Annotated in this window: 94 protein-coding genes and 3 pseudogenes (2 of these 97 running past the window's edge); 57 read left to right on the forward strand and 40 right to left on the reverse strand. The window is 71.6% G+C overall.

What is annotated here, in order from left to right:
* Positions 1-743, forward strand: the 3' portion of a protein-coding gene (locus WMF17_RS04110; protein WP_437600649.1) for a hypothetical protein. 574 nt of this gene lie to the left of the window's left edge; the window shows 743 of its 1,317 coding nt (coding positions 575-1,317); its start codon lies off the left edge, out of view; it ends in the stop codon at positions 741-743.
* 136 nt (positions 744-879) lie between these two features.
* On the opposite strand, the gene WMF17_RS04115 is transcribed toward WMF17_RS04110, so the two are convergent.
* Positions 880-1,314 (reverse strand): DUF6918 family protein, encoded by a 435-nt coding sequence (locus tag WMF17_RS04115; RefSeq protein WP_437600650.1) that lies wholly within the window; start codon positions 1,312-1,314, stop codon positions 880-882.
* A gap of 459 nt (positions 1,315-1,773) precedes the next feature.
* On the opposite strand from WMF17_RS04115, the gene WMF17_RS04120 reads away from it, so the two are divergent.
* Positions 1,774-2,805, forward strand: a complete 1,032-nt coding sequence (locus WMF17_RS04120; RefSeq protein ID WP_437600651.1) for a hypothetical protein — start codon at positions 1,774-1,776, stop codon at positions 2,803-2,805.
* 30 nt (positions 2,806-2,835) lie between these two features.
* Here the strand turns inward: WMF17_RS04120 and WMF17_RS04125 are convergent, their stop codons facing one another.
* On the reverse strand, positions 2,836-5,553 hold the full coding sequence (locus WMF17_RS04125; protein WP_437648221.1) for a glycoside hydrolase family 15 protein: 2,718 nt from the start codon (positions 5,551-5,553) through the stop codon (positions 2,836-2,838).
* A gap of 100 nt (positions 5,554-5,653) precedes the next feature.
* On the opposite strand from WMF17_RS04125, the gene WMF17_RS04130 reads away from it, so the two are divergent.
* The 7 genes from WMF17_RS04130 (at position 5,654) to WMF17_RS04160 (ending at position 11,732) form a co-directional block, all read left to right on the forward strand.
* Entirely contained in the window at positions 5,654-6,199 is a 546-nt protein-coding gene (locus tag WMF17_RS04130; RefSeq protein ID WP_437600653.1) for an OmpA family protein, read from the forward strand.
* 144 nt (positions 6,200-6,343) lie between these two features.
* Positions 6,344-7,084: a MotA/TolQ/ExbB proton channel family protein gene (locus tag WMF17_RS04135; RefSeq protein WP_437600654.1), complete on the forward strand. Its 741-nt coding sequence runs from the start codon at positions 6,344-6,346 to the stop codon at positions 7,082-7,084.
* A gap of 15 nt (positions 7,085-7,099) precedes the next feature.
* A complete protein-coding gene (locus tag WMF17_RS04140) occupies positions 7,100-7,579 on the forward strand; it encodes a biopolymer transporter ExbD (RefSeq protein ID WP_437486552.1) in 480 nt (159 codons plus the stop codon).
* Positions 7,576-8,436 (forward strand): TonB C-terminal domain-containing protein, encoded by an 861-nt coding sequence (locus tag WMF17_RS04145; protein WP_437648223.1) that lies wholly within the window; start codon positions 7,576-7,578, stop codon positions 8,434-8,436. The genes WMF17_RS04140 and WMF17_RS04145 overlap by 4 nt, the downstream gene beginning before the upstream one ends.
* Positions 8,427-9,758, forward strand: coding sequence for a tolB protein (locus WMF17_RS04150; RefSeq protein WP_437648225.1), 1,332 nt, complete (start codon positions 8,427-8,429; stop codon positions 9,756-9,758). Before WMF17_RS04145 ends, WMF17_RS04150 begins: the two co-directional genes overlap by 10 nt.
* Positions 9,759-10,222: 464 nt before the next feature.
* The gene (locus WMF17_RS04155; RefSeq protein WP_437648227.1) at positions 10,223-10,807 is read left to right on the forward strand and encodes a hypothetical protein; all 585 of its coding nucleotides are present in this window, start codon (positions 10,223-10,225) and stop codon (positions 10,805-10,807) included.
* A gap of 415 nt (positions 10,808-11,222) precedes the next feature.
* Positions 11,223-11,732 (forward strand): hypothetical protein, encoded by a 510-nt coding sequence (locus WMF17_RS04160; protein ID WP_437600658.1) that lies wholly within the window; start codon positions 11,223-11,225, stop codon positions 11,730-11,732.
* Positions 11,733-11,909: 177 nt separating this feature from the next.
* On the opposite strand, the gene WMF17_RS04165 is transcribed toward WMF17_RS04160, so the two are convergent.
* The 3 genes from WMF17_RS04165 to WMF17_RS04175 all read right to left on the reverse strand — a co-directional run bounded on the left by WMF17_RS04165 (position 11,910) and on the right by WMF17_RS04175 (position 14,981).
* Positions 11,910-13,595, reverse strand: coding sequence for a protein kinase domain-containing protein (locus tag WMF17_RS04165; protein ID WP_437600659.1), 1,686 nt, complete (start codon positions 13,593-13,595; stop codon positions 11,910-11,912).
* A 250-nt stretch (positions 13,596-13,845) separates the two neighbouring features.
* The gene (thiD, locus tag WMF17_RS04170) at positions 13,846-14,673 is read right to left on the reverse strand and encodes a bifunctional hydroxymethylpyrimidine kinase/phosphomethylpyrimidine kinase (protein ID WP_437600660.1); all 828 of its coding nucleotides are present in this window, start codon (positions 14,671-14,673) and stop codon (positions 13,846-13,848) included.
* Between the two features lie 62 nt (positions 14,674-14,735).
* Positions 14,736-14,981: a hypothetical protein gene (locus tag WMF17_RS04175; protein WP_437648229.1), complete on the reverse strand. Its 246-nt coding sequence runs from the start codon at positions 14,979-14,981 to the stop codon at positions 14,736-14,738.
* Positions 14,982-15,165: 184 nt separating this feature from the next.
* On the opposite strand from WMF17_RS04175, the gene WMF17_RS04180 reads away from it, so the two are divergent.
* From WMF17_RS04180 to WMF17_RS04195, 4 genes are all read left to right on the forward strand, one after another.
* On the forward strand, positions 15,166-15,960 hold the full coding sequence (locus WMF17_RS04180; protein ID WP_437648230.1) for an ABC transporter ATP-binding protein: 795 nt from the start codon (positions 15,166-15,168) through the stop codon (positions 15,958-15,960).
* Positions 15,957-18,134 carry an ABC transporter permease subunit/CPBP intramembrane protease gene (locus WMF17_RS04185; protein ID WP_437648232.1) on the forward strand — a complete coding sequence of 726 codons (2,178 nt, stop codon included), beginning with the start codon at positions 15,957-15,959 and terminating at the stop codon, positions 18,132-18,134. The genes WMF17_RS04180 and WMF17_RS04185 overlap by 4 nt, the downstream gene beginning before the upstream one ends.
* Positions 18,135-18,212: 78 nt before the next feature.
* Positions 18,213-18,500: an extensin family protein gene (locus WMF17_RS04190; protein ID WP_437651284.1), complete on the forward strand. Its 288-nt coding sequence runs from the start codon at positions 18,213-18,215 to the stop codon at positions 18,498-18,500.
* A gap of 16 nt (positions 18,501-18,516) precedes the next feature.
* Positions 18,517-18,789: an extensin family protein gene (locus WMF17_RS04195; RefSeq protein ID WP_437600664.1), complete on the forward strand. Its 273-nt coding sequence runs from the start codon at positions 18,517-18,519 to the stop codon at positions 18,787-18,789.
* A 16-nt stretch (positions 18,790-18,805) separates the two neighbouring features.
* Here the strand turns inward: WMF17_RS04195 and WMF17_RS04200 are convergent, their stop codons facing one another.
* The 4 genes from WMF17_RS04200 to uvrB form a co-directional block, all read right to left on the reverse strand.
* Entirely contained in the window at positions 18,806-20,743 is a 1,938-nt protein-coding gene (locus WMF17_RS04200) for a glycoside hydrolase 5 family protein (protein ID WP_437648234.1), read from the reverse strand.
* Between the two features lie 79 nt (positions 20,744-20,822).
* Entirely contained in the window at positions 20,823-21,842 is a 1,020-nt protein-coding gene (locus tag WMF17_RS04205) for a LacI family DNA-binding transcriptional regulator (protein WP_437648235.1), read from the reverse strand.
* Positions 21,843-22,136: 294 nt separating this feature from the next.
* Positions 22,137-23,318 (reverse strand): phosphoserine phosphatase SerB, encoded by a 1,182-nt coding sequence (gene serB / locus WMF17_RS04210; RefSeq protein WP_437648237.1) that lies wholly within the window; start codon positions 23,316-23,318, stop codon positions 22,137-22,139.
* A gap of 128 nt (positions 23,319-23,446) precedes the next feature.
* Positions 23,447-25,624 carry an excinuclease ABC subunit UvrB gene (uvrB, locus tag WMF17_RS04215; protein WP_437648239.1) on the reverse strand — a complete coding sequence of 726 codons (2,178 nt, stop codon included), beginning with the start codon at positions 25,622-25,624 and terminating at the stop codon, positions 23,447-23,449.
* Positions 25,625-26,211: 587 nt separating this feature from the next.
* Between uvrB and rsgA the strand changes: the two genes are divergently transcribed.
* A complete protein-coding gene (rsgA, locus tag WMF17_RS04220; RefSeq protein WP_437648241.1) occupies positions 26,212-27,324 on the forward strand; it encodes a ribosome small subunit-dependent GTPase A in 1,113 nt (370 codons plus the stop codon).
* Positions 27,325-27,458: 134 nt separating this feature from the next.
* Here rsgA and WMF17_RS04225 read toward each other — a convergent pair whose 3' ends face one another.
* The 6 genes from WMF17_RS04225 to WMF17_RS04250 all read right to left on the reverse strand — a co-directional run bounded on the left by WMF17_RS04225 (position 27,459) and on the right by WMF17_RS04250 (position 35,478).
* Positions 27,459-29,405 (reverse strand): sigma 54-interacting transcriptional regulator, encoded by a 1,947-nt coding sequence (locus WMF17_RS04225; RefSeq protein WP_437600670.1) that lies wholly within the window; start codon positions 29,403-29,405, stop codon positions 27,459-27,461.
* Between the two features lie 225 nt (positions 29,406-29,630).
* Complete coding sequence (locus WMF17_RS04230) at positions 29,631-31,385, reverse strand: hypothetical protein (protein WP_437600671.1); 1,755 nt, start codon at positions 31,383-31,385, stop codon at positions 29,631-29,633.
* Between the two features lie 222 nt (positions 31,386-31,607).
* Positions 31,608-32,450, reverse strand: a complete 843-nt coding sequence (locus WMF17_RS04235) for an SDR family oxidoreductase (RefSeq protein ID WP_437648243.1) — start codon at positions 32,448-32,450, stop codon at positions 31,608-31,610.
* A gap of 89 nt (positions 32,451-32,539) precedes the next feature.
* Positions 32,540-33,688 (reverse strand): NAD(P)/FAD-dependent oxidoreductase, encoded by a 1,149-nt coding sequence (locus WMF17_RS04240; protein WP_437600673.1) that lies wholly within the window; start codon positions 33,686-33,688, stop codon positions 32,540-32,542.
* Positions 33,689-33,694: 6 nt separating this feature from the next.
* Entirely contained in the window at positions 33,695-34,531 is an 837-nt protein-coding gene (locus tag WMF17_RS04245) for a 3'(2'),5'-bisphosphate nucleotidase CysQ family protein (protein ID WP_437648245.1), read from the reverse strand.
* A complete protein-coding gene (locus tag WMF17_RS04250) occupies positions 34,528-35,478 on the reverse strand; it encodes an aldo/keto reductase (RefSeq protein ID WP_437600675.1) in 951 nt (316 codons plus the stop codon). Before WMF17_RS04250 ends, WMF17_RS04245 begins: the two co-directional genes overlap by 4 nt.
* Before the next feature lie 86 nt (positions 35,479-35,564).
* On the opposite strand from WMF17_RS04250, the gene WMF17_RS04255 reads away from it, so the two are divergent.
* The 5 genes from WMF17_RS04255 to WMF17_RS04275 all read left to right on the forward strand — a co-directional run bounded on the left by WMF17_RS04255 (position 35,565) and on the right by WMF17_RS04275 (position 40,453).
* Positions 35,565-35,789 (forward strand): hypothetical protein, encoded by a 225-nt coding sequence (locus WMF17_RS04255; protein WP_437600676.1) that lies wholly within the window; start codon positions 35,565-35,567, stop codon positions 35,787-35,789.
* 476 nt (positions 35,790-36,265) lie between these two features.
* A complete protein-coding gene (locus WMF17_RS04260; protein WP_437648247.1) occupies positions 36,266-36,871 on the forward strand; it encodes a hypothetical protein in 606 nt (201 codons plus the stop codon).
* Between the two features lie 91 nt (positions 36,872-36,962).
* Positions 36,963-38,060: a pectin acetylesterase-family hydrolase gene (locus WMF17_RS04265; protein ID WP_437648249.1), complete on the forward strand. Its 1,098-nt coding sequence runs from the start codon at positions 36,963-36,965 to the stop codon at positions 38,058-38,060.
* A gap of 269 nt (positions 38,061-38,329) precedes the next feature.
* On the forward strand, positions 38,330-39,022 hold the full coding sequence (locus WMF17_RS04270; protein ID WP_437600679.1) for an ROK family protein: 693 nt from the start codon (positions 38,330-38,332) through the stop codon (positions 39,020-39,022).
* Between the two features lie 141 nt (positions 39,023-39,163).
* A complete protein-coding gene (locus WMF17_RS04275) occupies positions 39,164-40,453 on the forward strand; it encodes a cytochrome P450 (RefSeq protein WP_437648251.1) in 1,290 nt (429 codons plus the stop codon).
* Between the two features lie 54 nt (positions 40,454-40,507).
* On the opposite strand, the gene astD is transcribed toward WMF17_RS04275, so the two are convergent.
* Positions 40,508-41,974: a succinylglutamate-semialdehyde dehydrogenase gene (astD, locus tag WMF17_RS04280; protein WP_437648253.1), complete on the reverse strand. Its 1,467-nt coding sequence runs from the start codon at positions 41,972-41,974 to the stop codon at positions 40,508-40,510.
* A gap of 535 nt (positions 41,975-42,509) precedes the next feature.
* Between astD and WMF17_RS04285 the strand changes: the two genes are divergently transcribed.
* Both WMF17_RS04285 and WMF17_RS04290 read left to right on the forward strand, forming a co-directional pair.
* Positions 42,510-44,051 (forward strand): hypothetical protein, encoded by a 1,542-nt coding sequence (locus WMF17_RS04285; protein ID WP_437600682.1) that lies wholly within the window; start codon positions 42,510-42,512, stop codon positions 44,049-44,051.
* A 394-nt stretch (positions 44,052-44,445) separates the two neighbouring features.
* A complete protein-coding gene (locus WMF17_RS04290; protein WP_437648255.1) occupies positions 44,446-44,973 on the forward strand; it encodes a hypothetical protein in 528 nt (175 codons plus the stop codon).
* Between the two features lie 166 nt (positions 44,974-45,139).
* Here WMF17_RS04290 and WMF17_RS04295 read toward each other — a convergent pair whose 3' ends face one another.
* Complete coding sequence (locus WMF17_RS04295) at positions 45,140-45,514, reverse strand: VOC family protein (protein ID WP_437600684.1); 375 nt, start codon at positions 45,512-45,514, stop codon at positions 45,140-45,142.
* A gap of 240 nt (positions 45,515-45,754) precedes the next feature.
* On the opposite strand from WMF17_RS04295, the gene WMF17_RS04300 reads away from it, so the two are divergent.
* The 3 genes from WMF17_RS04300 (at position 45,755) to WMF17_RS04310 (ending at position 48,342) form a co-directional block, all read left to right on the forward strand.
* A complete protein-coding gene (locus WMF17_RS04300; protein ID WP_437600685.1) occupies positions 45,755-46,684 on the forward strand; it encodes a LysR substrate-binding domain-containing protein in 930 nt (309 codons plus the stop codon).
* 219 nt (positions 46,685-46,903) lie between these two features.
* Complete coding sequence (locus WMF17_RS04305) at positions 46,904-47,635, forward strand: CPBP family intramembrane glutamic endopeptidase (protein ID WP_437600686.1); 732 nt, start codon at positions 46,904-46,906, stop codon at positions 47,633-47,635.
* 17 nt (positions 47,636-47,652) lie between these two features.
* Entirely contained in the window at positions 47,653-48,342 is a 690-nt protein-coding gene (locus tag WMF17_RS04310) for a B12-binding domain-containing radical SAM protein (RefSeq protein WP_437648256.1), read from the forward strand.
* Here the strand turns inward: WMF17_RS04310 and WMF17_RS04315 are convergent.
* Positions 48,225-49,445 carry an IS4 family transposase gene (locus WMF17_RS04315; protein WP_437648258.1) on the reverse strand — a complete coding sequence of 407 codons (1,221 nt, stop codon included), beginning with the start codon at positions 49,443-49,445 and terminating at the stop codon, positions 48,225-48,227. The genes WMF17_RS04310 and WMF17_RS04315 overlap by 118 nt on opposite strands.
* Before the next feature lie 251 nt (positions 49,446-49,696).
* Here WMF17_RS04315 and WMF17_RS04320 point away from each other — a divergent pair, with 251 nt between their 5' ends.
* Entirely contained in the window at positions 49,697-50,620 is a 924-nt protein-coding gene (locus WMF17_RS04320) for a B12-binding domain-containing radical SAM protein (RefSeq protein ID WP_437648260.1), read from the forward strand.
* A gap of 3 nt (positions 50,621-50,623) precedes the next feature.
* Here the strand turns inward: WMF17_RS04320 and WMF17_RS04325 are convergent, their stop codons facing one another.
* Positions 50,624-52,681 carry a hypothetical protein gene (locus tag WMF17_RS04325; protein ID WP_437648262.1) on the reverse strand — a complete coding sequence of 686 codons (2,058 nt, stop codon included), beginning with the start codon at positions 52,679-52,681 and terminating at the stop codon, positions 50,624-50,626.
* A gap of 448 nt (positions 52,682-53,129) precedes the next feature.
* On the opposite strand from WMF17_RS04325, the gene WMF17_RS04330 reads away from it, so the two are divergent.
* The 13 genes from WMF17_RS04330 (at position 53,130) to WMF17_RS04390 (ending at position 69,436) form a co-directional block, all read left to right on the forward strand.
* Positions 53,130-53,486 (forward strand): hypothetical protein, encoded by a 357-nt coding sequence (locus WMF17_RS04330; RefSeq protein ID WP_437600689.1) that lies wholly within the window; start codon positions 53,130-53,132, stop codon positions 53,484-53,486.
* 88 nt (positions 53,487-53,574) lie between these two features.
* Positions 53,575-54,891, forward strand: a complete 1,317-nt coding sequence (locus WMF17_RS04335; RefSeq protein ID WP_437600690.1) for a YcaO-like family protein — start codon at positions 53,575-53,577, stop codon at positions 54,889-54,891.
* Positions 54,869-55,609, forward strand: coding sequence for a hypothetical protein (locus WMF17_RS04340; RefSeq protein WP_437600691.1), 741 nt, complete (start codon positions 54,869-54,871; stop codon positions 55,607-55,609). The genes WMF17_RS04335 and WMF17_RS04340 overlap by 23 nt, the downstream gene beginning before the upstream one ends.
* Positions 55,606-57,411: a SagB family peptide dehydrogenase gene (locus tag WMF17_RS04345; RefSeq protein ID WP_437648264.1), complete on the forward strand. Its 1,806-nt coding sequence runs from the start codon at positions 55,606-55,608 to the stop codon at positions 57,409-57,411. Before WMF17_RS04340 ends, WMF17_RS04345 begins: the two co-directional genes overlap by 4 nt.
* The gene (locus tag WMF17_RS04350) at positions 57,398-58,177 is read left to right on the forward strand and encodes a nitroreductase family protein (protein WP_437648265.1); all 780 of its coding nucleotides are present in this window, start codon (positions 57,398-57,400) and stop codon (positions 58,175-58,177) included. Before WMF17_RS04345 ends, WMF17_RS04350 begins: the two co-directional genes overlap by 14 nt.
* A complete protein-coding gene (locus tag WMF17_RS04355) occupies positions 58,174-60,714 on the forward strand; it encodes a lantibiotic dehydratase (protein ID WP_437648267.1) in 2,541 nt (846 codons plus the stop codon). Before WMF17_RS04350 ends, WMF17_RS04355 begins: the two co-directional genes overlap by 4 nt.
* A complete protein-coding gene (locus WMF17_RS04360) occupies positions 60,711-63,311 on the forward strand; it encodes a thiopeptide-type bacteriocin biosynthesis protein (RefSeq protein ID WP_437648269.1) in 2,601 nt (866 codons plus the stop codon). Before WMF17_RS04355 ends, WMF17_RS04360 begins: the two co-directional genes overlap by 4 nt.
* A 49-nt stretch (positions 63,312-63,360) precedes the next feature.
* Positions 63,361-64,644 (forward strand): YcaO-like family protein, encoded by a 1,284-nt coding sequence (locus tag WMF17_RS04365; protein ID WP_437648271.1) that lies wholly within the window; start codon positions 63,361-63,363, stop codon positions 64,642-64,644.
* Complete coding sequence (locus WMF17_RS04370) at positions 64,641-66,047, forward strand: TfuA-like protein (protein WP_437648273.1); 1,407 nt, start codon at positions 64,641-64,643, stop codon at positions 66,045-66,047. Before WMF17_RS04365 ends, WMF17_RS04370 begins: the two co-directional genes overlap by 4 nt.
* Positions 66,044-67,006 carry an ABC transporter ATP-binding protein gene (locus tag WMF17_RS04375; RefSeq protein ID WP_437600698.1) on the forward strand — a complete coding sequence of 321 codons (963 nt, stop codon included), beginning with the start codon at positions 66,044-66,046 and terminating at the stop codon, positions 67,004-67,006. The genes WMF17_RS04370 and WMF17_RS04375 overlap by 4 nt, the downstream gene beginning before the upstream one ends.
* Positions 67,003-68,352, forward strand: a complete 1,350-nt coding sequence (locus tag WMF17_RS04380; protein ID WP_437648275.1) for an ABC transporter permease — start codon at positions 67,003-67,005, stop codon at positions 68,350-68,352. Before WMF17_RS04375 ends, WMF17_RS04380 begins: the two co-directional genes overlap by 4 nt.
* 144 nt (positions 68,353-68,496) lie before the next feature.
* Positions 68,497-68,970 carry a hypothetical protein gene (locus WMF17_RS04385; protein WP_437600700.1) on the forward strand — a complete coding sequence of 158 codons (474 nt, stop codon included), beginning with the start codon at positions 68,497-68,499 and terminating at the stop codon, positions 68,968-68,970.
* Positions 68,971-69,010: 40 nt separating this feature from the next.
* Positions 69,011-69,436, forward strand: a complete 426-nt coding sequence (locus WMF17_RS04390; RefSeq protein ID WP_437648277.1) for an STAS/SEC14 domain-containing protein — start codon at positions 69,011-69,013, stop codon at positions 69,434-69,436.
* 55 nt (positions 69,437-69,491) lie between these two features.
* Here the strand turns inward: WMF17_RS04390 and WMF17_RS04395 are convergent, their stop codons facing one another.
* Positions 69,492-73,088 (reverse strand): DNRLRE domain-containing protein, encoded by a 3,597-nt coding sequence (locus WMF17_RS04395; protein ID WP_437648279.1) that lies wholly within the window; start codon positions 73,086-73,088, stop codon positions 69,492-69,494.
* Between the two features lie 380 nt (positions 73,089-73,468).
* Between WMF17_RS04395 and WMF17_RS04400 the strand changes: the two genes are divergently transcribed.
* Positions 73,469-73,660 (forward strand): hypothetical protein, encoded by a 192-nt coding sequence (locus WMF17_RS04400; protein ID WP_437648281.1) that lies wholly within the window; start codon positions 73,469-73,471, stop codon positions 73,658-73,660.
* A 145-nt stretch (positions 73,661-73,805) separates the two neighbouring features.
* Here WMF17_RS04400 and WMF17_RS04405 read toward each other — a convergent pair whose 3' ends face one another.
* The gene (locus WMF17_RS04405; protein ID WP_437648282.1) at positions 73,806-74,651 is read right to left on the reverse strand and encodes a GFA family protein; all 846 of its coding nucleotides are present in this window, start codon (positions 74,649-74,651) and stop codon (positions 73,806-73,808) included.
* Between the two features lie 227 nt (positions 74,652-74,878).
* Positions 74,879-75,598 (reverse strand): CPBP family intramembrane glutamic endopeptidase, encoded by a 720-nt coding sequence (locus WMF17_RS04410; RefSeq protein WP_437600705.1) that lies wholly within the window; start codon positions 75,596-75,598, stop codon positions 74,879-74,881.
* Positions 75,599-75,923: 325 nt separating this feature from the next.
* Here WMF17_RS04410 and WMF17_RS04415 point away from each other — a divergent pair, with 325 nt between their 5' ends.
* The gene (locus WMF17_RS04415) at positions 75,924-76,151 is read left to right on the forward strand and encodes a hypothetical protein (protein ID WP_437648284.1); all 228 of its coding nucleotides are present in this window, start codon (positions 75,924-75,926) and stop codon (positions 76,149-76,151) included.
* Complete coding sequence (locus tag WMF17_RS04420; RefSeq protein ID WP_437600707.1) at positions 76,135-77,502, forward strand: RNA polymerase sigma factor RpoD/SigA; 1,368 nt, start codon at positions 76,135-76,137, stop codon at positions 77,500-77,502. Before WMF17_RS04415 ends, WMF17_RS04420 begins: the two co-directional genes overlap by 17 nt.
* 95 nt (positions 77,503-77,597) lie before the next feature.
* Here WMF17_RS04420 and bioA read toward each other — a convergent pair whose 3' ends face one another.
* Complete coding sequence (bioA, locus tag WMF17_RS04425) at positions 77,598-78,881, reverse strand: adenosylmethionine--8-amino-7-oxononanoate transaminase (protein ID WP_437600708.1); 1,284 nt, start codon at positions 78,879-78,881, stop codon at positions 77,598-77,600.
* 277 nt (positions 78,882-79,158) lie between these two features.
* Here bioA and WMF17_RS04430 point away from each other — a divergent pair, with 277 nt between their 5' ends.
* The gene (locus WMF17_RS04430; protein WP_437600709.1) at positions 79,159-79,401 is read left to right on the forward strand and encodes an anti-sigma factor family protein; all 243 of its coding nucleotides are present in this window, start codon (positions 79,159-79,161) and stop codon (positions 79,399-79,401) included.
* A gap of 657 nt (positions 79,402-80,058) precedes the next feature.
* Here the strand turns inward: WMF17_RS04430 and WMF17_RS04435 are convergent.
* Both WMF17_RS04435 and WMF17_RS04440 read right to left on the reverse strand, forming a co-directional pair.
* A pseudogene (locus tag WMF17_RS04435) lies at positions 80,059-81,804 on the reverse strand (DEAD/DEAH box helicase); the annotation flags it as partial.
* A gap of 51 nt (positions 81,805-81,855) precedes the next feature.
* The gene (locus tag WMF17_RS04440) at positions 81,856-82,302 is read right to left on the reverse strand and encodes a hypothetical protein (protein ID WP_437648285.1); all 447 of its coding nucleotides are present in this window, start codon (positions 82,300-82,302) and stop codon (positions 81,856-81,858) included.
* A 148-nt stretch (positions 82,303-82,450) separates the two neighbouring features.
* Here WMF17_RS04440 and WMF17_RS04445 point away from each other — a divergent pair, with 148 nt between their 5' ends.
* Positions 82,451-84,016 (forward strand): dipeptidase, encoded by a 1,566-nt coding sequence (locus WMF17_RS04445; RefSeq protein WP_437648287.1) that lies wholly within the window; start codon positions 82,451-82,453, stop codon positions 84,014-84,016.
* 36 nt (positions 84,017-84,052) lie between these two features.
* Here the strand turns inward: WMF17_RS04445 and WMF17_RS04450 are convergent, their stop codons facing one another.
* Positions 84,053-84,949 (reverse strand): LysR family transcriptional regulator, encoded by an 897-nt coding sequence (locus tag WMF17_RS04450; protein ID WP_437648289.1) that lies wholly within the window; start codon positions 84,947-84,949, stop codon positions 84,053-84,055.
* 164 nt (positions 84,950-85,113) lie between these two features.
* Between WMF17_RS04450 and WMF17_RS04455 the strand changes: the two genes are divergently transcribed.
* Positions 85,114-85,509, forward strand: a complete 396-nt coding sequence (locus WMF17_RS04455) for a RidA family protein (protein ID WP_437600714.1) — start codon at positions 85,114-85,116, stop codon at positions 85,507-85,509.
* Between the two features lie 120 nt (positions 85,510-85,629).
* Here the strand turns inward: WMF17_RS04455 and WMF17_RS04460 are convergent, their stop codons facing one another.
* The 5 genes from WMF17_RS04460 to WMF17_RS04480 form a co-directional block, all read right to left on the reverse strand.
* Positions 85,630-87,186: a hypothetical protein gene (locus tag WMF17_RS04460; protein ID WP_437648291.1), complete on the reverse strand. Its 1,557-nt coding sequence runs from the start codon at positions 87,184-87,186 to the stop codon at positions 85,630-85,632.
* Between the two features lie 207 nt (positions 87,187-87,393).
* Positions 87,394-90,540: an efflux RND transporter permease subunit gene (locus WMF17_RS04465; protein ID WP_437648292.1), complete on the reverse strand. Its 3,147-nt coding sequence runs from the start codon at positions 90,538-90,540 to the stop codon at positions 87,394-87,396.
* An 8-nt stretch (positions 90,541-90,548) separates the two neighbouring features.
* Positions 90,549-91,736, reverse strand: coding sequence for an efflux RND transporter periplasmic adaptor subunit (locus tag WMF17_RS04470; protein WP_437648294.1), 1,188 nt, complete (start codon positions 91,734-91,736; stop codon positions 90,549-90,551).
* Positions 91,733-92,401, reverse strand: coding sequence for a hypothetical protein (locus WMF17_RS04475; RefSeq protein WP_437648296.1), 669 nt, complete (start codon positions 92,399-92,401; stop codon positions 91,733-91,735). The genes WMF17_RS04470 and WMF17_RS04475 overlap by 4 nt, the downstream gene beginning before the upstream one ends.
* Position 92,402: 1 nt before the next feature.
* On the reverse strand, positions 92,403-93,296 hold the full coding sequence (locus WMF17_RS04480; RefSeq protein ID WP_437648298.1) for a hypothetical protein: 894 nt from the start codon (positions 93,294-93,296) through the stop codon (positions 92,403-92,405).
* Positions 93,297-93,563: 267 nt separating this feature from the next.
* Here WMF17_RS04480 and WMF17_RS04485 point away from each other — a divergent pair, with 267 nt between their 5' ends.
* The 3 genes from WMF17_RS04485 to WMF17_RS04495 all read left to right on the forward strand — a co-directional run bounded on the left by WMF17_RS04485 (position 93,564) and on the right by WMF17_RS04495 (position 97,859).
* The gene (locus WMF17_RS04485) at positions 93,564-95,051 is read left to right on the forward strand and encodes a sensor histidine kinase (RefSeq protein WP_437648299.1); all 1,488 of its coding nucleotides are present in this window, start codon (positions 93,564-93,566) and stop codon (positions 95,049-95,051) included.
* Complete coding sequence (locus WMF17_RS04490) at positions 95,048-96,463, forward strand: sigma-54-dependent transcriptional regulator (RefSeq protein WP_437600721.1); 1,416 nt, start codon at positions 95,048-95,050, stop codon at positions 96,461-96,463. The genes WMF17_RS04485 and WMF17_RS04490 overlap by 4 nt, the downstream gene beginning before the upstream one ends.
* 1,060 nt (positions 96,464-97,523) lie before the next feature.
* Positions 97,524-97,859, forward strand: a complete 336-nt coding sequence (locus tag WMF17_RS04495; RefSeq protein WP_437600722.1) for a DUF6968 family protein — start codon at positions 97,524-97,526, stop codon at positions 97,857-97,859.
* 460 nt (positions 97,860-98,319) lie between these two features.
* On the opposite strand, the gene WMF17_RS04500 is transcribed toward WMF17_RS04495, so the two are convergent.
* Positions 98,320-98,502 carry a hypothetical protein gene (locus WMF17_RS04500; protein WP_437648301.1) on the reverse strand — a complete coding sequence of 61 codons (183 nt, stop codon included), beginning with the start codon at positions 98,500-98,502 and terminating at the stop codon, positions 98,320-98,322.
* A gap of 16 nt (positions 98,503-98,518) precedes the next feature.
* Positions 98,519-98,719: pseudogene (locus WMF17_RS04505) on the reverse strand (NAD-dependent epimerase/dehydratase family protein); the annotation flags it as partial.
* A gap of 185 nt (positions 98,720-98,904) precedes the next feature.
* Here WMF17_RS04505 and WMF17_RS04510 point away from each other — a divergent pair.
* From WMF17_RS04510 to WMF17_RS04525, 4 genes are all read left to right on the forward strand, one after another.
* Positions 98,905-99,681 (forward strand): SIMPL domain-containing protein, encoded by a 777-nt coding sequence (locus WMF17_RS04510; RefSeq protein WP_437648303.1) that lies wholly within the window; start codon positions 98,905-98,907, stop codon positions 99,679-99,681.
* Between the two features lie 143 nt (positions 99,682-99,824).
* Positions 99,825-100,664, forward strand: a complete 840-nt coding sequence (locus WMF17_RS04515) for an inositol oxygenase family protein (protein ID WP_437600724.1) — start codon at positions 99,825-99,827, stop codon at positions 100,662-100,664.
* 331 nt (positions 100,665-100,995) lie between these two features.
* On the forward strand, positions 100,996-102,318 hold the full coding sequence (locus WMF17_RS04520) for an endo-1,4-beta-xylanase (RefSeq protein WP_437648305.1): 1,323 nt from the start codon (positions 100,996-100,998) through the stop codon (positions 102,316-102,318).
* Positions 102,319-102,564: 246 nt separating this feature from the next.
* The gene (locus WMF17_RS04525) at positions 102,565-103,197 is read left to right on the forward strand and encodes a MarC family protein (RefSeq protein ID WP_437600726.1); all 633 of its coding nucleotides are present in this window, start codon (positions 102,565-102,567) and stop codon (positions 103,195-103,197) included.
* A gap of 19 nt (positions 103,198-103,216) precedes the next feature.
* Here the strand turns inward: WMF17_RS04525 and WMF17_RS04530 are convergent, their stop codons facing one another.
* Positions 103,217-104,095, reverse strand: a complete 879-nt coding sequence (locus tag WMF17_RS04530) for an NmrA family NAD(P)-binding protein (RefSeq protein ID WP_437600727.1) — start codon at positions 104,093-104,095, stop codon at positions 103,217-103,219.
* On the reverse strand, positions 104,092-104,547 hold the full coding sequence (locus WMF17_RS04535) for a nuclear transport factor 2 family protein (RefSeq protein WP_437600728.1): 456 nt from the start codon (positions 104,545-104,547) through the stop codon (positions 104,092-104,094). Before WMF17_RS04535 ends, WMF17_RS04530 begins: the two co-directional genes overlap by 4 nt.
* Before the next feature lie 136 nt (positions 104,548-104,683).
* Here WMF17_RS04535 and WMF17_RS04540 point away from each other — a divergent pair, with 136 nt between their 5' ends.
* Positions 104,684-105,640 carry a helix-turn-helix domain-containing protein gene (locus WMF17_RS04540; RefSeq protein ID WP_437600729.1) on the forward strand — a complete coding sequence of 319 codons (957 nt, stop codon included), beginning with the start codon at positions 104,684-104,686 and terminating at the stop codon, positions 105,638-105,640.
* Positions 105,641-105,707: 67 nt separating this feature from the next.
* Here the strand turns inward: WMF17_RS04540 and WMF17_RS04545 are convergent.
* Positions 105,708-106,133, reverse strand: a pseudogene (locus tag WMF17_RS04545) (endo-1,4-beta-xylanase); the annotation flags it as partial.
* Between the two features lie 548 nt (positions 106,134-106,681).
* Here WMF17_RS04545 and WMF17_RS04550 point away from each other — a divergent pair.
* Both WMF17_RS04550 and WMF17_RS04555 read left to right on the forward strand, forming a co-directional pair.
* Positions 106,682-106,822 (forward strand): hypothetical protein, encoded by a 141-nt coding sequence (locus WMF17_RS04550; protein WP_437604394.1) that lies wholly within the window; start codon positions 106,682-106,684, stop codon positions 106,820-106,822.
* Positions 106,823-107,362: 540 nt separating this feature from the next.
* Positions 107,363-107,584, forward strand: a complete 222-nt coding sequence (locus WMF17_RS04555; protein ID WP_437648307.1) for a sigma factor-like helix-turn-helix DNA-binding protein — start codon at positions 107,363-107,365, stop codon at positions 107,582-107,584.
* A gap of 72 nt (positions 107,585-107,656) precedes the next feature.
* Here WMF17_RS04555 and WMF17_RS04560 read toward each other — a convergent pair whose 3' ends face one another.
* The 4 genes from WMF17_RS04560 to WMF17_RS04575 form a co-directional block, all read right to left on the reverse strand.
* On the reverse strand, positions 107,657-108,340 hold the full coding sequence (locus tag WMF17_RS04560) for an MAE_28990/MAE_18760 family HEPN-like nuclease (protein ID WP_437648309.1): 684 nt from the start codon (positions 108,338-108,340) through the stop codon (positions 107,657-107,659).
* Positions 108,337-109,443 (reverse strand): DUF262 domain-containing protein, encoded by a 1,107-nt coding sequence (locus WMF17_RS04565; protein ID WP_437648311.1) that lies wholly within the window; start codon positions 109,441-109,443, stop codon positions 108,337-108,339. Before WMF17_RS04565 ends, WMF17_RS04560 begins: the two co-directional genes overlap by 4 nt.
* Positions 109,444-110,002: 559 nt before the next feature.
* Entirely contained in the window at positions 110,003-110,140 is a 138-nt protein-coding gene (locus tag WMF17_RS04570) for a hypothetical protein (RefSeq protein WP_437648313.1), read from the reverse strand.
* Between the two features lie 126 nt (positions 110,141-110,266).
* A complete protein-coding gene (locus tag WMF17_RS04575) occupies positions 110,267-111,499 on the reverse strand; it encodes an SIR2 family protein (protein ID WP_437648314.1) in 1,233 nt (410 codons plus the stop codon).
* 325 nt (positions 111,500-111,824) lie between these two features.
* On the opposite strand from WMF17_RS04575, the gene WMF17_RS04580 reads away from it, so the two are divergent.
* From WMF17_RS04580 to WMF17_RS04590, 3 genes are all read left to right on the forward strand, one after another.
* Positions 111,825-112,421 (forward strand): hypothetical protein, encoded by a 597-nt coding sequence (locus tag WMF17_RS04580; protein WP_437648316.1) that lies wholly within the window; start codon positions 111,825-111,827, stop codon positions 112,419-112,421.
* Between the two features lie 894 nt (positions 112,422-113,315).
* Positions 113,316-113,663, forward strand: a complete 348-nt coding sequence (locus WMF17_RS04585; protein ID WP_437648318.1) for a hypothetical protein — start codon at positions 113,316-113,318, stop codon at positions 113,661-113,663.
* Positions 113,660-113,984 carry the 5' portion of an ERCC4 domain-containing protein gene (locus tag WMF17_RS04590; protein WP_437648320.1) on the forward strand. It continues 131 nt past the right edge of the window, so 325 of the gene's 456 nt are visible here — the first part of the coding sequence; it begins with the start codon at positions 113,660-113,662; its stop codon lies beyond the right edge, outside the window. The genes WMF17_RS04585 and WMF17_RS04590 overlap by 4 nt, the downstream gene beginning before the upstream one ends.

Below are 113,984 nucleotides of genomic sequence, written 5' to 3' on the forward strand. Positions count from 1 at the left end.
CGCTCGAGAAGGTCGAGCGCCACCTCAGCGTGGTCGTCTACCTGCAGCCGGAGCGCGAGGTCGTTCGCCTGCGGCTGCTGAAGGACCACGGCAACAAGGACCTCGCCGAGCTCCACCTGCGCCTCGATCCGCACTCGATGCGGGTCATCGACGAGGACGTGCGTCCCCCGTCGGAGCGGCCGAAGGACCCGCGGCAGTTCCGCCTGCACTCGGGCGGAGCCAAGGGGGCCGAGGCCGAGTTCGGCGCCTGCGCCGAGCGGTACGGGGTGCAGGAGCTCAACTACAGCTTCGAGGGCCACCGGCTCCTCGAGCGCCAGCGGGGCGTGGTCGTGCTCGGGGACGACGAGCTGCGCAAGGGCGACTTCAGCCTCGTCTACGTGTCGCGGCGCCTCGGCCGCGTGCTGAGCGAGATCCCGCTCGTGCGCAACATCCTCCAGACGATCTGGCACCAGATCAACGCGGCCAACCAGGTCTTCGTCGTGGGGACGCTCCAGGACGACGGCACGGTGCGCGGCGGCACCGGCTGGGGCGCGGAGCTCGCGCGCCTCTGGAAGAAGCCGCTGTTCGTCTACGATCAGGAGAAGCGCGGCTGGTTCCGCTGGAGCGGCTCGGCCTGGGAGATGGCGCGGCAGCCGAGCATCATCAGCGAGAACTTCGCCGGCATCGGCACCCAGGATCTCAACGACGCCGGCCGCGAGGCCATCCGCGATCTCTTCGCGCGGAGCTTCGGCGAGCCCGGCTGAGCCGGCGCGCGGAGCGCCTCCCGTCCCCCCCGACACCTCTCGTCGACGTGAGGCGCTCCGGCCGCGCTGCGGAGCGCAGCGGGCCGGCGCGCGCCCCAGGCCGGCGTGGGCGCGCGGGCCTGCGGCGCCGGGCGGCTCAGGACGCGTGCTTCTGGATCAGCTGGGCGAGGCGGGGGACGGCGTCTTCGACGTTCTTCTTCGCCGAGCCGCGCAGCTTCTCGTAGGTACCGCGCACCACGCCGCTCGTCGAGGTCTTCGCCTTCTCGTCGGTGACGCTGAGGAGCGCGTCGGCGACCCGCGAGCGGTTCGTGGTCAGGTACGAGCTCGCATTGCCGCTGCCCGCAGCCTCGGCCCAGAGGGGATCGAGCTTCTTGGCGAACTCGGGCAAGAGCTTCTCGACCACCTGGGCGATGAAGCCGGGCTTGATGCCCTTCACGGCCGCGTAGCCGGCCTTGACCGCCAGGCCAGAGAGCCCGCCCTTCGAAGCCACCTCCTCGTCGACCAGCGTGCAGCAGTCGGCGATGACCCGTGATTTCTTGTTCGCATCGAGCAGCGTTTCGCTGAGACCCATTCTCGAACTCCTCCGGGCGCTTCGGGGACCGGACGAGGCCCCCGGACCCATGTCAGCGTGACCCCCGGCAGGGAGCCCCGACCACGTCGAGCGGACCTCCGGCCCGCTCCCGACACATCGAAGCGCGGCTCTTACCACAGCAGGTCAGAGGCAGGCATCGCAAGCGCCCACCCGAAAACCCTTCGGTCCAGGACGGTTCCTGCTCCTCCACGACCGCCCAGGATGGCCGCACATGGAGCGTCCAGCGCTTGATCTTCATCCGATTCCGTCCGATTGCCGTCCAATTGCCGTCCGCTTCCGTCCAATTGCCGTTCGCTTCCCGCTCGATTCTCGTTCGATTCGCGGGGAGACCGCATGCACGCCCGGCCCGAGCACGCCATACTCGCGATGTAAGTTAGATCACAGGTTTGGCGTAGCGGGCTCTCGCCGCCGTCATGGTGCGAGGCCTGCGGGGGGCTCATGGACGTCTACTGCGAAGTCTGCGGACTCGTCACCACGGTTTCCGGCGGCGCGCGGGGCGGGGCCGCGCCCGAGTGCCGCGTCTGCGGCGGCACGATGCTCCGCGCGCAGGGGAGGGGCACGGCCGGGCTGCCGGTGGCGGGCGCCGGGAGGCGCTCGAGCCGGCCTCCTCCTCCGCTGCGGCGGTCGAGCGCGCCCCCGGTGCCGCGGGACGACGACGACCCGACGATGATGGATCTCCGATCGCTCGCGCTGAAGTCGTTCCTCGCGAACCCTCCCGCCCCGAGGACGGCGGCGGCTGCGCTGGCGGGGAGCGCGGCTGCGCCGGCGACGGGCCGGGTCGCGGCGGCGACGCCGATCGCGGCGGCGACGCCGGTCGCGGTCGATGCGCCGCCGAGCGTGACCGATGTGCTGCGGGTCTACGACGCGCTCGCGCCGGTCGCGGCGCCCTCGCGGGCGCGGCACCGGGCCCGCGTGTGCGCGCTCATGGCGTCGGCGGCCGGCGCTCTGGCGATCGCCGCCGGGCTCGCGCTGTTCACCGGCCCGAGGTCCAGCGCGCCGGGGGACGTCCTGCCCCCCACCGCGCAGCGCGGCGTCTCCCGGGCAGGGGAGGTCGCGCGCGAGGTGAGCGCGCCGGACGAGGCGCCCGGATACCCCAACACGGCGCCCCCCGCGCGCGAGGCGCAGGCGCCTGGGGCTGGCGAGGGCGAGGCGGATGGTGCCGAGCCCGACGCGGCGCCGAAGCCGGCCGCCGCGGTCGAGGCGGGGGCGCGCGCGGCCACCGGTGCAGGCGCCCGCACGGCCTCCAGCGCAGGCGTCCGCGCCCTCGCCGCGGCAGGCGCGCGCGCGGCCTCCGCGTCGGGGGCCCGCGCGCGGCCTGCGCACCCGCCGGCGCCGCCGCCCGCGTCCGAGGAGGCGCCGCGGCCCGCGCCGCCGGTGTCGCTCACCGATGCGATGGCCGCCGCGGTCGCCGGCACCCCGTCTCCCGCCGCCGCGCAGGCAGAGCGGCAGGAGGACACCCGCGAGAAGTAGCTCGCGAACGCGGCGCGCGCCCGGCGAGCGTCAGCGCCGCGCCCTCCCGCGCCGCCGTCGCCCGAGGCCGGCTGCGGCCACGGCCACGGCCGCCGCGAGCAGCGGCCAGCGCGCCGCGCCCTCCGCCGTCGCGAGTCGGCAGCCGCAGCCGGCGTCGTCCTGGATTCCGTCCGCGCCTCCACCTGCGCCTCCGACGCCCGCCCCGCCGGAGCCGGCGCTGCCGCTCGAGGGGCCGCCTCCCGGGCCGGAGCCGGCGCTGCCGCTCGAGGAGCCGCCCCCCGCGCCGGCGCCGCCCGCGCCGCCCGCGCCGCTCGTGGCGCCCTCGTCGAAGTACGCGCCGCAGGCCGGCCCGACGACCTGCCCGTCGCGCGCCGCGAGCGCGAGCGCGTAGACGCCCGCGCCGAACCCCACCATGGGCGCGTTGAACTTGTAGGCGCCGCTCGTCTCGTCGTAGGTCTCGGCGATCGCGAGGTAGTTCGCGGTCGACTGATCGAGCACCCAGCGGAGCAGCCGGTCCGAGCGCGCCTCGTCCCCCATGAGCCGCGCGGCGACCGCGCCGCGCAGATCGGTCACGACCCACTCGGCGCTGTCGTACTCGCTGCCCCAGGGGCTCAGGTCGTTCGCGCCGGCGTGATCGAAGCGGTCGTCGTTCCGGGACCACCCGGCGCCCGCGGGGACGAGCAGGTGCTCGTCGAGCCCGGCGAGCGTGGCGGCGGCGATGCGGCCCCGCGGATCGAACAGACCCATCGCGATCCCCTCGAGCACCGCCGCGTCCCAGTAGCCCGCGCCCGACTCGAGCTCCTCCAGGCTCGCGGCCAGCGCGCCCGAGGCGTCCGTGAGCCGCGCGGCGATCGCGTCGCGCAGCCGGCTCGCGGCGTCGCGGTACCCCGCGGCCCGCTGCGCCTCGCCGCGCCGCGCCGCGATCTCCGCCGCGTCGCACAGGCCGCGCGCCGCGGTGATGCTCGTGTACGCGAACGAGCGCTCGCGCCCGTTCCAGTGGGTCTCCCAGATCGACGAGTCCTTCCGGACGAGGCCGGTGTCCGGATCGATGAGCGCGACGAGCGCGTCCGCGACCTTCGACGACACGGCGGCCCAGCGCTCGTCCACGAAGGCCGTGTCGCCGGTGAGCTCCTCGTAACGGCGCAGCGCCCAGAGGAACAGGCCGAACCCGTCGAACTCGAGGTTCGGGCCGAAATCGTTGAAGTCGGTCTCCTCGACCCCGAAGCCGTGGTAGCGCACCAGGCTGATCTGGTACGGCGGCATGTCGTACGACGCGAGCTCGTTCCAGCGCTGGAAGCGCCCCGCCTCCGCGTCCAGGTAGTAGCTCAGCGCGTCGCGCGCCTCGGCCTCCATGCCGAGGACCGCCATGGCCACGGTGGCGTAGGCGCCGTCGCGGATCCAGGCGACCGTCCACTCGCCCGGCGGGAGGCTCGCGAGGACGGCGCCGCGGCCGCGGTGGGCGATCGTCGCCGGCAGCGCGGCGGGCGCGCCGCCGAGCGTCGTGCCGAAGCGCGTGGCGCGCGGCTCGGCGTCGCGCGTCAGGTGCTCGCGCAGGAAGGCGTGGCTCTCGCGGGACTGCGCCATCCGGAGCATCACGGCCGACTGCCGGAGCAACGCCGTCTCTTCGGGCGTCGCCGTGGGCGGCACCTTCAGCGAGCCCTGGAACGCGCGGTACGCGGCGATCTCGTCCGCGACCACCTCCGCCGCGCCCTTCGCGCCGAGGTACGCGTCGAGGGCGCCCTGCACGAGCGGGTCCGCCGCGCCCGAGGGGTCGCCGTGATGCGCGAACGCCACGCCGACCCACCGCGCCTCGCCGGGACCGATGCTGCCGAGGTCCCACTGGAACGCACTCACGGAGCCGTCCGCGGTGGGCGCGGCCCCGTCGAGGTCCGGCAGATCGGCGACGGCGCCCTCCGCGACGATCCGGTAGACGTTGAGGTCCGCCGGGCTGCCCGCGCTCGACGCGCCGTGGCGCGCGGCCGGCTCGAGCGCGCGCGCGACGACCACGCCGGCGAAGGCGCGCTCGAGGAAGTCGCGCCGGCCCCCGCTCCCGTCGTAGGCGACGGTCTCGCCCGACTCGCCGATGTCGGTCATCACGCCCGGGCGCCCGAAGCCGAGGTGGAAGTTGTGCAGGGAGAAGGCCGACACGCCCTCCGCCGGCACCTCGCCCCGGTTCTCGACGCGCATCGCCATCACGAACCCCGCCTGCCCGAGGCCCTGCGGCGCGAAGAAGAGCTGCGTGCACTCGAGGTTGCCGACCCGCTGCACCATCGTGACGACGCCCGTGCCGCCGCGCTCCCCGTCGGTCCAGCCGGCGTAGCCGCTCGCGTCGAGATCGACGGGGACCTCGGTCAACCACCGCTGCCTGCCCTCCGAGCGCAGCCCGAAGTACGCGTCGTGGAGCAGATCGCGCGTGGGCACGGCCTGCGGCTGGTTGCCGATCCAGACCTCCTCGCCGCGCTCGTCGAGGAGCGGTTCCTCGGTGGCGAACAGGTGCTCGCGGAAGTGGGTGAGCCTCGCCTGGTTCAGATCGAGGAGCACCGCGCCGAACCCGTTCGACGAGGGCAACCGGAAGAACGTGCGCTGCACCGGGACCTCGGCCCGCGCCGCGCCGGGAGCGGCGACCGCGGCCGCCGCGCCGAGCGAGAGGAGCGCGGCGCCGAAGGCATGGAAGGCGCTGCGGGAGGCGCGAGGCGGGCCAGATCGTTGGTGCCCAAAATATTCCCGCACCGGGGGCTGGCGATGCATCGCGGCACTTTACAGGAATGATTGTCCTCCCGGCGCGCCGGCCCGCCGGCGGCCGCTCAAAATGCTGCAACACGCTCCGTGGCGTGGTAACGGCATGCCCATGACAAAACTGCCCGCGTTGATCCTCGTGGTCGCGGCGCCCCTTGCCGCCTTCGCGGCCGGCTGCGGCTCCGATCCGCAGCCGCCGGCGAATGTCGGCGGCACCGTCGCGCCCCCTCCGGTGATGAACACGGCGGCGCCCGCCCCGAAGCAGGACACGACCAAGCCGACGAGCGGGTCGATCCGCATCGACGACAAGATCCTCAAGGCCTGCGGCGATCTGCCGACGGCCCGCTTCGCGTTCGACTCGACGGCGATCGAGGGCGAGGCGGCGAGCGCGCTCGACGCGCTGGCGCGCTGCTTCGTCTCGGGCCCGCTCAAGGGCAAGGGGATGAAGCTCATCGGTCACGCCGATCCTCGCGGGGAGACGGAGTACAACCTGGGCCTCGGCCAGAAGCGCGCCGGCAGCGTCGCGGAGTACCTCGCCAAGAAGGGCCTCGAGCAGGGCCGCATCGCGACCTCGTCGAAGGGCGAGTTCGAGGCGACCGGCGCGGACGAGGAAGGCTGGGCGCGCGACAGGAAGGTCGACATCCTGCTGGCGGACTGAGCGTCGCGCGCGGCGCTGGACGATGTGAAGAGGGCCACGGCCGCGCTTCCAGGTGAGAGAGGGGGCCGCGGTCGCAAACTGCACTGAACGGGGCCGCGCGCGCGGATCCCCGACGAGCCGATTCCCTGACCCGAAGAGATCGATATGGCCTTCCTGCAAAGCGCGCCCGAGGCGGCGACGGCGGTCCCGATCAAGCTCGATCCCGTCTCCCTGGTCCTCCACGCCTCCGGTCCCGTCTTCCTGGTCGTCTGGCTGCTGATCTTCGCGGCGATCCTCGTCTGGGTGATCGCCGTCCTGAAGGTCCTCCAGCTGACCCGGCTCTCGGCGCAGCAGGCGCGGTTCGAGCAGGAGTCGGCGCACGCCCACTCGCCCGATCAGCTGTTCGCGCTCGCGCAGCGGCACGCGGACGCGCCGGGCGCCCGCGTGGTGCTGGAGCTCAGCCGCCGCGCCGGGACCCACAAGCTCCTCGACTCGATCGCGAAGCGCGCGATCGTGACCGAGACGCAGCGGGCGAGCGCGCTCATGCCGACGCTCTCGTCGATCGCGGCGGCATCGCCGTTCATCGGCCTGTTCGGCACCGTCTACGGGATCATGGACGCGTTCCTCCGCATCGGTCAGCAGAAGAGCGCGTCGCTGCCCGTCGTCGCCCCGGCCATCGGCGAGGCGCTCATCGCGACCGCGATCGGGCTGTTCGCCGCGATCCCCGCCGTCATCGCCTACAACGCGCTCAACAAGCGCATCGACGACCTGCTCTCGGCGCTCGAGGCCGCGAGCGAGGGCTGGGTGGAGATCGCGTCGCTCTCGGCGCGGGCGGTGCAGGAGTCGATCCCGCTGGCGCTCCAGCGGACGAGCGACCGGCCCACGCCGGTGATGTCGAAGGGCTGAGGGGCGGGGCCGGTCATGGCGATGTCGGTGGGCGGAGGGCGCAGGCGGCGGGGCGGCGGGTTCAGCGAGATCAACGTCACGCCGCTCGTGGACGTGATGCTGGTGCTCCTCGTGGTGTTCATGGTCACCGCCCCGCTGCTCACGGCGGGGCTCCGGGTCGAGCTGCCCAACGTCTCCGCCGAGGAGGCGCCGACAAAGGACACGAAGCTCGTCGTGACCATCACGAAGGAGGAGAAGATCCTCTTCGGTGAGGACGACGCGACCGCCGACATCGAGGGGGTGCTCGCGTCGAACGGGCGCGTACAGAAGGAGAAGGAGCTCTACATCCGCGCCGACAAGGACGCCCGCTACGGCGCCGTGGCGCGGGTCGTCGCCGCCGCCCGGGCCGCCGGGGTCGAGGGGCTGAACCTCCTCGTCCAGCCAGAGATCGAGCCGGAGGGCGCGGCGCCGCGGCCCGGCGGCGGCGCGCCGCCACCTGGAGGAGCGGCGCCTTGAGCCCGGCCGCGGCGCGCGCGCCCGGGCCGATGACGCCGCCGGGGAAGCGCCGGCCGAAGAGCGACTTCCGCCCGCGGGACGTCGCGCTCGCCCTCGCGGTGGCGATGGGCGTGCAGGCGGGCGCCGCCGTGGCGGTCAGCCTGGCGGACCTCGCCGTGCCCGCGGCGGTGCCCGAGATCGAGAAGGGGCCGAGCGTCCCGGTGAAGGTCACCCCGGTGCTCGACATGGACACGCCGCTGCTCAAGCTGGGCGGCAAGCGCGACAAGATGAAGCTGCCCGACCGGTGGGTGCGCCAGACGCCCAAGCCGCGCGTCGAGCAGAAGGCGTTCGTGTCGCCGGACGCGGGCAAGACCGAAAAGGACATCCCGCCCCCGGAGGTGAAGGTCGCCGACGCGGGCACCGCGCCGCCGCCGCCCGACGCCGAGATCGCGAAGCAGGTCGACACCGAGCTCGAGCCGAAGACCGACGCCGGTGAGGTCGCCAACGTCGACCAGGAGGGACACCAGGACGGCGTGGCCGAGGGGACGGAGACCGATCCCCTCAAGGCGCGCGCGGTGGACCTGTACCTGGCCCGCATCGCGGGCTGGTTCTCGAGCAGGTTCCGCGTGAGCGGCTCGGGGCTCCCGCCGGAGGAGCTCACGAAGCACAAGCCGCGCGCGGTGATCGTTTTGTCCGACGGGCAGATGGTGAGCTACACGCTGACGCCGAGCGGGAATGCCATCTTCGACGCGGCCGCGCGGGCGACGCTCGAGGGGGCGAAGGGGCAGGCGCTGCCGCCGCCGCCCGAGAACTATCCCGACCTCGGTCAGAAGCAGGTCAGCGTCACGTTCGTCTGTAGGGAGACCACATGCGACTAGCTCAATACGCCCTAGGCGCGCTGGCGCTCGCTGCCGCCGCGCTCGCTGCCAACCCTGCTCCGGCGCAGGCGCCGGCCTCCACGGCGCCCCCCAACCCGGACGAGATCCTCGGTCACATCACGGTCGTCGCCGGCGCGTCGCGCCCGCTCCCGAAGATCGGCGTCCTGCCGTCGCTCGTCTCCGACCCCGAGGACGTGACGCTCCACAGCGTGGTCCGGCGCGATCTCGAGCTGTGCGGCGAGTTCGAGGTGCTGCCCGACAGCGCCGCGCCCGACGGCCTGTACCTCTCCGACAGCCCGGTGGACGTGAAGGCGTGGTCCGCGAAGGGGGTCGAGGCGGTCGTGAGCGTGCGCGGCAAGAAGGTCGGCCCGGACAAGGTCGAGCTCGTCGGCCAGGCGTTCCTGGTGAACCGCGGGCAGGCCCCGGTGTTCGACAAGAAGTTCATCGTGCCGCTCCGCGACGTGCGCTTCGAGTCGCACCGGGTGGCCGACCAGCTCATCGGCGCCCTCACCGGCCAGAACGGCGGCTTCGCCAGCCACATGACGTTCGCCTCGGGCTCGGGCTCGCTGCGCCGCGTCTTCACGATCGACGCCGACGGGCACGACGCCAAGGCCGTCTCGCCGCCCGATCAGACCGCCATCGCCCCGGTGTTCGGGAAGAACGAGCAGCTCCACTACGCGGCGAGCGTGAAGGGCGACGAGTACAAGATCTTCACGCCGGCGGGCGGCCCGCTGGCGCTGCCGGTGAAGGGCTCGGTTTACGGGATCGCCTTCTCCAAGGATCGTTCCCAGGTCGCGCTCAGCATCGGGGTGGGGTCGACGATCAAGCTGTTCTCCGGGCCCGACTTCCAGAGCATCAAGCCGGCGTCCGAGGTGGGGATGGCGCTCCACCCGGCGTTCACGCCGACCGGCAAGCTCGCCTTCTCCGGCGAGGGCAGGTACGGGCAGCGCATCTACGTGGGCGGCAAGGCGATCTCGCCGGAGGGGCTCTTCGCGTCGGCGCCCACGTTCTGCAACCACCCCGACGGGGTGAAGGCGGTCTATGCCGTCGGGGTCGGCAAGAACACCGACCTTGTCGTCTCGGGGGAGACGGGCGGCGGCCTCGCGCGGCTGACCCAGAGCCAGGGCAGGAACGGGTACCCGGCTTGCAGCCCTGATGGGCGGCTCGTGGCCTTCTTCTCCACGCGCACGTCCGGCGAGGGCCCGGGGCTCTACATCATGCGCGTCGACGGGCAGCGCCCCAAGCGCATCTCCAACCTGCTCGGGGACTCGCTGCGGTGGGATCCCCTTCCTCACGGCAAGGCCGTCGAGGCGAAGAACTGACCCGTTCGCGGGCGCCGTTCCACCGCGGCGCCCGCTGACCCGAGCTCGGCGGTGCTGCGCAGATCGGGGGCGCGGCGTGCGGACGCTGCACACGCTGTGGCAAGGCGTCCCGCGCGGTCGGCCTCCAGAGCCCCGCTCCAGCGCGCGACACGCCGCGAGCCGCGCCGCGGGAGGTGCGGCCCGGACATCCGGCGCGCGGGACCAGGGGGCGCCGCGTCGCGGCTGGATCCAGGGGCTCTCCGTCCGACAACTTCTTCGGCCCAGGCCCGTCTGACGTGGCTAGCTCCTGCGCGATCACGTGCGTTGCCGCGGAGAGCGGAGCGAAGGGAGGCCGCGCCGGCGGTCACTGCTTCTTTGGCCCGCTGCGTCGGACGCGGTTAGCCTCCGGACTGCTCAGGGGTGAGTTGGCTGGAAAATTGCACGGGAATTGCTGTAGGCCGCCCTGGTCAGCCAGCGAAACGAACATGGAGAAGAGCATGGTGTCGAGCCGTATCTGGACCGCCATCGCGATCGTCTGGTCCTTCTGCGCCGGTGGTTGCAGCTCGGTGGCGGCGGTTCACGAAACGAGGATCAGCGAGCAGGGGGGGTTCCGGAACCCGGATCACCGGCTCGCTCCGCGAGAGGACGGGGGATACTGCAGCGCCGAGGTGCTCCGCTGGCAGTACGACGAGCCGTCGGCGACGCTCCGGCTCGCCGATTCCCGTTTGATGCTCGATTGCTGCGGGAAGCGCGCGATTCACGTCGAGCGGATCGACAGCCTCTACGAGGTCACCGAGCGGGACGAGCCGGACGACGTCGAGGGGCGCTGCAGCGAGCAGTGCGCCTTCGATCTGTCCGTGGGCATGCAGGACGTCCCGCGGGGCGAGATCTATGTGAAGCTGCTGCGCGACGTCGTCGATCAGCAGGGCAGTCCGGCCGTGGTCTGGAGCGGCACCCTCGATCTGGACGTCACCGCGGGCGCGGTCGTCCTCGACGACGCCCCCGCGGACGCCGGCTGCCATGAGCAGAGCTCGCCGCGCCGGCGCAGCACGACCGTCGCCTCGAGGTGACCACCGCACCCCCGTCGCCCCGCCGTGCGCTGTGTCGGCGGGACGGGCGGCCGGCAACGGATCGCGGGCAGCTGTCTGGCGCCGCACCTTGATGGTGGGATGCTGGAGCAGGTCGACCGACCATGACGTCCAAGGTCAGAGAGCCGGGCGTATTCTGCCACGTTTCACCTGGACATTTATTCCCGAAACGCGTAGATCACACTCGAGTGTGCGTGCAGCTGCTCCGGGGTGTGGTGGCACGCGCCTCCTACGTACGCCAGACAGCGACTGTCTCCGCGACAATTGCCGCAGAGACAGATCGAGCCTTCTTATTGAAGCCCTGGTTCTTCATTTTGGGCGTATTTTAACAGTGGGGCCATATAGCCAAGGAAGTCTGGGCATGAAGTACGCGGCGGTCTGTAGGGCACTTGCAACGGTGGGTTCGCTGGTTCTCCTGAGCGCGTGTCTGGAGACCGAGCCTGCGCAGGTGGGGATCGTGAGCGAGGCCGGCGGCTTCGTGGAGCCGGAGCGGAGGCTCGCCGTCGAGGGGGAGGAGAGCTACTGCGGCGCCGAGGTGCTGCGCTGGCGCTACGACCGATCGAGCGGATCCCTGACGGTCGCGGACAGCCGGCTCCTGCTCAACTGCTGCGGCCAGCGTGTGATGCACGTGGACCGGATCGACAGCATCTACGAGATCACCCAGAGGGACGAGCCCGACGCGGCGAACCCGAGGTGTGATTCGGTCTGCGCGTTCGACTTCGCGGTGGCGATTCCCGAGGTCGCCCCGCGCAAGATCTACGTGCGGCTGCTGCGGGACGTCGTCGACGCGCAGGGCAGCGCGGAGCTCATCTGGCAGGGGGAGATCGACGTCCGGAAGCTGTCCGGCGAGGTGGTGATCGACCACGTCGCTGCGCCGGGCGAGGCCTGCAGCGAATCGTCCCAGTAGGCGCTCGCCGCTCCGGCGCGGGAGCCGCCGGCGAGCGTGGGCTCGCGCCAGCGGGCCACGCGTCCTGCATGACGGGGGCTGCGCCTCCGAACGAGCACGCGGCCGCGCGACGGCGCCGGCCGAAGGACGGCTCGTCGGCGGCAACGCGCGGTAGCCGCGACGGCGCGGCCGTCGCCCTCAGTCGATCAGCGTGCGCGCGGGGCGACCGGGCTCGCACTTCACGAGCGTGGCGGTCAGCTCGAGCGTCTCGGGGAGCGTGCCCTGCACCTGCGCGACGACCTGCTCGACCACATGCTGGGCCTCGTCCAGGTTGGGACCCACGATCGAGACGACGAACGTGAGCGGGCCGGTGCGCCCGGCCGCGGCCGGCGTCAGGCTGAGCAGCAGCGTCTGGGTCAGGTCCACAACCTGAAGCGCCGCCTTGCGCAGCGCGAGCATCTCGAGGATCGTCGGCCGCAGGCTCACGAGGCCGTTCTGGCCGCGGAGCTCGAAGCGCGCGATCTCCATCGGCACCTCGGCCCACTCGGCGAAGAAGCCGTCCTCGTCGATGGCCTTCATCAGGTGCTCGCGCACGAGCAGCCCCGTGAGGCCGTCGCGCCGCGCAAGGTAGCGCTTCGCCTTGTCGTGGTGCGGCGAGTCCGGTCCGAACGTGACCACCATGAGGCGGCACTCGCCGAGCTGCACCTCGGCGCCGTGGAGCAGCGAGACCTGCGCTTTGCGCTCGAAGGGGAAGTCCGCGTACGTGCCGTTCGTGCTGTTCAGATCCTCGACAAGCCAGGAGCCCGTCTGCCAGCGAAGGAGCGCGTGCGACCCGGAGACGGTCGCCTCGGCCAGGACGAGATCCTGATCGCTGCGGCGGCCGATGGAGAGCACCGGCTTCTGCAGCGGGAACAGCGTGGTGACGCTGTCCGGCGCGTTCGTGGCGTACGTGATGAGCAGCGACTGCGCGCCGGGGGTGAACTGCGTCTTGATGGCCCGACCGGGCGCCGGGCCGGGGTCGATGCGCTCGCGCGGCAGCTGGATCGGCGCGGTCGTGGTCTGCGTCGGGTTGAAGAACCGCATGTGCCGCGCCTGCGGGCGCATCTGCGGATCCGGGTTCAGCCCGCGGAAGATCTGCCTGATCTCGTCGTTCGTCAGCGCGGCGGGCACGTCGAACGTGATCTGCTGCTTCATCGTCTTGAGCCGCGGCTTGTAGCCGGGCTCGGGGACGCGGCAGGTCCACATCTCCCAGAGCGTCAGCGACGCGGCGTAGACGTCGTCCTCGGGGCTCGCCCCGCCGCTGCGCAGCCGCTCCGGCGACATGTAATGAGGCGTGCCGCCGTCCGGGGGCGCACCCGGCTTGCGCACGGCCGCGCGGGCGCGCTCCTTCGCGAAGCCGAAGTCAAGGATGACGGCGCGATCGTCGGCGACCATCACGTTGCCGGGCTTCAGGTCGCCGTGCACAAGCCCCTGCTGGTGGATGGCGGCGAGCCCCGCGCAGACGTCGGTCGAGATCTTGCGGAACTCGTCGGCGCTGAACCCGCCGGACGTCTTGCGCTTGCGGATGTGGTTGTGGAGCGTCTGCCCGGGGATGTACTCCATCACGAGGATGGGCCCCCACGTGCTCGGCGCGAGGTCGTGCACGCGGCAGACGTTCGGGTGACGCGCCTTCTGCGCGAGGATCACCTCCTGCCGCAGGGCCTCGTCGTCGCCCGGCATGGCGGAGGCCTCGGGCACCACCTTGAGCGCCACCTGCTGCTGGGTCAGGCGATCAAAGGCCAAGAACACCTCGCCCATGCCGCCTTTGCCGATGCTCTTCAGGACCTCGTACCGGTCGTTGATGACCGTTCCGACGTCGATGGGAGGGAGGGGATCTTTGGTCACGGCCACGGGCGCACGAAGGGTGAGGAAGAGCTCCGCGCCGGCGCCGAAGCTGACGCGCCGGCACGTCGATACGGACTGCGCGCAGGGTCGTCCATTCGAGCCCCGGGCGCAACGAGTCGTTGCACAAGCGTTGCGGCTTGCCCGTTCGGCGCGGGACGGGGCGGGGCCGGGGAGCGCGCCGCACGGCCGGCAGCGCGTGGCCGCCGCGGCCGCGGCGCCGTCCACAGGAGGGCGGCGCCCCGCGCGGTGTTCAGGAGAACGGCCGCGCCGTGTGGGCGTGGTTCAGCGGACCGTGGCCGTGGCCGAGCCCGGGCGCGGCGCGCATCGCCTCGCGGAGGTAGCGGCGGGCACGCGCGATCGCAGGGACGAGGGCCAGGCCCTGGGCGAGGCCGGCGGCGATGGCCGAGGCGAGCGTGCAACCCGTGCCGTGAGTCGCGCGCGTCTCGATGCGCGCGTCCTCGAACAGCTGCTCACCCCCGGGGCGCCCGGAGGCGCCGGGCTCCGGCGCGGTCCGGAGGACGTCGACGACCGCGGCGCCAGGGAGGTGGCCCCCCTTCAGCAGCACGGCGCGCGGGCCCATGGAGAGCAGCTGCGCGGCGGCGCGGCGCATCGCGTCCACGCTGTCGATCACCGTGCCGGTCAGCGCCTCGGCCTCCGGGATGTTCGGCGTGAGCAGCGCGGCGAGCGGCAGGAGCCGGACGCGCAGGGCGCCCTCCGCGTCGGACTCCAGCAGGCGCGCGCCCCCCTTGGCGACCATGACGGGGTCGACGACGAGCGGCGTGCCGCGGCCGAGGCGCTCGTAGACGCGCGCGACCTCGGCGATGACCTCGGCCGAGTGGAGCATGCCGGTCTTGATCGCGTCGGCGCCGATGTCGTCGAGCACGAGCTCCATCTGGCGGCCGATGAAGTCGGGCGGCACCGGGAACACGGCGGCGACGCCGCGGGTATTCTGGGCGGTGAGCGCGGTGATCGCGGTCGCGCCGTACGCGTCGAGCGCGGTGACCGCCTTGAGGTCCGCCTGGATGCCGGCGCCGCCGCCCGAGTCGGACCCGGCGACGATGAGGACGCGGCCTTTCATGAAGCCTCCGGGCCGCGAGGGGCGGCCGGCCATGTGTCGTTCACGAGCACCCGCGCCGCACGTCAGTAATGCTTGTCGAGGACCGCGGGATCGGTCGTCGTCGAGAACACCGTGTCGCAGCGACGGCACCTGTACTTCACCTTCGTCGGCCGGGCCGAGATCCCGACCGCGAGCTGGATGTACCCAAGGAAGCGGTATTCTGCCTCCGCGCTCACCATGTGGTGGTCACGGCCGTGTCCGCAGGGGCACTGGACCAACCCGGACGTCGTGCTGTTGCGGTAGGGCATGGAAGGGGCGCTCGTCGACATGGCGTTCCGGGTATTCTAGGGGGTCTGCGGCGGACGTCGAGGGGGGCGCCGCGGAACACGCCCGGAGGAGCCGATCGGGCGGCGCGGGCAGGCGTCTCGCGGCCAGGGCCGTGCACTGCGGCGCATCGGCCCTGCGCCGACCGGCGCTTTGCGTCCCGCCGCGGACCGAATAGGACATGCCGCCATGCACCCCGCACTTCGCGCCGAGCAGCTGGTGAAGCGGTACGGCGACTTCACGGCCGTGGACGGGATCGACCTCGCCGTGCACACCGGCGAGATCGTCGGCCTGCTCGGGCCGAACGGCGCGGGCAAGACGACGACCCTGCGGATGCTCGCCGGCATCCTGTCGCCGACCGCGGGGCGCGTCCTCATCGGCGGCGTCGACCTCGCCGCGAGGCCGCTCGAGGCGAAGCAGCGGATCGGCTTTCTCTCGGGCGACACCCAGCTCTACCAGCGGCTCACGCCCCGCGAGGTGCTCCGCTACTTCGGCAGGCTGTACGGCATGGGCGAGGCAGCGCTCTCGCGCCGCATCGACGCGCTCGTGGCCGACCTCGAGATGGACGCGTTCGCCTCGCGGCCGTGCAGCACGCTGTCGGCGGGGCAGAAGCAGCGCGCCAACATCGCGCGCGCCTTCCTCCACGAGCCCGAGGTGCTCATCCTCGACGAGCCGACGACCGCGCTCGACATCATCAGCGGCCGCTTCATCGTCGAGTCGATCCGGCGCGAGCGCGCCGCGGGCAGGGCCGTCCTCTTCTCGACGCACATCATGGGCGAGGCCGAGTACCTCTGCGATCGGATCGCCCTCGTGCATGAGGGGCGCATCGCGGACACCGGCGCGCTGCCGGAGCTCCTCGCGCGCACCGCCACGACGAACCTGACGGACGCCTTCCTCCACCACGTGGAGCGGCGCCGCCCGCGCGAGGCGCGCGATACGCCCGGGGGCGCCGGCGCGTCCGCTCCGGGAGGGACGGCGCGATGAGGCTCGCCATCGTCTGGACCATCCTCCGCAAGGAGCTCGTCGAGTCGCTCCGGGACCGGCGCACGCTCGTGCGCCTCGTCCTCGTGCCGATCCTCCTCTATCCGCTCTTCGCGCTCGGGATGAGCAAGCTCATCGGCTCCGAGGCGGCGGCGCGCGAGGCGCGCGCGTCGCGGATCGCGGTGTGGGGGGAGCTGGCCGAGGGCCTGCGGACGCGGCTCGAGCCGGCGGGCAAGATCGAGCTCGTGCCGTGGGCCGGCGCGCCGCCGGACGTGCGCGACGGGCTCCTCTCGGGGGCGCTTGCGCCGCCGGCGGGACCGGTGCCCCGGAGCGAGGAGGAGGAGGCGCCCGGGGCCGAGGACCCGCCGCCGAGGTGGACCGAGCCGGAGAACCCCGTGCTCGCCGCGGCGCGCGCCGCGGTGAGCGAGCGCAAGGTCGACGCGGTGCTCGTCCCGTGGCCCTCGCTGGGGACCGAGCTCGGGCGGGGCGGAAAGGGCTCGGTCGCGATCTACTTCGACTCGGTCCGCGCCGACTCGACCACGGCGGAGGCGCGCCTCCAGGGCGCGCTGCGGCGCGCCCGCGCGGCCATCGTCGCGGAGCGAGAGGCGGCGCGCGGCCTGCCCGAGGGGTTCTCGATCGCCTACGACGTCGTGCCGCGCGACGTCGCGGCCGACAGCCGCAAGGTCGGCCAGATCCTCGGCTCGATGATGCCGATGATGCTGATCCTGATGTCGCTCCTCGGCAGCTTCCTCCCGGCGATCGACCTCACGGCGGGCGAGAAGGAGCGCGGCACGATGCAGACGCTGCTGTGCGCGCCCGTGCGATCCATCGAGATCATCTCGGGCAAATTCCTGGCCGTGTGGGTCATCTCGCTGCTCACGGCGCTCGGCAACGTGGTGAGCCTGTCGCTCACGGTGAGCCGGATGCTGCCCGACGTGATGGTCGTCGATCCCTGGATCTTCGCGCTGACGTTCGCGCTGCTCGTGCCGGTCACGCTCCTGTTCTCGGCGCTGTTCCTCGCGCTCGCCGTGTTCGCGAAGGACTTCAAGGACGGCCAGAACGCGCTCATGCCGGCGTACCTGCCGCTCTCGCTGCTCGCCGGCATCACGGCCCTGCCGGTGGTCGAGCTCAACCCGTGGACGGCCTACGCTCCGGTCCTCAACATCGCGGTGCTGATCAAGGCGCTGTTCGTGGGGGAGGCGCCGGCCGATCTCCTCTTCACGGCGCTCCTCTCCTCGGCGCTCTACGCCTGCCTCGCGCTCCTCTTCGCCGCGCGCGTGTTCGAGCGCGAGAACGTGCTGCTCGGGGGCCAGGAGTCGGCGCGCGCCGTGCTGGGCCTCCGGCGCCGGGCCGGCGGGACGCCGTCGGCCGGGTTCTCGCTGGCGGCGTTCGCGGGCGTCCAGGTGCTCTTCTTCTATGGCAGCCTGCTCATCGCCCGCGCCAGCGTGGCCGTCCAGCTCGCGGTCTCGCAGGTCGGCTTCTTTCTCGCCCCGACCCTCGCGCTGGTCGCTGGCTTCGGCTACTCGCCGCGGGCGACGCTCGGCCTCCGGCGGCCCTCGGTCCGGGGCCTCGCCGGGGCGCTGCTCCTCGGGGTGTCGGCGTGGGCCGCGATCGGCGGCACCGTCCTCCGGTGGTTCCCCGCGCCGGAGCCCTTCGCCCGCGAGCTCGGCGAGCTCGTGCTGCTCGGCGGGCAGCCGTACCCTGTCGTGCTGCTGCTCGTCGCCGTGACGCCGGCCGTCTGCGAGGAGCTGCTGTTCCGCGGCCTCGTCTATTCCGGCCTGCGCCGCGCCGGGCCCGCGGTGGCGATCGGGGTGTCGGCGCTCCTCTTCGGGCTCGCGCACGGCTCGGTGTACCGGCTCTTGCCGACGTTCTCGCTCGGGCTGGTGCTCGGCTACGCGCGCCACCGCACCGGCTCGGTGCTGCCCGGGGCGCTCCTGCACGCCTTGAGCAACGGGCTCGCGGTGTCGCTGCTCTATTTCAAGCCGCCGTCGGTGCAGGGCATCATCGAGGGAGAGGTGCTGCCGTGGAGCGTGACGGCCGCGGGGGCGGTCGTGTCGCTGGCCGGGCTGCTCCTGCTCCGGTCGACGGTGCCGGGAGAGCCGGAAGACGGGGCGGCGACGAAAGCGAGCGAGCGCCGAGAGAGCGAGGCTGTCGGAGACGGCGCGGGAGCGGACTGAGGCTGGCGAACGCGGTGGCGGTGTGGGCGGGCGCTCGGGGATGGGCGGCCGCCGCGAGCGCAGCGCCAGTGGAACCACATCGCCGCGGCCGCAGGCGCGGAGTGCCGCGACGCGCTCAAGCTCTCCGGCGCGCGGTTTCAGCCGCTGCCGGACATCGCGAAGCCCAGCAAGAAGGGGTGCGGCATCCCGCACGGCGTGCTGCTGACGCGCGGCCCGACTGGCATCGTTTACTCGCCTCCGCTTCAGGTCGACTGCTCGCTGGCCCTCCGACTGGCCGATATCGAGCGCGTGGTCCAGGGAGAGGCGGAAGCGCACCTGAGCTCGCCGATCTCCCGCATCAGCACCCTGGGGAGCTACGCTTGCTAGGGAAGTGGTCGGCAGGATGCGCCGGTGGAGCGCGGTGCTGAGCGAGCACTCGTTCGGCAATGCATTCGATGTCGCGCGCTTCTCGCCGAAGCGCGGCCGCGCGATCAGCGTGCTCCGCGATTATGTGCGCTACGGGAACGACCCGAGCACCCGCGAGGGGCGCTTTCTCCGCGGCGTGACCCGTCGACTCCGCGCCGAGGGGGCGGCATCGCGCGTCCTCGGGCCGGACTGCGACGCGAGCCGCCGGGACCACCCGCACATCGATTGCGGCACGCCGCGCTGGTACTGAGCCGCGGCCCCCGCGCTCACCGCGGCCCGGCCCGCAGCTCGAGGATCCGCACGTCGTACGGCGCGAGCTCCACGGCGTGGACCGGGGATTGGCCGCCCAGCTCGGTCAGGTGTCCCGAGGCCACCTCGGGCTCGACCGAGAGCGGCTCGCCGGCCTGGCTGACCAGGAAGACGAAGCGGCGGCCATCCCGGTGGCGCAGGGTGTCGGCCGCGACGCGCGGGTCGTCCACGATCACCGGCCGCCGCACGCCGGCGAGCTCGGCGAGCGCGTCGTACAGCCTGTAGGTGGGCTCCGGGTTGATCCGCGGGGTCGCCGCGGCGAAGTGCTCGATCGGGTAGGTGCAGAGCACGACGCTGCCGCTCCCGATCTGGCGCCGCAACAGCGCCGGCCGGCCGCGCTCGTCGACCGCGACGACCTCCGCCCCCCTGGGCCGCACCGGCAGGTAAGCGCGGCTGTGCTCGGTGCCGGCGACCGGGAATGTGAGCGTCGTGCCCTCGGCGATCGTGCCGAACCGGCGCTCGAAGGTGAGCGTCACGCGATCGCCCTCGATCGGGTCGACCATGCCGTAGCGCAGCTGGTGCTCGACACCGAACATCGCATTGAGGTGCGCGTACCAGGGACCGCGCTGCGACCCGTGCGTGCCGTGGGAGTACGACGCATAGACCACCGCGCCGCCCGAGGCCAGCCGCTCCAGGAGATGCCAGCTCGGCGCGGTGAGCTGCTTGGCCGACGGTAGGAGATACAGCCGGCAATCCTCGGCGATCCCGTCCCGCTCCCGGGTCAGCCCGAGCGGCAGATCCGCCTCCTTCGCCGCGATGTAGGCCTGTCGCAGCATCGTGAACAGGTAGCTGCGATCCTCGGCCTCGGTGAACGGAAACGCGCCCTCCAGGTACGACGGCACGATCAGCGCCGCGTCGGCCGGCTCGCGCTCGCAGCCGAGGACGTCGATGTCGGCGAGCACCCTGGCGAAGCGGGCCATCTCCTTTAGCTGCGGCTTGGGGCGACCGTCGGTGGTCGTCAGCCCGAAGTGGAGCTCGAAGGGGTGATGCCTGTAGGGATCCTGGTGAATGAGATCGAAATCGGTGTTGTTCCAGCCGATCCAGCCGGTGGCGCCGGCCAGCAGCGTGTTGTGGAGGACCTGCCGGTAGTAGTGCGCGGCGTTCTCGTCGGACGCGAAGCCCGAGGACACGCCGAACTCCTCCAGCACCACCGGCTTGCCGAGGAAGCCCGTGAGCTCGCAGACGAACGCCGCGCCGTAATGCTGGCGCACCAGGTCGTTCTCCATCCGGTACACGTGCGGGCCGAGGAAATCGACGAGGGCGCCGAGGTCGCGGACGGAGAACCCGTTGTCGTTGCCGGTGACCTCGATGCCCCACGCGCCGTCGCCGATCGAGATTGGCTGGCTCGCCCCGCCGGCCCGCAGCGCCTGCACGAGCAGGCCCGCCCAGCTCGTGACCGTCTCGCGGATCGAGCGCTCGCGCTCGCCGTAGATCGGCATCTCGTTGGAGATGAGCCAGCCGGTCACCGCCGGGTGGCCCGCGAAGCGCCGCGCCATCTGCTCGCCGAACCACGCCTGGCGGGCGACCATCCACACGTCCCCGTAGAGATCTCGCCCGCGCCGCCAGGCCGGGTCCCAGTTCTCGCCGGACATGTGGCCGACGAGGAGGGTCGGGATCGTGGTCAGGCCGGCTTCCACATGCGCCTCGAGGAAATCGCCGTAGCGCTCCACGCAGCCCTCGTCGATCCGGTCGGGCTCCGGCATGAAATGGGGCCAGTAGAAGAACGATCGGGTCATCGTGAGGCCGTGCTCGGCGAGCACCCGGAGCTCCTCGCGGACCAGGGCCGGATCGTAGCTCTGCCACATGAGCGGGCCGCCGCGCCTCGACCAGAAATTGGCCCCGAGCCAGGCGACGGCCTGTTGACGAACAGCGACTTTGGCGAAATTGCGGTGCATATCCCTCGAGCAGGCGACTTAATCGGTTCAGTGTACAGCCTGCAAGGGAGGAACGCACCCCCGGCGGCGCGAGGTCGGCTCAGGTGCGAGGGGGCGGCGCGGTGCTGCCCCGCGTCGCCAGCGTCGGCGCGCTGCACTCGACGTCGGCGATCTCCTCGCCGGCCACGAGGCGCAGGAGCAGCGCGGCGGCGCGGGAGCCGTGCTCGGCGATGTTGCGGCGCACCGCGGTCAGGGCGGGGTGCACGAGCTGGCACAGCGCCGAGTCGTCCCAGGCCACGATCGAGAGGCGCTCGGGCACGGGGACACGCATCTCCTGGGCGACGGCGAGCGCGGCCACGGCCATCACGTCGTTGTCGAAGACGATGGCCGTGGGCGGCGTGGTCCCGGCGAGCAGCCGCCGCGTGGCCTGGCCCCCCGCCTCGCCCGTGTAATCCGCGTGGACCGTCTGCACCCGCTCCAGCCGGCGCTGGCGGGCAGCCGCGTTGAACGCCTTGGTGCGGAGCGCGGTGTGCATGAACTCCGCGGGGCCGGCGACCCGCGCGATCGACCGGTGACCGAGCGCGGCCAGGTAGTCGACAACCGCCCGCATCGCGCTCGCGTCGTCGCTCCACACACCCGCGAGCCGCCCCTTGCCCGCCGGTCCGCCGACCACCACCGCCGGGAGCTTCAGCTCCTCGATCAGCTTCACGCGCGGATCGCCCTCGCAGAGGTCGACAAGGATCACCCCGTCCACCCGCCGCTCCGCCCACCAGCGGCGGTACGTCTCCAGCTCGGCCGCGCGATCCTCGGTCACCTTGAGCAGCAGCGCCTCCGCCTTCTCGGACAGCTCCGCCTCAATGCCGGAGATGAGCTGCATGAAGAACGGCTCGATGCCGAGCGTGTGAGCGGGCCGATCGATGACCAGACCGATGGCGCCGGCCCGGCCGTCGGAGAGCGCCCGCGCCGCGTTGCTCGGCTGCCAGCCGAGCTCCGCCGCGATGGCCAGGATCCGCTCGCGCGTCGGCTCCGACACGCCGGGCCTGCCGTTCAGCGCGTAGGATACCGCTCCCTTGGACACTCCCGCACGCCACGCGATGTCCGTGATCGTCGGACGCTTCACGTCTCACCTCCGCTCCAGGCGACGGAGCGCGCCTGCCGTGTGGACCTGCTCCGTCTCATGGCCCCGGTTGGATAGCACGACGGCCTGCGGGCGAGCCTCACGCCGCGCACGGCCGGACGCCGCGGGAGGCTGCCGAGCCAGCGCAGCCGCTCCCACACCCTCGCCCACCGCAGGCGCCGCGGGCGAGGGGCCGCGCCGGACGAGCGCGCTCGGATCGGCGTCGCGTCGACAGGCAGCCGTGGACTGAATCGGTTCAGCGTTGTGAGCCGGCGCGCCTGTCAGGGGCGGCGCCGGTCACGTCACTTCCAGGAGCTCGCGCCCGGTGATGCCGAGCAGGAAGAGGATGGCGTCGAGGCCGCTCGCGGACAGCGAGGTGTCCGCGGCCTCTCGCAGCTTGGGCTTCGCCCGGAACGCGACGCCGAGGCCGGCGCGCTGGAGCATCAGGAGGTCGTTGGCGCCGTCGCCCACGGCGATGGTCTGATCGAGCAGCACGCCCTCCGCCTGCGCGATGGTCTCGAGCAGCTCCGCCTTGCGTTGCGCGTTGACGATGGGCCCGGTGACCCGGCCGGTGAGCTTCCCGCCCTCCACCTCCAGCGCGTTCGAGTAGGCGTAGTCGATCCCGAGCCGCGCCTTCAGCGCCTCCGCCGCGATCGAGAAGCCGCCCGAGATCACCGCGGTCCGGTAGCCGAGCCGCCTCAGCACGCGGATGAGCGTCTCTGCGCCCTCGGTGATGGGGAGCTCGGCGGCCAGCTTCCGGAGCACGCCGACGTCGAGGCCGCGGAGCAGCGAGAGCCGCTGGCGGAGCGACTCGTCGTAGTCCATCTCCCCTTGCATCGCCCGCTCGGTGATCTTCGCGACCTGCTCCGCGACGCCCTTTGCGCGCGCGAGCTCGTCGATCACCTCGATGCGGATGAGCGTCGAGTCCATGTCCATCACGACGAGCCGCTTGCTCCGGCGGAAGAGGCCCTCTCGCTGCAAGGCGAGGTCGAAGCTGCTCTGCGTGGCGAGCGCCAGGAGGGCCTGCTTGAGCGCGTCGGCCTCCTCCTCGCGCTGGAGCAGCACCTGGATCTCCACCGAGGAGAGCCGCTCGACCGACAGCCGCGCCACCTTCTCGATGTTCGCGCCGTGGGCGGCGAGGGTGGAGGCGACGTCGTGCAGCTCCTTGGCGCCGAGCTCCCGGCCGATCGCCGTCACCACGTAGCGGCTCCCGGGAGCGCGCGGCGGCGCGCCGCCGTCGAGCGGCTTGAAGTCGAGCGCCACGCCGAGCTCCTTGGCGGCGAACAGGAGCTCCTTGAGCGCGCTGCGCGCCTCGGGGAAGAGCACGAGCAGCGCGAGGTTCAGGTTTCCGTGGATCACCACCTGCTCGATGTCGAGCAGCGTGGCGCCGATGTCGCTGAGGACGCCGGTGAGCCGGGCGGTGATGCCAGGGTGGTCCCTGCCCGTGACCGTGACGAGGATGGGATCGGAGGCGGCCATCGCGGGCCCCTTAACAGGGCCGCGCCGCAGGGTCGACGTGGATTGCGCGCGAGGCAGGGGAGGGCGCCTGTGCCGGATCACCCCCCTTTCCCCCGCGCGCGCTGCCCCCTCCCCTGCGGGCTCCGTCGCTATCTGTAGCGCCCGCCCCCGCGCCCCGCCGCCGCCCGCCCGCCGCCCTTGCCGCCGGCCGCCGCCCGCGCGCCGCCGTTGGCGGCCGCGCCACCCTTGCCGCTCGCGCCCCGCCGGCTCGCCGTCCGCCCGGAGCGCGCCGGCTTCGCCTCGGCCACCTCGCGCGCGGCGCCGGCCTCCCCGTCGCCCTGCTGGGCCTTGAGCTGGCGGAGCTGATCGCGCAGCCGCGCCGCCTTCTCGAACTCGAGGTTCTCCGCCGCCGCGAACATCTCCTGCCGGATCGCGTCGATCTGGTCGACCACGTCCATCGCGGCGCGCGCCGCGTCGGCCGCGTGCTTCGCCGGGCCCTTCGACACGGCGTAGTAGTCGCGCGTGCCCGAGGTGGGCGACAGGTCGAGGATCGCCTTCTTGACCGTGGCCGGCGTGATGCCGTGCTCCTTGTTGTACGCCTCCTGGATCGCGCGCCGCCGGGTCGTCTCGTCGATCGCGCGCTTCATCGCGTCGGTGATGCGATCGGCGTACATGATGACCTCGCCGTTCACGTTGCGGGCGGCGCGGCCGATCGTCTGGATGAGCGAGCGCGGGCTCCGGAGGAAGCCCTCCTTGTCGGCGTCGAGGATGGCGACCAGCGACACCTCGGGCAGATCGAGCCCCTCGCGCAGCAGGTTGATGCCGACCAGCACGTCGAACTCGCCGCGCCGGAGATCGCGGAGGATCTCGACGCGCTGGAGCGTGTCGATGTCCGAGTGGAGGTAACGGACCCGGATGCCGAGCTCCGTGTAGTACTCGGTGAGATCCTCGGCCATCCGCTTTGTCAGCGTCGTGACGAGCACGCGATCGCCGCGGGCCACCCGCTCCCGGATGCGCGCGAGCAGGTCGTCGACCTGCCCGCCCACCGGCTGGATGCGGATCTGCGGATCGATGAGCCCGGTCGGCCGGATGATCTGCTCGACCACCGAGCCGGCCGACTTCTGGAGCTCGTAGTCGCCGGGCGTCGCGCTCACGAACAGGACCTGCGCGTAGTGCTGCTCGAACTCCTCGAACTTGAGCGGCCGGTTGTCGAGCGCGCTCGGGAGCCGGAACCCGTACTCGACGAGCGTCTCCTTCCGCGCCCGATCGCCCCGGAACATCGCCCCGACCTGCGGGACCGTCTGGTGCGACTCGTCGATGATGAGGAGGAAATCCTTCGGGAAATAGTCGATCAACGTGGGCGGGGGCTCGCCGGGCTTCCGGCCCGAGAGGTGGCGCGAGTAGTTCTCGATGCCATTGCAGAACCCCATCTGCTCCAGCATCTCGAGATCGTACATCGTGCGCTGCTCGATCCGCTGCTTCTCGAGGAAGCGCACGGCCCTGTCGTAGTGGTCGATGCGCTCGCGCAGCTCCTCGCGGATCGCCTGGATCGCGAGCCGGAGCTGCTGCTGCTCGGTGACGTAGTGGGAGCCGGGGAAGACCGCGTAGCGATCGAGCTGGCCCACCACCTTGCCCCGGACGGGGTCGACCTCCTTGATCGCCTCGATCTCGTCGCCGAAGAACTCGACCCGGATCGCGAGCGACTCCTCGTAGGCGGGGAAGATCTCGACCACGTCCCCGCGGACGCGGAACGTGCCACGGTGGAAATCGACGTCGTTGCGCGTGTACTGGATGTCAACGAGCCGCCGCAGCAGCTCGTCGCGGCGGATCTCGGTGCCGCGCTCGAGCTTGATCAGGAGCCCGTGGTAGCTCTCGGCCGAGCCGATGCCGTAGATGCAGCTCACCGAGGCGACGATGATCACGTCCGGCCGCGAGAGCAGCGCGTGCGTCGCCGCGTGACGCATGCGGTCGATCGCGTCGTTGATGATGGCGTCCTTCTCGATGAAGGTGTCGCTCGTCGGGACGTACGCCTCAGGCTGGTAGTAGTCGTAGTAGCTGACGAAATAGTGGACGGCGTTGTTGGGGAAGAGCTCCCTCATCTCACCGTAGAGCTGGGCCGCCAGCGTCTTGTTCGGCGCCATGATGAGGGTCGGCTTCTGCAGCTTCTCGATCACCTTGGCCGCGGTGAACGTCTTGCCGCTGCCCGTGACGCCGAGGAGGACCTGGAAGGCCTCGCCCTGCTCGAAAGCGGAGCAGATCTCCTGCAGCGCGCGAGGCTGGTCACCGCACGGCTTGAATTCGGAGACGAGCTCGAAGGGTGTGGGCATGGAGCGGAGGACCCTAGTGCGGCGAGCCCCTCCTCGCAACCTCCCCCGCGGCCAGGGCAGACGGCCGGGGCGTCCTGCCCTGCCTGGCCCTTCCAGAGCGGCGCGGGCCGGTTCTCGTCGGTTCTCGTCCGCTTCTCGTCCGCTTCTCGTCCGCTTCTCGTCGGTTCTCGGAGGCGCTTGACGGCGGCGCGGCGCTGGCGGATTCTAGGCGCTGCCGCGTCGTTGTGACGTGAGCCGAACACGGAGGTTAGGTCATGAGTGGGAATACACAGCACACCCATTGCGCCGCCGCCGTCGTCTCCGCCGCGGCCAGCTGAGCTCGTCTCCACGCCTTCGCTCCGGCGCGCGCGTGCCCTGATCGGCGCGCGTCCGTCCTGCGCTGCGCGCGCCTCGCAGGGCGTCCGCCCTGGCCGGGCGCGCCCTCCGGCGTGACGTCCTGATCGGTCGACGAGCTCCGCACCGCGGCGGCCCCGCGCGTGGAATGGCCGGCGCGGGCGCGTCCTCGCGCGCCGCCGCGCCCTGTCCGTCGATCGCCGCGCGCCGCAGCCAGCGCCGCGCGGCCGAACGCCATGGAGCGCTCGTCCGTCATGCAAATCGACTCCGATTCTCTCGTTGATCCGTCTTCTCAGAACGAACCGCGACCCGATCTGATCGGGCTCGGATGGACTCCCTTCTTCGCGAGCCAGCTCGCCTGTCTGGAGGACGCCGTGCAGCCCGCGCGCGTCATCCTCGCCTCCGCCTCGAGGCACCACGTGCAGACCGCGGACGGCCCGCGCCTCGCGGTCATCAGCGGGCGCCTCGCGCACGAGGCCGCGGACCGCGCGGCGCTCCCCACCGTCGGCGACTGGGTGGGGCTCAGGCCCGGCGACGGCGCCGGGCCCGCGTACATCGTGCACACGTTCGCGCGGAGCACGTGCCTGCGCCGCAAGGCCGCGGGGCCCACGGTGGAGGCCCAGGTGCTCGCGGCCAACGTCGACAAGGTGCTCATCGTCACGTCGCTGAACGCCGACTTCAACCTGCGCCGCCTGGAACGGTACATCGAGGCCGTCCTCGACAGCGGCGCTCGCCCGGTGCTCGTGCTCAACAAGGCAGATGTCTGCCCCGATCCGGGGCGGTTCGTCGACGCCGCGCGGGAGGTCGCGCCCACGGCGCCGGTCGCGCTGGTCAGCGCCCTGTCCGGCGCCGGCCTCGACGCGCTCCGCGCCGAGATCGGGGCAGGGGAGACCCTCGCCCTGGTCGGCTCGTCCGGCGTGGGGAAGTCCGCGCTCAGCAATCGCCTGCTCGGCGCCGAGATCCAGCTCGAGGGGGAGATCCGGGCGTCGGACGAGCGCGGCCGCCACACGACCGCCCACCGGGAGCTGTTCCTGATCCCGGGCGGCGGCCTCCTCATCGACACGCCGGGTGTGCGGGAGCTCGGCCTCTGGTCCTCGGATGGGGCGGGTCCGGCAGGCTTCGACGACGTCGAGGCCCGCGCCGCCGCCTGCCGCTTCCGGGACTGCGCCCATGACGGCGAGCCCGGGTGCGCGGTGCGCCGTGCCATCGAGGACGGCGAGCTCGACCCGGAGCGCCTGGGCGCGTACCTCAAGCTCGGGGCGGAGCGACGCTACCTCGCCCGGCAGCAGGACGTGCGCGCGAGGGTCGAGGAAAAGCGGCGCTGGAAGCAGATCTCGAAGCGAATGCGCGCCAATCCGAAGCAATAGAGCAACAGAGCGATTGAGCGACAGAGCGATAGAGCGATAGAGCGATAGAGCGATTCGTCGCTGCGCCGCGCGGAGGGGGCGAGCCCTCGGGAGCAGCCTCCCGAGGGCTCCCCCGCGTCCTGGCGCCCTCGCCGTCAGATCCCGTACTGCCGGAGCTTCTTGTGGAGCCCTTCTCGCGTGATCCCGAGCGATTTCGCCGCGTTGGTCTTGTTGTTGTTGTGCCCGCGCAGCGCTTCCAGGAGGAAGAACTTCTCGACCGCGTCCATCATCTCCTTGAGCGACCCCTTGGGCGTCCCCGCCCGCGCCACGAGCCCCTCGACCTGCCGGATCCGCGGCGTCAGCAGCTCCGGCGTCGCGAACGCCCCCGGCTCCAGCTGGATGACGAGCCGCTGCACCTCGTTCTGGAGCTCCCGGACGTTGCCCGGCCAGTCGTACGCGACCATGAGCTCCAGGGTCTGCTGGCTGAACCCGCCGCACGGCTTGCCGATCTCGTCCGCGTAGCGCTCCAGGAAGTGCGCCGCGAGCAGCTGGATGTCGTCGCGCCGCTCGCGCAGCGGCGGCAGGCGGATCGGGAACACCTTGAGCCGGTAGTAGAGATCCTCGCGGAATCGCCCCTTGGCCACCTCGTCCTCGAGGTTCCGGTTCGTCGCCGCGACGATGCGCACGTTGACGTGCTTCGGGCTCGTCGCCCCCACGGCGCGGATCTCGCCCTCCTGGAGCGCCCGGAGGAGCTTCGACTGGAGCGACAGCGGGGTCTCGGTGATCTCGTCGAGGAAGAGCGTGCCCCCGTCGGCGATCTCGAACAGGCCCTTCTTCTCCTCGGTCGCGCCCGTGAACGACCCCTTCTTGTGGCCGAAGAGCTCGCTCTCCAGGAGGCTCTCGGCCAGCGCAGCGCAGTTCTGCGCGACGAAGAGCTTGTCGCGGCGGCGGGAGCGGTAGTGCACGGCGGCGGCGATGAGCTCCTTGCCCGTGCCCGTCTCGCCCTCGATCAGCACCGTGACGCGCGTGTCGACCACCTTGTCGAGCTGGCCGATGACCTTGCGCATCGCGTCGCTGGTGCCGATGATGTCGACCGCGCTCCCGCCCCCGCCCCGGCGCTTCTCCTCGCGCCCCTTGAGGAAGCTGTTCTCCTTCTGGAGCCGCTCCTCCGCGAGCACGAGCCGCTTGATGAGCCGGGCGTTCGCCACCGCGAGCGACGCGTTCGCCGCCAGCACGAGGAGCGTCTCCAGATCGCCCGCGTTCAGCATCCCGGGCGCGCTCCGGTTGTCGGCCTGGAGCACGCCGATGATCTCCTCGCCCTTCCAGAGCGGCACCGCCAGGGTGCTGCGGATCGAGGCGCCCATCAGCGACTCGGTCTGCCCGACCTCGATCGGCGCGTCGGCGGCCAGCACGGCCGCGCGCTCCTTGATCACCTTCCGGTACACGCTGCGCGTGATCGGCACCGGCCCCGCCGGCGGCGCCCCGCCGCCCGACGCGGAGCGGACGCGCGTCAGCACCGGGACGAACACCGCCGGCGCCGCGCCCGCCTCCTGGTCGTCGTCGCGGAGCACCACCGTGACGTGCGTCGCGCTCGGCACCAGCGCGAGCACCGCGTCGGCGATCTCGGCGAGCACCTGGTCGAGATCGTTCGCCGCGCCGATGCGCTTCTGCGCCGCGTACATGGCCGAGAGCGCGCTCGGATCGCGCTCGATCTTCGCCTCGGCAGGCTCGATCTCGTCGAGGCGCCGGATCGAGACGACCCGCGTCTCGTCGGCCTCTTCCGGGATCTTCACCACCATCCGGGTGACCGCGTCGCCCGAGCCGAGCTCGATGACGTCCCCCGTCTGGAGGGCGACCGCGCTGCGACCGGGGCCGAGCTCCAGCCGCTCGCCCCGCCGCGTCACGCTCGTCCCGTTCGTGGAGCGCAGGTCCTCGAGGATCACCCCGTCGGCGCCGCTCACGATGCGCGCGTGCGCCCCGGAGATGTGGCGATCGTCGAGCACGACCCGGTTGTCCGGCGAGCGCCCGAGCGTGATCAGCTCGCCCTGGAGCTCGAAGGCGCGCCCGGCAGCGAGACCCTGGGTTACCTCGAGCACGATCATGGTTCTTTCAGCCAGGAAGGCCCCGTGAGAGGGCCCGGAGTAAACCGTCAAGACGGAGGAGACGCCAGGAAAAATCGGGATCCAGGCGCTCCGGCGAAACATCGCCCCCGGAGGGCGCCGGGAAAAGAAAATGTGGAAATTAGTTCTGGATCTTACGCTTGTGCGCCTGCGCGCTTGCCCCGTCCCGGGAGCTGGCCGCGGGACGGGGCGCGTGGCGCTGCGGGCTTACTGGGCGCGGGCGGTCAGGCGGTAGATGACCGTCTTGAAGGGCGCGTTGCCGGAGATCTTCTCGGGATCCCTCGAGGCCTCGCCCTCGTCGACGATCTTCTGCAGCTTGCTCGCGACGTCGGCGTCGCCCTTCGGCGAGAGGGCGTCGATGACCGAGACCGACACGAAGCGCACGGCCGCGTTCGAGGCCTTCGGCAGCGCGTCGATGATCTGCTGCCGGACGTCGGGGGAGCCGAGGACGCCCGTCATGTAGGCGGCCTTGATCCCCGTGAACTGGGTCTCCTTGGTCTGCGCCGCCGGGTCGCCGAGCTTCCCGATGTAACACTCGACCTTGGCGCCGCAGGCCCCGAGCAGCTCCTTCGCGAGCTTGATCTCCTTCTCCATCGACTTGCCGACCGTGCCGCCGCCGCTCGTGCGGGTGTTCGCGAGCCGATCGACGTCGGCGACCTGGTCGGGCTTCATCAGCTTGAGCGCCGTCTGCAGCGACACGTCGCGGATCTGCGCGACGTCGTCCTCCTCGCCGCGCGCCTCGAGCCCGGTCTTCACGATCCACGGCACGAGGCTCGCGTCGAAGAAGTTGCTCGCCGCCTCGGCGAGCATGACCCGCGCGTTGAGGCCGGCCGGCGGCATCTCGAGGCCCGCGGGCGTCTTCTCGTAGGCCGCCTGGAAGGCGGCGAGGGTCTCCGGCGTCCTGGGCACCTTGGTGAGCTCGCGCGCGATGATGGCGCGCGGCACGTCCTCGGCCTTCGCGAGCACGGCGAGCAGCGGCTGCACCGACTCCTGCCGGCCGATCGTCGCCAGGACGAGCGCGGCCGCCGCCACGTGGGCGGTCTCCGCCGCCTTCTTCTGCTCCGCGCTCGCCTTGTCGCCGGCGCCCTTCAGGTTCTCGATCTTCGAGTACTCGATGAGCTCCTTCTGCTCGCCCTGGAGCAGCGCGATCGCCGGCTGGATCGCGGGCTTGCCGATCTTCGTGAGCGCGAGGATCGCGGTCGTGGCGGCGTCCGCCTTGAGCGGCGACAGCACGATCTTGAGCAGCGGCACCACCGCCTTCTCGCTGCGCTGCCAGCCGAGCAGCTCCGCCGCGGTGATCTGCCAGAACAGCTCGTTCCGCATCGTGGCGACGTCCTTGGGATCGTTGATCGGACGCCCGAGCATCGTGATGAGCCCGTCCTCCCACGACTTGCTGTTGATATCGATCATCGCGTCGTGCACGTCGCGCGAGATGCTGGAGCCCTTCGCCTTGCCGTGCTGGAGCTTCGTGAAGACGGCCATGAGCGGCTCGGCGGCCTTCTCCGACTTCATCGCCCCGAGGCCGCGCACGGCCCAGCGGACGTCCTCCTCGGTCGACTCGGGCTTGTAGTCCTTGAGCGCCTTGATGAGGCAGGCGTCGCCGCGCGGGTCGCGCGTGTCGGAGATGAACTTGATGAGCTTCGAGTTCGTGCGCTCGTCGAGGTCGCCGGCCACGCATCGCTGCGTCATCGGCTCGATGATCTTGTCGAGCAGCGGCTTCACGGTCGGGCCGCTCCGGTCCTTGTTGTCGCGCGTCATCGCGTCTTCGAAGAACTGGACGAGCCGGTTGACCGAGGGGGTAACCGTCGCGGGGTCGTCGAGCCGCTTGACGTGCGTCTCGGGGTCGTTCTCGTCTGCGCAACCGGCGACGATCCCTACGGAGAGCGCCATCGACGACGCGGTGGCGGCCCCCAGGAGGAGCGAGCGAAGGAGCGGCAGGATGCTGCGTGCTGAGCGGGACATGGTGTTTCCTCCGGGACCTCGGTGATGCTGCCGGCCTGACCTCGCCGTCGCGCGGCGCGCGCTGCAGGAGAGGGGGTCAGCGGCTAGCCTTCGTTAGCCTGAGGGGACGAAAGCGGACAAAAACAGCGCGCGGCAGGGGGCGCAGCCCCCCTTCGGCCACGACGTGGCGCCGCTCCGTCATGGAAACGGCGGTGCCGAAACTATTCGGGGCCAGAGATCGTGTCAACGCGAGCGCGGCGCGGACACCAGCCGGCGGATCGCCGTCGCGAACAGCCGGTCGGGGATGACACGGCGCAGCGCGACGAGCGCCCGTGCGTCCCGGCCGATGAGGGTCCGGAACGGCGGCGAGGGGGCCTCGATGAGGCGGAGGATCGCCGCCGCGACCGGGGCGGGCGGCGGGGCCTTGGCGGCGTCCTGGAGGACGAGCTGCTCGATCGTCCTGGTCATGGCCGCGTAGGGGCCTTCGGGCGAGATGTGGGCGCCGCGACGCTGGTTCTCGTAGAAAATTTCGGTCTTGAAGGTGCCGGGCTCGACGAGGCAGACGTGGACGCCGAACGGGGCGACCTCCCAGCGCAGCGCCTCGCTGAAGCCCTCGACGGCGTGCTTCGTGGCCGCGTAGATGCTCACGCCGGGGAGGCCGACGAGCCCGGAGACGCTCGAGACGTTGATGACGCGGCCGCGCCCGGCGCCGCGCATCGCCGGGAGGACGGCGCGCGTCGTGGCCATGAGGCCGAAGACGTTTGTCTCGAACTGCGTGCGGACGTCGTCGTCCGCCTGCTCCTCGAAGGCGCCGCCGACCGCGATGCCGGCGTTGTTGACGAGGGCGTAGACGGGGCCGTGCTTCCGGAGGATCTCGCGGACCCGGTCGGGGGCGCTCGACGAGGCGACGTCGAGCGGCTCGACCTCGAGCGAGGCGCCCCGCGCGGCGGCCGCGGCGAGGAGGGCGCCGGCCTTCTCGGGGCGGCGCATCGTGGCGATGACCCGATGGCCCGCGGCCGCGCACGCGACCGCGGTGGCGAGGCCGATGCCGCTCGAGGATCCGGTGACGAGGACGAGGTGACCCATGGGGAAGGGGGGCGAGTCTAGGCGAAGCGCGGGGCGGGGAGGGCGGGCGAAAGGGCGCGGGCGGCGTCCTCGGCCTCCCCGCGCGAGGCTCAGCCGATGATCATCGCCTCGCTGAGGAGCCGGCCTTCCTTGAAGCGGCGGAGGTTCCAGCGATCGAACAGGGGGAGGGCGGTGCCCTCGGCGATGTGCTGGGCGATGAGCTTGCCCATGACCGGCGCGATCATGAAGCCGTGACCCATGAACCCGGAGGCCTGATAGAAGTGCTCCACCTCGTCGACCCCGCCCACGATGGGGTTCTGATCGGGGGTGAGGTCGTAACAGCCGGCCCACTGCCGCAGCACCTTCACGCTGCCGAGGACGGGGCACGCCGTGACGAGCGCCCGCGCATACAGCGCGAGGAACTTGTGGCTCGACCCCATGTCGAGGCCCTCGGGGACGTCCTCGTTGGAGATGCCGCCCACGATCTCGCCGCGCATCGACTGGGAAAAATAGAGGCCGTTCGAGAGGTCGGCGACGAGCGGGCCGAGCCAGGGCTTGAGCGGCTCGGTCGAGCAGATCTCGTGGCGGTGCGGGTGGTTCGGCAGCTCCACCCCGAGCAGGCGCGCGATCTCCGGGCTCCACGCGCCGGCGGCGTTGACAACCCGGTGCGTCCGGATCTCGCCGCGGTCGGTGACCACGGCGTCGATCCGCGCGCCCTGCGTGCGGAAACCGAGGACGTTCGTGAAGGTGGCGATGTCGACGCCGAGCTTCCGGGCGCGCTCGGCGTAGCCCCAGACGAACGGCCAGGGGAAGACGACGCCGTCGTCGGGGTTGTAGCTCGCCGCGACGACGCCCTCGGTCGAGAGCTCCGGCACGATCGCGCGCGCCTCGTTGGCGGTGAGCATCCGCGTCCCGAGGCCGCACGCGTTCTGCACGGCGACGCTCTTCTCGAGCGTCCGGCGGCCGGCCTCGCTGCGCACGAGGAAGAGGTAGCCGCCCTGCCGGAACCAGATGTTGATCTTCATCTCGCGGGCGAAATCCCGGCAGATGCGGATGCTCTCCTGCATGAGCCGGATGTTCCCCTCGCTCGAGAACTGCGCCCGGACCCCGCCGCCGTTGCGGCCGCTGGCGCCGCCGCAGAGGTAGCTCCGGTCGACGACGACGACGTCCGTGATGCCGTGGTGCCGCGCGAGGTTGTAGGCGATCGCGAGGCCCATGATCCCCGCGCCGACGATGACGATCTCCGCCTGCGCCCGCATCGCGCCTCAGCCGAGCTCCGCCCTCGCCGCGTCGACGACGGCGTCCTGGAGGGCGCCGTTCGAGGCGATGATGCCGCGCGCGAGCTTGAGCCCGGGGCCGGTGTAGTCGATGGGCGCGCCGGTGAGGTCGGTGAAGCGGCCGCCGGCGCCGCGGAGGACGGCCTCGGGCGCGCAGCTGTCCCAGAGCTTGGCGCCGCCGCCGCCATGCACGTAGAGGTCGACCTCGCCCGTCGCGATCCGGGCGACCTTCACGCCGACCGAGCCGCACGGGACGACCTTCGAGATGCCGAGCCGCGAGAGGATCGGCTCGATCTCCTTCGGCCGGTGCGACCGCGAGACGATGAGCGTGGCGTCGGCCGGCGAGGCCACCGGCGAGACCTGGAGCGGGCGGCGGCTGCCGTCCCTCGCCTCCAGGAAGGCGAAGCCCCCGCCGTCGCCGGCGCGGCCGGCCAGCGCCTCGCCGGTCGTGGGCATCACCACGACGCCGAGCGCCGCGCGGCCGGAGACCGCGAGCCCGATCATGACGGCGAACTCGCCGTTCCTGTCCGCGAACTCGCGCGTGCCGTCGAGCGGGTCGACGAAGAACACCCGCTCCCGCCCGAAGCGCGCGGCGAGCTCCTCGGCGGCCGGGACGCTCTCCTCGGCGAGGATCGCCTCGCCGGGGAACGCGGCCTCGAGCGCGCCGCAGATGAGCGCGTTCGCCTCGCGATCGGCGCGCGTCACCGGATCGCCCGGGCCCTTCATCTCCACGATGAACGGCGTCGCGTACACGTCCATCACGATCGCCGCCGCCGCGCGCGCGATGCGGACGATCTCGTCGAGCTCCCTGTCGCTCTGGCTCATCCTGCTCCCCCCTCGATCCCCGCCTGCTTGAGGCGCTCGGCGAGCTCCATGAGCGCCGTGCCGCGGAGGTAGGGTGGCATGCCGGCCTCGCGGACGAGCTGGTCGAGCTGGGCGACCGAGCGGGGGCCGAGCACCGCCGACGAGACGAGGTTGTTCGAGAGGACGAAGCGGAGCGCCGCCGAGCGGAGCGAGACGACGGCGCCCGAGACAAGCGGCCGGAGCGCGTCGAGCTGGCGGAGGCGGGTCCTGAACTCGTCGCGGGTCCACCGATTGACGCGGTGATCGTCGGCGTAGAACTCGCGATCGGCGCTCCACTGGCCGGCGAGCAGCCCGTGCGCGAGCACCGAGCGGGCGAGGACGCCGGCGCCGCTCTCGGAGACGTCGCCGGCGACCTCGTGGAGGTCGCCGGGGAGGAAGGCGTTGTAGGCGATCTCGATGACGTCGGCCTCGTCGCGCAGCGCGGAGCGGGCGACGTCCGCAGAGCCGGCGCTCACGCCGAAGGCGCGGATCTTCCCGGCCTGCTTGAGCTCCTTCAGGAAGGCGAGGGGCTCCTTGTCGCGCATCGCGGCCACGGTGGGGTTGTGGAGCAGGACGACGTCGACGACGTCGCGGGCGAGCCGCTCCTGGGACCGCTCGAACGCGGTGCGGAGGTAGGCCGGGTCGAAGCGCTTCGTCGGCGGGAGGCCGTCGAGATCGGTGCCGATCTTCGTGACAACGAACGTCGTGCCGGCGCCCTGGAGCCGCTTGCCGAGGAGGCGCTCCATGTCGCCGCGGCCGTAGACGTCGGCGGTGTCGAAGAGGTCGATGCCGACGGCGATCGCGCGGTCGATGACGCGATCGACCTCGACCTGGGAGACCGGGCCGTAGCCGTCGCTGGAGAGGCCCCAGGTGCCCAGGGCGAGCTCCGAGACCTGCAGGGTTGTCTTGCCGAGGGGGCGTTTCCTCACGGGCGGCGATCTACACCAGCGCGGGAAGGGCGCCACGAAATAGGCAGCCGCGCGAGGAACAGCCCCAGGAGGAGCCAGAGCGGGCCGTGGCCGGCATCCCTCGCGGCGCTGCCGGCGGCATCGTCGAGCAGGCAGCCGCCGGCGATGCAGACCCCGCCGGGGCACGGAGAACTCTCGGCTTGCTGCCCTCGACGCAGGCGCCGTTCGGCGCCTCGCAGACCGCGAGCCTGCAGGTGCTCGGATCGGGCTGGGGGCACAGGAACGGGTCGCTGCCGACGCACCGCCCCGCCTGGCAGGTCATGGCATCCTGAGAGCGCGCCGCGATCGGCGCGCCGCGCGGCCAGCTCACGCCCGTCGGTCCGGACGTCGAGGTCGAGCCCGCGCTCCGGTCCGTCAGCGACGACGGTCGCCCCCACCTGGCCGCCACCGGCGCTGCCGGCGTCTCCGTCGTCTTCTCCCTCCTTCTCCCTCATCGACGACCACCCGCGAGACGGCGCGCCGCGTCGCACGCGCCGCCGTGCCCGGAGCGGTGGGGCCGCCCCGTGGTCAGGCGTCCCCCATCGAGCCGCCGCGTCCGGGCGAAGGGCGCCCCTCCAGCGGCCCGCGCGCCGGCACGGGCCGCCGGGGCGCCACGTCCCTGCGCGCTTGGTCGCGGAACGATCCATGCCAGAGGAGCCGGGGAAGGGGAGTGATGTGGGAGCGCGCGGGGCGGCTCCGCCGAGGGCAGGTCTCCACTGGACATGCAGAGTCGACCCCTGCCCGTGGGCGACGAAGGGGGCTGTAGAGTATGGCGAAATGGCCTAATGAGGCATCGAGGGCCGAACCCGTCAGCGACCGGAAGTCACGGCCGCCTGCGGCGAGCACCTCCGCGCGGCGCGCGCTGGAGCTCGTGGCCGTCCGAGGCAAGGACGTGATCGGCGTCCGCCACCTGCTCGCCGAGGGGCGGGCGCACATCGGCGATACGCCCGCGTCCATCGCGCGCGTGCCGTCAGGAGAGCTGGATAGAGCGGCCCCCGTCATCGCGGAGGTGACCGGGGCGCGCTATGTGCTGTACGTACCGCGGCGAACGCGGGCGCGCGTCCACGGCGCCGACGGGCTCGGTCGCCTGCTGACAGGCCCCGCCGACATCGAGCTCCAGGAAGGAGACCGCGCCGTGCTCGTGATCGGCGCGGTCCAGATCCGCGCGCAGATCGTGCCCATCGAGATCATCTCCCGGCTGGGCGCGTCCGGTCTGCGCTGGATCGGCCTCCTCGGCGCCCTCTACCTCGTCGCGCTCGCCATCTGCGCCGTCCTCGCGCCGCGCGACAGTGCGCGCCTCGACGAGGGCTCGATTCGCCGCGTGGTCAGCGCGGCTGCGGCGCAGCTCTGGGCAGAGCAAGCCTCGGCGCCCTAGCGCGCAGCATCCTCCCCACGGACGTTTCCGGCCCCCGGACGTTTCCGGCGGACAGGCCCGCAAGTCGCGGAATGCTATCCTTTCGCCTGTCATGCGACTCAAGGCCCCCGCGTTCCTTCCGTTCCACCTCCCGCTGTGTCTGCTCGCCGTCGCCGGCTGTGGCGGCCCGTCCGCCAAGGACGAAGGCCCGACCAGCCCGCCACGGGCTGGAATCCTGAGCTTGCCGTCCGGCTGGAACACCCTCGAGCCGGGCGGCGAGACGACGTGCGCGCGCGGCGCTCCGTTCAAGTACCTCGTACGCCCGGGCACCGTGAATCGCCTCGTCGTCGAGTTCCGCGGCGGCGGCGCGTGCTGGAGCGCCGCCACCTGCGCCCCTGGAGTAGAACTCTTCCAGGAGACGGTCAGCGAGGATCCCATGACGACCGGGATCTACGATCATGAGAACCCGGACAACCCGTTCAAGGACTGGCACCATGTCTATATTCCCTACTGCACCGGGGATATCCACTGGGGCGACAACGTGGCCACGTACGGAGAGGGGAGCAGCGCCGTCACCGTCCGGCACAAGGGCGCCGTCAATGTCCGCGCCGCGCTCGACTGGGTCTACGCGAACGTCCCCGCCCCCGAGAAGATCTTCGTGACGGGGTGCAGCGCGGGCGCGTATGGGTCGATCATGTGGTCCGCGCACCTGCGGGAGCACTACAAGGACGCGTCCGTGGTCCAGTTCGCCGACAGCGGCGCGGGGATCATCACCGAGGCCTTCTTCGAGGACAGCCTCCCCTCCTGGAAGCCCGAGGGCGTCTACCCGACCTGGATACCCGGCTTCGACCCGGCCGAGCTCGCGAAGCTGTTCGTGCTCTACGAGAAGCTCGGCGCGCATTACCCCGACATGCGCCTGTCGCAGTACAACACGGTCCAGGACGACGATCAGATCTTCTTCTTCAATGCGATGGGCGGCGGCGGCGCGGAGGCGTGGTCGGACGCCATGAGGGCTTCCATCGCCCATATCGAGGCGTCGACGCCGAGCTTCCGCTCGTTCCTCGCCCCCGGCAGCGCTCATTGCATCCTCTGGCGGCCGGAGTTTTACTCCGTCGCGTCGGGCGGAACGCGGCTCGTGCGGTGGCTCGACGCGCTCGTGAACGGCGAGCCGCCGCAGAGCGTCGCCTGCGACAGCTGCGGTTCGCCGTAAGAGGGGACACCCGCGTGGGGTGAGCGCCGCCCTCGACGCGGCGGGCCGGGGCCGCGGCGCCTCCGGGCGCGCTCCGGAGCCGCCGCGGCGGCGCAGGAGCGCGCCGGCCGGGGCCGCGGGGAGGCGCCGTGGGCCGCTCGGGCGCGCGCCGTTGAGGCTGCTGTTGACACACAGCCAGAGCTCTAGATGATGTCCGCCGCGATCGCGGGCGCGCCGACGTGCCCGCGGCAGCCCCGGAGGACGAGCTCCGGGAGGAGACAGAGGGATCCATGCGCACGCTTTGTATCGATATCGGCGGAACGGGGATCAAGGCCACCATCCTCGACGAGCAGGGGACTCCGATGACGGATCCCGTGCGCGTGGCGACGCCGCAGCCGGCCTCGCCGGACCCCATCCTCGACGTCATCGCGGACGTCGCTCGCGCGCAGGGGGAGTTCGATCGCGTCTCGATCGGCTTCCCCGGCGTCGTGATGGACAACGTGACCATGACGGCGCCGCACCTCGACAACGAGAAGTGGAGAGGTTACCCGCTCGCCGAGGCCGTCGAGCGCCGCCTCGGGAGGCCTGTGCGCGTCGCCAACGACGCGGGCATCCAGGGGCTCGCCGTCATCGAGGGCAGGGGGCTCGAGATGGTGCTCACCTTCGGCACGGGGCTCGGCTGCGCCCTGTACATCGACGGCCACTACGTGCCGAACCTCGAGCTCGGGCACCACCCTTACGGAAAGCGCGACCTGAAGTACGAGGACCGCGTGTTCGACGCCGAGTGCAAGCGCATCGGCCCGAAGCGCTGGAACAAGCGCGTGCGCCAGATGATCGCGCAGCTCGAGCCGATCTTCAATTACCGCAAGCTCTACCTCGGCGGCGGCAACGCGCGCCTGCTCGATGTCTCGCGGTTGCCAGAGAACGCCGTCGTCGTCGACAACGTCGCCGGCCTGCTCGGCGGCATCAAGCTCTGGGCCTAGCGCCGCGCGGACGGGCCCGGCTTCGTCGCCCGCGGCGCGCCGGCCGATTGCGGGCGCCGGCGGCTGTGGGCCGCGCCGCTCCCCGCGCGGGCGTGGGCCGCGCCGGTTCCCAAGCGGACGCGACCGGCGTACCCTGGGCCGATGAACTCGCCGGACGCACCGAAGCCCGACGCGACGCCCGCGGCCACTCCAGCGGCGGACGCTGATCTCGACCCGTTTCGTCTTCAATCGCCGGAGACCCTCGCCAACCCGTACCCCGTGTACGCACGGCTGCGCGAGGAAGCGCCCGTGTACTTCAGCGCGGCCTACAACGGCTGGCTCATCACCCGCTACGACCAGGTCGCGGCGGGCTTCCGCGATCCGCGGCTATCGGCGAAGCGCTCCAGCGCCTTCGTGACCAAGCTGCCCGAGGACGTGCGGCAGCGGCTCGAGCCCTTGCGCCGCAACCTGGCGTCGTGGGCCTTGCTGCTCGACCCGCCGGAGCACACGCGCATCCGCTCGCTCATCAACAAGGCGTTCGTCCCGCGGCTCGTCGAGGGGCTGCGCTCCCGGGTGGAGGCGCTGGTCACCGAGCTGCTCGACGCTGTCGCGCCGACAGGGCGGATGGACGTCCTCCGCGACCTCGGCGACCTCCTGCCGCTGCTCGTGATCGGCGAGGTGCTCGGCGTGCCCGCCGAGGATCGGCACCGGCTGAAGGGCTGGTCCAACGCGCTCGGGGGTTTCCTTGGCTCGGGCCGGCCGACGCTCGAGATCGCGGGGAACGCGCTGGCCGCCGTGGCCGAGCTGGAGGACTATTTCCGCGGCGTGATCGCGGTCCGGCGGCAGAGCCCCGGGAGCGATCTGCTCAGCCAGCTCCTGGTGGCGGAGGAGCAGGGCATGATCCTCGGCGAGCAGGAGCTGCTCTCGACGTGCTGCATGTTGCTCTTCGGCGGCCACGAGACGACGAAGAACCTGATCGGCAACGGTCTGCTCGCGCTCCTCCGCAACCCGTCCGAGCGCGAGGCGCTCCGCGCGTCTCCCGCCCTGATCGGCCCCGCGACGGAGGAGCTGCTCCGTTACGACTCTCCGGTGCAGTGGATGAGCCGCGTCGCGCTCGAGGACATCGAGCTCGACGGCGTGCGCATCCCGAAGGGGGATCGCGCGTTTCTGGTGCTCGGCGCGGCGAACCGCGATCCCGCGCAGTTCCCCGATCCTGACCGGCTGGATTTCCGCCGCACGGACATCCGTCACATCTCCTTCGGTCTTGGCGTCCATTACTGTGCCGGCGCCGCGCTGGCCCGGCTGGAGGTCCAGGCCGCGATCGTCACGTTCCTGCGCCGTTTCCCGGACGCCCAGCTCTCCTCCGCCCCGCTGACCTGGCGCCAGACCCCCGGCGTGCGCGGCCTCACCGCCATCCCCGTCGAGCTGACCGCGCAGAGCTCCGCTTCCTGACGCTCTTCAGCCATCGCAGAGCGCCTCGACCCGCCGGCGCCCGTTGCCCTCTCGTCAGTTGCCCCGCATCCCCGGCGCCAGCTGCGGAGGCAGCGCCACGCTCGCCGCCTCCAGCCCCGCGACCGGATACGCGCAGTAGTCCGCCGCGTAATACGCGCTCGGCCGGTGGTTCCCGCTGCTGCCGATACCGCCGAACGGCGCCGCGCTCGACGCCCCCGTCAGCGGCTTGTTCCAGTTGACGATCCCCGCCCGGGCCTCCCGCCAGAACTGCTGGTAAAGCTCCTTGCGATCCGAGAACAACCCCGCGGCGAGCCCATAACGCGTGCGGTTCGCCAGCGAGATCGCCTCATCGAAGGTCGCGTAGCGCTGCACCTGCAAGAGCGGCCCGAAGAGCTCCTCGTCCGGGAGCTCCTCGACCGCCGTCACGTCGATGATGCCGGGCGAGAGCAGCGCTGTCCCCTCCTCGATCCGGCGCATCTCCAGCAGCGCCTCGCCCCCGAGCGAGAGCAGCCGCGCCTGCGCCCCGAGCAGCTGATCCGCGGCCGCGAGCGAGATCACAGCGCCCATGAAGGGCTGCTCGGCGTCATCGTACCTGCCCACCTTGAGCCGGCCCGCCGCGTCGACAAGGCGCTCCACCAGCGCGTCGCCCTCCGGCGTCGACGGCACGAGCAGCCGCCGCGCGCACGTGCACCGCTGGCCCGCCGAGATGAAGGACGACTGCAGGATATGGTGAATCGCCGCCTCGGTGTTGGCCACGTCCTGCACGATCAGCGGGTTGTTGCCCCCCATCTCCAGGGCGAGGATCTTCTCCGGCTGGCCCGCCAGCTGCCGGTGCAGGGCGCTGCCCGTGCCGGAGCTCCCGGTGAAGAACAGACCGTCGATCCCAGGATGACCCGCGAGCGCGACGCCGGTGCTCTTCCCCCCCTGAACCAGGTTGAGCACCCCGGCCGGGACGCCCGCCTCCTGCCACAGCCGCACGATCGCCTCCGCGACCTTCGGCGCGAGCTCCGAGGGCTTGTAGATCACGCAGTTGCCCGCGATCAGGGCCGGCACGATGTGGCCGTTCGGCAGGTGGCCCGGGAAGTTGTAGGGCCCGAACACCGCGACCACCCCGTGCGGCCGGTGCCGCACCACCGCCGTCGCGTCGCCCGCCTCGGCGTGCCGCTCGCCCGTCCGCTCCCGGAAGGCCATGAGCGACACGTCGACCTTGCCGATCATCGTCTGGACCTCGGTGAGCGCCTCCCACCGCGGCTTGCCTGTCTCGAACCCGATCGTGTCGGCCAGCCGGGCCTTGTGCTCGCCCAGCAGCCCGGCGAACCGCTTCACCCGCGCCGCCCGCTCCTCGACGCCGCCGTCGCGCCACGCCCTGAACGCGCCGCGCGCCGCCCTCACGGCCGCGTCCACCTGTCCCTCCGCCGCGGCGCACCCCTCGAAGACGAGCGCCTGCGTCACGGGGTTCCGGCTCGCGAACGGCTCCCCCGTGCCGGACACCCAGCTGCCGCCGATGAAATGGGTCGACATGATCACCTCTCCACGTCCACGCGCGGGACCCCCGCGACCTCGGCCGTCCGTCTATCCAGCCAGGCTGGCGAGCGTCCACCTTGCCCCGCCAGTGTGCACCGTACCAGAGGCCGGCGCAGCGAGCCCGCGCCCACCCCCGGCGAAACGGCTCGCCAGCGACCCGCCTGCCCCGCCCCCGGCCGGGGCCGCCCGCCGGGCGCCCCGGATCCGCCCCTCCCGGGTGCGACCCCAACAGAGTGGGTGCCGGCTCGATTGGCCCCCGACCCGATGGGGTCCGCTCGCCTGATGAGAATCTCTGAAGGAGGAACTCGATGCACTCTGTGCGCCGGCGCCCGACAGCGCTTGTGGCGAGCTCGCGACATTCACAGGAATGCACGGTGGCGAACAGGTGTGCTGAGCGCTCTCTGGCCATGGAATCACGCTCCGGGCGAACTGAAGCAGGGCGCCCCCGTGGTCCTGTGACACCAAGTCTTGACGGTCCCGTGGCTGGCGTGGAAACGTGGATATGTCAGTTTCTCCGCCGATGCATCACACGGTGGCTATCTCAGACATCCATCTATGTGAGCTCGAGCCGACGGCCGGCCTCTGGATGCGCTACCGGCAGGCGCCGTACTCCCCGGACGGGGAGATCGCGGCGATGCTCGACGCCCTCCGAGGAGAGATACGGAGGGGCGCGGGCGGCCCTGGCGGGCTCAACGGGCTCAACGCGCCGCCGGACGAGCTCACGCTGGTCCTGAACGGCGACATCTTCGACCTGGATGCGCCTCGCGTGCTCGACAACGAGAGCGTGGTCCACGACCTGCCGCGCACCGCCGAGCACGCGGTGCCGGCGATGGAGGCCATCCTGCGCGATCACCCGGTGTTCGTCGCGGCCGTCGGTCGGGTCGTCGCGGACGGGCACACGGTGGTGTTCGTGGCAGGCAACCACGACATCCAGCTCACGCTCCCCGAGGTGCGCGACGCGGTGAAGCGGCGCCTCGTCGAGGCCGCCCTCCACGCGCTCTCCGCCCGCGACGGCGCCCCCCCGGCGAGCGCGGCCCTGGCGCTCCGCGCGGCGCTCGCGGAGCGGGTGCTCTTCCGCGCCTGGTTCCACCGCACCCGGGACGGCGTGATCGTCGAGCACGGCAATCAGTACGACTCGTACTGCTGTTACCGCTACCCGATGGCGCCGTTCGGCCGCAAGCCGGGGGAGATCCAGCCGACCATGGGCTCGCTCGTGAGCCGCCTGCTCGTGTCGCGCATGGGGTACTTCAACCCGCACGTCGACTCCTCGTTCATGCTCTCCGGCCTCGGGTACCTCGCCCACTGGGCGCGGTACTACCTGTTCACGGGCCGGTCCCTCGTGCTCGCGTTCGCCGTGGGCGCGCTGCGCACGATGATCGAGCTCGTGCGCCGGCGCGACCCGTGCCGCCGCGCGCTCCGGCGAGCGGACCTCGGGGCCGCCGCCCGCGAGACGGGCGCGCCGTTCCCCGCGGTGGTGAAGCACGCGCGGCTGTTCGCCCGGCCCGCCGAGGACTGCCTCGGCCGGGTGGCCCGCGAGCTCTGGCTCGATCGGCTCGGGCTCGTGCTCGTCGGGCTCGTCGCGACGCTCGCGTGCCTGTGCTGGATGCCGGCAGGGCTCGCGCCGGCGGTCCTGCTCGCCCCGACGCTCCTCGTCGCCTATGAGCGCGCTATCCCGAAGCCCACGCTCGATGCGGTCTGGCAGGGCGTGAACCAGGCGGCGCGGCGCGTGGCCAGGGCGCACCGCGCGAAGGCCGTGATCTTCGGGCACACCCACAACCCGGAGGGCAGCTGGGAAGACGGGGTGTTCTTCGGGAACACCGGGTCCTGGTCCGCGGCGTTCGAGGACATCGCGTGCACGAAGCCCGTCTTCGAGGCGCGCCCGCTCGTATGGCTGCGCTCCGACGAGGGCGCGCGCCCCGAGGCGCCCCTGTCGGGCGGCCTCGTGATGTGGAAAGACGAGCGCTTCCAGCCCTGGAGCGCCGACGCCAGGCCCTCCCAGCCCCGCAAAGCAGAGATCGCCAAGCGGCCGCGCCCCGCGCTGCGACCTCAGGCGACCGCCGCGCTGCGCAGCTAGCCCCGCTCGTCTCGGACGCGCGTCGGACGCACGCGCCCGCGCGCGCCTGGCGCCCGGCAGCGAGGTCGACAGAGCAGATCGCGAGAATGTCGTCCTCGAGAACGGACGAGAACGGAGGAACGGAGGAACGGAGGAGCGGAGGAACGGAGTTCCACCTGCCCGGCGCCGACAGCACGGCGACATCGGTGGAGGGCGATTCCTTCACGCTCTCCAATGACCGAAACGAACGCTGCAATCGCTGAACATCGCGTCAGGGCGGCTCGCTGCGCTGGGTGCTCACACTGCAATTTTCATGCAGGGACGCCATGTCGGGCTGAAACCACGTCTCGGCGCCGGCGCTCGGCATGGGAATTCTGCATTGCGAGCGCGAGGCGAGGTGTGATATGCGTCGCCTATGAAGGTTGGGGGAATTCTTTTCAATACCATTGCCCTGGTCCTCGCCTGCGGGTGCGCCTCGTCGTCGCCGCTGTCGCCGTCGCTGCCGGAGAGCGCGGGGGATGGCGCGCGCGCGTCGGGGGACGGCGTACCGTCGGCGGGCGCGCCGGCGCCGGCCGGGGGCGCCGCGACGGCGAGCGCTGCGGGTCCCCGGGGGCGCGTCTATCCCGCCGAGGAGCTGCGCCGGGTGGCCCGGGTCGCGTCCGCGCGCTGCAAGAAGGCGAGTGTGCCCTCGGACTCGGCGTGCCTTCTCAACGAGGCCACGTCGTTCCTGAAATACAGGCCCGAGGACCCGGACTGCCGTTACGTGTCGGGGACCGCGCTGTCCGTCGCCGAGTGCTCCGACTTCGCCGAGGGCTGCCAGAGCGTGGATCCCAAGGATCTCGAGCACCAGCTCACGGCGCTGCAGAACGCCGGCAAGGATTGCAATCGCGAGCCGACCGAGGTCGAGCGGGCCGAGGTGCTGAAGCTCGCGGGCTCGCAGTAAGAGCGCCGAACAGGAACGGGAAGCCGAGCTGGAACGCGACCGTCGCGTAGGTCAGCGCCGTCACAAGCGCCACGCTGCGGTAGAGGCTCTCGCCCGGGCGGCCACCGGGGCTGCCAATGCGGTTGAACGTGGGCAGCAGGCGCGGCTCGACCCGGCGGAGCAGCCGTCAATGCGCGGGCTGCCAGAGCTCGACGGGGTTGCCGGACGGGTCATCGAGCAGGATCTGGGAGCCACCGACTCCGCTCACGATGTCGTTGCGGAACCGGAGTCCGGCCGCGCGGAGCCGGGCTACCTCGGCGGTGAGATCCGCCACTGGCAGCTGGATGCGGCTCCAGCCGCCGGGGACAGGCTGGCGTCCGTCGGGCATCGGCCGCGCGCCGGAGCTCTTCTTCCCGCTGAGCAGGAGCCGCAGGTCGCCGCGGGTGACGGACGCGAACGCGGGGCTGGCGTCGGATTCGAGCGCGAAGCCGAGGTGCGTCGTGTAGAAGGCCATGGCGGCGTCGACATCGTCGACCATGTAACGGACGCTCACCGTGCTCATGGGCTCCAGTCCTCCTCGTGGTGATGTGCTGGGTAAGGGGGTGCAGCTGGACTGCCATGCCAGCCACAGGACCGACGAGGCCCTGAACGCCGACCTCGCGAGGACCGACCTTCTGTTGAAACACATGAATCGCGCGTCCTCCGTTCCTCGGGGGACAAGATACCTGCTCGCGCGCGGAGGACCATGACGAGCTCGGGCAAAGCATTGTCAACCCCAGGTTAACGACCTACCCTCGCCGCCGTGGACCTCTTCTCCGGTGTGATCCCGTTCGTCCGCGTGGCGGAGGCGGGGGGCTTCCGCGCCGCGGCCGCGCGCCTCGGCGTCTCCGCCGCCGCGGTGAGCAAGTCGGTGGCCAAGCTGGAAGCCGAGCTCGGGGTCGTGCTCCTCGAGCGCACGTCGCGCCATGTCGCGCTCACGCCGGAGGGCGCGGTGTTCCTCGAGCGCTGTCGTGCGGCGATGGCGCAGCTCCAGGCGGGGCGCGAGCAGGTCGCCGGCGCGCAGCGGGAGCCGCACGGCATGCTCCGCGTGACGTTGCCGCCGGTGCTCGGTCGCAGCGTCCTGCCGGTCGTCGCGCGGCTGTCGGCGCGTCACCCGCGGCTGTCGATCCGGCTCGTCGTCACCAATCGCCTCCTGCGGCTCGTGGAGGAGGAGATCGATGTCGCGCTGCGCCTGGGGCCGCTCGAGGGCTCATCCCTCATCGCGCGCGCTCTGCGGGCTCCGCGCTGGATCACCGTCGCCGCCCCGGCTTACCTCGCGAGCCGGGGGGCGCCGACCTCGCCGGCTGACCTCGCGCGGCACGAATGCATCAAGTTCGTGCTGCGCGGTAAGGTCGTCGAGTGGAGCTTCCGCGCTGGCCATGGCGCCATCGACGTCGCGACGCCCTCGCGCATCCTGCTCGACCAAGGCGATCTGCTCATCGACGCGGTGGTGCAGGCGGTCGGGGTGGCGCAGGTCCTCGATTTCATGGCCGCGCCACTGCTCGAGGCGGGGCTCCTCGTGGAGGTCCTGGCGCCGTTCGCGACCGACGGGCCACCGTTGCACGCGGTCACGCCGGCGCGCCGGGCGTCTGTCCCCCGCGTGCGCGTCTTCCTTGATGCGCTCGGCGACGCGCTCGGCCGCGGCGGTCATGGCGCTCGGAGCCCGCCGGAGAATGGGGTGCGGAAGGGGTGACGAGCCGCCGGCGCAGCGGTCCCGGTGCCCGTGGACACGCGCCCGTGCACCCGAGCGGGGAGCCGGCCGGGACGACCACCAGGGTGAAGGCGTCATAGCCGCTCGACGGTTGTGCCATGTCGGCTCAATCCGCGCGGCCTCCGCGCACGGCGCTCGCCGGCCGAAAGCGTCCCGCGCCGCCGAGCGCCGCCTGGCACACCCGCTGCTCAGAGAGCCGGCATGGCCACCGACGCTCCGGCAACCGTCGCTCCCGAGGTGCGCGAGCGCACCCTCGAGCTCTCCTGTGGGGCCCCTGCGCGAAAGCTCCGCCGCGAGATCACCTCCTTCATCGCCCTCGCCGCCGCGCTCCTCGTCATGGCGCGCGTGGTCCAGCGAACGGTGACTTCAGGGCTGCCCCCCGCCCTGCACATGGCCTATTCTTGGGGGCTTCTGCTGGTCCTTCTCATCCCCGTGGCGTGGTACGTGCGCCGCCAGTCGCTGCCGCTCTCGCGGATGGGCGTGACCACGGCCGGCCTGCGCCGCAGCGTGACGGAGTCGCTGGTCGTCGCGCTCGGCCTGGCCGCCGCCTGCGCCGCCCTGCGGTTCGGCGCGTGGAGCCGCGGTGAGCCCCTGATCACCTGGGGATCGATCGCCGGTTACGACGCGACCTGGCGGGCGCTCTTCCTGGTCCTCTACGCGCCCCACTGCCTGCTCCAGGAGTTCGTGGCGCGCGGCGTGATCCAGACCTCCCTGGAGCGCTTCCTGCCCCGGTCGGGCCGGGGCGCCCCTCTCGCGCTCACCTCGGCGTTCTTCGGCGTCTACCACCTGCACGTCTCGCTCGGCTTCGCCTTTCTCACCTTCGCCATCGGCCTTCTCTTCGGCGCTCTCTATGCGCGGCACCGCACCCTCTTCGGGGTGACCCTCGCGCACGCCGCTCTGGGCCTCGCGAGCGTCGCTGTCGGCCTGAACTGAACCAGGAGCTCCCCTCGATGCGCATCGCGATCATCTCGACCTACACGCACCCGAGCCGCCTGCACCGCAAGGAGCGCTCGATCATGCAATCCACCGTGCCCGAGCTCCTCGCCGCCCTGTGCCCGCCGGACGCCGAGATCGAGCTCTACAACGAGAAGGAATCGGACGTTCCCCTCGACCGCGATTGGGACCTCGTGTTCTTCTCGTACCTGCACGCCTATTACGAGCACACAAAGGTGCTCTCCACGCTGTTCCGGCGGCGGGGCATGACCACCGTGGCGGGCGGCCGGCACGCGAGCCATTTCCGCGCGGACGCGCTGGAGCATTTCGACGCGGTGGTGGCGGGCGATCCGGAGGCGAACATCCCGGCCCTCATCGCGGACTTCCAGCGGCGCGAGCTCCAGCCCGTCTACGCGCTCCCCCCGGTGCCCCCGGAGCAGATCCCCACGTACCGCTACGATCTGGTCGATTACCGCACAAACCTCGTCCGGATGCCGGGTATCGAGGCGTCGCGCGGCTGCCCCTTCTCCTGCAACTTCTGCGTGCTGACCGGGCACGAGCAGTACCGTTATCGCCCTGGGGAATCCCCTCAAATAATGCCGAAAATCTCGCGGAAGACGGCGTGCTCCCGGACGATGCGATCGAAGGCCGTCATGAGAGGCCGAAGCCAGTCCTCGCGCAGGGTGGGAATGCAGTCGTACCAGTAGAGCCCCTGGCGGTAGAGCGAATGTGTGCGGCGCTTGACGGTGTTGACCTTCAGATACCGATCGAGGCCGGCCTCCTCGCTCGCAGCGCCGAGCAGCGTCAAGAGTGCATGGGCGATGGCCGCGAGCAGCAGCAGGCGATCGCGCCGGTCGGCGTTGTGGATGTGCGTGGCGGAGAGGCCCATCCCGAAGTGGTTGTCCTTGATGTCTCGAAACGTCTCCTCGATCGTGAACCTCTTGCCGTAGAGCTTGACGATATCGCCCGCCTTGCGGCCCGAAAGCGTTGTGGCCAAACACCACGGCTCCTTCATCTTCGGCGCGTGGACAAGGACGACGGCCGGGACCTTCGCGCGGTCGGCGGTGACGCGCACCTCGCGCAGCATCGTGGCGCGGCGGCTCGTCGGCACCCACGCGCTGGCGGACCTCGCTTCCCCGGCCGCGTTCTCGACGACGATACCCCCGCGGAAGCGGATTACGAAGTCCCAGCCCATGAACTCCAAAAAGTCGTAGAGCTTGCGATCGCCGAAGCCCCGGTCGGCGAGCAGAATGACCTCGACCGTCTCGTCGATGGCCCCGTGGAGCCACTCGATGAGCTCGTATTCGTGGTCCTTCTGAGTGCCTTTCAACGCGGACTTCTTCACCGTCTTCCATGCCAGCGGCGTGGCACGACCATGCCGCGTCACAAGGTAGGCGCAGAGCGTCGTGTGATCGTCCTTCTCGAAGTCCGTCCAGTCCAACGCGATAACGATCTCTTTGCGGACCCCGATCACGAACTCTACCCACGACTTCAGGGAATGGAACACGTCGATGCCGGTATTGCTCAGCAGCCGGTCGACCTGCTTGACCCCACTCTTCGGCTTGACGTTTGCGACCTTCGCATACGCTTGGCCGATGGCATGGATGGCCAGCACCGCCGCGTGCAGGACGCCAACGACGCCGTTCGCGAGCGACAGGACGCGCATCGCGTGCAGGTCATCGCCGAACAAATTCTCGACGAAGGTCTGGATGTACTTCGGGTCGACTTTCGGGCGACTGGTCTGCGTAGATGGCGCAGGTGCGGAGTCATGTGTGGCAGGCTGATGCGCGTTCTTCGCGAAAGTCGTCATGATGTCGCTCGGACCAACGGCGCATGCGCTAGGCTCGCTGGTCGCCTCCTACCAATATATATTCCGGTCAGCGACGACGATTTCTCACTCGCACGGCACAATTATTCGTTTCGAGGTCCATGAAGCTCAAGATTTCGATGGCTCATGTCACCAATGGACCTACGCATGCCGACCGTGGAGCAGTTCTCTGCGACCACTAATTTCCGCCACGAAAATGAGGGGATCCCTCAGGTTATCGCCCCGTCGACCACGTGATCCGGGACATCCGCGATCGGATGATCTTCAACCAGCGTGTCCCGGGGCTGATCAAGGATACGTTCGCCTTCGTCGACAACAACCTGGGAGGCTCGCCCCGTTACCTGCGGGAGCTCTGCGAGGCGCTGATGCCCCTCAAGAAGATCTGGGGCTGCGCGCTCACCTTCAACGTGCTGCGCGACCCGGAGCTGGTCCGCCTCATGGGGCGCGCGGGGTGCCGCTACGTCTACACCGGGCTGGAGTCGCTGAACCCCGAGTCGATCACCGCGATGAACAAGGACCAGAACAAGCTGAGCGAGGTCCGCGAGGTCATGCAGCGGGCCTTCGCGAGCGGGATCGTGCTCTCCTTCGGGCTCCTCGTCGGCGCGGACGGGGATACAAACGAGTACTTCGAGCGGCTGCCCGAGTATCTCCACGACCTCGGGGATCATTGCCCGACGTTCCTGGGGATCGTCTGCCCGTACCCGGAGACACCCTTCTTCGCGCAGGTGGCGGCCGAGGGCCGGCTCCTGCCCGGGGTGACCAGCCGGGACCTCGACGGGTACACGCTCTGCCACCGGCCGACCCGGCTGCACCCCTCCGAGGCGATCGAGCATTTTCAGCGCCTGAGCCGCGCGCTGGGGAGCCTGCGGAACGTGGGCCGCCACGTCTGGAACCGGCTGATGGCGAGCGATCTGCCTCGTTACAAGGCGAGCGTCCTGATGTCGGCGCCCGAGGTGATCAGCCTGCGCGGGCCGCTCGTCAACCGCTCGCGCAGCTACATCGCCGGGCGCGACCCGATCGAGGCCTGGGACGAGGCGAGGATGCGAGAGCTCGGCCTCGAGCCGCAGCGCCTCGACGCCTCGTCCTGCCGGGCGGATCCGCGCGGCCTCGCCCGGATCCGGTCCCGGAAAGCGGGCCGCTCCGCGGCGGTCGCGTGAGCCTCAGCCCTCGCTCTCGGGCAGAGGCGGAGGCGGCGGCAGCGCGCGGGGGGGCTCGATGCGCGTCGGCTCCGCCCTGCAGTCGATGGTGCGGCCCTCGCAGCCACAGACGTTCCCGCCCAGATCCTCGTAGACCGCCGGGGAGCGCTCATCGACGTACCTCACGATGTCGAGCGGCTCGCACGTGAAGGTCGTCGACGCGATCTGCACCGTCGCGCCGAAGTTGTAGATGCCGGCCGCGGCGCTCCGCTCGATCACGCTGTCCCGGACGAGGACGTTCGCCTGACCCGTCTCGTTGTTGTAGGCGATGATGCCGCAGCCGTTCGTGCCGTCGCGCGCGCGCCCCAGGGTGTCCGCGATCGTCGTCGACTCGACGGTCGCGTCCGAGTCGCTGAGGAAGAGGCCGCCGTCGTTGTTCCGCTCGATCAGGACGTTGTGCAGGCGCGCGCTCCCGCGCTCGCCGAGGTCTGGCAGCGACTGGACATTGACGCCCCGGCCGAAATCCTGGTTTGACGGCAGCGGCCTCGTGTCGCGCACAACCGTCGAGTCCAGGGCCGCGTCGGCCCCGAAGACGGCGATCCCGGTCCCGTAACTGCCTTCCACCGCGCTGCCGCGCACCCGGACGTTCGCGCGTCGCTGATCGTGCGCGATCTCGATCCCCGCGCCGTAGTCCGGCGCGCCGGGCACGAGCTCCCGCACGAGGAGGCCATCGATCTCGGCGTCGGAGCCGTTGACGACGACCCCCCTCTCGCGGCTCCGCTCGACGAGGACGTGCCGGAGCGCCACGCGGGAGGGGCGCCCGTCGATGCGGCTCGGCTCGGCGTAGAGGCCCATGCCCTGGCCCGGATCGCCCTCGGCCGGCCCCGAGCCCGTGTCGCGCACGACCGTCGCCTCGATGGTCGCCTCCGCGCCGACCATCGCGATGGCGGCGGTGTGGTTCCGCTCCAGGGCGCTGCCCCGGACCGTGAGCGTTCCCGGATCGAAGTTCCGGATGTGGGTCGCCGTGAGCCCAGCGCCCGGCATGTCCGCCGCGAGCCAGGCGACGTCGCGGACGACGCTGTCCTCGACCACGCCGTCCGCCCCGGAGAACCTGATCCCGAGCCCCCCGACGCGCTCGATCACGATGGATCGCGCCGTCAGGCTCGCGCGGCGCTCGAACGACTCGACCTGCACCGCCATCGCATGGCCGTCGAACGGGTGCCCCGGGTTCCCGGTGGCGAGATCGATGTCGCGCAGGACCGTGCCCTCCAGCGTCACGGCGGCGTCCGCCACGACCATGCCCGCGCCCGTTGTGTGCTCCACGAGCGCCCCGCGCACGGTCAGGCTCGTTTCGGACTCCAGGCCTGCGGCGAGGAGGCCGACGTCGCCCGTGTCGTGGATCCAGACCCGCTCGAGCACGACATCGCGCGCGTTTCTCACGCCGAGGCCGATGCCCTGTCCGCGGACAGCGAGGTCGTGGATCTCCGTGGCGCTCGCGCGCCTGTCTACCTGGATGGCGATCCCCCCCGCGGTCGGCCCGACGATCTCGACGCGCGCGGGGCACCGGCCCCAGAGCCGCACGGGCTGCCTCGAGATCAGCAGCTCTTCGACGTAGCTGCCCTCCGCGATCGCGACCAGGGCGCCCTCGGCCGCGTTGTCGACCGCGTCCTGGATCGTCGACCACGGCCTGGCCTCCGTGCCGTCGCTGTCCGCCCCGGCGTAGGCCGCGTCGACGAACTCGGTCGTCTCGTCGATCGGCGCGCCGCCCCACCGGCCCGCCCCGCACGGAGCGACCTCACGCCACGCCGCCTCGCCGGGGACGGCCATCTGACCTGGCGGGCCCGCCTCCTCCGGCAGGACGGGCACGCAGCCCTGCGCTCCGTCGGGCGCGAAGCCGCTCCCGCACCGCCCGGGCGGGACCCCCGCCGGCTCGCAGCCCGCGCCGGTCTCCAGCGCGCCCGGCGGGCACGGGAACGTGGGCGCGGCGCCCGTCCCTGCGCCGTCGTCCGGGTCAGGGGGCTGCGCGCACGCCGCGAGCAGGGTGAACTGCAGGAGAGAGAGGGCGAGCTGCTCTTTGCGCATCGTGTTCCGGTGCCTCGTGGGAACGATACGACGGCTGGCCTCGCGGCGCGCTCCCCCTGGATGGGCGCCCTCGGAGGCATCCGCGCGCATGTTGGGCAAACCCTTGCTCAACATGCGCGCGGATCTGCGCATCGCGGGCCGCTCCGCCGATTGCCGCCTGCGCCCTGGCGGCGATCCGCCGGTCCCGGGCCGCGGTCGTGAGCTCGGGCCCCGCGGCACGCGCGTTGCTTAGCCTCAAGGATAGCGAGCCGCGAGCTTCGGGGCTGGAGCGGCGCCGGAAGGCACGCTCGTTGTCCGGCTCGACGATCATGGGGTGTCACAGGCGACATGCCGCCCTGGACCTCAAGGACTCTTCGGAGCGAATCCGAGAGGGCGCGCGCGGCCGTTCGCGAATCATCGGGAGCGACCGCGCCCGTCGCTACGTAGTCACCGTCTGAAGGAGATTGTCATGTTGAATATCCAGAACACCGAGTCGATGTTCGAGGTGCAGACGACCGCCGGCGCGTCCGACGTCGTCGACACGAAGGCCGGCGTGCAGCGTCTCGAGCTCACCCTCAAGAAGATCAGCGAGAAGAGCAACGAGACGCTGCGGGACGTCCCCATAAGCTCCGCCTGTACGAGCGGGTGCTTCTCCTCGGTCAGCTCGATCGGCGTCTCGTCGAACTCGTCCTTCGACAGCCTCGACGAGGGGCAGCTCGAGAGCGTCATTCGCATGCACGACAAGGCGCTCGACGTCATGGGCCAGGACGCCCTCGTCTCGGCCGCGATCGCCAAGGGCGTCGAGCTCGGCGCCGACAAGAAGTGAACCCGTAGGCGCGCCCTGGGCGGCCCGGACGTGCGTCGCGCGTCCGGGCTCCTGGGGCGCCGCCTGCCCCGTTCAAGGAGTCGCCGCCATGTCGGAGATCTCGCTCATCGATCGCCTCGCGCCGCTCATCGACGAGCGCTGCGGGATCATCCGCCGTGTCCGGCGGTTCATTTTTCCCCCCGGCTTCGAGGGGCAGATGCACGGCTTCACCGCGTTCCTCGGCAGGCCCCCGGCGCTCCACCCGGGCCCGTCCCACGTGGGCTCGAAGCTTGGGTCGCTCACCGGCTCCGGCACGGCCGTCGACGAGACCACGGCCCAGATCCGGGCCGTCTGCGAGGCCCTCGAGCGCTACTGCGGCGTCATGTACCCGACCGAGGGGGTGCTGCGCGCGACGCCGCGCTCGCTCGGCGATCGCGCGCTCGACCCCGCGCGGCTGCCGCGCTGCTCGGCGCGCGAGCGGGCCCGCGCGCCGTCGACCTTCCGCCTGCGCGAGCCCGATCCGGATCGCGACGAGCTCTGGGTGCGCGGCTTCTCGCTCACCCACGGGCGCCCGATCTGGGTGCCGCTCACGGCGACGTACATGGGGTTGCCGCTGCCGATCCGCGAGCACGCGCTCTTCCCGCTCTCGACGGGGTTCGCGGCGGGCGCGAGCTTCGGGCAGGCGATCCTCTCCGGCGTGTGCGAGGTGATCGAGCGCGACAGCCTCGCGCTGTTCTGGCTGCACCAGCTCCGGACGCCGCGCATCGCGCCCGGGAGCGCGCGGAGCCCGCTCGTCGCGGCGCTCCTCCGCGGCGCCGAGGCCGCGGGCACGGAGACGACGCTCCTCGATCTCACGACCGACGTCGGCGTCCCCGTGATCGGCGCCGTGCAGACGTGCGCGCACAGCGCGCCGCACGCGATCGCGATGGCGGCCTGCCGCCCCGACGGCGAGGCCGCGGCGGCGCGCGTCCTCGAAGAGGTGGGGAGCCTGCGGGTGGCGCTGACCGAGCCCGCTCCGCCGGTCACCCGGGCGTCGTTCTTCACCGACGCCGATCAGACACCCGAGTCGTTCGGGCGCCTCTACGCGGGACCCGACGGGCCGGCGCGGTTCGCGTTCGCCACGCGCGAGGCGCCGCTCGCGACCGCCTTCCCCCGGCCGATCGAGGGCGCCGACCCGCTCGCGGCGATCGTCGCGCGGCTCGCCGCGCTCGGCATGGAGGTGGTCGCCGTCGACGTGACGATGCCCGAGGTCCGCGACTTCGGGATCGTCGTCGTGAAGGTGATCGTGCCCGAGCTCCTGCCCATCAGCTTCACCCACCACGCGCGGTACCTCGCCCACCCCCGCCTGTACGACGCGCCGCAGAGGCTCGGGTACGGCGCTCGCACAGAGGAGTCGATCACCGATGATCCGATCCCGTTCGCCTGAGGAGACCCCGGCCTCGGAGCGCGCCGCCGGCGCGCCCGCGGTGCACGTCATCCGTGACGGAAAGCTCGGCGCCCGCTGCGCGGAGCTCCTGACCGGCGCGGGGGCGCGGGTCACGACGTCGGCGCTGGGCACGGGCGTGCCGGAAGCGCCGCCCGACGCGGTGATCGTCCTCGCGACCGATCGTCCCCGGCCCGCGGAAGCGCTCGCGCTCGACGCGGCGGCGTTCGCGGCGCGGGTCGCCTGGACGTCGGGCACGTGGCTCGCGCACGAGCTCCGGATCGGGCCGTCGATCGTCCCCGGCCGCACGCCGTGCTTCGCCTGCTTCTCGCGGCGCGTGCGCTCGGTCGCGCTGGACCTCGAGGCGCACGACGCCCTCGAGGCGCTCGGGGCCTCGGGCGACCTTCGCCCCTGGTTCCAGGGCGAGCTCGCGGCCGTCACCGAGCAGGCCGCGGCGCTGCTCGCCGCGGAGGCGCTCGCGCTCTTCGAGGCGCGCGGCGCGCCGGAGCCGCCCCGCGCTGGAGCGGCGCGCATGGGGCGCTTCTGGGAGTGTGACGTCACGTCGGGCGGGCTCCGCGCGCGGCGCTTCGCCCGGGTCGGGCTGTGCGGGCGGTGCGCCGCCGGCGAGCACGCGGCGGGGCGCGGGGCGTCGCTCGCGGGCTACTTCGCCGAGCACCCGCTCGAGCTCGCCGGATCGTCCGGCGTGGGAGGTGAGCGATGAGCCCGCCCGACGATGCCTACGAGGCCCGCGATCTCAGCCGCTTCGCCGAGCTTTACTGGGAGCTTCGCTGCCCGGAGCGCCCGCGCTTCGTCGAGGATCTCCTCCGCGCGGCGCTCCCGGGCGGAGATCTCTACATCGTCGGCGGCGAGGCGCAGATCATCCAGGGCGCGTCGCTCCCGTGGGTGATGGAGAACCTCGTGCCGCTGCTCGACGGGACGCGCACCGTCGGCGACGTCGAGGCCGCGTTTCCGGGCATCGCCGCCTCCGACCTGCGGGACGCGATCCACCTGATGCACATGCACGGCATGCTCGAGGAGGGCGAGGGCGCCGCGGCCGACGAGGCCGAGGAGCCGCGCCGGGCGCAGCGCGTGTTCTTCAGCAGGTACCTCCGCCGGACCGGGCGCAACCGCAGCCGGGGGGAAGCGCAGCGGGCGCTCGAAGGCGCGCGCGTGCGCGCGCTGGCGGACGAGGACGAGCCGCTCGCGGGGATGCTCGTGACGATGCTCCGCGAGGCGGGCGTCGCCGACGTCCGGCTCGCCGCGGGCGCCGGGGAGCTCGCGCGGAGCGAGGTCGATCTGGCCGTGGCGATCGGCGACCAGGAGGCGCTCGAGGCGGCGGCGCGCGCGTGCATCGCGGCGCGCGTCCCGATGCTCGCGGCGAACCCCGGCACGTGGATGATCGGGCCGCTCACGATCCCCGGGGCGTCCGCGTGCCCGGCGTGCGTCCGGCTCCAGATCGCCGCCGCCGCGGCGGATCCGGCGCTCGAGGACGCCGCGCAGCGCGCGCTCTGGGGGCGCGCGCTCGCGAGCCGGGTCGCGCAGCACGTGATCTTCCACGCGAGCGGGCTCCTCGCGGTGGCCCCGCTGGAGCACGTCGAGGTGTGGCGGCCCGGCGCCGGCGAGACGGCGCTCCACCCCTTCATGACCAGGCTGCCCAGCTGCCCGGTCTGCGGCGGCGACGCGCCGCCGCGGACGGCGACGCTCCCGTCCGGCCACGCGGAGAGCCTCGCGCGGATGTTCCACAACACGACGGTCGTCCAGCCGTGGCACATCGGCCAGCACGCGGGGATGCAGGCGCACATCAGCCCGGAGGTGCGCAAGCTGCAGAGCGCGCCGGCCGCGCCGTCGCCGCGGCGGCCTCCGGAGGGCGCCGGCACCCAGGTCGCCACGCCGCTCGGCGCGGCGTTCGGCGCGCCCGCGGGGGTCGCGCTGTCGCGCCGGCGCGACGCGACGGGGACGCTCGACGCGGGAGCGCTCGGCGCGCTGCTCGAGCTGAGCTTCGGCGGTCGCGTCGAGCGCCGCGCCGAGGGCGAGGCCCACGTGCGCCGCGCCACCGCGTCGGCCGGGAATCTTGGCTCGGCGGAGGCGTACGTCGCGGTGGCGCGGGTCCCCGGGATCGCGGCGGGCGTCCACCGGTTCGAGCTCGCCGCGCGAGAGCTCACGCCGCTCCGCGGCGGCGTGGCCGCGGGCGCCCTCGGGCGCGCCGCGCTCGAGGGCGGGAGCGCCGAGCACGCCGCGGCCGTGGAGTCCGCGGGCGCCGTGATCGTCGTCGTCGGCTCGGTCGCGCGGGCGTGCTCCAAGTACTACGCGCGCGGGTACACCTACGCGCTGCTCGACGCCGGGCTGATGGCCCACCGCGTGGAGCTCCTCGCCCAGGAGCTCGGCCTCGCGGCGACGACGGTCTGGGCGTTCGACGACGAGGTCGTCGCCCGCGTGGTCGGCGTCGACGGCATCGATCTCGCTCCGCATCTCCTCATCGCGCTCAGGGGCGCAGCCACGGAGGCTCGCGATGTCTCTCGCTGAACACAGGATCTCGTCCACGCTCGCCGCGGCGACCCAGCCCCTGCGGGGGGTCGCGGAGCTCGCCCTCGCGAGCCGCTACCCCGAGACGCGGCCGTCGCCGGAGCCGGCGCTGCCCGCGCCGCCGCCGCTGCCCGGGGACGCGGAGCGCGCCCTCTCGCTGCCCGCGCCGCGCGCGCTCGAGTCGGTCCAGCGCTCGCTCGCGTCGGTCATCGCCGCGCGGCGGAGCGGGAGGCTCTCGACGGGAGCCCTCGACGCGACGACGCTCGGGACGCTGCTCGCGGCCGCCGCGGCGCGGCCGGCGGGGCTCGCGGACCCGACGCTCGATCCGCTGCTGTTTCCGGTGGTCTTCGACGTCGACGGTGTCCCGCCCGGCGCGCACCGGTACGACCGCGGCGAGCATCGCCTCGCGCCGATCGGCCCGGCGCCGCGCGCGCGGATGGCCGAGACCGCGATCCTGCAGCACGAGCACGCCACGGGCGCGGCGGTGCTGTTCCTTGTGGTCCCGATCGGGCGGTGGCTCGTGGCGTTCGGCGATCGCGGCTACCGGGGCGCGGCGTTCGCGGCGGGGTGGCTCACCGACCGCCTTTACCTCGTCGCCGAGACGCTCGGGCTCACCTACACGGCGACCGGGGGCTTCGCCCCCGCGGTCGTCGACGAGGTCCTCGGGCTCGACGGCCGCGATCATACGGCGTTCTTCGCGTTCGCGGTCGGAGGGCACCGCCACCCGACGTCCCGAGAGGTGCCTCGCGGAGGGCAGCCGCGATGAGCCGCGGGCTCCAGATCGCGCCGTGGGGCGCGCTGCGCGTCGCGGGGATGCCGGCCGACGCGCTCGCCGGGCTCCGCCTCCGCGAGAGCCCCGCGGTCGAGCGCGAGCTCGCCGCGGCCGAGCTCGAGCTCGCGGCCGCGCGGGCGGAGGCGGCGGCGACCCTGTTCGACGTCGTGCACCGGTGCGAGGACGAGGCGCTGCGCCGCGCGGCGCTCGAGGCGAAGCGGCGGCTGTTCAACGGAAAAGCCGTGGCGGCCGGCGCGCTCGAGGGCGCGAGGACCGCGCCGCCGGAAGGGGCGCGCGCCGCGCTCGCGCTCGTCGGCGCGCGCGCGGCCCGGTGCGCCGCGCTGGAGGAGCGCTACGAGGCGACGTTCGCCGCGGAGTGGATCGCCGCGTCGGAGCGCTTCCGGCAGGCGCTCGGGAGCTCGCGCCTGCTCGGGGGGATCCTGCTCTCGAGCGCCGACCACTTTACCACGGCGAAGAAGCTCGCGGAGATCCCGGGCGGCGCGCCGCTCACCTCGGCGCAGCAGATCCGCGAGGCCACCATCGCGCGCTACGTCTTCCGCGCGACGGCGCGGACGACGCCGTTCGCGGGCTTCGCGGGCGTCGCGCTGCTCGACCTCTCCGCGTCGCCCGCAGGCGCCAGCGACGCGCCGCGCGCGCCCGGGGAGGCGCGGTGGCGCAGCCTCCCGCAGCTCGCGCTCGCGCGCGCCGGGGAGCTCGTCGCGCGCGCGATGTCTTCTGATCCGGCGGCTCACGCCCACGCGCGCGCGCGCCTGCCGCTCCGGATGAACCCGCTCCGGCGCTTCGCCGCGGGCGCCGCGCCGTCGGTCGTGTTCTCGCGCGCCGGATCGGGCGAGCTGATGTCGCTCGGGTGGACCCCCGCCGTCGCCCGCCTCGTCGAGGGCGCCGAGGGGCGCACGCTCGAGGACGCCGCCCGGGCGCTCGCGTCGGACGACGCCGACGAGCGAGCGTGCCGCGACGTCCTCGAGCAGCTCATCGAGGCGGGCATGCTCGAGCCGGTGAGCGTCCCGATGGGGCCGACCCCCGCGGCGCTGTGCGCCGCAGCGGATGCCCTGGGCGAGATCGGGTGCGCGGGCGCTCCGGACGAGCTCCGCTCGGTCGCGCGGCGCCTCGAGGGCTACGCGACCGCCGACGTCGAGGCGCGCGCGCGCCTCGCCGCCGAGCTCGGTCGCGGCCGCGGGCGCTCGTCCGTGCTCGAGGACGTCATGGTGGACGGCGCCTTCGGCGCGGAGCTCCCCGTTCCATGCGGGGCGCTCGCCGCGGCGCTCGATCCGGTCGTGCGCTTCGTGCGCGCGAGCGCCTGCGGGGCCGCGCACCGCCGCCTCTGCGCCGCCTTCGTCGAGCGGTTCGGTCGTGACGGCGTGTGCGACGACGTCGGCGGCTTCGTGACCGAGATCCTCGAGGATCCGCGGCGCGTCGCGCGCATCCGCGGCGCGTCCGAGCCGATCCGCTGGATCGACGCGGAGCTCGGCCGCGTCGCCGCCGCGGCGACGGGCGACGTCGTGCGCCTCGATCCAGGGCTCTTCGAGGGGCTCGCCGCCCCGGACGCGCCGTCGTCGATGGCGCTCTTCCTCCAGATCGCGCCTCCCTGCCCGCGCGACGGCGGCGAGCCGCGCGTCGTGCTCAACGGCGCGCAGGCCGGGCGCGCGAAGTACCTGTCGCGCTACCTTGCGGACGCCGCGGGGCGCGCCCCCGAGGCCCTCGAGGCGATCCGCCGCCGCCTGGCGCAGGAGGACGGTCCGCTCCCCGTCGAGCTCTCGCCCACGCTCGGCCTCAACTTCCAGGTGCACCCGCGCCTCACGGCGTGGTCGCTCGAGCTCCCGTGGGAGCCGGGCGCGCCCGGCGACAAGGTCCTGCCGCTCCGCGATCTCTCCCTCCGCTTCGACGCGGCGGCGGTCGAGCTCCGGCTCGGATCGCGGCGCCTCGGCCGCGAGATCGAGCCGATCCACCTCGGCTTCCTGCGGGACGCCGCGCTCCCCGATCCGCACTTCCTGCTCCGCGCGCTCTCGCCGCGGCTCCGCGACGACACGGTGGCGGAGCGGGCGGACCTCTACAACGTGCTCGATCGCCTCGACCTCGCCCGGGGCGCCGCGCTCGCCCCGCGGCGCCCGCGCCTCACGGTCGGCCGCGTCGTGGTGGAGCGCGCGCGGTGGGCGATCCCGGTGAGCGCGGTCCCGCGCAAGGAGCCGAAGCAGCCGTACGCGTCGTACTTCCGCGCGATCGCGCGCCTGCGGCGCGAGCGCGAGATCCCGAGCCGGGGGTTCGCCCGGTACGTCGGGCAGGACGCGGCCGGCTGCGGCTTCACGGAGACGAACCTGTACGTCGACTGGGAGAGCCCGTTCACGCTGATCGGGCTGGCTCGCCTGCTCGGCGCTCCCGGCGACGGGAGGCGCGGGTACCTCGTCTTCACCGAGCTCCTGCCGGAGCCCGAGGCGTCGTGGCTCTGCCTCGGCGGGAGGCCGCACGCGGCGGAGCTGCTTGTCGAGATCGACGGCGAGAGGAGCGCGCGATGAGCTGGATCTATCGGAAATTGTTCCACAATCGTGGCTCCGAGGGCGAGGGGACGGACGCGCTCCTCCTCGGCCTCATCGATCCGCTCGTGTCCGGGCTCGAGAAGAGCGGCGCGATCGATCGCTTCTTCTTTCTCCGGTACGCCGAGGGAGGGGACCACCTGCGGCTGCGCGTGCGCGTGGCGCCCGGGCGCGACCCCGAAGGCGTGGCGGCGCGCGTGGACGCCGCGGCGGCGTGCTGCGCCGCCGTGTCGCGCACGGAGGCCGCCGCGTACGAGCCGGAGCTCGAGAAGCACGGAGGACCCGTGGGGATGGAGATCGCGGAGCGGCAGTTCTTCGCGTCGAGCCGGTTCGCGCTCGGCTGCATCCGGAAGACGGCGGGGCGACCGCGGGCGCGCGCCCTCGTCGCGGCGTGCGCGCTCGACGCGTCGCTCGCGCGCGCGGGCGTCGCGGGCGACGCGCGGCGGTCGTTCCTGGCGGCGTACGCGCGGCACTGGCGCACGTTCGCCCGCGCGATCTCGGGCGTGGAGCTCGTCTGCGCTGCGCCGGACGTCGCGTCGGTCGCGCTGGTGCGCGCGCTCGTGCGGGGAGAGGGGCTCGCCGCGCTCGGCGAGCTCGTCGACGACGAGCGCGCGCTCCTGGCCGCGTTCGACGCGGATCTGCCCGAGCTCGCCGAGGCGTCGCGGCGCGGAGCGCTCGGCGCGCCGCTCGCGACCGTCATGACCAACCTCGCCCACACGTTCCACAACCGCCTCGGGCTCACGCTCGCCTTCGAGGTGTGGGTGGCCGACGCGCTCGCCGAGGCAGGCGCCCCGCACGAACCGCCGCGGGCTCGCCCGCCGAGCGTCTCGCCGGGCGAGGCGTGGCGGCGCCTCGCCCGCGCGGCCGAGCAGCGCCGGCCCGTCATCGCGCTCCTCGACCCCGGCGAAGGCGCCGCGCTCGACGCGCTCCGCGACGCCGCCCGCCGCGACGGCCTCCGGCTCATCGCGCCCGCCGCGCCCGCCGGCGGGATGCCCGCGCCGTTCGCGCTGCTGCGCGCCCTCGCTTACGCCCACCCGGCGGGCAGCGCCCTCCTCGCCGCCCTCGGCCGCATCGAGGCCGCGCACGACGCGCCGGAGTGCCCGCTGCCGCCCGACCCGTCCTCCGTGGCCGAGGCGCTCCGCGCCTTCCTCGCGGCGCACACGCTCGAGCCCACGGTGCTCGTCCTCCGCGACGTCGACGGCGCCGACGCCGACACGCAGCACGCCGTCGCGTTCCTCGCGCGCGCCCTGGAGACGGAGCCGCTCTCCCTCGTCCTCGCCGCGAGCGGGCGCCCGAGCCCCGGGTGGGCCGCGATCGTGGCCGAGATCGAGGACGGGCCGGGGCTCCTCCGCGTCGCGACCGCGCCCGGAGGCGAAGCGGCCGCCCCCGCGGTGACGCCGGGGCCCGCGACGGTCGCGCGGGGCGAAGCGTTCTGCCGCGCCGGCGCGCTGCACGAGGCCGCCGCGATCCTCGGCGACGCCCTGGCGTCCCCCGGCCTCACGCCCGCGGCGCGGGCCGACGCGCTCGTAGCGCTCGCGAGGACGATGCTCCGCATGTCGCGCCCCGCCCTCGCGCGGCAGGCGGCGGAGGCGGCGCTCCGCCTCGGCCTCCCGGAGCGCCGCCGCGCGCTCGCGCGGCGCGTCCGGATGGCCGCGCTCCACAACCTGGGCGAGACCGTCGCGCTCGACGCGCTCCGGGACGAGGTCGCCCGGGACGCCCTGTCCGGCGCGTCCGCCGCGGAGCGCTGCTGGGCGGAGCTCGACGCCGCGCTCGCGTGCGCCGCCGACGAGCGCCGCGCCGAGCACGAGGCGCGGCTCGACGCCCTGCTCGCCGCGCCGCGCGGCGACGCGCCGCCGCAGTGCCTCGCCGCCGCGCACGCGTGGCGCGGCGCCGCGCACGCGGCCCGCGGCGAGCTCGAGCGCGGCCTCGCGCACCAGCGCCGGGCGCTCGCCTTCGCCGAGGAGCTCGCCGATTTCCGCCGCGCCCTCATGGTGCGCGTGCGCCTCGCGAGCAGCATCGCGGCCGCGGGCGAGCTCGCCGAAGCGGCGGCGCTCTTCGAGCTCGCGGCCTGCCACGCGGCGTGGATCGGCCTCTTCGACCTCGCGTCGCTCGCCGCGCAGAGCGCGATCTCGCTCGGCCTCGCGCGCCGCGACGCCGCCCCGGTCCGCGCGTGGCTCGACGACGCGCGGCCCGCGCGCGCCCGCGTGTGGCGCTCGCCCTACGGCGAGCTCGCCGTGCTCTACGCGCGCGCCGAGGCGGCCCTCGCGCGGGGCGAGGCCGGGGCGGCGGGGGCGCACCTCGATCGCCTGCGCGCGCGCCTCGCCGCGCTCGGGCGCGCCGCCCCGCGGAGCGCGCCGCTGCTCGCGCTCGCCGCGGCGCACCTCGAGGCCGACGTCGCCGCCTCTGCGGGGGACGACGCCGGCAGGGCGGCCGCGCTCGGGCGCGCCGCCGAGCTCACCGCGGGCGTGCCGCCGGAGGAGCGACGGCTCGTCGCGGCCCTCGCCCGCGCGCGGCGCGACGCGGGTCGCGGCGACGGCCGCCGCGACCGGCCGGCGGCCCTCGGTTTGCAAAGCACCTGAACGAACTCGAGTCGCGCCCGCCGCGGGCGCAGAGCGAAGGAGGAGCACCGTGGAGACTCAGACAAAGCTTCCGCCCATGCCGGGGCTCTCGGGCCCCGAGAAGAAGCGCTTCATGAACGGCACCCACCGCACGGCCTCGCCCGAGGAGACCTTCGATCGGATCAAAGGCTTCATGCCGGCGATGGGGATCACGCGGATAGCCAACGTCACCGGGCTCGACGCGATCGGGATACCGGTCGTCGTCGTCTGCCGGCCCAACTCGCGCTCTCTCTCGGTCAGCCAGGGAAAGGGGCTGACGCTCGCGGCGGCGAGGGTCTCGGGGCTGATGGAGTCGATCGAGGCCTATCACGGCGAGAACATCATCCGGCCGCTGCTCCTCGGCTCCTCTCGCGAGCTCCGGCGCTCCCACGCGATAGCCGACGTCTTCGCGCTGCCGCGGACATCGAGCGTGCCGCTCGACGAGGACACCCCGCTGCTGTGGGCCGAGGGCTACGACCTCATGCGCGGCGCCCCGGTGTGGGTCCCCTACGAGCTCGTGCACGTCAACGCCACCACGACGGGCCGCGTCAACCCGGGGATCTTCTGCTGCTCGACCAACGGGCTCTCGTCGGGAAACGGGCTCCTCGAGGCGGTGAGCTACGGTATCTGCGAGGTGGTCGAGCGCGACGCCACGGCCGTGTGGGGGGCCCTCACCGACGAGGAGCGGGACGCGAGGCGCCTCGATCTCGACACCATCGATGATCCCGGCTGCCGCGAGGTGCTCGCGAAATTCTCGGCCGCCGGGATCGCCGTCGGCGCGTGGGAGACCACCTCCGACGTCGGTATCCCCTCGTACGAGTGCCTGATCGCCGAGCGGACGGAGGACGCCATCCGTGCGCTCCACGGCTCCGGCGGGCAAGGCTGCCATCCGTCGCGCGCCGTCGCGCTCCTGCGCGCCCTCACCGAGGCGGCGCAGACCCGGCTCACGGTCATCTCGGGCGCGCGCGACGACCTCCTCCGGACCGACTACGACCGCCACCGGAGCCCCGATCAGGTCCGGCACCTCCGCCGGCTGCTGACGGCGCGCGGAGAGCGCCCGTTCTCCGCGGGGCCGACGTTCGCGGGCGACACGTTCGAGGACGACGTCGCCTGGCAGCTCGAGCGGCTGCGCGCGGTCGGGATCGACAGCGTCGTCGCCTTCGATCTCACGAAGCCGGAGTTCGGCATCGCCGTCGTCAAGATCGTGATTCCCGGGCTCGAAGGGATCCACTCGTTCCCCAGCTACATCCCTGGCCCTCGGCTCCGCCGCGCGCTCGATCGCCGGAGCGCGAAGAGCCTGAAGGAGATCGCATGAGCATCATCGTCTTCATCGGTCCTACCCTCTCGCTCGAGGCCGCGCGGGCGGAGCTCGACGCCATCTATCTGCCGCCGGTCTCGCAGGGGGACGTCTACCGGGCATGCGCGAAGCGCCCGAGCGCGATCGCGATCATCGACGGCTACTTCGAGCGGGTCCCGGCGGTCTGGCACAAGGAGATCCTCTTCGCGATGGCGCAGGGCATCCACGTCTTCGGGAGCTCCAGCATGGGGGCGCTGCGCGCCGCCGAGCTCTCCGCCTTCGGCATGGAAGGCGTGGGCGCCATCTTCGAGGGCTACCGCGACGGCCTCATCGAGGACGACGACGAGGTGGCCGTCGCCCACGGCCCCGCGGACAGCGGCTTTCGCGCCGGCTCCGAGGCGATGGTCAACATCCGCAGCACGCTCGACGCCGCGGCGGCCGCGGGCGTGATCACCGCCGTCACGCGCGACGCGCTCACGGCGATCGCAAAGTCTCTTTACTATCCAGACCGCGCCTATCCCGTGATCCTCGACGCCGCGTCCCGCCACGGCGTCCCGCAGAGCGAGCTCGCGTCGCTGCGCGACTTCCTCCCGAAGGGGCGCGTCCACCGGAAGCGCGACGACGCGATCGCGCTGCTCCGGCACCTCCGCGCGCGCGCCGAGGCCGGCTTCTCGCTGAAGACCGTCACGTACAGGTTCGAGGTCACCGAGTTCTGGTGCCGCACCGAGCAGCTCGCCGGCGAGATGGTCGCCGCGGAGCGCCCGGGCGCCGGCGACGCGTCGCCGTACGACACGGTCGTCTTCGACGGCATCCTGGACGAGCTCCGGCTCGACGCGGCGGCCTACGGCCGGGCGAAGCGCGGGGCCATGCTCCGCTACCTCGCGCTGAAGGAGGCCGAGCGGCGCGGCATCACCGTGGACAACGCCGCGCTCCAGCGGACGTCCGACGCCTTCCGCCGCGAGCGGCGGCTCTACGAGCCTGACGACGTGAAGGCGTGGATGCGTCAGTTCAGCGTCGGCTGGGGCGAGCTGACGAGGCTGCTCCGCGACGAGGCGCTCATCGGCTGGGTCGACAAGGCGCTCGACGAGGCGGCGCAAGGCCACGTCCGCGACCACCTCTCGGTCTCCGGCGAGTACGCGGAGCTGCTCTCTCGGGCCCGCGAGAAGCAGCGGCGCCTCGCCGAGCTCGGCCTGTCGAACCCCGCCTTTTCCGACGCCGGGATGACCGAAGGCGACCTCACCCGGTGGTATTTCGAGCGGTGCCTGGGCGCGCCCGTGCCGCCCGATCCGGCGAGCGCGCTGCGCTCCGCCGGCTTCGCCGATGCGGACGAGTGGAAGCGCGTGGCGCTGCGCGAGGTGTGTTATCGCCGCGCCGCGCCCGGCGACCGGGCCGCGGGCGCCTCGGCCCCGGAGCGCCGATGACGCCCGCGATCTCGCTGCGCGGGGCGACGAAGGTCTTCGCGTCGCGCCGGGCCGTCGACGCCGCGTCGTTCGAGGTGCGGCGCGGCGGCGCCACCGCCCTCCTCGGCCGGAACGGCGCTGGAAAGACGACGACGATGCGCCTCGTGACAGGCATCCTCCTCCCCGACGAGGGCGCGGTCGAGGTCCTCGGAGGCAGGAGCGACAGCGTCGCGATCCGCGATCGCGTCGGGTACCTCCCGGAGGAGCGAGGCCTGTACAAGCAGATGCCGGTCGCCGATCACCTGGCCTTCCTCGGCGAGCTCAAGGGCGTCCGCCCGCGCCGCGCGCGCGAGAGCGCCGCGCGGCTGCTCCGGTCGCTCGAGCTGGAGCACGTCGCGCGCGCGCGGATCGAGACGCTGTCGAAGGGCAACCAGCAGAAGGTGCAGCTCTGCGGCGCGCTCGTCCACGACCCGGAGATCCTCGTCCTCGACGAGCCGATGTCGGGCCTCGATCCCGTCAACGCCGTGCTCGTGACGAGGCTCTTCGGGGAGCTCCGCGCCGCCGGAAAGACCCTCCTGCTCTCGACCCACGTCATGCCGCTCGCCGAGAGCCTGGCCGACCACGTGGTCGTGGTCGATCGGGGGCGCGTCGTCCTGGAGGGGCCCGTCGGCGAGGTGAAGGCGTCCTTCGCCGGCAACACCGCGCGCATCGAGTTCGACGGCGACGGGACCTTCCTCCTCGGCATCGACGGTGTTGTGAGCGCGCGGTTCGAGCCCGGCGCGGCGGAGCTCGTGCTGCGCGACGCCGACGACGCGCAGCGGGCGCTCTCGGCGGCGCTCCCGCGCCTCCGGGTGCGGAGGTTCGAGGTCTCGTCGCCGTCGCTCGACGAGATCTTCTCTCGCGTCGTCGGCGAGGGCGCCCCGCCGCCGCTCGCCCCGAGGGCGCGCGCGGGCCGGGGCTCCGCGCTGGAGGCATCGTGAGCCGCATCCTCGTCGTGCTGAAGCGCGAGTACGTCGCCTCGGTGAAGACCGCGTCCTTCGTCCTCACGACGCTCGTCCTGCCGGTCCTCTTCGCCGCGGTGGGCCTGCTCCCTGCGCTCATCGTCGCCGCGGGCGTCGGCGACCGCTCGGTCGTCGTTGTCGACGGGACAGGCCGGCTCCGCGGGGTCGTGGAGGCCGCCTTCGCGGGCCTCGCCGAGGAGGCGTCGGCGCGGTCCGCCGCGAGGTCGCTCGGCGCCGCGATGGGCAGCGCGGTGCTCCCGAGGGCCGCCCGGCTGCGGCTCACCTACGTGGCCCCCGGGGACGCTGCCGCCACGAGCGCGGCGGTCGCGGCGCTGCTCGACGGCGCGAGGGCGGGCGTCGCGACGGGAGGGCACGGCGCGGACGCCGTGGTGGTGCTCCCGCCCGCGATGCTCGAGGACGCCGGCGCGCGGGGCGCGCTGTACGCGAGCGGGGCTGACCTCGAGGCCATCGAGCACGCCGCGGCGGTGGTGGCGCGCGGCGTCGCCGTGGCGAGGTGGACGGCGCGCGGCCGCGACGCCGCCGAGATCGAGGGCCTCCTCTCGCCCCCCGCGTTCGCGTCGGCGCCTCTCTCCTCGAGCGGCCCCGGGGGACCCGGCGGCGACCTCGACATGCTCGTCGCCTTCGGCTTCGGCGGCCTGCTCTTCGTCGCGATCCTCCTGAATGGTCGCGAGATCTTGCGCCGCATCGTGCAGGAGAAGTCGGACCGGATCATGGAGATCCTCCTCTCCTCGGTGACCCCGTTCGAGCTCCTGTCCGGGAGGATCCTCGGCCTCGCCGCCGCCGGCCTCACGCAGATCGTCGTGTGGCTCGGGATGGCGGCCGCCGCGGGCGTCGCGATCGGCGCGCTGGGAGGGCCGCGCCTCATCGACGCCGAGACCCTGTTTCGACCCATGGTCGCCGTGTACTTCGTCGTGTTCTTCCTCCTCGGATACCTCGTGAACGTGGCTGTCTATGCCGTCGGGGGCGCGGCCGCGAGCTCGGAGAAGGCCGCGCAGCAGCTGATGAGCCCGATCTCGATGGCGCTCTCCGCGCCGCCGTTCTTCCTCGTGGTCATCGCCGGTCACCCCGGCTCGACGCTGGCCGTCGTGCTCTCGATGATCCCGATCTACGCCCCGATGGTGATGTTCGTCCGGGTCCTCGTCTCCGAGCCGCCGCTCTGGCAGATCCTCGTCTCCATCGGCGGCACCGGCGCGACCGTGCTGCTCTTCGTCTGGGTCGCCGCGAAGATCTTCCGGATAGGCGTCCTCTCCCATGGAGCGACGCCGACCCTCCGCGAGCTCTGGCGCTGGGCCCGCGCCGGGTGACGCGGTCCGGGCGTGTCGGGAGCGCCGCTGGCACGCCCGAGGGCCTCCGCCGCGGCCACGGCCTCCTCGGTCCGGGCTGGCTCGCGGACCGGAGGAGGGGCGCTCGGTTGCGGGCGATCGAGCAGGCGTGGTAGTTGTCGCGCCATGAAGCCTGGGGGATCCTTGCCTGTCCTCGTCGGCATCGGCGTGTGCGCCCTCTTCGCGTGCGCGTGCTCCGAGGCGGCGCGGCCCGCGGCCGGCCCGCGGACCGCCGGCGCTGCGAGCGCGCCGCCTCCTCGCCCCCGGGTGCATGTGATTCCGGCGGAGGATCTGGCGCGGATCGCGCGCATCGCCGCCGCGCGCTGCAAGGAGGCGAGCACGCCGTCGGACGCGACGTGTCTGCTCACGCATGCCTCGACCTTCCTGAGGTACCCTCCCGGGGATCCTGATTGCCGCTACGTCGCGGGGACCGCGCTCTCCGTCGCCGAGTGCTCGGAGTTCGAGGAGGGCTGCATGAGCGTCGACCCCGGGGATCTCGTCCGCCAGCTCGACGCCCTCGAGAGCGCCGGCAAGGACTGCCAGCGTGAGCCGACCGACGCTGAGCGGGCGGAGGTGCTGAGGCTCGCGGGCGCGAAGTGATGGGCTGAACCGCCGTCGCGAGTCGGTTAGCATGCTCGGCATGAGCGGCGTCAGCCTCGAGAACGCGTGCCCCGATGTCCGTGACGAGCCCGACGGCATCCTGCGTCTGGAGATCCACGGCGACGTCACGGGCGACAGAGCGCGCGCGATCCTCGGCGCGCTGCGGCGCCTGGCGGAGAGCGGCCGCGAGGTCCTGGTGCTCGCCGACGCGCGTCACACGGGCGCCATCCCGCCGTCGGTGCGCAAGGTGGTGACGGAAGAGGTGCGCAGCGCGCGCATCGATGCCGTCGCGATCCTCGGAGCGGGATTTTCCCTGCGCGTCATCTTGACGCTCCTCGCGAAGGGCGTGCAGCTGCTCACAGGGCGATCCTACCCGCAGCAGTTCTTCGGCACGGAGGCCGAGGCGCGCGCGTGGCTGCTCGCCCAGCGGGACGCGCTCCGGGCCAGGCGGGGCTCGGTCCCATGAGCCGGAACGGCTACAGGTGGGAGCTCACCGCGGGCGCCGCGGCCGCTGAGCGATGTCACCGGGCGCGCGGTTCGGTCGCGACCTCCGCGGCGCCTCCTGGTGACTCGGCTGCGTGATAGCAGACGTCGAGCCTCGGCCTGCGCGCGACGTCGGGATATTCGCTCGCGCGGAAGTCGGTCCTGTTGCTCGCGTCGACCAGCGCGACACCGTGGTTCGGCTGCGCGCCGTTGATCCAGCCCTGGACGAGGGACGTCAGCTCGGCGGAGGCAAACGCGTCGGTTTGCGCGAGCGTGGTGAGCGAGGCCTCGACGGTCGGGCTGTATCCGCTGAAGCCGCCGGCATCGAGGGTGAGCTCTTCCCAGGCGCCGTTCACGCGGTGCACGGTGACGACGCTGCCCGCGGGCTTCCAGGCATAGGAGAGCGAGAGGGTCGCCGAGGTCACGCTGGAGCCTGCCGGGATGAACGACAGATCGTAGGCCAGGACCGCCGTCGCCGGGCGGACCGCGCCCGCGCCGGTGATGAGGTAGGGATACGCGCCGTACGCCCAGCCGGTCGTGAAGTCCTCAACGAAGGAGTCCTGCAGACCGCCGAACGTGTCGCGCCGCACGCTGACGCACTCGAGGTCGCAGGCGTTGCCGAGGCTGTCGCCGTCCGAGTCCGCCTGGGAGGCGTTGGACACCGTCGGGCAGTTGTCGCGCGCGTCAGGGACGCCGTCGCCATCCATGTCCGGAGCGGGCGCGATGCGAAAGCGCGCCACGCCGGGATCGTGGTCGCTGGCCTGGTCGGCGAACTCCGCGTTGACGTGGACGACGTCGAAGCCCAGTAGCTTCGGTCCGGCCAGGTTGGCGCTGACCAGCACGTGGTCGAGCGCCTGGCCATTGCCGTCGAACACGTACGTGTAGCGCTCCTCCGGCGGGAGCGTCTCGATGAGGGGGGTCAGCCCGGCTTCCTTGAGGATCCCGAGGGGCGCCGAGAACTGGAAGTCGTTGAGGTCGCCCAGGACCACCACGTTTGCGGACGGGTCGCTGTCGAGGATCCGGCGCACGAAGCCGGCGACCACCGTGGCCTGCTGCCGTCGCTGGGCTTCGCTCGAGAGGGCCGGGGGCTGGAAGCGCCCGTACAGCGGCGCATCGCCGCCCTTTGAGTTCCAGTGGTTGGCCACCACGAACAGCGGCTCTCCGTTCCAGCGGAGCTCGCCTGCCAGCGGCTTGCGACTGTTACCGAAGGCCGGGTTGCCCGGGTCGATGCGGCCCGGGCTGTAGCGCAGCGACACGCCGCCCGCGTCGCTGAGCACCTCGTTCGGCGTGAGGGCGCCGGCGCCCGGGCGGTCGACGAACTCGAGCCCGCGGTCGGTCCGGAACAGGAAGCCCACGCGGATGTTGCCGCCCGGCTCACCGCCGTCCGCGCCGTCGACCGGATCGATGCTGCGGAATTGATAGGTGGTGGGCCCGCCTGGCACGGCCGCGACCGCGGCGATGAGCCGCGCGACGGTGTCCGATGCGTCCACGACCCCATCGTTGCTCGGGCCGCTGTTGTCCTGGACCTCTTCGAGCGCGACGAGGTCGGGGCTGCCGAGGCCATCGACGAGGATCCGGGCGAGGCGATCGAACTTCTCCTGCGGATCGCCCGGATCGAGGTTCTCGACGTTGAACGCGGCCACGTCGAGGTCGTCGGCGCTCCGCGCTCCCAGCGACGCGCTCTCACGCGGGAGCGCCGAGATCGCCGCGGGGAGCGCATCGTCGACCGGCAGGAGCTTGTAGTTGGCGAAGTTGTAGTCGACCGTGCCCACGATGGGCCCGGCGAACGTGGCGCCGACGTCCAGCGCCGGCGTCGAGGTCCTCAGAGGGACCTGGAGCAGGATCCGCTCCGGGTTGAAGTCGCCTGGGCTGATGACGACGGCCCCGCGCGCGCTGCGCAGGCCGGCCGCGTCGCCGGTGGCCGGGTCGCTGTCGCCCGGGATCAGCGCGATCTCCGCGGTGCCGGAGCTCGTGAACCGGCGGGTGGGGCCCACGACGGTCGGGTCGTTCAGGCTCACCCGCGTGCCCTCGAGGCTCTCCCAGAAATCGATGCCGTCGGCCTCGGGGTCGACGTGGTTCGCGGCCTCCACGCTGCCGCTGGCGTCGTCCTCGATGGTCTGCGTCGGGGGGCGGCGCGAGCCGGGCGCGAAGCCGACCGGGACCGGGGGCGGCAGCGCGTTGCCGGTCGAGAGCACGGCGATCCGGGGGCGGTCGAGCTCGGTGACGGTCAGGTTGTGGTACGCGCTGCCGCGGGAGGGCGTGCACGGGTCGGCGCAGCCGGCGCGGTACTCCGCCACCTCGCCGGTGAGCTCGACAAGGTCGCCGACCCTCACCGCCGGCGCGGCTCCGGTGAAGACGAGCAGGCCTTCGGAGGTGGCCGGATCGCCGTCCGGCGCCGGCGACTCGACGGTGAAGCCGTTGCTGCGCAGGCTCGCCACGAGGCCCGTCGTCTTCACGACCGTGCCCAGAAGCGGCGAGAGGTGCGCGCGCCCCTGGATGTCGTGGATCGCGACCGCCGGCGCCGCGTGCCCCGTCGTGAACGAGACCGACACGTCGGCGGGCAAGGGCTCGATCGTCGCGTTGCTCCCCGGGTCCTGCTCCTGCACGCCGCTCGCCCGGACGACGAGGAGGCAAGCGGCGCTGGCGAGGAGCGGCTCGGCCGGCGTGAGCGTGAAGGCGAGGGGGCCGCCGCTGATCGCGATCGGGCGCGCGCTGCCCGCGCAGGAGAGCTCGAAGGCGTCTGCCGCGACAACCGGTTCGCTGAACGTCACGCTCAGGCTCGCGGTCGGGTCCACGCCGGTCGCGCCGTCGCTGGGCGCCGTCCCGGTCACCACCGGCGGGGCGTCGCCGCCGCACGCGAGCGCCGCGGTCGACGTGTTGCGGGGCGCGGGGGTCCCGGTCGAGAGGTCGTCGACGTTGCTGCCCGTGTCCTGGCAGCCAGCGTCTCGCCGGAGCGACGCCGTCGCGTTGGCGATCGCCGGAGCCGGCGCGGCGCCTTCGAAGTAGCTGGCCCCGCCGTACCCGACAAGATCCTCGATGAGCGCCTCCTGGGCCGCCGAGCACGGCGCCGTGCCGCCGTTGCAGCCGAGGCCCGCGGCCTGCCGGACCAGGGCGACCTTCCCCGCCGAACCGCTCAGGTTGATGGGGGTCGTGTCGACGAGATCGGGGGCGGGGACCGGCGCGCCGTTGCCCGACCCCGCGGCCTCCTGCACGAGGAGGTACTGGCCGGGCTGCAGGGTGATCGCGGGCAGCTCGGTGAGCTGCGTGGTCGTGGCCCCGAGGGCGCCCGTGCCGCCGGCGCTCGCGTACTGGAGGGACCACCCCGCGAGCGACACCGGGCTGTTCGACCGGTTGAACAGCTCGACGAAGTCGTGCGTGTACACGGCCCCCGCGTTTCCCCCGCCGCCGTACACCTGGCTGATGACCACGCGCCCGCTCGGGAGGGAGACGGCCTGTTCGGCGCTCCCGAGCGCAGCGCCCGGCTCGACGCTCCCGAGCTCGCCCGCATCCGACGAGTCGCCGCAGCCCCAGGCGGTCGCGAGCGTCAGGGCAGCCGTCCATCGAATGGAGTGAAGCCGAAGAAGAGAATTCCACGGGCGCGAGCGCGCACGCGGAAACAGGAACGAATTTCGCACGATGACACCTGTTGGCGTTCGAATACGATTGGAGGAAGTGGCCGCGGCAGACAGTGGCGACCACTCTCACATTACGCCGTGCCATGCATTCCGGCTGTTACTTCTTCATGAAGTCGCGCCTGGCCAGACCGACCGACCCGGGCGTAAGCGAGGAAGGCCCATCATCCCACCGGCGCATTCGCCGATCCTCGCCGGACCACGAAGAGGTGGTTGTCATGGCCAGCGGAGGATCTCGGAGCCACCTGTCCTCAAGCCATCCAGCTTGGATCCACTCAAGTAGCTCGCCATCGACCCCGCTGCGAGCGACGCGCCCGCCCGCCCGCAACGACGGCGGCGTTGACCCGACAGCACGCGTGTCGCCGCGCGGCGGAGGAGCTAGCATGCCCGGCATGAACGATTTCGGCCTCGAGGACGTGGGCCTCGACGTGCGCGACGAGCCCGACGGCATCGTGCGGGTGTCGCTGCACGGCGACTTCACGGAAGAGCGAGCGCGCGCCATCATCGGCGCGCTGCGGCGCGTGGCGGAGAGCCGCCGCGAGGTCCTCCGGTCGCAGGCGATTCTGGTCACGTGACTCCTGCTCTCACGATGTTCGAGGTTCAAGCCGCAGGTCATCGAGCGCGTTCTGTCCGTCCAGGAATGCGGTGCCTCGCCGTCGCCAGACGCCTCCTTTCGCTCGCGGAGGCGTGGGGCGTGGAGGGCAGGTGATCCGCCGGATGTCAGATCTGGGGCGGGAGATCGGCGAACTGCGGCAGCTCGCCCGTGATCGGGAACCAGCTCGCCTTGGAGCCGACGAAGATGTGGGCTCTCGGGCGGATGCCGGGATCGGTGTCGAGCGCTCCCGCGGGCACCACGGCAAAGCCGCGCTCGGGTGACTGGCGCGGCGCCGCGCTGCCGCAGCGCGTGCAGAACGCCACGCCGAAGCGCTGCGCCTCGGGCACCTTGTAGCTCGCGACCTGCGCGTCGCCGCGGACCCAGCGGAGCTTGTCCAGGCCGACGAGGACGTTGGTCGCGTGGGCGGCGCTGCGTCCGCGGCGACAGCGCGAACAGTGGCAGTTCATCATGAGGATGGGCGCGCCGTCGAGCTCGAAGGCCACGTCGCCGCACAGGCAGCTCCCCTGGGTGACGCCCTCCCTGGGCGGGACCGCGGGGCGCGAGACGACCGGCCTCTGGATCTGGGGCGGCCACCCCTCGAACTGCGGCAGGGGATCCGTGATCGTGTACCAGGGCGCCTTGGAGCCGACGAACTGGTGGAACTGTGGCTCGATGCCGAGATCGCCCTCGAGGTTGCCGGCATGGACCAGGGCGAGCTGCTTCTCGGGGACGAGCAGCGGCATGGCCGAGCCGCAGGTGACGCAGAAGGAGCGATGGTCGCTCGCGCAGGACGTGCGGATGGCGTGCTCGCCGGCGAGCCAGCGAAAGCCCGATAGCGGCGCGACAACGGCCGTGGCGAACGCCGAGCCGTGGAATTTGCGGCACATCGAGCAGTGACAGTTCAGCATGGTCTGGAATGGACCGCCGATCTCGTAGCGGACCGTTCCGCATAGACACGCGCCCTTGATCATGGTCGTACCTCTCGTGGTCGTGAGCGATCCGTGTGAGCCGGAGCGATGACCTGGGCGTGCACGTTAGCACCGCGGGGTTCACAGGCACGCGTCCGGATCCGGCGCTCGACGCGAGATCGGAGAGCCGCAGGTGGGTGAGGGCCAGCGCCTCGAATCCTCTGTTGCCGTCCCATCGAGCCGCGGCCCCGCGGCCCCGCGGGCTTGGCCAGCGCTGCCCCCGCGCCGCCTCAGATAGACCGCAGCGCGATCATCCCGATCAGATTGATGCTCGCGTGCGCCACGACGCACGGCCAGACATTGTTCCGTCGCACCGCGAGCGTCCCGAGCACCAGGCCGATGGCGAAGGTCTGCACGACGCCGAGCATGGATTGATAGAAGTGGCCGGCCGCGAACAGGGCGGACGACAGCACGACGGCGCCGACGGCGGCGGAGCGGTCATGGGGTCTGGGGGACAGGGCGGCGCGCAAGCGCGAGACGAAGAAACCACGGAAGACCAGCTCTTCGTAGATGCCGGTGAAGAGCGCCAGCGGAAGGACGAGGGCCGGCGGGAGCTCGGAGAAGCCGACGAGCGCGGCGGTCCTCTCGGCGGCGAGCCGCTCAGGGTCGAGGCCCGCGACCAGCGCGTAGACGGCCGCTCCCACGCCGGCGGCCAGGTAGCTGGCCACGAGCCCGAGCAGGCCCGAGGTCAGGACGGCGCTCGGAGCCTCACGCCGGAAGCCGAGCGTGCTCCAGGGCTCTCGAAGCACGGCGAGCATGACAGCGACGCTGCCGAGCAAGACGCCACCGCCGAGGGCGACGCCCTGGCCGATGTCCCGCGATGAGAGAGCTCGTGCGTCGCGGCCCGCCGCCTGGCCGAGCGCGATGAGCGCCAGCAGGATGGCGGCGACGACGAGGACTTGCAGCGCTGCCTTTGCGCGGCGCGTGCTGGCAGGGGCGGTGGTGGACATGGCAGGAACTCGGGAATGAGGGCTCGGCGCCCGCGGCGGGTGAGGCGAAGCGGGGCGTCACGAGCCCGCGCGAAGCGCAGGCGTCGCTCGACCCGGCGCGACGCCGGTAGAGGACGGCGTTGTGAACCAGGTTGCCGGGCGCGTCGACGACCAGATCGGGCCGAGTCGGCCGCGGTGCGGAGCGCCTGCTCGCGGCTGTAGACGCCGTTCCCGCCGGTGCCCGCGATGACCGGGCTCCTCCGCGGCGCCCCGCCCCTCCGGCTCGATCGCGTTCACGTTCGTGCCACGCTCCTCCAGCGCACGGCGCTTGCACCCCAGGAGGGCCATGCGACGCCTTCTGACCCCCTCCCTGCTGGGGATGGCCGCCTGCGCCTCCCAGCAGCGATTCTACCATCAGCCCGAGGAGCAGGCCTCGGCGAGGATCGCCGGCCGCCCCGCCGCGCGGTACACGATACCGCCAGAGCAGCCGCGCGGCGACGTGCGCGTGGCCACCTTCGGTGTCCCGGAGATCGAGCTGGGCCGCGGCGAGCCGATTCATGGCCACGCGCGCTGAGCAAGGCCGATCTGCCGCCGCGCGCAAGCCTGCCCGCGGCGGGCGGACCGGGCGTCTGCCCCGCGCCGAGCAGGCGCCCTACCCCAGTGGGGCGAGCCTCTACCTCGGCGGGTTCGGCCGGTACCCGATCCTCACGCGCGAGGCCGAGATCGAGCTCGCGCGGAGCATCGAGGAGGGCGAGCGAGCCATCTTGCAAGCGCTCGTGGGATCGCCGCTCGCGCTGCGCGAGCTCGGCGCAGCCGGCGAAGAGCTCGACGCGCGAAAGCTCCGCCTGCGCGATGTGCTCCGCGCAGCCGACGAGGGGGTGCTGGCCGGCGAGGAAATCGCGCAGCGCCTCGTCTCTGTGCTCCGGCGCGCAGGGGCTCTGGCCCGGGCGCTCTCGGCGGGAGAGCCGACCGAGCCGGGGGAGCGCGCGGCGATCCTCGAGGAGCTCGAGCGCGTCCGCCTCCATCGTCGGCTGCTCGATCGCATCGTCGGCGCGCTCCGCGCGAGCGGCTCGGCTGACGAGGTGACGCGGACGACACTTGAGCTCATCGAGGAGGGCCGCCGCGTCGCGGACAGCGCCAGAGCCCGGCTCGTCGAGTCAAACCTCCGTCTCGTCGTCTGGTTTGCCAAGCGCCATCTGAACCACGGCCTACCGCTCCATGATCTCATCCAGGAGGGGACCATCGGCCTGATGCGCGCGGCGGACAAGTTCGACCATCGGCGCGGCCATCGCTTCACCACCTATGCCTCATGGTGGGTCGATCAGCAGATGACGCGTGCCATCGCCGAGCAAACGAAGACCCTCCGCGTGCCGGTCCATCTCCTGGGCCGCCGCCGGAGAGTGCAGCGCGTGCGCCAGGAGCTCGCGGCGGAGCTCGGCCGAGAGCCGACCGAGGACGAGCTCGCCGAGAAGAGCGGCCTGTCGCCCAAGGAGGTGCGCGGGGTCCTCGAGATCGCTCCCGAGCCGCTGAGCCTCCAGGCGCCCGTCGGCGAGCAGCAGGACGCCGAGCTCGGCGACCTCATCCCTAGCCGGACTGCAGCGGCGCCGGATGAGGAGGTCGCCGAGGCGCAGATGCGCCGCCAGACGGCGGAGCTGCTGGACACGCTGCCCCCGCGCGAGCGGGAGATCCTCCGCCAGCGCTTCGGCCTCGACGAGGCGCCCGAGCGCACGCTCGAAGAGATCGGCAGCTCACTCTCGTTGTCACGCGAGCGCATCCGTCAGATCGAGGCCGCCGCGCTGGAGCGGCTGCGAGCCTCTCCGAGGAGCAAAGGGCTCAACGCCCATCTGGGAAACCGCCCTTCGAAAGACCACCGCGCAAACAAGGGCTCGAAGCGGCGGCGGAGCCCGGCGGCGCCGCCGCGGTAGACCCGGGCGGCGGCGGGGCCCGGCGGCGCCGCTGCGGTCGACCCGGAGCGAGCCCCGGAACATCGCTCTTCCGGTTGCGAGCAGCCGTCCGGGCCTCAAACCTCGGACAGCACGCCCACGATGGCCTCGCTGATGCGCGACAGCTCTGCTGGCTCGATGATGTACGGCGGCATCGTATAGACAAGCTTCCCGAAAGGCCGCAGCCAGACGCCGCGCTCCACGAACGCTGGCTGCACGCGCGCCATGTCGACGGGCTGCTTGAGCTCGACAACGCCGATGGCGCCGAGCACGCGCACGTCGGCCACCGCGTCGAGCGCGCGGCAGGGGGCGAGTTCGCGGAGGAGCTGCGCCTCGATGGCCGCGACGCGCGCGCGCCATGGCGAGCCGAGCAGCAGCCGGATGCTGGCCAGCGCGGCGCTGCAGGCGAGCGGATTGCCCATGTACGTGGGGCCGTGCATGAACGCGCGCGGCTCGCTCCCGGCGATGGTCTCGGCCACGCGCTCCGTGCAGAGCGCGGCGGCCAGGCTCATGGTGCCGCCGGTGAGGGCCTTGCCGAGGCACATGATGTCCGGCGCGACGCCCGCGTGCTGGCAGGCGAACAGCTCCCCGGTGCGGCCGAAGTTTGTCGCGATCTCGTCGAGGATGAGCAGCACGCCGTGGCGGTCGCAGAGGGCGCGCAGCTCGCGCAGGTACCGCGGGTGGTAGAAGCGCATCCCGCCGGCGTTCTGCGCGATCGGCTCGAGGATGACGGCGGCGACCTCGTGCGCGTGCTGCTCGAGCAGCGCGGCCATGCTGCCCAGGGCGTCCGGCGACCAGGGCGCGTCGAAGGCCGGGCCGGGCGCCGCCGCGAACAGGTGCTGCGCGAGCGCGCCGCGGAAGAGGTGGTGCATGCCATTGACGGGATCGGTGACCGCCATCGCGCCGAACGTGTCGCCGTGGTAGCCGCCGAGCACGCTGACCAGGCGGCGCTTCTCGGGCTGCCCCCGCGCGATGAAGAACTGCAGGGCCAGCTTGATGGCCACCTCGACGGCCACGGATCCGGAGTCGGCGAGGAAGACGCGCGTCAGCGGCTCGGGCGTGATCGCCACGAGCGTCTCGCACAGCGCGACCGCGGGCTCGTGGGTGAGCCCTCCGAACATGACGTGGCTCATCCGCCCGAGCTGGTCGCTGACGGCCGCCGTCAGCGCCGGGTGCGCGTAGCCGTGGATGGCGGCCCACCAGGAGGACATGCCGTCGATCAGCTCGCGGCCGTCGGTCAGCGTGAGACGAACGCCCTCCGCGCGCTCGACGGCGAAGAGCGGGGCGGTCGAGATGGGCGCGGCGTAGGGGTGGATGACGCAGCGGCGGTCGCGCGCGATGAGATCGTCTCGACTAGGCACGGAGCTCTCCTGGTGCCTGGCGGGCCGACGGGTTGCGGGCTCGTTCGAGCAGCCCACCCGGCGGGCTGCGGCGCGCGAGCGCGCGGGTTCCTCGGAGCTCGACCGATCGCCAGGGCATCGCGACGCGTCTAGCCCAGGACGCGCAGCGCCACCAGGGGGCGGCCGGGCGAGCCGCGGCGGCGCCGGACGGCTCCCCGGTGCCCGGCGCCGCGGCGCCCGACGCGCTCTGCCCGGCGCCGCCGCGCTGGAGCGATACCTGACGAGGGGGTGAGCGCGCATGCTCGTCACGTGCTGTCAGCTGACGGAGATGATCACCGACAGGAAAGAGGGAAAGCTGTCCTCGGAGCAAGAGGAGGGCTGTGCGCGGCACCTCGCGTGGTGTGACAGGTGCCGCACCTACCTGCGGCAGATGGAGCTGACGGTCGACGCGCTCCGGGGGATCCCGGGCGAGCCGCTGCACGACGAGGTCCGCGCCGCGCTGTTCGCCCAGTTCCAGCGGCGGAAGGCCACCGCCGACTGAGCTGAGCTGCCTGGGCAGCGGTGGAGCTCAGGCCGGAGGGCGGTGCCGCGGGGATGCCGTGCCCGCCGCGCTGCCGTGGGCGTCGGCCGCGCCGGCTCTCCCGAGGAGCAGGCGCCGGCCCGGGCAGCCGTGGACTCAGACCCGGATTCGACGCCGGGTCGTGCTGTCAGTTGCCAAGAGGGTTCCACATGGAGTCGGGAAGACGGGAATTCATCCGGGCTTTCTGCCCACCTTCCTGCCTTCCCGTTCGAACGACTGCACCACCACCCGACGCCGAGGGGGGGACATGCCGGTCGCGCCGTCCCGGCTCTCGACCGAGCTGGCCCGCGGCTTTTCCGTGGCCGCGCCGCTCCGCGCCTTGGCCTTCGCCGCGCCGCCTCGCGCCTTTGTCGCGTCGTCCGGCGCCTCGGCCGCGTCGCCCCGCGCCTTGACCGCGCTGGCTCGCGGCTTTTCCGTGGCCGCGCCGCTCCGCGCCTCGTCCGCGCCGCCACGGGCCTCGTCCGCGCCGCCCCGCGCCTCGTCCGCGCCGCCTCGCACCTCGTCCGCGCCGCCCCGCGCCTCGCGCTCGCCGCCTCGCGCCTCGCGCTCGCCGCCCCGCGCCTCGCGCTCGCCGCCCCGGGCCTCGCGCGCGCCGCCTCGCGCGCCGCCGGGCCCCTCGTCGTGGCGGACCTGGACCTTGCGCCCCTTGATCCGGGTGGAGCGCAGCGCCTCGATGACGCTGTCCGCCGCGTCGGCCGGGACCTCGACCACCGAGAAGCCGTCGGCGATCTGGATGGCGCCGATGTCGCGGGACGTCAGCGACGCCTCGTTCGCGATGGCGCCGACAAGATCGGCCGGCCGGATGCCCGCGGTGCGCCCTGCGCCGATGTAGAGCCGCGCGACGTTGCCGTCGGTCTCCCGCTCCTCACGTCCCTCGCGCCGCGGCGGCCGCCCCGACCCCTCTCCCGGGCGCCCGCGCGCCCCCGGCGGGCCCCGCCACGTGCGGTCGTTGTAGCCGTAGCCGCGCTCCGGCCCGGGCGGCGGCGGCCGGATCGCGGGGATCTCCGCCTCGTCCTCCTGCCGCTCCCCCTCCGTCGCGTGGTGCGCGAGCTTCACCGCCGCGGCGGCGATGTCCATGACGTCGAACTCCTCGGCGAGCCCCTCGACGACGACCCGGAACCCCTCGGCGCCGCCCTCCAGGAGCGCCTCCCGGAGCGAGGCGCGCGTCAGCTCGAGGCGCCGGGCGCGCAGGTCGGCCACGGTCGGGATCGTGGCGACCGTGATGCGCTGGCCCGTGAGCCGCTCGACGTTGCGGATCAGGTAGTGCTCGCGCGGCTCGACCAGCGTGATCGCCGCGCCCTCGCGGCCGGCGCGCCCGGTGCGGCCGATGCGGTGGACGTACACCTCGGCGGCGCAGGGGACGTCGTAGTTGATGACGTGCGACACGTGCTCGATGTCGAGCCCCCGCGCCGCGACGTCGGTCGCGACGAGCAGGTCGGCGGTGCCGGCGCGGAAGCGGGCCATCACGCGATCCCGGTGCTCCTGCGAGAACCCGCCGTGGAGCGCCTGGGCCTCGTAGCCGCGGGCGCGCAGCGCCTCGCTCAGCTCGTCCACCTCGTTGCGGGTGCGGCAGAAGAGGATGGCCGACGATGGGTCCTCCATGTCGAGCACCCGCGTCAGGGCGGCGGGCTTGTGCGCGCGCGGCACGATGTACGCCGTCTGGCGGATGCGCGGGAGCTCGCCCGGGGCGGTCTTCTCGCCGGCGATCTTGACCCGCACCGGCTCGCGCAGGTGCCGGCCGGCGATCGCGGCGATGCGCGGGGGCAGCGTCGCGGAGAACAGCACCGTCTGCCGCGCCGCCGGCGTGGCCGCGAGGATCGCCTCCAGCGCCTCGGCGAAGCCCATGTCGAGCATCTCGTCCGCCTCGTCGAGCACGACGGTGCGGATGCCGTCGAGGGCGAGCGTACCGCGGCCGATGTGGTCGAGCGCCCGGCCCGGCGTCGCCACGACGACGTGGACCCCGCGGCGCAGCGCGCGCAGCTGCTGTCCGAACGGCTGGCCGCCGTAGACCGACAGCACCTGCACGCCGAGCCGGCGGCCGTAGCGGTGCATCGCCTCGGCCACCTGCATGGCGAGCTCGCGGGTCGGCACGAGCACGAGGGCCACGGGGCGGCTGGGCGGCTCGTTGCCGATCTCCAGCCGCTCGAGGAGCGGCAGCGCGAACGCGGCCGTCTTCCCGGTGCCGGTGGCGGCCTGCCCGAGCAGGTCGCGCCCGCTCAGGAGGTGCGGGATCGCCTCGCGCTGGATCGGGGTGGGCTCTTCATAGCCGAGCTCGGCGAGCACGCCGAGGAGGGCGGGCCCGATGCCGAGCGTGGCGAAGCTGACGGACGGATGGGTCGGTTCCACGGAGGCCCCCCGTCTCATGGGTTCACGCCGGCGTCATGGCAATCCGACAGCGAGCCGGCGCTATCCGGGTCAGCCGAGCTTGGCGGCGAGGGCGCGGTGTCGCTCGGCCAGGCGCGCGGCGTCCACCCGGCCGAGGAGCGCGCGCGCGGCCTCTTCTGCGCGGGGGTTGCCCTCGGGCGCGCGGCTCATCGCCTCCAGGTGGAGCTCGAGCGCGCGCCTGCGCTCCGCGAGCGCCTGCCCGGCCCGGCCCCGGAGCTCGAGGATCTCGGCCCGCTCCGCGCAGAGCGCCGCGTATGCGCCGATCTTCTCGTGGTCGCCGAGCAGGGTGGCCGCGCCCGCGGCGTCGAGCCGGTCGAGCATGTCCCGCATCGGGCCGAAGAGCCCGTCCGCGGTGGAGCGGACGAGCAGCTCCGCCTCGTCGAGCTGGCCGGCGCGCCGGAACCCGGCGATCCGGCCGAGGGCCTCGGCGAGCTGCTCGATCATGCGGAGGATGTAGTCGCGCTGTCGGATCGACATGAGGTCTCCTGATCGAGCCTAACCGATCGCGGAGCCTTTTCATTCACCGCGCCGGCTTCCGTCGGCGCTGTTGGCTCCCATCTCCAGCGCACGATTCTGTCGCCGCTCGGGCCCTCCGCCCGCCGAGCCCGCATGATACGATCCGCTCATGCGCACGTCCCTGTCCCTCGTGCTCCTCGCCGCCGCGACGCTCGCGGCGTGCGTTCCTCCCGCTGCGCCTGCGGAGGCGCCCGATCCCTTCGCGTCGAGCGTCGACGAGGTAGGGCCGTGGGCCGAAGCCGCGCCCGACGTGACGGAGAGCCCGGCGGGACCCGAGACGCCGGAGCAGCGGGCCGCGCGGCTGCAAGCCAGGGCGCTCCTCGTGGACGGCCACAGCAGCGTGCCCTCGCTGCTCCCCGGCGGCTCGTTCGATCCGGTGAGCCTGGACCGCGAGCCGACGGCCGCGGAGCTCGCGAGGCTCAAGGCGGCGGGCGTCACGGGGAAGTTCTTCTCGATCCACGTCGGCCCGCCCGCGCCGCAGGCGCCCTCGTCGCTCGGCGGCGGCGTCGCGCGCCGCGCGCTCGACCTCATCGACGCGACTCACCGGCAGATCGAGCGCCACCGCGAGACGCTGGTGCTCGCGCGCAGCGCCAGGGACGTGCGCCGCGCCGAGCGTGAAGGCAAGATCGCCGTGCTCATGGGCATCGAGGGCGGGCACGCCATCGAGAACTCCCTGCCTGCGCTGCGCTCGTTCTACCGCCTCGGCGTCCGCACCATGGCGCTCACGCACACGACGACGAACGACTGGGCGGACTCCGCGGGAGGCGGCCTCGATCCCGGGCTCGTCCGCCACCGCGGCCTCTCCCCCTTCGGAGAAGCGGTGGTCCGCGAGATGCAACGGATCGGCATGCTCGTCGACGTCTCGCACGCGTCGGACAGCACGTTCCAGGAGGTCATGAAGGTGGCCAATGCGCCGGTCATCACCTCTTCCACGATGCGCGCCGTCGGCCACCACCGCCGCAACCTCGACGACTACATGCTGCGCGCGATCGCGGAGAAAGGCGGTATCGTCATGGTGAACTCCTGGGCGCTCTACCTGGACGAGGCGTATGCGGCGCAGTCGGCGCGCGTCGCGCAGAAGTACGGGGCGTACATCAAGGAGCTCGGCGAGAGGCTCCAGGGCGACGCGGGGGCGCTCCGCGAGCTGGTCGAGAAGCTCAAGGCCCAGGACGGGCCGATGGCGCCGCCGCCGCCGGTCTCGCGGATCGTGGACCATATCGACTACGTCGTGAAGATCGCGGGGATCGCTCATGTCGGCCTCGGCTCCGTCTTCGGGGGCGACGAGGTGCTGCTCCAGGACGGGCTCGCTGGCATCGACGGGCTCCCGAACATCACGCTGGAGCTCGTCCGGCGCGGCTACTCGGACCGGGACATCCTCAGCCTGCTGGGCGGCAACTTCCTGCGGGTCCTCGAGCAAGCCGAGGCCTACGCGGCCTCGACGGACACCACGCTGTCCGGGCACGGCAGCCTGCGGCAGCTCAGCGCGACCGAGCTGCCCGAGCCGCCCGAGCCGCCGACGCCGCCGGTCACGTCGCCCCCGGCCGGGCCGCCGCTGGACCCGCCGTCGCGGCCGCGGGTGTCGGCTCCACCGCCCCCGCCGCCGAAGCCGGCCCCGCGGCTGCCGAAGGACGGAGCGCCGGAGCGCTCGCCCGCGGAGCTCAGGATGTCGCGGTAGCGCGCGCGAGGGGGCATCGATTGGCAACGTGGCGCATCACGTGCCAAGTTCCTGGATCATGAGATCGATGAAGCGCCTGACACGGGGCTCCAGAAGACGTTGGGTCGGGTAGATCGTCACGATCTTCACGTCCCCAGCCTCGAGGTCGGGCAGCACCTGCCGGAGGCGACCGGCAGCCAGGTCCTCGGCCACCAGAAAGTCCGGAAGAAACGCGATGCCGAGCCCTGCGACGGCAGCATTCCGGAGGGCTTCTCCGCTATCCAGCCGCAAGCGGCTTCGACCCTGCGCCTTGACCCAGGCTCCATCGTCGCCGAGAAAGCGCCAGCTCTGCCTGCGATTGCGACTGCTGAAGATCAAGCAGTCGTGTGCTGCCAGCTCATCGACGTCCAGCGGCTCGCCGCGCTCGGCGATGTAGGACGGAGAGGCACAGAGCATGGCCTTGTACTTGGCGACCACCCGGGAGATCAGCCGGGTGTCCGGGGGCGCTTCTCCGATTCGTACCGCCAGATCGAAGCCTTCCTCGACGATGTCCGCCTGGCGATCGGTGAGGTTCACCTCGATCTGGATGTCGGGCCAGGCCTCGAGATACTTCTTCAGCAGCGGAAGCACCACGAGCCGCCCGAAGGCATCGGGGACGGTGAGCCGCAGAACTCCCCTCGGCGTGCCATGGCGTCCGCCCACGCTCGCCTCGGCGTCATCGACCGCCGCGAGGATCTGCAGACCGCGGTCGTAGAACACCCGACCTTCATCGGTGAGGCTCAGCGCCCTTGTCGTGCGGTTCAGGAGGCGCACGCCCAGCCTGTCTTCCAGGCGGTTCACGGCCTTGCCCGCCGCCGACCGGGTCAGGCCCATCGCCTGCCCCCCGGCGATGAAGCTCCCTTCATCGACGACGGCCATGAAGACGAGGATCTCGTTCAGGTTCGCGCGCGGCATATCGCAACTCCACCTGCTCCGGCGCTGGGCTGAACCGGGCGTCTGGAACGTGTCAAGAAAGTCCTTCGCGTCTGTGTAGAAATCCGTTCGTCAATCGGCTGACTACAGTTCTCAGCGCCTCGTCGATGTCGCGGCGCGGAACTACAAACAGAAGGGAAACGAACATGACAAAAAAGGCCACCACCTACGACCACGGCGTCCCGTGGGAAGATGGCTTCGGCGTCACCCAAGGGTACAGCGTGAATGGCACCATCTACATTTCGGGCCAATTTTCCCACGACATGCAGGGCGCGTTCGTTGGTGAGGGCGACTTCGAGGCACAGACCCGGAAGACGCTGGAGAACCTTGATCGGGTGCTGGCGGGATTCAACATCACGAAGTCCAATATCGCTGAAATGGTGATCTACCTGACGAACCCGAGCGAGCATTTCGAGCGATGCGTGGGTCTGTACAAGGAGTATGTGGGGCAACACCGTCCGGCAGGCACCCTCATCGGCGTGTCTGGTCTGGCGTTCCCTCATCAGCTGATTGAAATCCGCGCCGTTGCGCACACCGGTTAACCTCGACGGCGGTCAGCTTCCGCCCCTCCGGCGTTTCAGCACCGCCGCACCCAGCCAGGCGAGCTCGAGCATCGTCACGAGCGCGCTGTCGCACGACGCGCGCTGTGCGCCGATCGCCGGCTACTTCTTGGCAACGGGCGTGGGCAGCGCGACGTTCAGCGGGGCTTTCAGCCACGACGAGAGGGTCGTCTCCAGCGGGCACGCGGCGGCCTCATTGCAGAGCAGCGCGTGTTTGGCGGCCAGCTGCGCCCCAAGCTCCTCTTCGCTGACGCCGTGGGCGCGGGCGCACACCAGGTTCTTGGCGGTCTGAGCGGCGTTGAGGCTGCCGGCCACTTCCACCACGACGACAGCGGGCTTGTTCGGGCAAGCGCGCTTCAAAGCGCCCCGCGCTGCGTCGTCCGTTTCGGAGAAGCCACCGTCGGGCAGCGCGTGGAAATAGAGCTTGGGGCCGGTCACGCGCGCCGGGCAGGTCTTGAGGCCGCAGTCCGCTCCGAGCCAGGCGACGAAGCCGCCGTAGCTCCCGAGATCAGGCCGCATGTCGAAATCCAGGTGCTCGACGCCGACGCCACCCGAAACACGCGGCGCTCTGGCATACGGCTTGATGCCCGCGGCATCGAACGACCAGATCGGCGCGGGCAGCTCCGCGGGGCTCGCGCCGGCGTTGGCTTTCAGCTCGTACGGGACGATGAGCTCATTGTTGCCGTCGTCGTCGTAGTCGTAGACCTGGAGCGCCGAGATCTCGAGCCCACCGGGCGCAGCGGAGAGCGCGCCGAAGCTCGCGGTCTTGCGCTGGCCCTCGATGTCCACGCGCACGACCTCGAGCTCGAGCCGGAGGCTGCGCGTCGCGCCTTCACCTTGCGCGGAGGCGGCCTTGAGCGCGAGCGCCCACGAGCCGAGCCCCGCGGGGTGGCAAACGCCGAAGCGCGGGAGCTTCGTCGCCTCGGTGGCCGTGAGGCGCTCCGCCGGCTCGAGCTTCTGCGCGTTTTGCAAGGCCGCCTTGCTCTCTTCGAGCACCGCGGCACAGCCGCGGCGGTGAGGAACGCCCGACCCCGCCCAGATAAGGCGGGCTTTCGAGCCGCTCACCTCGAGCGTGTAGCGGGTGTCACTCCATTCGAGCGTCACATCGCGCCGCTCGTCGCCGCTGAACGGCACCACCACGGTCAGGTCGCCGTATTCGTTGGGGAACAGCTCCTCCCCCGGGAGCTCGGCGCCTTCCGCGGCCGCGACGGCCCCGGGCGCGGGCTCGCGACCTTCCGCCTTCTCCGCGCCGCCGGGCGTGCGGATGAGCGCACGCTTGGGGTGGCCGCCAGTGCCGTTCTTCTTGCGGCAAAGGAACTGCAACCAGCCGTCGAGGCTCACGGCTTCGCAGCCGAGACCCACGGCGCTCTCGATGTTCTCCTTCGCTCCGCCCTTGAAGGAGCTCGGCCGGCTGGCGCTGCCAGGCGACGGCGCGCTGGGCACCTCGGCGGTCGGCGCGCTGGGCACCTCGGCGGTCGGCGCGCTGGGCACCTCGGCGGTCGGCGCGCTCTCCGCGGCGCTCTGCGAAGCCGCGGCGCTCGCGGCGGCCGGCGTGGAAGCGCTCGCTCCCGCGCTGCCGCTCGCGCTCGTTCCTGCGGGCTCCGCCTTGCTACACGAAAGCACCGCTCCCAGCACCCAGATCAACCCCACTGTCCTCATGAGGCGCCCATGGATAGCACCCCGTATGCCAGGTGACGTAACGCAAATCTGCCGACCTTTCGTGAGGTGTGCGGGCCCTGGCCAACGCCGCGCGTGGAGCGCGCCCCGCTTTTGTGTGGACGCTCAACCACAGGCGAGGGTGCAAGCCCAGCGTCGAACACGACGCGCTCGGACTCGTGTCGATGAATGGCGTTGCGGCGCTGGCTGCTACCCCTCCGCGGGCCTGGCGTCTCGTCGAAGACGCGTATCCCCGCTCGCGACCTCCGGGGCGCGCGCCAGCCGCTCGGCCGAGGCCCTGCCGAACCGGAAGAAGACCGCCGGCGTCACCATGATATCGAGCAGCGTCGACGACAGCAGCCCGCCCAGGATCACGACCGCCACGGGCTGCAGGATCTCCTTCCCCGGCTGCCCCTCCGAGAGCGCGATCGGCACGAGCGCCAGCGCCGCCGTGAGCGCGGTCATCAGCACCGGGACGAGGCGCTCCAGCGAGCCGCGGACGATCATCGCCTCGCCGAACGGCTCGCCCTCGGCCTTCATGAGGTGGATGTAGTGCGAGATCATCATGATGCCGTTGCGCGAGGCGATCCCGCACAGCGTGATGAACCCGACGAGCGTCGCCACCGACAGGACGCCGCCGGTGAGGACGACCGCGAGCACCGACCCGACGAGCGCGAGCGGGATGTTCAGCAGGATCTGGAGCGCGACGGTCCACGAGCGGAACTGCGAATAGAGCACCACGAGCATCCCGGCGAGGCTCGCGATCGACAGCAGCCCGATGAGCCGCGACGCCGATCGCTGGCTCTCGAACTGCCCGCCGTACGTCACGTGGTAGCCCGGCGGCCTCGGGATCGCGCCCACCGCGCGCTGGACCTCGCCGACCACCCGCTCCAGATCGCGCCCGGCCACGTTGGCGGACACAACGATCCGCCGCTGCGTGTCGTCGCGGCTGATCTGGTTCGGTCCCGCGCTCTCCGTCACGTCGGCGAGCTCCGAGAGCGGGACCTTCGCGCCGCTCGGCGTGTCGACGAGCGTGCGCCGCAGAGCGTCGATGTCCTCGCGGAGCTCCGGCGGGTACCGGAGCACGACATCGATGGTCCGCTGGCCCTCCAGGAGCTGCGTGACGGTGCCGCCCGCGAGCGCCAGCTCGAGCAGCTCGGACAGCTGACCCGCGTTGACGCCGAGCTGCGCGGCGCGCTCCCGGTCCACCCGGATGGCGATCTGCGGGATCAGCACCTGCGGCTCGAGCTGGAGATCCTTCACCCCCGGGACGGCCTCCATCGCGTCGCGCGCCGCCTTGCCCAGGCGCCGCAGCTCGCCGAGATCCTCGCCGAAGATCTTCACCGCGATCTGCGCGCGCACGCCCGAGAGCAGGTGATCCAGCCGGTGCGAGATCGGCTGGCCCACGTTGATCGCCACGCCGGGGATCCTGTCGAGCGCCGCCCGGATGTCGCCGAGGATCGCCTCGCGCGCCCGCCCGGAGGCGGCGAGATCCACGTCGATCTCCGTGTAGTGGACCCCCTCCGCGTGCTCGTCGAGCTCGGCCCGGCCGGTCCGCCGCCCTGTCGAGACGACCTCGGGGACCTCGTGCATCAGCTGCTCGGCCAGCGTGCCGAGCCGGCTCGACTCCGCGAGCGACGTGCCCGGCCTGGCCACCACGTTGACCGTGAGCGTCCCCTCGTTGAACGGCGGCAGGAACTCGGCCCCGAGCAGCGGCACCGCCGCCGCCGCCGCGAGGACCAGCGCGCCCGCGGCCGCCATCACCGCCCCGGGGTGCCGCAACGACACAGCGAGCACGCGGCGATCCGCGGCCTTGAGCTTGCGGACGAGCCAGCCGTCCTCGTGGCTCATCTGCTTCATCGACGGCAAGAGGACCGAGCAGAGCGCAGGTGTGACCGTCAGGGATACAACCAGCGAGGCCAGGATCGACACGATGTAGGCGATCCCGAGCGGGGCGAAGAGCCGCCCCTCGATGCCGCTCATCGCGAACAGGGGCACGAAGACGAGGACCACGAGGATCGTCGCGAAGACGATCGAGCCCCGGACCTCGCTCGACGCGTCGCGGATGACGTCGAGCGGCGGCCGTGGGGAGGCGAGCGCCCGGTTCTCGCGCAGGCGCCTCCACACGTTCTCCACGTCGACGATGGCGTCGTCGACGAGCTCGCCGATCGCCACGGCGAGGCCGCCCAGGGTCATCGTGTTCACCGACAGGCCGGCGGCCCGGAAGACGAGCGCGCTCACGAGGAACGAGAGCGGGATGGCGGTCAGCGTGATCGCGGTCGTCCGGAGGTTGAGCAGGAACAGGAACAGGACGATCGCGACGAGGATCGCGCCGTCGCGCAGCGCCTCCGCCACGTTGTGGATCGCGCTCTCGATGAAGGTCGCCTGCCGGAACAGCCGCGGGTCGAGGGTGACGCCGGCGGGCATCGACCTCCCGAGCTCGGCCACCGCCGCGTCGATCCGCTCGGTGAGCGCCACGGTGTCGGCGCCGGGCTGCTTCTGCACCGACAGGATGACCGCGGGCTTGCCGTCGATCGAGCCGTCGCCCCGCTTGACCCGCGCGGCCTCCTCGACCGTCGCGACCTGCCGCAGGGCCACCGGCGTGCCGTTCCGCACGGCGATGACCGTGGCGGCGATGTCCGCCTCGGTCCGGGCGCTGCCGAGCACGCGGACGAGGAACTCGAGCCCCCGCCTGTCGACGTACCCGCCCGTCGCGTTGGCGTTCGCGCCGGCGAGCGCGCGCGCGACCTCGTCGAGCGACACAGCCGCCGCGGCGAGCCTCGCCGGATCGACGGTCACCTGGATCTGGCGGACCTCGCCGCCGATGGGGATCACCTGCGCGACGCCGGGGATCGTGAGCAGCCTCGGCCGGATCACCCAGTCGGCCTGCGTCCGCAGGACCCTCGGCGAGACGCCCTCGCCCTGCACCCCGATCAGCAGGATCTCCCCCATGATCGAGGCGACGGGCCCCATCTGCGGCGTGACCCCCCGCGGCAGCTGCTCGGTCAGCGTGGCGAGGCGCTCGGCGACGAGCTGGCGATCGCGGTAGATGTCCGTGGACCAGTCGAACTCGACGTAGACGACGCTGAGCCCCACGCCCGAGGTGGAGCGCACGCGCTCGACCCCGGGGGCGCCGTTCATCGCCCGCTCCAGCGGGATCGTGACGAGCGTCTCCACCTCCTCGGGCGCGAGGCCCGGCGCCTCGGTCATGAGCGTGACCGTGGGCCGGTTCAGGTCGGGGAACACGTCGATCGGCAGCTTCAGGAGTGAGTACGTCCCGTAGACGAGCACGAACGCCGCGGCGGCGAGGACGAAGAGGCGGTTCCTGAGCGAGAAGCGGATCAGGGCGTCGAACATCGTCGCGGCTAGCCCCCCGCGGCGAGGAGGACGGTCATGGCGCCCTCGACGACCACGCGCTCGCCCGCGGCGACGCCCGCCGTGATCCCCACGGCGCCGGCGGACCTCGGCCCGACCGCGACGGCGCGCAGCTCGAACGTCTCGGGGCCTGTCTTCACGACCACCGTCGGCGCGCCGCTGCGATCGAGCAGCGCCGACACGGGGACGACAACGCTCTCGACGGCGGCGCCCCCGGCCATGCGGACGTGGACGAGCGCGCCCACCCGCGCGCGCCTGTCCTTGTTGTCGATCTCGAAGAGCGCCTGGACGGTGCGGGTCGCCGGGTCGACGAGCGCGGCGACGGCGAGGCGCCTCGCCTCGAAGCGCGCCGCGGGATCCGCGACGAGCGCCGCCTCGGCGCGGTCGCCGGAGAGGCGCGCCGCGTCCGCCTCCGGGATGCGCACGTCGAGCCAGAGCGTCGCGAGATCCACGATGCGCCAGAGCTCGGTCCCCTCGGCGACCTGGGCGCCCGGGCTCACGCGGCCGGAGACCACCGTGCCGTCGATCGTCGCGCCGAGCTTCTGCGCGCCCGACCCGCCCGCGAGCGCCCCGACGTCCGCCCGGGCGCGCGCGGCCTCGGCCCGGGCGATCTCGACCTCGGCCTCGGCGGCCTGGATCTCCTTCTCGGCGACGAGGCCCCGCAGCTCGCGGCGCCGCGCGAGCTCGCGCTCGGCCACGCCGAGCCGCGCCTCGGCGACCGCGACCCGGGACGCGGCGTCGCTGCGCGACAGCCCGAGCTGCGCGCTCTCCGCGCCGCCCAGGCTCGGCCTGAGCGTGGCGAGCGGCTGCCCCTTCTTCACCTCGTCGCCGAGCCGGACGAACCCGCCCTCGGGCGGGAAGAGGCGGCCGGCCGTCGGGGCGACCACGGCGAGCTCGCCGGCCGGGCGCGCGATCACCGTGCCGATCTGCCCGAGCCCCGCCGCCAGCGCCCCGCGCCGCGCGCGCTCGGTGCGGAGCCCCAGGAGGAACTGCGTCTCGATCGGCACCTGGGCCACGTTCGGATCCGCCGCCGTCGCCGCGGCCGGCCTCGCCGGCGCGCCGTGATCCTCGCCCCCGTGCGCGTCGACGCGCTCTGCGAGGCCGAAGGCCGCGAGCGCCGAGGCGACGGCGAGCGCCGAGGCGACGGCGCCGACGGTGAGCGGGCGCGCGCGGCTCACGAGGCCACCTGCGAGAGCGCGGGCCGGTCCTCCGGAGGCTGGCTCCCCGCAGGCGGCTTCCTCCGCGCGCGCCGCCCGAGCGCATAGCCGAGCGCGCCGCTGAGCACGGCGAGCGCGCCCGCGCCGACGGCGAGGCTGCCGGCGGGCACCCCCGGGGCCGGCGGCGCCGCGGGCGGCGCCGCGGTGGGCGGGGCGGCGCCGAAGCGGAGATCGCCGACGATCACGAGGTCGAACGCGTCCCCGGCCTCGACCGACACGACCCCGTTGGCCGTCGTCCCCGGGGCGGCGGCGGGGAGGGCGAGCTCGTACACGCCGGCCGCGCCCGTCTTCGCGGCGTCGGCGGCGAAGGTCAGCCCGCCCTTCAGCTCGAGCCGGACGCGCGCGCCTTCGACCGGCGCGCTGGAGTCGGCGCGGGCCACGTAGACGCGCGCGGGCAGCGTGCCCTCCGCGTTCCGCGCCGGGTACTTCACGACCACCGAGAACCTCGCTGTCTCTCCCGACACGACGTGCTCCGTCCCGGTGCTCGCGGCGCGCGGCGCGGCGGGCGCCGTGTGGTCCTCGCCCCCGTGCGCGAGGGCGCGCGGGGCCGCCGCGCAGAGCGCGAGCGCCGCGGCCAGGGCGGCGGCAGCGACGCCCCGCTTTCGCCGGTGCCGCGGGGTCGTCATCTCAGTGCCCGTGCCCGTCGTGGCCGTGCCCCTCGTGCCCCGTGTGGCCGTGCCCCTCGAGGTGGAACGCGAACCGGAGCGAGGCCGCGGCGCCCCCGGCCGGCGTGATGCTGAGCACCCCGTCCAGGTGATCCTGCTGGACCGGATCGACCTTGCCCCGGAGCACGTCGGCCTTCTCGTCGTAGGCGAGCTGGACCTCCTTCGCCCCCGCGACGACGGGGCGGAGGCTCGCCGTGACGCCCTTCGCCGAGCGGGGCTTCTCGCCCGCGTCCAGCATCCAGACCGTGATGTCGCCGGTCTTCTCGAGCTTCACCTCGACGTGGCCGTCCCCGAGCGACTGCACGACGCCGCCGTGGGGCGAGCCGTGGGCGTGCTCTCCGGTCGGGTGATGCGCCGGCGTGTCGGCGAAGGCCGCCGTGCCTCCGGCCGGCACCGTGAGGGTCATCTTCATCGGCGCGCCACGCACCTTCAGATCCCACGTGTAATCCGCCTTGTCCGGCGCCGGGCCCTTCGCCGAGAGCGACCCCTTCGCCTCGTCCGGCGCGAGCGGGAGGGTCTTCTTCTCCTTCCCCTTCGGCTCGATCGTGATGGTGCCGGCCACGTCCTTCGGCGGGATCGGCGTCCGCACCGCGTCGCTCACGTAGAGGTCGACGGCGCCGTCGGCCCCGACAACGACCTCGACGTGGTTGTCGCCCTCCATGGTGACCAGGCCTCCGTGGCGGGGGTTGTGATCCGCGTGAGGGCGCTTTTCGCTCGCGACGTGGTCGTGGGGCGCGGGCGCCGCCGCGGGACCCTCCTTTGGGCCGGCCTTCGCGTGGTCGTGGCCAGGCGCCTCCTTCGTGGAACAGGCCAGGAGCGGGATCGAGACGAGCAATGAGAAAAGGATTTGGCGCATCGTGCTTTCCTGGAGCCGAGGTTCTTGCCCGGGAGAGCATGCCCCCGAGCAACGAGCGCGCCAAGACGCCACACGCGCGGATCCCGCGCTCCGGTGCTGCAGATCGCCCTCTCAGTGACCTCCAGGGTCACCCCGTTGTGACCATCTCGGTCACAGATCGCCCCCTCGCCGGGATCGGCGAGCGCGTCGCCCGGCCGGATCGGGGCCGAGCGCGCCTCTCGCGGCCCCGGTACGCGGCTTGCGACGCGGCCGGCGGTGTCCTCGGCCATGGCTCCGCCTCCCGCTCCGCAGCGCCTCTATCGGCTCCGCCGCCGGCTGCTCCTGGTCATCAGCCTCCTCGTCGCCCTGGTGGTCGCGAGCGGCGCCGCCACGGTGCTCACGGGCCTCGCGTCCCGCCGCGCGATCCTGGAGGCGCACGACCTCGAGGTCGCGTCCCGCCGGGCCGCGCTCCTCAGCGTCACCGCGCGCGAGCAGTACATCCACGAGGCCCACACGATCATCCTGCGCGACCGCTCCCACGTCGCGCACCACGACGCCTGGGTGAGCGAGCTCGGCGACAAGCTCGCCGAGCTGCGGCCCAGCCTCGAGGCCGAGGCGGCCGCGCAGCTCGACGACATCGGCAGGGCGAGCCGCGAGCTCAGCGAGCTCTTCGCGAAGGAGATCCTCCCGGCGATCGACAGGCAGGACTGGCACGCTGTCCACCACGCGCACGATCGCGCGAACGCGCTCGTCGACCGCATGACCGAGCACGCCGACCGCCTGGCGCGGCACTACGACGAGCGCGCCCTCGCCGCGGAGCGCCGGGCCGAGCAGTTCATCCGGTTCGCGCTGATCCTCGCGACGGCCGTCTGCGCGCTCGCCGCCGCGCTCGCCCTCATCGCCGGGCGCAACCTCTGGCGCTCGTTCTCCACGCCGCTCGCCTCGCTCGAGCGCGTGGCCGAGCGCGTCGCCACGGGGGATCGCAGCGCGCGCGTGGAGCCGGTCGCGGCCGTGGAGCTCGCGGCGGTCGCCGACGCGTTCAACCGCATGCTGGACGCGCTCTCGCGCGCCGAGGCCAGCCTCGTCGCCTCGGAGCGGCTCGCGGCGGTCGGGCGCGTCGCCGCGGGCGTGGCGCACGAGATCAACAACCCCATCGCCGTGATCCGCGGCTACGTGAAGACGATGGTGAAGGAGGCAGGGACGCCCGAGCTCCGCGAGGAGCTCTCGATCCTCGACGAGGAGGCGGCGGCCTGCCAGCACATCGCCGAGGAGCTGCTCATGTACGCGCGCTCGCCGGTCCTCGCGCCGCGCCGCGTGCAGGCCGACGAGCTCCTTCGGGACGCCGCCTCGCACTGCGACGGCCCGCCCGGGCGCGGCGACCCGCGCCTCTGCGTGGACGCCGAGCCGGCCTTCATCGCCGTGGATCCGCTCCGGATCCGGCAGGTCGTCGTCAACCTCGTGGCCAACGCGCGCGAGGCGACCGCGGGAGACGAGGAGATCGTCGTGCGCGGGAGGCGGCTTGACGGCGGATACCTCATCGAGGTCCTCGACCGGGGCGCCGGCGTCCCCGACGAGGCGCGCGAGCGGCTGTTCGAGCCGTTCTTCACCACCCGCCGCGACGGCACCGGACTCGGTCTCGCGGTCTGCTATGGTCTCGTCACCGCGCACGGCGGGACAATCCGGGCGGAGCCCAGGCCGGGGGGCGGCTCCCGGTTCGTTGTCGAGCTGCCGGGCGTCCTCGTCGACGAAGCAAGGGAGAGCCAGGAGCGCGCATGAAGCCGACGGTGCTCGTCGTGGACGACAAGGCGAACATGCTGACGCTGCTCTCGAAGGTGCTCGGCAAGGGCGCCAGGGTCCTGACGGCGCGGGGGGTGCGGACGGCGCTCCAGGTCCTTGAGACCGAGCCGGTCACAACGGTGCTCTGCGATCTGCGCATGAACGACGGGGACGGGCTCGACGTGCTGCGGGCGGTGCGCGCGCGCTGGCCCGGGGTGCCGTTCATCCTGATGACCGCGTATGCGTCGGTCCCGACCGCGGTCCAGGCGATGCGCGAGGGCGCCTACGACTACGTGATGAAGCCGTTCGATCCGGACGAGCTGCGCGCGCTCGTCGAGCGGGCGACGGCGCAGGCGGCCGTGCTGAAGGGCGAGCCGAGCGCGCCGGAGGCGCAGGGCTTCGCGGCCATGACGGGGCGCTCGCCCGCGATGCGGGCCCTCTACACGATCATCGAGCGCGTGGCGCCCACGGACGCGACCGTGCTCATCTTCGGCGAGACGGGCACCGGCAAGGAGCTCGTGGCGCGGGCCATCCACGAGCACTCGTCGCGCGCGTCGCTCCGCCCCATCGCCGTCAACTGCGCGGCCATCCCGCGCTCGCTCATCGAGAGCGAGCTGTTCGGCCACGCCCGCGGCTCGTTCACGGGCGCCGTCGCCGACCGCGCGGGCCTCTTCGAGGAGGCGCACGGGAGCACCCTGTTCCTCGACGAGATCGGCGAGCTCCGGCCGACGGTCCAGGCGAAGCTCACGCGCGTGCTCGAGGAGCGGGCGGTGCGGCGCATCGGCGAGTCGCGCGAGCGCAAGGTCGACGTGCGGCTCATCAGCGCGACGCACCGCGATCTCCGGGCGATGGTCAAGGCGGGCGCCTTCCGCGAGGATCTCTGGTTCCGGCTCAACGTCTGCGTCATCGAGCTGCCGCCGCTCCGCGACCGCGCCGAGGACATCCCGCTGCTCGCGCACCGGTTCCTCGCCGAGCGGGCGCCGCAGTCGCGGTCGGCGGTGACCGGGTTCTCGGCCGCGGCGATGAGCGCGCTCCAGACGTACCGCTGGCCGGGCAACGTGCGCGAGCTCAAGAGCGCTGTCGAGCGGGCGCTCGTTGTCGAGACGGCGGGCGAGATCCGGCTGGAGTCGCTGCCGCCCGAGGTGCAGGGGGCGAGCCCGCTGCGGCTCACGAGCTCGAGCGACATCGACCTTGCCCAGCTCTCGTACCGCGAGGCGGTCGACGCCTCGCGCGAGGAGATGAACCGCCGCTACCTGGAGGCCGTGATGCGCCGCTTCCGGGGCGACGTGCTGAAGGCCGCCGCGCACGCGGGCGTCGAGCGCGAGAGCTTCTACCGGCTGCTCCGCCGCTGCGGCCTGTCCGCCGACGACTTCCGCGAGGAGCGCCGGGGCGCGGACGGCGCGAAGAGCTGAGGCGAGCGATGGACCGTCCCGGAGCGACGAGGGTCGCGGGGGCGCTCCTCGCCGGCCTGCTCGGCGGCGCGTGCGCGGAGGCGTCGCCTCGCCGGCCGGGCAGGGCGGCGCCGGCGCGACGTCCGTGACGACCCCCTTCGTGAGCATCGGCACGGGCTTCGGGGGCGCCCCGGAGGAGCTGCCGCACACGTTCCTTGTGACCGGCGTGGTCACAGACGGCGTGGCTTCGCCTTACGCTCCAGCTCGCGCGCTGCTTCACCAGCCTGCTCACCTTGATCCATTGCGGCCACGCGGCGGACCGACCTGGCGTCGAGCTCACCGCCCAGCAAGTTGCGCCCGGCATCTTACGCGGTTCGCGCGACCGTAGCCGGCAGCCACATCTGCGTACACTGCACGATCAACAACGGCGAACCGCTCCGCTCATCCGACTGCGGCAGCATGGTGGACGCCGCGCAGGCACCTGCCCCCCGCGAGGGGCAGACGGCCTCGGGCTGTCCAAATTTCTGCCGATCCTCGAGTTCGGCAACATAGCCAGGCGCTCTCATGAGGACGCACGTACTGAGCCAAGGTACGCTACACATCGGCACGCCCCTTCCGCTCTCCCACGGGCGCTTCATATAGGCGAGCGGGGGCAGTTGATGCTCAAAGCCGCGCTCGTAGTGTTCACGCTGTTATTTGTTCTTCGACCTGGATCGGTCACAGCTGAGGGGCTGGAACCCGAACGTACACCACAAGGGCGATGCGACAACGCAGTAAACGATGGAGCGGACGTGTGGCAACTCATGTGCGGCGCTTTGGTGGCACCTCCCAAGACCAAACGGCAATGCCATGCCGAGCACAACGAAGGTCGCGCAAAGGCTGTGGCAGCCTGCCGATTTGTCACTTGCGAAAACGCCTGCAGAACGCTCAATGAACGATGGGATCTGTATTGCTCGGAGAGAATTCCACCTAAGCACCGAAAAGTCTGCGGGAGAGCACGCACGTTCGGCAACGGCAGGTGTCTTGCAGTATGCAGAGGACGGACGCTTGACGATGCTGAGGACGGTGGCACCATCGGCGCATGCAGCTCCCCATCGCAGAGCGAGAGCTCACGCTGAAGCGGCCGGACGGTAGCGAACAAGCGATCCGTGTTCTGCTGTGGAAGCCGGAGTTCAGGCATGAGCGCGGATGGGAAGTTGATTTTGAAATCCGAGGACCGGATGGCGAAGTCACGCGCTCTCATGGGTCAGGGCTCGACGCCTTTCAAGCTTTGTATGGTGCGTTGCACATGATACCGATCCTAATGGACGGTCTCAGTGCATTGGGCCAGGTGAGTGCGCATGAGGACGACTGGCACTGGTTTCCGTCTATTCCGCAACTGACGAAGCCGACACCAGGCAAGCCCCGCTCCGAGTAGTGGCTACGCGAGGGTCTTCGACACAGCGCCGACCCCGGATCGGGACGTCGAGCACCGGCCGGCGAGATCAGCTCGTGCCGGTCCTCTGCGGTTAATACGTCCTGTGCGGATCTCTCACCAGCGCCCACCTCCCCGCTGCATTACCGGCGGCCCCCCGGGTTCGTCATGCCGTGTGACCTCCGTGTGCCCCGCCGTCCGGGCACGAGGCTCCACGAGAGGGCACTCGGGTATACGAGAGGAACTGAGCCCTCGACGGCTGCTGATTCCGCTCCGACGCGTCCGACGCGGCTTCCGCCGTATCTCTCGCGCATGCGCCTCGCAGGTTCGTCACCGGGTTCGAATCCCGTCGCCTCCACCAAAAAGACACGGTGAGAGCTGTCGCTTCGGCGCCCATCCGAGCCGGCGTGCTCGCGTGGCGCGCACGCGGCTGTTGGACACCCTGCTGTAGCGGCCCGCATTCTCACCGAAGGCGCCGATCGCCTCGGCGATCGGCCAGGAGACGGTGCTCCCTCCCTCCGTACCCGAGCATGCGGCTGATGGCGGCGGCGATGTCCAGGAACCGGGCCTCGCCCGCCTCGGCGAAGCGGAAGTCGCCGGGCCTGCGCCCGGGCGATGACGAGCGAGTAGAGGTCCACCAGATCATCGATGTGGACGTTCGACCAGGTATTGAGCCCGCGGCCCAGGTGCACGCCGGCCTGCTGGGCCAGCGACAGATGGATCAGCGCGGGCACCTGGATGGAGGCGCGCTTCGAGCCCGTCCCCCGCCCGTAGAACATCGGCGGGCAGATGACGACGCCGCGGACGCCCTGCCGCGCCGAGCCCTGAACGAGGCGGTTGATGGCGACGCTCGCAACCTGAATGCTCCGGTTTCATGAAATGCTGGAGTTCCGTTCGATGATTCGATCCGACACAGGACGCCTCCTCGCCTTCTGCACGTCCCGTGAAACCTGGCGGCGCGCAGGAGGCCGTCAATGGCGCGTCCGCCGCCGGGGCCCTGTGCTTCCTTATGCGTCCGCCTTAGATTCTCCGCGGAATGGAGGGACCCATGACGAATACGACAAAGCTCTTCGCCTTGCTCGCGACCTGCGTGATATCCGCCGTCTCCGCGCCCGCGCTCGCGCTCGGGGGCGCGGGTACGCAGGCGGCAAATGCGGAGAATGCGGCCGCATCTCGGCTCCTGACGGTCGCTGGACGCGGGGAGGTGATGCTGAAGCCGGATTCGCTGCGCACGAGCATCTCGATCCAGGCGCGGGCCGCGACGCTGGCGCAGGCGCGCGCGGAGGCCGGGAGCAAGACGCGGGCGGTGATCGCGGCGCTGGAGGGCCTCGGGATCCAGGCGTTGCAGGTCCGGACCGTGGAGATCGCCGTGACGCCGATCCCGGAACGCCAGAGGCCGGGGGACGACACGCCGCCCCGGATCATCGGCTACGAGGCGGAGAGCAGGCTCTCGGTCGCCCTGCGCGACGTCACCGTCAAGGAGCTGCGCGCCCACGGCTCGCGTATCCTCGATACGGCGCTCGCCGCGGGCGCCAATGTCGTCGGCGGGGTCGATTTCTTCCTCAGCAAGCCGCGGGAGGCGCACAGGCTGGCGCTCGCCGCGGCCGTGCGCGACGCGCAGGAGAACGCAAAGGTGGTGGCCGGCGCGGCGAACGTCACGATGAGCGGGCTCCGCACGATCAAGACCGCGGCCGCGGAGAGCTACGGATATGCGCAGCAGGCCATGAAGGCCGACGTCGTGGAGACGGTGAACGGCTTCCCGGTCGAGCCCGGGGAGATCCGCGTGACCACCCAGGTGACGGCGAGCTTCCTGTTCACGAAATGACCCGGCTCGAGGCGCTGTCCTGGGTGTGAGCGCCAGCGCATCGGGCCGCTCGCAGCCCGCGCGGCGCCGCGCGCCTGCGCCGCGGCGCCGCGGCGCCGCGAGGGCCCTGGCGCTGGACAGGGGGGTACGCTATGGCCGGAGCGATGAGCGAGCAGCGTGAGGAGACGTCGGGCGTGGAGGGGAGCGCCGCGCGCGGAGAGGCGGGAGAGACGGAAGCGTCGGCGTTCCGCGATTACCGCGCCGAGGCGCGGCCGAGCGTGAAGGAGTTTTACCGGCTGAACCACGAGGGGCAGACGCTCGCCTTCGTCCAGGAGAAAGAGCGGCAGTACCTCGGGCTCGACCGCCGCCGGATGGGCATGTGGGAGGTGCTCGAGCTGCTCGATCAGGTGGTCGATGACAGCGATCCCGACACGGAGCTGTCGCAGATCGCGCATGCGCTCCAGTCCGCGGAGGCGGCGCGGCGGGACGGGCAGCCGCGGTGGTTCGTGCTGACCGCGCTCATCCACGACGCCGGGAAGATCCTGTGCACGTGGGGCGAGCCGCAGTGGGCCGTGGTGGGCGACACCTTCCCGGTGGGCTGCGCCTTCTCGGACCGGATCGTCTTCCCCGAGCTCTTCGCGCGGAACCCGGACATGACGAACCCGGCGTACCAGACGCCGTGCGGGATCTACGAGGAGGGCGCGGGGCTCTCCCGGGTGCACATGTCGTGGGGGCACGACGAGTATCTGTATCATGTGGTGAAGGACCACCTGCCGCCCGAGGCGCTCACCATGATCCGATATCACTCGTTCTACGCGGCGCACCGCGAGGGAGCGTACGGGCACCTGATGAACGAGCAAGATCGGCGGATGATGGAGTGGGTCCGGCGGTTCAACCCGTACGATCTGTACTCGAAGGCCGACGCCCCGCCGGACGTCGAGCGGCTGAAGCCGTTTTACAAGGATCTCATCGCCGAGCTCCTGCCGGCCGAGCTCCGCTGGTGAGGGCCACCTGTCGCGCTTGCTGGCGGCTGCTCGAGCGGGTGGCAGGTGCGCTCCAGGAGCAGGGCGAGCCAGGTGTGGGGAGCCCTACGGATTCGCCTTCGGACACACGTTGTTGCCAGAGCAAAATTATAGATTAATCGTGGAATTTTCCCGGAGACGCATATCCCTACAAGCCCGCATCGTGAAGCTGTAGGCTGGGGGGGATGGCGGCCGATCGACTGCCGCTTCGGACCCCCTCGGGGGCTGCCCGTGCGCGGTGTGGCCGCGGCGACGATCAAGGCACGCCTTCGCGGGATTTATGGCAGGGATTTTCCCTTTGGAGGATGCAAGCATGAGGTCAACACCCCTTACCCTTCTACTCTCGGCATTCCTGTGCGCTACCGGCTGTTCGGACGGCGGTGGCGACGGGGGAGGGGAGACCGGCGGCGCGGGCACGACGGGCGGCACGTCGGGCGGCACGACAGGCGGCACGGGTGGCGCGACGGGCGGCACGACGGGCGGCACGACAGGCGGCACGGGTGGCGCGACGGGCGGCACGACGGGCGGCACGACAGGCGGCACGGGTGGCGCGACGAGCAGCTCGGTCGGCACGGGCGGCGGCGGCACGGGCGGCGGTGGCACGGGCGGCGGCGGCGCGGCCGTCAGAACTCCTGCTGCAAGCGCCGCCACCATGAGGGAGGCCGGTGAGAAGGCGAACCCCCCGATCCTGATCGGCGCGGCCATCTCCGGCTCCGGCCTCGGTGATAACAACTACAAGCGCGTCGCTGCTGCTGAGCACAACTACGTGACAGCAGAGAACGAGATGAAGTGGGACGCGCTGGAGCCCAATGCGGGGCAGTTCAGCTGGGGCGCCGCTGACAACATCGTGAACTGGGCGCGTGACAACAACATGAAGGTCAAGGGTCACACCCTGGTGTGGCACAACCAGTTGCCGGGGTGGGCGAACAACCTGAACGGGGCGGCAGCGGTAGAACAGGCCATCCGCAGGCACATCGAAGGCGTGATGGGGCACTTCAAGGACCGGATCAAGGACTGGGACGTGGTCAACGAAGCGGTCCTGACCGACAGCGACACCGGCGTCGGCAATCCCCGCATGCGACCCTCGGTGTTCCAGAGAGCGCTGGGGGAGAGATTCCTCGACCTCTCTTTCCAGATCGCGAGAGAGCAAGACCCTACCGCCAAGCTCTATTACAATGATTACAGCATCGATGCGCTCAATGACAAGGCCGACTTTGTCTACGAGATGATCAAAGGGATGGTCGAGCGCGGAGTCCCGATCGACGGCGTCGGGTTTCAGATGCACATCGGGCCGCCGAACAACAAGGCCGATGGAGCGGCTGTGGCGGCAAACCTGAAGCGCTTCTCCGATCTGGGCCTGGAAGTGCTGATCTCCGAGATGGACATCAACCGTTGCGGCGGTCAGGTCTCCGCCGAGGAGCAGCTCACGTTCTATCACGACATCGTGGAGGCCTGCTTCGTGCTGCCCAAGTGCGTCGGCATCACCTTCTGGGGGATCAACGACGGCAGGTCGTGGCTCAACGGCTGGAGCGGGGCGCTGTGCAACGGGCAGAGCTCTCAGTCTCTGCTCTTCAATGACCAGTATCAGAAGAAGGAGACCTATAACAGGGTGCTGGACGCCCTGCTGGGCCGCTAGGGTCCTCCTCGCGCCGCGCGCGGCGACGGCCCGGTCACCGGTACAGGTCGCCCGCCCGCTCTCCTCTCCTTGCTCCCCGCCCTCGCGCAGCGGAGCTGCCTGGCGGCCGCCCGTCGCCACGTCGGCCGCGGCAGCTCCGCTGACCCATCACCGCAGATCCATCCCTGGGCGACGCGGTGCTAGCGCGACCCTCGACGATGTGGGAGATGCGCCTGGCCCGCGGGGTCCGCGACGCGTCCGGTGAGCATGGCCCATTACGTCTCGGTCTTCCTCATGTCGCTGTCGGCGATCTTCTTCGTCGTGGATCCGATCGGCATCGTGCCGCTGTTCCTGACGATGACGGCGGGCGATCCGCCGGAGAAGGTGCGGCGCACGGCGCTTCGGGCGTGCGCCGTCGCCGGCGGGCTCATGCTCTTCTTCGCCCTCTTCGGCGGCGTCATCTTCAAGGTCTTCGGCGTCTCGCTGGCCGCGTTCCGGATCGCGGGCGGCCTCTTGCTGCTCATCACGGCGCTCGACATGCTGCGCGCCCGCTCCTCGGCGACGCGCACCACCCCGTCCGAGGAGCAGGAGGGCATCACGAAGGAGGACGTGGCGCTCGTGCCGCTGGCCATGCCGCTCCTGGCCGGGCCGGGCGCCATCGCCACGGTGATGGTGCTGATGTCGCGCGGGGGCGACGACCCCGTGGCCATGGCGCTCGTGCTCGCCAGCGTGACCATCACCTTCGTGGCCTCCTACCTCGTGCTGCGCGGCGCGGGGCTGGTGCAGCGGGCGCTCAAGGCGTCCGGCGTGGCCGTGCTCGAGCGCGTCATGGGCCTCATCCTCGCCGCCATCGCGGTGCAGTTCATGGCCGACGGCGTGAAGGAGCTCTGGCGCGGGTGAGGGCCCGCGCCGCGCGGACTCACGTGAAGGCGTGCGCGTGGGCGCGGGCGAAGTCGCGGAAGGTGCGCGGCGCGCGGCCGGTCACGCGCTGCACGACGTCGGTGACGCGGTCCTCGGCGCCGTCGCGGATGGCGAGGTCGAGCCGCACGAGGAGCGCGGCGTACGGCGCGGGCACCCCCGCCTTCACGAGGTGCGCGCGGGCGGCGTCCTCGTCGACGCGGACGTGGCGTATCGTCCGGCCGGCGACCTCGGACACGATGGCCGCCACGTCATCGTAGCTGAGCGCCTCCGGGCCGGTGATGACGTGCGCCGCGTCGTGGGGCGCCTCGTCGAGGAGCGCGCGCGCGGCGACCTCCGCGATGTCGCCGGCGTCGACGAAGCCGACGCGGCCGTCGCCCGTCGCGGTCGTGAGCTCGCCGGGCCCGGCGATCCCCGCCCTGTGCCAGTGGCGCGGATCGATGAAGTTCTGCATGAACCACGAGGGCTGAAGGACGGTCCACTCCGGCGCGCGCTCGCGGAGCGCGCGGTGGACGAGGCCGATCCCGGAGCTCCCCTCCGGCACGGCCGACGAGCTGAGCAGCACGAGGCGGCGCGCCCCGCCCGCGAGCGCCCGCTCGATGAAGGGCACCATGACCGTCGAGGGGTCCTCGACCATCGCGGGCGCCACGAGGTACGCGCGATCGACGCCGCGGAGCGCCTCCTCGTGCGTCGCCGGGTCGGCCCAGTCGAAGCGCGCGTGCTCCACGCCCTCGCGCGCGTCCGCGTCGCGCGCCGTCCGGCTCGCGACGCGGACGCGCGCGCCGGCGGCCTCGATCCGCGCGGCGATGGCTCGCCCGGTGGTGCCCGTCCCGCCGGTGAGCAGGACGCGCGGCCCGCCGCTCCCTGCGCGCGCGCTCACGACGCCGCCTCGCGATGCGCGGCGAGCGCGCCGCCGAAGGCCTCGAGCACGGGCGCCGGATTCCAGTACTCGCGGTACCGCACGATCTTGCCGTTTCGCGTGGCGACGACCATCACGTAGTCCTGCTCGTAGCGCTTGCCCGCGGGGAGGATGGTCGCCGAGCCGTGCACCTCGGCGAGCGCGACGTCCGGGTCGGTCGTCGGATACCGCCGCACGTCCCGGAGCGACAGATCGCGGAAGCTCTCGAGAATGCCCTCGAAATGGCGCCGGATGGCCGGCTTGCCCTCGAATCGACTCGGCGCGCCGACCGCGGGCGCATACGGGAACTCCACGATGGCGTCGTCGGCGAAGAGATCGAGCCATCGCTCGATGTCGCGGCCGATGAGGTCGAGGTGGGCGTCGAGCGCCTGCGCGGCGTCGAGCGGGCGGGGGTGCGGCAGAGGGGGAGTCATACAAGGCCTCTTTCTTTCATGGTGACGAGGCCAGCGTAGCCAGGCCGCGATCACCGCGCGTCCAGCTCCACGATCCGCGCGTCCACGGCGCGCGCCGGTGACGGGGCCGGGCGCGTGCGGTACAGTCGATCGCGCCATGTCCGCCGCGTTCGACGAGCTGGCCCGGAGCGTCGCGCTCCGCGAGACCGAGGTGATGCGCTTCGCGCTCGGCGATCGCTGGGGCAAGCGCCAGCCGGCGCGGCGCGCGTCCGCCCGGGTGTACGCGGCGAGGAGCGGCGGCGGGTGGATCGACGTGGCGCGGCGGCGGCTCGCGCTCGGCGCGGGGGAGCTCGCGTTCCTCCCGCGGGCCGACGAGCACGCCATCCGCGATCGGCCGACGACGTCGCTCGCGCACCCGGAGGCCGTCTGTCGCGGGATGCACGCCGTGGCTGAGGGCACCCTGGCGATGGAGGCGCCGCCGGAGGCGCAGCTCGTCATCGTCGACCTGCACCTCGACGCGGCGGGCGCCCCGTGGATCGCGCTGCTCCCGCCCGTCGTGCACGTCACGGGGGCGACGCCGGGGCTCGCGCGCTGGCTCAACGAGACGCTCGCCCTGCTCGCGGGCGCGCCGGAGCTGTCGCCGGCGCTGCGCCGCTCGGTCGGCGAGACGTGGGCGCACGCGCTGTTCGCGATCGCGCTGCGCGACCCGGCGGCGTCGCTGCCGCGGGCGGAGGCGCTCCGGGACGAGCCGATCGCGGCCGCGCTCGCGCGGGTGCGCGCCTCACCCGAGCGCGCGTGGGAGCTCGCGGACCTCGCGCGCCAGGTTGGCCTCTCGCGCTCGGCGTTCGCGGCGCGGGCGACGGCGCTCCTCGGCGAGCCGCTCGGCCACCACGTGCGCCGGCTGCGCCTCGAGCGCGCCGCGGTGCTGCTCGGCGAGACGACGCTGCCCGTGAAGCTCGTCGCCGCCCGCGTCGGCTACGACAGCGAGCCCGCGTTCGCCCGCGCCTTCGCGCGCGCCCACGGCGTGAGCCCCGTCGCCTACCGGCAGGCGAGGCGGCGGGAGGACGACGCGCTCGCGACGCGACGGCCTGAGCGCGTATTCTCGATTGCATGAGGCAAAGCGCGAGGATAGGGGCCCTGCTCGTCGCGATGGCGGCGTGCGGCGGCGATGACGCGACTCGTCAGCGGTCGAGGAAGTCCATCAGCCAGGTCATGGCCGGCCGCATGGTGCCGTTCGAATGCTGGATACCCGTGTTGTCCCTCCAGGTCGCGCCGACGATATAACCCCACAGGGTGATGCCGGGCACGGAGGGGTGGTTCCAGAACATCGTGAACTGTTCCTGCATCACCCGGCGCTGCTCCGCGTCGTTCGCGATGCCGATGTCGTACTCGGTGATGTGCACGGGCTTGCCCAGCGCGGCCATCTTGTCGATGTACCCCTTCACCGTGTTCGTGTTGATCCTGTAGGCGTCGTGCGCCTGGGCGCCGAGCGCGTCGACCGGGGCTCCTGCGTTGATCACCGCCCGCGCGATCCGCATGAAGTTGTTGTGGTCGTTCTCGTACTCGATGTTGTTGTAGTCGTTGAGGATGAGGACCGCGCGCGGGCAGTACTCGCGGGCTCACTTGAAGGAGTTGACGATCCAGTCCCAGCCGCTGGCGCCGTCAATTCCCGGCCAGAGCTCTTTTTCCCACGACCGTGTACACCCATCTGCAACGGCCGTCTGCCCGGTTACACCATGGCTGTTGAAGCGGGTCTCGCACAGGCATGCCCGGCGCGAGAGCAGACCGGGCATGAGTCGATATTGGAACACGTAAACACGGTCCGAAGTCAAGCTCCTCGTGCGGCTGTTTCGGTCGTGCAGTCACGTTGCATTCACGGGTTCGCGACGGAACGAGATGCGCGCCGTCCGCCCTCCTGAGAAAGCGACGATGTGTCGATAATTGATCTGTGCAGCCAAGAGGACACCCTTGCTCCAGCAGCAGGGGCGAGCGCGCGAAACGCGCGAAATGCGAACGATGGCAGAGATCGCCATGGGGCGTCGCTGGTTCACGTGCCCCCCGACATCACATCCCGGACACCTCCTGAAGAATGCTGCCGACGTTGCGCCTTCCTCTCACGACGTGTATGACGATCCGCGCAGACGAAAGGTGACCGATGAGCAAGGGCCCTGACGTCGCGCCGCCGGAGGCCGATCTGCGCACGGCCGAGCACCTCGGCCGCCGCGTCGCCGAGACCACGCGTCAGCTCACGTGCGGCCGCCTCGTCACCGGACAGGTGGTAGGATGCGGTCCATGAAGCACGTTTCCAGGGGGATCGGGATGATGCGATCGGGCGGGTTTCCGCGGGTTTCGAGGGGGTCGAGGCCGGCATCGACTTGGCGATCGTCGGCGCTAACCCCGCGATCTCTGGTCGGCGGGACGATTCCGTGACGCTTCCGGCGGTGCCCTCGGCGCCCACGCGCGAGGCAGCTCTCGCGAGCCTTCCCCAACCCGAAGCAGCCCCGAGTGCGCCTCCGGCGACCAGCCCGCGCCAGGCGCTCGTCGCGACCCTTACGCAGACCATCGCCGCTGCCCATGCGGCCGGCGACCTCGCGACGGCGCAGATCGCCGCTCGCACGCTCTCGGAGCTCCTCAGCGCCCCGCAGTATGCGCCGCATATCGCGCCAGTGGTCGACCTCGCCAGCGCCCGGCGCGTCCGCTCTTAAGCCCATCCTGAACGCCACTGCGAGCTCGCTGGAGGCCCTTCTTCTCCCACTAGGCTCGGACGTACCACGAGCAGGCCTGCCGCCGCCGGGAGGTCGCCGTCGCGGGTCCACTGGCCCACGTCGCCGGCCGGGTGCCGTCGCCCCACGGGGAGGTCGAGGCGCGCGCTCTGCTGGAGCTGCTCTGGCTGGTGGAGCCCCGGGAGCGCCGGGTGCTGATTCTCGTCGGCGAGGGCGAGCGGGTGAGCGAAATCGCCCGGAGCCTTGGGATGCCCGTTGCGACCGCGTTCTCGCGGCTCCGCCGAGGCCGCAGACGCCTTGCCGCCGTGCTCAAGCGGTGGCGTCGCTTGCGGTAGACCCCACCTTCCCGGCCAGATCGGCATCGGCGAGCAGCTCAGTCAGGTCGCCCGGAGCCTACTCCGGCAACCTTACGGTTTCAGCGCAGCCGGGCGACTCGCGGCGCTTTTCGGGGCGGAAACCAGGTAAGCCTTCGTCGCAACAAGGTTCTGTATATCAATAGAGTACCATTCCATTAGCATGAGAACCTTGTTAGAAAGCTCAATGAACGAATCGTAATCGATAGAGAGGTATTCCCCGTGTGCGATCGAATTGCGCTTTGCCAATAGAGATTCATCGATGAGCGGGAAATATGGTTCATATCTGGATACGCTGATCCCAACAGAGAAAGCGAAATCACGAAATACTTCTGAATTTAGGTTCGATGTGTTCACTTGGCCGCGAGATGGTAGTTGGGCTCGCGCGGATAGCCGCTCGCGAAAGAACCTAGCGGCATCAATTAATGCATATGCCTTGTTTGCGTCAGTGAAAACTTGTAAGCACTTCTTTAGCGACTTCACCAAAAACGGATCGCTTAGCTCAATGTTGCTGTGTGCCTGGTTGGACACATACTCTATCATGTCCTCCGTGGTTGCTTTTATAAACCCCTCCCAGTGCGCGTAGACAATCGGTACGCCAGCGCGAAGCAGGGACTTGCGTCTTACGTCTGTGGCGCTGTGGATGGCATCCCTAATATTCGCAATCTCCATACGGCGCCACGCCAGCTGATCTGTGACAGCTTGGAAGATGTGCGAGTCGATTCGAAGCCTGCTCATGGAGCGAACCAATTCGGTGCCTCCGGAAGAAGGAAGGCCAGGCGCGATGTGCCCTTCACTCCTGCTCCCGTATACCTCAAGAATTTCTCGTTGGACCAAAGATTCTTGAGACGCTCTATAACGAACGCCGAACGCGTCTGGTCAGGCATTGCATCAATGGTCGTCAGGTTCGCTGCAATTCCGTTTGTAGCAACTTCATACGCGGCGAGCGTAGAAGCGCCCGTGAACCGTGCGCCATCCCAGCGGCTAAATGGGTTAACTATTGATGTTTCTTCAATGATCTCGAAAGTGCGCCGAAAGACTTCGCCTTCATAGTCTTTGGTAAATTTGGAGTCAGATGCCATGTCGAGCGAGGTCTGATCGAGAAATTCGTGGATGTTGTATTTGCTGTCGTAATCCGCATACCTATAAGAAAGAAACCGGATCACGAGTTCCTGCGGGTATTGGCGCGAGCGCGCGCGTTCGGTTTGTCCGATCGACTTAACATAGGAGGGATTGGTGGCAAGTGACTGAACCCATCTGTGGAATTCCGGATTGACCATAACCAGAACGCAAGAGCGGACCTCTTGCTCCGAAAGATGGCTCCCGCCTGTGTTCAGCCGCTGGAATAGCTCGAATTTGGCACGACTTGAGGACTCTCTTTTTAGGATTTCTACGCGAAGCCTAGTTCTTTCAATCTCCAAGCGAAGATGCATCGGTAGGGCGATGGTTTCGCTGGTTTGTTTTGATTCATCCCAAGCCGCGTCTTTTAGCGAGGGAAGCAAACGCGTCCCGTCTGGAACAAAGGTAGGTTGGAGGGCGCCGCTGGGATCTCGCAAGATGCCCGCAAACTGAAACACGGTCGACAGGCGTTGAAGGCCGTCGATTAGTTCCCATCGTCCCAGTTCGTTTGTGAAGACGAATATTGGCGGCAATGGAATTCCGAGAAGTATCGATTCTATAAACGCAGTTTTCTGATGCTGTTCCCAGCGGAAAAGTCGCTGATATTCTGGATGGATGATGAGTTCTTGTCGTTCATAAATGCGTATGAGCTCACCGAACGACATGTCGAATCCGTCTTTTATGATGGTCTGCCGTGCGCCAGTTACCTCTTGGTCGAGCATTCTCTGAGTCCTATCCTCATGTGCGTCTAGATCGACATCCGTTCGATGCGGATGACGCGACTTGTTTGGCTATTCGTCGTGGGGATCACGAGACGCCCACGCGCTATGTCCGATGTGGGTTCATGAACCCTGCCAGCCTAGTGGCGACATGCTGCTGGGAAAGGGCTGGGCCAGATAGGCTCCGCTGTTGTACCGTGGGGCGGGACGACCAGAGGGAGTAGACCCCCGGCAGTCGTGGAACGCAGGAAAAATGTGGACTGCACGCCGTCTTGCGCGAGCACCCAGAGGTATCTCTCTGGTCCTCGCCCCTGCTCCAGCTACTCCCATGGCCACCACCGCCTACGAGGCCAGCGGAGATACCGTCCCGTGTCAAGAGGAGCCTGCCTCCGGTGCTCCCGCAGGGAGGACGCCCGGCCGCCGTGCTCCGGGCAAGCGGTTCCTGCGTCGTTCCGCTGTGGGTGTACGTGAGTTCCCCAGGATCCCGCCTGCCGCGAAGCACGCCTGCCGCGAGGCATTACGCCTCCCCGACCTCGACCACCCGCCATCATGACCCGGCCCGCTAGGTCGCGACGAACAGTCCGCAGCTGTCGTAGGCGAGCTCCAGCATGAGGCCGGGCGCGACCGGCAGAGAGAGGGTCTCAACATCCTCAGCGAGAGCGGCTTCGGCGATGGCGTCGAGCTCGTCAGGGGCGATCATGCCCGAGATATCGACGGACCGGGGCGCCGGTTGCGTACGTCGGAGGGGGTAGGTATCCGTCGCCGAGCCGCCGGTTCACGCCGTCCGCCGGGGAGCGAACGCCGATCTATCTCCTCCATGAGAGACTTAGGAGGTCAGAAAACGGATAATCTCATCCGCTTGCGTTGGTCTTGCAAGAAGTCCGGCGCAGTCGAGCATGAACATTCCTCCCGCGGCGTACCACGGGGTGAACTCGATCATCCCGGTGTCTATTAAGTGGAGGCTTTCGTCAGTGCCCGTCCACCGACGTGGCATCCCATTGCGAATCCAAGCCGGGGCGTCTCTGGTTTCAGGAGCGTCGGCCCGTACGTCCGTGCAATCGACGCACGCTATGCGGCACGCTGCGCCATGCCATCGAACCATTCTCTCAAGAAGGTGGTTGATATATTTGTCGCCAAACCCATAGCCGACGATTAGGAGTCTGGGAGACGATTGTAGGCAGCCTGCAAAGGTGCGGTAATAAGACATATATGGTTCTGCGGATAGAATTTTGTCGGGCTTCTGAAGTCCGGTTATAACTGGCCCGACTATGTTATGGCGTCCAGCTTGAGAGTGTGGGCTGGTGCGTGATCCGAAACGACTCGCGGCGGCATCTCGCGCGCTCGTGTAGTAGTACAGATCGTGTCGGTTGTCCTCGTAAGCAAATCTGTTTAGTCCAGCCATAGAGTCCCAGTTGCCGAACCTTATACTTCCATGAAGGTGCATCAGACGGGACTCGCTGGACCTCTGGAAGTCAATCTCATCGAATCGCTGAGCCGGCGTTCCGTCAACTGGCTTAAATCCTTGGATGAGATTAGGCAGAGCGAGCTCGATGCAGGTGTCGTAATTAAAGGTGGCGACATCTAGAGTAGAACTCTGTGAAATGGTTGTCCAGAAATTCTGGTAGTCGGGCCAATGAGCGCTCTGTGGCGCCTGTGAAGATGTGTGCTCAAAGAGTTCACAGAGCCAACGGACCAGGAGGGTAATGGCGATCTCCGGGACATCCCGTGCGACGCATAACTCTTTTGCGCGGTCGTTAAGTCCACTTGTGAATATCAGTTCGAGTGCTACGTGGCTATTTATGGGCGCCGAGTCTGCTTTTGCGAGGCTCACCAGGCACTCCAAGGCGTGCATCAGGTGTTCGAAATTCGGCTCGCCGTGTCGTTGTTTGAGTAGACTAAGGATGGTTTCAAAGATCGGTGGGTACGGTATATGTCCTAGGTGGCCATTCGCGATTAGCGCCGCCTCCTCCTGCCGCAGATGTTTAAGCACGCCGTTTGTTCCTGGAAGCTCCAAAGCCTGAGAGGCGCCTGCTCCAACTAGAACAGTAAGTCTATCCATGACTATTCACCGAATTAGTGTTTGCGGGCTGGCTAACTCGTGCAGCCTCGCGCAGGCATCCCGAGGTGGTTCTCTCGCCCTCGTTGTCGCTCCAGCTACCTCTAATAGCTACCCCGATCCGCAAGGCCAGCGGAGATGCCGTCGCGTGTCAAGAGGAGGTGCCGCCCGGCAGCATGGCCGGCCTCCGGCGCAGGTAGCGACGGCAGCCGCAGCAGCGGTGTAGCCCGAGTGCAACACGTCGTATACGACGTATACGGTGAGCTCCGGTTCGAGGCGATGAACCTGTCTTGCGCGTATTTTGTATACGACGTATACGATGCGTACGATGGCCGACCGCTCCCCAATGACCCCTGTTCCTGTCCGCTTTCGCCCCGAGACGATCGCTCGCCTCGACGAGCTCGCTTCGCAGCGCTCCGCGATGGCCGGTGTGGAGATCACGCGCTCCGATGCCGTGCGCCTTGCGGCCGAAGCTGGGCTTCGCGTGCTGCTCGACGGAGGGGCACCCGCAGCAAACGCGGAGAAGCCTCGCGCGGTGCCGCCGTCCCCCGCTGTCGTCGCTGAGCCGGCCAAGAGCATGTCTGACCTCGCTGAGATGTTCCCGTGTCTCCGAGGACTGCCCGGAATCCGACCCTGGGATCCTGGGAAGCTCGCCGACACACGGGACGGTGTCTATCCAAGTGGTGGCACGGATAGCATTATGAGCGAGCCGCAGGAGCGCCGGGATGTCTTCACTGCGCTGTCGTTCGTTATCGCCATCGCTCCGGAGCTCGGCGCGGCCAAGCCGGGAACCCCAGAAGGTAACTTCAGTCTCGCCCGCGCTACCGCGCGGATGTTCGGATTTTCGTGGATCGAAGCCATGAGTCCAGAAAGCAGGGCGGCCTTTGCTGCATGGGTGATGAACCCCCATCGCCCGCCCGCGTAGCGCGCGCTGGGCCCCCAGGTCGGCATCGCGGTCGAGCCGGGGGTAGCCCGCCGCTCCTCCGCGCCGCCTGGCTCGCCCTGGTGACGCGCCCCCTGATCGCCCGGCCGGAAGCAGCGTCGGTCGTCTGGACGGCTCGCGAGTGGTCTTTCGGACCAGTGCGCGACCACGGTACGCCGCTGGACCCCAGGTCTCCGCCCCGCAACGCATCACAGCGCCCTCGGTCTCGAGCACACACCTAAGGAAGGCCCCACCATCGTCCGCTGGCCGGCATCACGGTCGGCGGTAGCCAGGCGTCGATCCCCGCCGCTCAGCTCGTTCTCATGGCGCCCCAGGTCGCGCGACCGAGAGCAGCGTCGACCGGCAGGCGCTCGAGGGTCGGTACCTCGACCGCGCCCCTTCGCCCCGGTCTCCGCCCCGCGACGTATCACAGCACCCTCGATCTCGAGCTCCATGATCTAAGGAAGGCCCCCTCCTTCTCCTCCGGCCCGGCCCGGCATCCCGGGCGAGGGTGGCCCAGCGCTCCTCCCTGGCGCTCGGCTGGTTCGAGTAGCGCCCCTCAACCGGTCGGCGCCGGGTCAACCGGCAGCACGCCGGAGCGTGGGCACCTCGACCAGCGCCGCTCCCTGACCGGCGTCAGGTGCTGACGGCTCCTGAGCCGAGGGCACCCGGGCTGCCTTCCGACCTCGGCGTGCGCTTCGGGCGCCCGTCGCGATGCCACATTTTAAATTTTAACGCGCGGAAACAGCGCGTTACGCGGCCGAGGGCGCTCCGGACTCGGAGGGGATCGCCTTGACGGTCCACGACTTGCGGCAGAAGCACAGTCCTGCGGTCGCGGTACGCCGCAGAACCCTGCCGCGGTGCTCATGTGGATCGTGCTGCTTCTTGGAGGTGCCATTGAGAAAACCTGTTACTCGGGATGAACTGTCCAAAGCATTCTCGACGATCGCCCACTACCTGCTCGACTCGATGCGCGACGTGGCGAACGAGAATGCTGCCGGCGACACTAGCGCCGCCTACTACGACGCCCGGACCTCCCCGACGGGGCCGACGACCTTCCGGCGTGCCGCGGCAGCAGGCGCTTTCCCCTCATTCAGGGTCGGCCGCAAACTCATGGCGCGCAAGGCCGACGTGGACGAGTGGATCGCGACGCAAGCGCGCGCGCCGAAGCCGAAGGAGCAGAGCGGCGATGACGCGGACGCCGCCTTCTTCGCGTCCCTTCAGCCCAAGAGGCCGTCGCGATGAAGCAGGCGGACACGATGACGATCATCGTCGACACGCGCGAGCAGCGGCCGTGGACGTTCGGCGACGCCTACCGCCTCGAGCGCGTAGCGCTGCCCGCCGGTGATTACTCGATTGCCGGGTTCGAGAGCGTCGTCGCGATCGAGCGAAAGAGCCTAGACGACTTCGTGCACAGCGTCACGTGGGAGCGCGGCCGTTTTCTCCGTGAGTGCGAGCGGCTTCGATCGTACGAGCTGAAGACGATCTTGGTAGAGGCCGGCGTCCCCGATGTCTGGGCGCATCGCTACCGCAGCAAGACGACGCCGCAGGCGGTGATCGCAAGCG

It is taken from the genome of Sorangium sp. So ce362 (genome assembly GCF_051519845.1).
In the GTDB taxonomy this organism is placed as follows: Bacteria; Myxococcota_A; Polyangia; order Polyangiales; family Polyangiaceae; genus Sorangium.

Excerpts from the sequence above, each read along its gene's own strand:
- WMF17_RS04115 (WP_437600650.1), bottom strand. The coding sequence starts at position 1,314 with ATGGGTCTCAGCGAAACGCTGCTCGATGCGAACAAGAAATCACGGGTC.
- WMF17_RS04120 (WP_437600651.1), top strand. The coding sequence starts at position 1,774 with ATGGACGTCTACTGCGAAGTCTGCGGACTCGTCACCACGGTTTCCGGC.
- WMF17_RS04125 (WP_437648221.1), bottom strand. The coding sequence starts at position 5,553 with ATGCATCGCCAGCCCCCGGTGCGGGAATATTTTGGGCACCAACGATCT.
- WMF17_RS04130 (WP_437600653.1), top strand. The coding sequence starts at position 5,654 with ATGACAAAACTGCCCGCGTTGATCCTCGTGGTCGCGGCGCCCCTTGCC.
- WMF17_RS04135 (WP_437600654.1), top strand. The coding sequence starts at position 6,344 with ATGGCCTTCCTGCAAAGCGCGCCCGAGGCGGCGACGGCGGTCCCGATC.
- WMF17_RS04140 (WP_437486552.1), top strand. The coding sequence starts at position 7,100 with ATGGCGATGTCGGTGGGCGGAGGGCGCAGGCGGCGGGGCGGCGGGTTC.
- WMF17_RS04150 (WP_437648225.1), top strand. The coding sequence starts at position 8,427 with ATGCGACTAGCTCAATACGCCCTAGGCGCGCTGGCGCTCGCTGCCGCC.
- WMF17_RS04155 (WP_437648227.1), top strand. The coding sequence starts at position 10,223 with ATGGAGAAGAGCATGGTGTCGAGCCGTATCTGGACCGCCATCGCGATC.
- thiD (WP_437600660.1), bottom strand. The coding sequence starts at position 14,673 with ATGAAAGGCCGCGTCCTCATCGTCGCCGGGTCCGACTCGGGCGGCGGC.
- WMF17_RS04175 (WP_437648229.1), bottom strand. The coding sequence starts at position 14,981 with ATGTCGACGAGCGCCCCTTCCATGCCCTACCGCAACAGCACGACGTCC.
- WMF17_RS04180 (WP_437648230.1), top strand. The coding sequence starts at position 15,166 with ATGCACCCCGCACTTCGCGCCGAGCAGCTGGTGAAGCGGTACGGCGAC.
- WMF17_RS04185 (WP_437648232.1), top strand. The coding sequence starts at position 15,957 with ATGAGGCTCGCCATCGTCTGGACCATCCTCCGCAAGGAGCTCGTCGAG.
- WMF17_RS04195 (WP_437600664.1), top strand. The coding sequence starts at position 18,517 with ATGCGCCGGTGGAGCGCGGTGCTGAGCGAGCACTCGTTCGGCAATGCA.
- WMF17_RS04200 (WP_437648234.1), bottom strand. The coding sequence starts at position 20,743 with ATGCACCGCAATTTCGCCAAAGTCGCTGTTCGTCAACAGGCCGTCGCC.
- serB (WP_437648237.1), bottom strand. The coding sequence starts at position 23,318 with ATGGCCGCCTCCGATCCCATCCTCGTCACGGTCACGGGCAGGGACCAC.
- uvrB (WP_437648239.1), bottom strand. The coding sequence starts at position 25,624 with ATGCCCACACCCTTCGAGCTCGTCTCCGAATTCAAGCCGTGCGGTGAC.
- rsgA (WP_437648241.1), top strand. The coding sequence starts at position 26,212 with ATGCAAATCGACTCCGATTCTCTCGTTGATCCGTCTTCTCAGAACGAA.
- WMF17_RS04225 (WP_437600670.1), bottom strand. The coding sequence starts at position 29,405 with ATGATCGTGCTCGAGGTAACCCAGGGTCTCGCTGCCGGGCGCGCCTTC.
- WMF17_RS04230 (WP_437600671.1), bottom strand. The coding sequence starts at position 31,385 with ATGTCCCGCTCAGCACGCAGCATCCTGCCGCTCCTTCGCTCGCTCCTC.
- WMF17_RS04235 (WP_437648243.1), bottom strand. The coding sequence starts at position 32,450 with ATGGGTCACCTCGTCCTCGTCACCGGATCCTCGAGCGGCATCGGCCTC.
- WMF17_RS04240 (WP_437600673.1), bottom strand. The coding sequence starts at position 33,688 with ATGCGGGCGCAGGCGGAGATCGTCATCGTCGGCGCGGGGATCATGGGC.
- WMF17_RS04245 (WP_437648245.1), bottom strand. The coding sequence starts at position 34,531 with ATGAGCCAGAGCGACAGGGAGCTCGACGAGATCGTCCGCATCGCGCGC.
- WMF17_RS04260 (WP_437648247.1), top strand. The coding sequence starts at position 36,266 with ATGGCGAAATGGCCTAATGAGGCATCGAGGGCCGAACCCGTCAGCGAC.
- WMF17_RS04265 (WP_437648249.1), top strand. The coding sequence starts at position 36,963 with ATGCGACTCAAGGCCCCCGCGTTCCTTCCGTTCCACCTCCCGCTGTGT.
- WMF17_RS04270 (WP_437600679.1), top strand. The coding sequence starts at position 38,330 with ATGCGCACGCTTTGTATCGATATCGGCGGAACGGGGATCAAGGCCACC.
- WMF17_RS04275 (WP_437648251.1), top strand. The coding sequence starts at position 39,164 with ATGAACTCGCCGGACGCACCGAAGCCCGACGCGACGCCCGCGGCCACT.
- astD (WP_437648253.1), bottom strand. The coding sequence starts at position 41,974 with ATGTCGACCCATTTCATCGGCGGCAGCTGGGTGTCCGGCACGGGGGAG.
- WMF17_RS04290 (WP_437648255.1), top strand. The coding sequence starts at position 44,446 with ATGAAGGTTGGGGGAATTCTTTTCAATACCATTGCCCTGGTCCTCGCC.
- WMF17_RS04295 (WP_437600684.1), bottom strand. The coding sequence starts at position 45,514 with ATGAGCACGGTGAGCGTCCGTTACATGGTCGACGATGTCGACGCCGCC.
- WMF17_RS04305 (WP_437600686.1), top strand. The coding sequence starts at position 46,904 with ATGGCCACCGACGCTCCGGCAACCGTCGCTCCCGAGGTGCGCGAGCGC.
- WMF17_RS04310 (WP_437648256.1), top strand. The coding sequence starts at position 47,653 with ATGCGCATCGCGATCATCTCGACCTACACGCACCCGAGCCGCCTGCAC.
- WMF17_RS04315 (WP_437648258.1), bottom strand. The coding sequence starts at position 49,445 with ATGACGACTTTCGCGAAGAACGCGCATCAGCCTGCCACACATGACTCC.
- WMF17_RS04325 (WP_437648262.1), bottom strand. The coding sequence starts at position 52,681 with ATGCGCAAAGAGCAGCTCGCCCTCTCTCTCCTGCAGTTCACCCTGCTC.
- WMF17_RS04330 (WP_437600689.1), top strand. The coding sequence starts at position 53,130 with ATGTTGAATATCCAGAACACCGAGTCGATGTTCGAGGTGCAGACGACC.
- WMF17_RS04335 (WP_437600690.1), top strand. The coding sequence starts at position 53,575 with ATGTCGGAGATCTCGCTCATCGATCGCCTCGCGCCGCTCATCGACGAG.
- WMF17_RS04340 (WP_437600691.1), top strand. The coding sequence starts at position 54,869 with ATGATCCGATCCCGTTCGCCTGAGGAGACCCCGGCCTCGGAGCGCGCC.
- WMF17_RS04345 (WP_437648264.1), top strand. The coding sequence starts at position 55,606 with ATGAGCCCGCCCGACGATGCCTACGAGGCCCGCGATCTCAGCCGCTTC.
- WMF17_RS04350 (WP_437648265.1), top strand. The coding sequence starts at position 57,398 with ATGTCTCTCGCTGAACACAGGATCTCGTCCACGCTCGCCGCGGCGACC.
- WMF17_RS04355 (WP_437648267.1), top strand. The coding sequence starts at position 58,174 with ATGAGCCGCGGGCTCCAGATCGCGCCGTGGGGCGCGCTGCGCGTCGCG.
- WMF17_RS04360 (WP_437648269.1), top strand. The coding sequence starts at position 60,711 with ATGAGCTGGATCTATCGGAAATTGTTCCACAATCGTGGCTCCGAGGGC.
- WMF17_RS04370 (WP_437648273.1), top strand. The coding sequence starts at position 64,641 with ATGAGCATCATCGTCTTCATCGGTCCTACCCTCTCGCTCGAGGCCGCG.
- WMF17_RS04375 (WP_437600698.1), top strand. The coding sequence starts at position 66,044 with ATGACGCCCGCGATCTCGCTGCGCGGGGCGACGAAGGTCTTCGCGTCG.
- WMF17_RS04385 (WP_437600700.1), top strand. The coding sequence starts at position 68,497 with ATGAAGCCTGGGGGATCCTTGCCTGTCCTCGTCGGCATCGGCGTGTGC.
- WMF17_RS04390 (WP_437648277.1), top strand. The coding sequence starts at position 69,011 with ATGAGCGGCGTCAGCCTCGAGAACGCGTGCCCCGATGTCCGTGACGAG.
- WMF17_RS04400 (WP_437648281.1), top strand. The coding sequence starts at position 73,469 with ATGCCCGGCATGAACGATTTCGGCCTCGAGGACGTGGGCCTCGACGTG.
- WMF17_RS04405 (WP_437648282.1), bottom strand. The coding sequence starts at position 74,651 with ATGATCAAGGGCGCGTGTCTATGCGGAACGGTCCGCTACGAGATCGGC.
- WMF17_RS04410 (WP_437600705.1), bottom strand. The coding sequence starts at position 75,598 with ATGTCCACCACCGCCCCTGCCAGCACGCGCCGCGCAAAGGCAGCGCTG.
- WMF17_RS04415 (WP_437648284.1), top strand. The coding sequence starts at position 75,924 with ATGCGACGCCTTCTGACCCCCTCCCTGCTGGGGATGGCCGCCTGCGCC.
- WMF17_RS04420 (WP_437600707.1), top strand. The coding sequence starts at position 76,135 with ATGGCCACGCGCGCTGAGCAAGGCCGATCTGCCGCCGCGCGCAAGCCT.
- WMF17_RS04430 (WP_437600709.1), top strand. The coding sequence starts at position 79,159 with ATGCTCGTCACGTGCTGTCAGCTGACGGAGATGATCACCGACAGGAAA.
- WMF17_RS04440 (WP_437648285.1), bottom strand. The coding sequence starts at position 82,302 with ATGTCGATCCGACAGCGCGACTACATCCTCCGCATGATCGAGCAGCTC.
- WMF17_RS04445 (WP_437648287.1), top strand. The coding sequence starts at position 82,451 with ATGCGCACGTCCCTGTCCCTCGTGCTCCTCGCCGCCGCGACGCTCGCG.
- WMF17_RS04450 (WP_437648289.1), bottom strand. The coding sequence starts at position 84,949 with ATGCCGCGCGCGAACCTGAACGAGATCCTCGTCTTCATGGCCGTCGTC.
- WMF17_RS04455 (WP_437600714.1), top strand. The coding sequence starts at position 85,114 with ATGACAAAAAAGGCCACCACCTACGACCACGGCGTCCCGTGGGAAGAT.
- WMF17_RS04460 (WP_437648291.1), bottom strand. The coding sequence starts at position 87,186 with ATGAGGACAGTGGGGTTGATCTGGGTGCTGGGAGCGGTGCTTTCGTGT.
- WMF17_RS04465 (WP_437648292.1), bottom strand. The coding sequence starts at position 90,540 with ATGTTCGACGCCCTGATCCGCTTCTCGCTCAGGAACCGCCTCTTCGTC.
- WMF17_RS04475 (WP_437648296.1), bottom strand. The coding sequence starts at position 92,401 with ATGACGACCCCGCGGCACCGGCGAAAGCGGGGCGTCGCTGCCGCCGCC.
- WMF17_RS04480 (WP_437648298.1), bottom strand. The coding sequence starts at position 93,296 with ATGCGCCAAATCCTTTTCTCATTGCTCGTCTCGATCCCGCTCCTGGCC.
- WMF17_RS04485 (WP_437648299.1), top strand. The coding sequence starts at position 93,564 with ATGGCTCCGCCTCCCGCTCCGCAGCGCCTCTATCGGCTCCGCCGCCGG.
- WMF17_RS04490 (WP_437600721.1), top strand. The coding sequence starts at position 95,048 with ATGAAGCCGACGGTGCTCGTCGTGGACGACAAGGCGAACATGCTGACG.
- WMF17_RS04495 (WP_437600722.1), top strand. The coding sequence starts at position 97,524 with ATGCAGCTCCCCATCGCAGAGCGAGAGCTCACGCTGAAGCGGCCGGAC.
- WMF17_RS04500 (WP_437648301.1), bottom strand. The coding sequence starts at position 98,502 with ATGATCTGGTGGACCTCTACTCGCTCGTCATCGCCCGGGCGCAGGCCC.
- WMF17_RS04510 (WP_437648303.1), top strand. The coding sequence starts at position 98,905 with ATGACGAATACGACAAAGCTCTTCGCCTTGCTCGCGACCTGCGTGATA.
- WMF17_RS04515 (WP_437600724.1), top strand. The coding sequence starts at position 99,825 with ATGAGCGAGCAGCGTGAGGAGACGTCGGGCGTGGAGGGGAGCGCCGCG.
- WMF17_RS04520 (WP_437648305.1), top strand. The coding sequence starts at position 100,996 with ATGAGGTCAACACCCCTTACCCTTCTACTCTCGGCATTCCTGTGCGCT.
- WMF17_RS04525 (WP_437600726.1), top strand. The coding sequence starts at position 102,565 with ATGGCCCATTACGTCTCGGTCTTCCTCATGTCGCTGTCGGCGATCTTC.
- WMF17_RS04535 (WP_437600728.1), bottom strand. The coding sequence starts at position 104,547 with ATGACTCCCCCTCTGCCGCACCCCCGCCCGCTCGACGCCGCGCAGGCG.
- WMF17_RS04540 (WP_437600729.1), top strand. The coding sequence starts at position 104,684 with ATGTCCGCCGCGTTCGACGAGCTGGCCCGGAGCGTCGCGCTCCGCGAG.
- WMF17_RS04550 (WP_437604394.1), top strand. The coding sequence starts at position 106,682 with ATGAGCAAGGGCCCTGACGTCGCGCCGCCGGAGGCCGATCTGCGCACG.
- WMF17_RS04560 (WP_437648309.1), bottom strand. The coding sequence starts at position 108,340 with ATGAGCAGGCTTCGAATCGACTCGCACATCTTCCAAGCTGTCACAGAT.
- WMF17_RS04565 (WP_437648311.1), bottom strand. The coding sequence starts at position 109,443 with ATGCTCGACCAAGAGGTAACTGGCGCACGGCAGACCATCATAAAAGAC.
- WMF17_RS04570 (WP_437648313.1), bottom strand. The coding sequence starts at position 110,140 with ATGATCGCCCCTGACGAGCTCGACGCCATCGCCGAAGCCGCTCTCGCT.
- WMF17_RS04575 (WP_437648314.1), bottom strand. The coding sequence starts at position 111,499 with ATGGATAGACTTACTGTTCTAGTTGGAGCAGGCGCCTCTCAGGCTTTG.
- WMF17_RS04580 (WP_437648316.1), top strand. The coding sequence starts at position 111,825 with ATGGCCGACCGCTCCCCAATGACCCCTGTTCCTGTCCGCTTTCGCCCC.